This window comes from Streptomyces sp. NPDC006339, from assembly GCF_040612775.1.
Taxonomy (GTDB): Bacteria; Actinomycetota; Actinomycetes; order Streptomycetales; family Streptomycetaceae; genus Streptomyces.
Genome location: NZ_JBEXQW010000034.1, coordinates 1 through 90,819 on the forward strand (window position 1 = coordinate 1; position 90,819 = coordinate 90,819).

A 90,819-nucleotide genomic window follows, 5' to 3' on the forward strand; every position below is an offset into this window, starting at 1 on the left:
CCAGCCACTGTGAATCGAAGCGGAGCTGGTCCGCCGACAGCTCGCCCATGTCGCGGCGCGTCGTGCGTACGGGCCCCGGGCCGTTCCTCCGGACCACGTCACCGCATGCGCGTGGCCCACTCCTGCACCTTCTTGATCCGCTCGCGGATCTGCCCGGCCGTCGCCTCGGCGCTCGGCGGCCCGCCGCACACCCGGCGCAGCTCGGTGTGGATCACCCCGTGCGGCTTGCCGCTCTGATGCACGTACGCGCCGACCATCGTGTTGAGCTGCTTCCTGAGCTCGAGCAGCTCCTTGTGCGAAACGACGGGACGCCGTTCCGCCGGAAGCTCCAGCAGGTCGGCCTCGCTGTCCGGCTTCTTGCGGCTGTGCGCGATCTGCCGGGCCTGCCGCTTCTGCAGGAGGAGCTGGACCTGGTCGGGCTCCAGGAGACCGGGAATCCCGAGGTAGTCCTGCTCCTCCTCGCTGCCCGGGTGGGCCTGCATGCCGAACTCGGCCGCGTTGTAGAGGACCCGGTCGAAGACGGCGTCGGACTCCAGCGCCTCGAAGGGCAGCATGTCCTGCTCGCCGGTGTCCTCGTCCTGCTGCTTCTCGGCCTCCGCCATCTCCTTCTCGGACTCGGCGTACGGGTCCTCCTCGCCCTCCTTCTTCGGCCGGTCGAGGACGTGGTCGCGCTCGACCTCCATCTCGCTGGCGAAGCCGAGCAGGCTGGGGATGGTGGGAAGGAACACGGACGCGGTCTCGCCGCGCCTGCGCGATCGCACGAAGCGGCCGACGGCCTGCGCGAAGAACAGCGGCGTCGAGATCGTCGTCGCGTACACGCCGACCGCGAGGCGGGGCACGTCGACGCCCTCCGACACCATGCGGACGGCGACCATCCAGCGGTCGGTGTTCGCGCTGAACTCGTCGATGCGGCCGGAGGCGCCGGCGTCGTCCGACAGGACGACCGTGGCCTTGGTGCCGGTGATCTCCCGGATCAGCTTCGCGTACGCGCGGGCCGAGTCCTGGTCGGAGGCGATGACGAGCCCGCCCGCGTCCGGGATGGACTTCCTGACCTCGGTCAGCCGCTGGTCGGCGGCGCGCAGCACGTTCGGCATCCAGTCGCCGCGCGGGTCGAGCGCGGTGCGCCACGCCTGCGAGATCGCGTCCTTGGTCATCGGCTCGCCGAGCCGGGCGGCGATCTCGTCGCCCGCCTTGGTCCGCCAGCGCATGTTGCCGCTGTAGGAGAGGAAGATGACCGGCCGGACGACGCCGTCGCCCAGCGCGTTGCCGTAGCCGTACGTATAGTCCGCGGACGACCTGCGGATCCCGTCGTTCCCCTCCTCGTACGTCACGAAGGGGATCGGGTTCGTGTCGGAGCGGAAGGGCGTGCCGGTGAGGGCGAGCCGGCGGGTCGCGGGCTCGAACGCCTCCAGGCACGCCTCGCCCCAGGACTTGGAGTCTCCGGCGTGGTGGATCTCGTCGAGGATGACGAGGGTCTTGCGCTGTTCGGAACGGTTGCGGTGGAGCATGGGCCGCACGCCGACGCCGGCGTACGTGATGGCGATCCCGTCGTACTCCTTGCTGAGCGGCCCGGCGCTGTAGTCGGGATCGAGCTTGATCCCTATCCGCGCCGCGGCCGCCGCCCACTGCTTCTTCAGGTGCTCGGTGGGCGCGACGACGGTGACCTGCTGCACCACGTGGTGGTGCAGCAGCCAGGACGCGAGGGTCAGCGCGAAGGTGGTCTTGCCGGCGCCGGGCGTGGCGACCGCGAGGAAGTCACGGGGCTGCTCCTGGATGTACTTCTCCATCGCGCCCTGCTGCCAGGCTCGCAGCTTGTTGGCGGTGCCCCAGGGAGCACGGCCGGGAAAGGCGGGAGAGAGGTGGTGGGAGGAGGCGGTGGTAGTAGTCACGATCTCCGGTTCGACGCTCGTCCAGATATGACAACCGGGCCACCTTACCGGTGCGCCGGCCGCGACCCCGTACGAACGAGCCCGTGCCGCCCCTCCCTGAGAGAGTCCTCACAACTCTCGCAAAACACCCGCGATGTCCCGGATGTCCGCGAGCTCGCCGCCCGCGACCGCGACGACCAGCGCGTATGCCCGGTCCTGGTCGACGTCCGCGAGATCGACGCCGTTGACGGCGAGGAACACGGCCGCCGACAGCCACGCGGCCCGCTTGTTCCCGTCGACGAACGGATGGTTCGACGCGATCGCGTGCAGCAGTACGGCGGCCTGCTCGAACAGGTCCCCGTACATCCGCGCCCTCGGCCGGTGCACGGCGGACTCCAGGAGCGCGGGCGCCCGCAGCTCGGGGACACCGTCCCCGGTGAACGCGGTCCGGGCGATCTCCGTGACCTCGGCGAGGGTGAGGAACCGCGTCCCGGCCCCGGGCCCGGCCTGGGGCCGGGTCTCCGTCCCGCTCATGCGCCGAGCCGCTTCAGGAGCGGGAGGTGCCGCAGGGCGAGGCGCTGGGCCTCGTGCCGTACGAGGGTGGCCTCCAGGGAGACGTAACGCGCCACGGCCTCGCCGACGAGCTCCTCGACGGAGACGCCGCGGGCGTCGGCGAGGTCGGCGACGTCGTCGCCGACGGGCAGGGTCACGGTGCCGCGTGGGTCGCGGGCGTCAGGGGTGACAGGGGTGACAGGGGACATGCGCCGACCCTAGGGAGCCGCGTCGGGCCGTGCGACCGGTTTTCGCCTCCCGGTGCTGCCGGTACGGCCGGGACGGCCGGTGCTGCCGGTGTTGCCGGTGCCGCCGGGACGGCCGGTGCTGCCGGTACGGCCAGTGCCGCCGGGACGGCCGGTGCTCCCGGTGCTGCCGGTACGGCCGGTGCTGCCGGTACAGCGGGGACGGCCGGTGCTGCCGGTACGGCCGGTGCCGCCGGGACGGCCGGGACGGCCGGTGCTACCGGGACGGCCGGGACGGCCGGTGCTACCGGGACGGCCGGTGCTACCGGTACTTCCGGTGCTCCCGGCCGAGGGGCCGCGCGCCCCGGCTCACGCCCGCGTGCGTCCGGTGTCCAGCCGGGTCGCCACCCACGCGCCGATCGCCGCGACCGCCGCCATCGGCAGGAAGACGGCCGCGAAGGCGGCCGGGTGGGAGCCGGTCGCGGCGTCGGCGCTCACGGCGTGGCCGACGGCGCCGCCGCCCAGCGCGGCGAAGGCGGCGCCGCCCGCCGCGAGGAGGAGGACGTTGGACAGGCCGTCCGAGATCTGGAGGGCGGCGGAGTTCGCGCCGGCCTCCTCGGGGGCGGAGAGCTTGAGCAGGAGCACGCTCGTGGAGGCGATGACCAGGCCCATGCCGAAGCATCCCCAGGCCCAGGCCGCCGCGACGACCCACACCGGGACGGCGGTGAGCAGCACCGTCGGTGCCGTGGCGATGGCGGTGGCGACGAGCACCATGCCGGCGACGACCAGCCGTTCCCGGTACGGCTCGGTGCGCGGCCGGGACTGCACCCAGGAGCCGAGCGCCCAGGTCAGACCGCCGACGGCGAGGGAGAGGCCGGCGAGGGTGGGGCTGAGTCCGCGCTGGGTGACCAGCATGAGCGGGACGAAGGACTCCGCCGCGATGAACGAGCCCGCGGCGATGCCCCGGAGCAGCACCACGGACGGCAGGCCACGCGCCGCCCGGTAGGTGCCGCGCGGGAGCAGGCCGCGGACGGCGGGGACGAGCAGGGCCGCGCCGGCGGCGGCGGGCAGGAGGGAGAGCCAGCGCGGCTCCTGCCCGGCGTACTGGAGCAGGGCCACACCGGCGGAGATGCCGAGGGCGAGCCGGATCCGCCGCCGGTTCCACGGCGTCACGGGGGCGCCGGGGTCGGCGGGCCCGGAGGCGGTGCGCCGGATGGCGGGCAGGGCGAGCGCGAGCGGGAAGACGACCAGGGCCGGGATCCCGACGAAGACCCACCGCCAGCCCAGGTGCTCGGTGATGGTGCCCGAGGCGAGCGGCCCGACGACGGACGGCACCACCCAGCTCGCGGCGAACGCGGCCATGATCGCGGGCCTGAGGTGCTCCTCGTAGGCGCGGCTGATGACCACGTACAGCGCGACGATCACGAGCCCGCCGCCGAGGCCCTGCACGGCCCGGCCGAGGATGAACAGCCACATCGTGCCGGCCGTCCCCGACAGCAGCAGTCCGGCGGCGAAGCAGCTCATGCCGACGGCGAGCGGGCCGAGCGGACCGTTGCGGTCGGACCACTGGCCGGCGAGGACCATGCCGAAGAGGCTGGTGGTGAAGTAGGCGGAGAAGGCGAAGGCGTAGAGCGACACGCCGTCGAGCTCCCGGGCGGCGACGGGCATGGCCGTGCCGACGGCGGTGGCCTCGAAGGCGACGAGCAGGACGACGGAGACGATGCCGACGCTGAGCGCCCGGTGCCCGCGGTCGAGCACGGATCCGCCGCCGGCGGGTGCGTCGGCGGCGGAGGCAGAAGGAGCGGATCCGGCTGCGGGTGGGGCGACGTCGGCATCGCGGGGTTCGAGGGCGCTCATAGCCCCAGAGTAAGGGCCGTATCGGGTTTTGGCCCCTGTCGTGAGGCGTATCCGCCCTGCCCCGATGGTCGTACGACCACGCCTCTCATGAACGCCGTATGGCGGTCGTGTTGCGGCCCCCGGCGAACCGTTGAACCCCTGCCCCGCCCCGCCTAACGTCGTTCTCGTCAGCGTTTCTCCAGCGCACGACACCCACCACCCCGACCGTGTACCCGAGTGGCTCAGGGACTCGCCTGCAAAGCGAGTGACGTCGGTTCGAATCCGATCACGGTCTCCAGGCGTTCGCGGTCTCCCCCTGATCGTCCTGATCATGGCTTGAGTAGGCTCTCCCTGCTCGGGCGGACGATCAGGGGGGATTCGCACATGGAACGGCCGCGGCCGTACCGGCTCATCACGCGTCTGGATCCGCCGGGATCCGCCCCCTCGCCCCCGTACCGCCGCTTCGTCGCCAGAGAGGTCGCCCGAGAGGCCGCCGGCGAGTCCTACGGTGACCGTACGGTGCTGCTCACCCTCCCGCTCCCCGGCACCGACCCGGCCCTCTTCCTGCACGAGGCGGAGGCCGCCCGGCGGTTCCCGGCGCCCTGGACGCTGCCGGTCACCGAGGTCGTGGAGGCCGTGGAGGTCGCGGACGGGGCCGGTGGTCCGGCCTTCGCCGGTCCGTACGTTCCCGCGCTCCCGCTGCCGGTCGCGCTGGCCGTGCACGGCGGCCCGTTGCCGGAGGAAACGGTGCGGGTGATCGGCGCGGCGCTGGCCGAGACCCTGGCGGCGCTGCACGCGCAGGGCGTGACGCACGCCGGGGTGGCTCCGGCCGCCGTCCTGCTGACGGCCGACGGCCCGCGGCTGACCTGCTTCGGCGCGGGCCGTGCCACGGAGCGGGTGGACCGGGAGGCCCAGGCCCCGGAGCGGGCGACGGGCGGGCTGCCGCGGCCGCCGGGCGACGTGTACGGGCTCGGCGCGGTCCTCGCGTACGCGGCGACGGGCCACACCGTGCCGGAACGTTCCGAGCTGCCGTCCGCCCTGCGCGCGACGGTCACCACCTGTCTGACCCGCGATCCGGCGGACCGCCCGGCCGCCGCCGCCCTGCTGTCGGCCCTCGCGCCACCCACCCCGCACGCGACGGTGCTCGGCTCGGCCGCCTCGCTGCTGACGCCGGGCTGGCTGCCGCCCAGGGTGGTGGCGGCGCTGGCCCGCCAGTCCGCGTCGCTGCTTGCGGCCGACCTGCCGGTCGTCCCGGGGACCGGAGCCGGGGCCTCCACAGCCGGGGCCCCTGTTCCCGGGGCGGCCGTTCCCGGGGCGGCCGGTCAGGGGGCTCCCGTCCCCGGGGCGGCCGGTCAGGGGGCTCCCGTCCCCGGGCCCTCCGCCCCTGGGCCCGCCGGTGCCGCACCCCTCGCCGCACCCTCCTCCGCCACACCCGCCACACCCGCCACCCCCGTCCCGCCCGTCGGCCCCGCTGGCCCCGTCGCCGGGCACCCGTACGGTGGCGCCCCCACCTCCCCCGCCTCCCCCGGGAACTGACCGATGCTCTCCCCCCTGACCCACGACGACCCGGCCGCCATCGCCTCGTACCGCCTGCTCGCCCGGCTCGGGGCGGGCGGCATGGGCACGGTCTACCTGGCCCGGTCGCCCGGCGGCCGTACGGTCGCGCTGAAGACGCTGCACGCGCGGCTGGCCGCCGATCCGGCCTTCCGGACCCGCTTCCGTCTGGAGACCGACGCGGCCCGCATCATCGGCGACCGCCACGGCGCGACGGTCTTCGACGCGGACCCCCTGGCGGAAACGCCCTGGCTGGCCACCGAGTACGTGCTCGGTCCGCCCCTCGACGACGCGGTCGCCCTCGCCGGTCCCCTGCCGGAGCCGACGGTCCGCGCGGTCGGCGCCGCTCTCGCCGGGGCGCTCCGGCAGTTGCACTCCTCGGACGTGGTCCACCGCGATCTGAAGCCGTCCAACATCCTGATCACCGCCCACGGCCCGAAGGTGATCGACTTCGGCATCGCCCGCGCGGCCGGCGACGACCGCCTCACCAGCACCGGCGCGGCGGCCGGCACCCCCGCCTACATGTCCCCGGAACAGGCGTCGGGCCAGGAACACCCCCCGGCGGGTGATGTGTTCGCCCTCGCCGGCGTCCTGGTCTTCGCGGCGACCGGCCGCGCCCCGTTCGGCGGCGGCGCCCCGGCCGACCTGCTCTACCGGGTCCGCTACGCCGACCCGGACCCGGAGACCCTGGCCGCCCTGCCGCCGTCCCTCCGCCCGCTGCTGACCGCCTGTCTCGCCAAGGACCCGGCGGCCCGGCCGACGACCGCCACGCTGATCACCGAACTCCACGACGGGCACGGCGAGTTCGCCGACCATCTGCCGGCCCCGCTGCTCGCCGCGATCGCCCGCCGCGCGACCGACGTCTGGCACCCGCTGCCGCCCCGGCTCCCCGCCCCGGCGCAGGACCCCTACGCGCCGACGGTCCCGGCGGGGACACCCGGCGCCCGCCGGACCGGCTCCTCCGGCCTCTCGCGCCGCAGGCTGCTCGTCACGGGCGGCGGCTCGGCCCTCGGCCTCGCCGGGGTGGGCGCGGGAGCCTGGGTTTGGCTGGCCCGGGGCGGCGAGGGCTCGGGCACGTCGTCGGCCTCCGGGTCCTCGGGGTCCTCCGGCTCCGGCTCGGGCTCCGGCACGACCGGGGAGGAGAGCGGCCCGCTGCGCACCGCCTGGGCCAAGGATGCGGCCGGGGCGGCCGGTTCGGCCCCGCCGATCCTCCGGGACGCGGCCGTGATCACGATGACCAGGAACGGTCTCAAGGGCCTGAGCGCCGTCCCGGGCGGCTTCGAGTGGACCGAGCCCAAGCTCCTCCACGACGACCAGGTCACGGCGGACCGCACCACCGTCTACGGGCTGTTCGAGGACGCGTCCAACGGCCTCACGGTCAACGCGCTCGAACCGAACACCGGCCTGCATCTGCGCGAGGTCGCCGTCCTCGAGGACTTCAAGTACCCGTGGGTGTCCGGCCAGGCCAAGATGCTGTACGCGGCCGAGGGCACCCTCTACCTGGCCGTCAACCGCCGCAAGCCGGGCGCCGACAGCGGTACGTACGACTGGATCCTGCTCGCCCTCGACACCGCCACCGGCCGCGAGCGATGGCGCGCGCCGATCAAGGAGTCGGAGCCGGGGCACGGCTTCAACGTGCGCTTCGCGCGGGCGGTCGGCTCCCGGCTGATCGTCGGCCAGAGCACCCTCGACATGACCCTGACCGCCTACGACACCCGGTCCGGCAAGGTCCTGTGGACCAGCGTCGTCCCCGAGGCGTCGGACATGTACGCGACCCCGCCCGCCGACGGCGCCGAGGTCGCGGAGGACGGCACGCACCTCTACGTCGGGGCGCAGTTCCTGTACGCGGTCCGGCTCACGGACGGCCGGCACATCTGGGAGTTCGGCCACGGACGGCCGTACGGCGATCTCAAGCCCAAGCGGCGGCACTACGGCGCGCCGCTCGTCCGCGACGGCGTCGTGTACGCGGTCGAGGGGACCCGCACCCTGGTCGCCGTCGACGCCCGGCGGGGCCGACGGCGGTGGGAGGCCGACGTGTCCGCGGGCGGCGCGCCGAGCCTCGAAGCCCCGCCCGCGGCCGGATCGACCGTCCTGTGCGTGCCGAACGAGCGCGGTGTCGGCGTCGTCGACCTGGCCACGCGCCGCTACGCGCAGACGATCCCTTCGGCCGCCGTCCGGGTCGCCTCCGCCGGGGACAAGGCGTTCTACGGTGTCGGGGCCGGCCGTGTGACCCGGTTCGAGGTGCGGTGATGCGAGCCGCAGTCGAGAGACGCGCGGCGATGCGAACCGCAGTGCAGCGAGACGCCGCGATGCGACGCGCAGTGAAGCGACGTGCAGTGAAGCGACGTACGGCGATGCGACGCGCAGTGAGAGGAACCGCGACCCCGTGAACCCGCTCTCCACCGGAGACCCCCTCCGGCTCGGCCCGTACCGGCTCCTCGGCGTCCTCGGCGAGGGCGGCATGGGCAAGGTGTACTTCGGCACCGACGGCGCGGGCGGCACCGCCGCCGTGAAGGTCCTGCGCCCCGAACTCGCCTACGACCAGGGCCTCGCGCAGCGCTTCGTCCGTGAGGCCGAGATGGCCCGGGCGGTCACCGGCAAGGGTGTGGCGCGGGTGCTGGGGGCGCAGACGGAGGGCGGACGGCCGTGGATCGCGGCCGAGTTCCTCGCCGGTCCGACGCTGGACGAGGCGGTGCGGACGTACGGGCCGATGGACGAGCCGACCGTACGCGCCCTGGGCCACTTCCTCTCCCGTACGCTCCACGACATCCACGCGGCGGGCCTGGTCCACCGTGACCTGAAGCCCGCCAACATCGTGCTGACCTCGTCCGGTCCGCGGGTCATCGACTTCGGCATCGCCCGCCCCGAGCACGGTCTGACGCTGACGACGACCGGCCAGATCCCGGTCACGCCCGGGTACGGGTCGCCGGAACAGGTGCTGGGCCGCCGGGTGGGCCCGGCCTCGGACGTCTTCTCGCTCGGCGCGGTGCTCGTGTTCGCGTCGAGCGGCCGCCGCGCCTTCGACGGGGGGCATGTGGCGGCCGTGCAGTACGAGGTCGTGCACGGCGACCCGGACATGAGCCTGGTGCCGGCCGCGCTGCGGCCGCTGATCGGCCCGTGCCTGGCGAAGGATCCGGCGCTGCGGCCCGCACCGGCGCAGATCGCGGCTGCCGTCACCCCGCCCAAGGGCGCCGACCGCGCCTGGCGCCGGGGCCCGCTGGCCGACGACATCGCCCGCCGGGAGGCGGCGACGGCCCGGCTGGTCACCGTCCCGGGACCGCCGGGCTCCGGCGGGGCGTCCCGGCGGCGGTTCCTCGTGGGGCTGGTGACCGGCGGAGCGGTCCTCGCGGTGGGCGGCGGCACGGCCGCGTACGCGCAGCGCGAGGACTAGGCGGGCTGCCGCCCGCGCCGGTGGTCGGCGATGAGGAGCGGCGTACCGACCGCCATGCCGAGCAGTCCGGCGGCGCACACCCCGAGCGCGATCCAGAAGCCGGTGCTGTGCCCGTCGCGGCCGGGCCCGGAGGCGACGGGTGCGGCGGCCGAGGGCGTGGCGCCGACGGGGGACGGAGGCGTGGGGGTCGGGCTGGGGGTCGGCGTCGTGTAGTCCTCGAGCGGGTACACGTCCGGCGGGCCGGGGTCCCCGGGCGTATTCAGCGCCCGCCTCGGCCGTACGGCTCCGTAGCCGATGTAGTCGCTACGCACCTCGCCGCCCTCGGGTCCGGAGACCGTGTTCAGCAGTACCTGGAGCACCTGGTTGCGGGTCCAGTCGGGGTGGGCGGACCAGACGAGGGCGGCGCTCGCGGCGGCGAGGGCCGAGGCGATGGCCGTGCCCTTGGACCTGCACAGGCCGGTGCCTCCGGCGCAGGCGCTGATGATGTCGGAGCCGTGAGCCGCGAGATCCACCTGGGGGCCGACGCCGGTGCCCTTGATCCAGGTGGCGTTCCGGTCGATGGCCGCCACCCCGACGACGCCGGGCAGTCTCGCCGGCGTCTCGACGAGCCCTTCCTCCAGGAAGGTGTCCCCGACCCCGGCGAAGATGAGCTTGCCCTTGGCCATGGCGTACGCGACGGCCTCGCGCACCTCGGCGGACGCCTCGTACACGGGGACGCTGACGGACACGGAGATGATCCGGGCGTCCGAGTCGGCGGCGTGCCGCAGCGCGGGGACCAGTCCGGCGTTGACGGCCTTCTCCTGGTCGGCGAGGCTGCCGTTGCGGCGGTACCCGTCGCTGATGTTCAGCGGCATCACCTTCGCCCCGGGGGCCAGCCCGTACGCACTGGCCTGCCCCCCGGGCCCCTTCCCGGTCCCCGCGATGACGGCGGCCGCCGTCGTCCCGCCGTCCTTCGTGCCGGCGCTCCCGGCCCCGGGAAAGTCCACCTCCCCCACCAGCCGCCCGGCGAGCTCGGGCACCTCCTTGACCCCGGTGTCGATCAGCGCGACGGTGACGCCCTTCCCGGTGCTGCGCTTCCAGATGTCCTCGGCATGCAGGGCGCTGAGATGCCACTGCCGCGCCCTGACACTCTCCGCCTGCGCGGGCCCGGCGGCCACGACGACCACCAGGCACCCGACCACGGCGGCCAGCCCACGCCATACCCCCCGAGCCGCCACGCCGCTCCTACTCACGCTGTTCCCACTCCGCTTGCCGGCCAACGGAGGGAGCCTACTTGTCTGCTTCCTGGTGAACCTGTTCGGGACTTGCAACCGGATCACGCGCTGACGACGGGGACGCGACTGCTGGGGGCACCCCGGTCGCCAGCTCGTCCCCTTGGCAGCCGAGCTCCTCGGAGATCTGCCGAGCGGCGGCGTTGGCGAGGGTGGCCATCTGCACGCGCCGCTGCCGATCCTCTCCCAGGACCGTGCCGGGACCACGCACACTCGTCTCGACAGTGATCGCGTGCGCGGGCGCCTCCAGCCTGCACATGAAGTAGAGCTTGGCCAGACCGGCGGACGAATAAGCACGCGCCCCGGTGGCGAAGTAGGTGGCTTTGTCCGCGAGCATCGGGTCGACTGCCGGGACCTCCGGGGTCGCATTCACCTCGACCTGAAGGTCTTTCGGGCCCTTCTGCGCGGGCAGGAGCCAGCAGTACTTCACCGGCTGCGGCCGGTATGTCCGGGCCAGGGGTGTGCGGGATGCCGCGCGCAGCTCGTCGAGTGCCTTGCCCGGCTCCGACAGATCGTCGGTGAAACGTTCGGCACCCATGACGGATTCGAGCGCGGCTGACGCCGGGGCATCCTTCGCGAAGGCGCCGCAGACCTCGGTCGCGCCCCCACCGCCCTGCTCCGTCGCGCGGTCACTGCCACCGCCCCCGTCGGAGCAACCCGAGAGCACCGCGGCCAGGAAAACTGCCACACCGATCCTCGTCGGCACAGAGCGCATGCGAGTCACTTCTTCTCGTACGGGTCGGGAAGCGAATTGTCCCGGGAATGCATGCGCGCGCCCCGGACGTAATTGACCAGCTCTTCGTCGAGATAGTTGCGGTCCCGCTCCGTCCAGCCGGAGGCGTTCGCGTAGGCGATGCCGGGCCTGAGCGAGTTCTCCTTGCCCATGGCCAGCGCCTCGTCCTTCAGGTCGTCCGACTTCTTCTTAAGGAGTTCGTCCTTCTCGTACTTCTCCGCGATGTCGTCGGCCTCCATACCGATGAACGTCGTCACGGCACCGCCCACCGTCTCCGCGGCCAACGGCACGAGTACGCCACCGGCACCGCCCGTGAGAGCGACGACACCGCCCGCCGCGACGGCTCCTACACCGAACTTGACCCATTCGGTGGTGCGACCGACGGCCTTCTTGTGCTCCTCGGAGTCCTTCTCGTAGTCCTTGTCGATCTGCGCCATGCGGGACTCGTCCATGATTCCCTGCGCCTCCGACCCAATGCGCAGGGTCGTCCGCGCGTCCGTGAGGTCCCGCTCATCGAACGCGGAGCCGGGCTTGGGGCCGACCTGGTCCAGAACGCTCGTCGTGTACAGCGTCTCTGCCGACGACAGGGTGGCGTGGCCACTCTCACTCTGCGACACGATGCCCATGAAATTGACGGCATCGCCCCGGTTCCAGAGCAGCCCGGTGTCGAACTCTGCGCCGAAGCGGGACTTGCCCTTCTCGTCGTTGTTACCGAAGGGGGAGTTGGTCTTCTCCTGCATCGTCGTGTCGCTGTCGGTCTCGAGGGAGCGGTTCAACTCGTCGATGTAAGCAGCGCCCATCTTGCCGAGACTGTCGTCGATGCCCGGCTGCTCGTGCATGTACTTCGGGTCGCTGCCGTACCGCTCGACGACCTTCTGCATGACCTCCGCGTTCTCCTTGGTGCGGACGTCTTTGAGGCCGTCGGCGACGGCGTCGTACGGATGGCCGGTGGTCGCGGACTCAAGTGCGTGGCCGAGCGCGTTGTAGCCCGGCTCCCTCGTCATATCGCCCTTGTCATTGAGCTCCTCGGGCCACTTGCGGTCCTTGGAGAAGTAGTCGAAGGGGTCGAGCTTCTTGTCGTCCTTCGTGTTCTCGGGCGTGAGGTCGACGGGGTTGTTGAAGAAGTCCGTCGACGCCTTGGGGTTATGTCCCAGGGCTTCCATGAATCCGATGACGGGGTCCTTGCCGAGGTCGCCTCCCTGCCAGTTCAGGTGGCTCGGCATGCCCCCCATCTGCTGCCAGGCGCGGTCTGCGCCGAGGCGGCCGTCGTGCGTCATCTTCCGCTCGGTGATGACAAGCCCGTTGCCGTAGTCACGAAGGAACTTGTCGTCGAAATCCCCGACACGCATCAGGTTGCTCATGACCTGGAAGCCGTACGGGCTGGTTCCGCGGGTCTGGATGGGTTCACTGCCGGCCTTGATCAGGTCGGCCTTCCACTGCTCCATCTCCGGGCTGTGCGCATGAGTCGCGGTGGCGAGAGTGAGGCTCCAGTTCCTCTGGAGTTCCGCCAGCTTGTCCCGGTGGTCGACGCCGAGGCGGGAGCCGTCGCTCGGGTCGCCCATGTCGGCCCAGTACTGCATGCTGCCCTTCGGGCCGACCTCCAGGGCGAAGCGTTCCGCGAAGTACGGGTCGTCCTGATTGGCCTTGAAGAGGGTGTTGAGCTTGTCGATCTCCGCAGGACTGGCATCGTCCCCCTTCTTGTACAACGCGTACGCCGCCTTGGCGTCTTCCGCGTCCTGGGCCTTCGATGCCGCCTTGAGGGAGTCGTAGCTGGTGCCCGAGAAGTTGTTCTTGTCCGGCCCGACGAGAGCACGCAAGGCCCGGGAGGCGACGTCATCGGCGTCGTTGGCCCGGGTGACGGCTGCCTTGATGGCGGAGCGCATCGCCTCGAAGTCCGCCGGTTGAGGCTTGGGCCCGTCGTAGTTCTCGGGCCGCCGGTCGGGATGGATCAGATAGCTGACGACGCCGTCCACGCCGATGCGGATTCCCTTGCCGGGCGCCTGCTCGACGAGCGTCTCCAGCTCCTTCTTGGCGGCCTGGAACTCGGTGTGCGCGTCGCGCAGGATGTTGCGAATACTGGTGGCCTCAGTGAGGGCATCGCCGAACTCCTTGGCGGTCTTCCTTACAAAAGCCTGTGTGACGCCTGCGTTCTCGCCCTTCCAGTCGGCCTTGTCCGCCTTGCTCCGGAGACCTGACTCAGCCTTCTCCTTGGTCTTCTGCAGTCTGGTCACCGTCTCCGACCAAGCCGTGACCGCCTCGTTGAGGCCGCCCAGCCTGGCATGGAGGACCTGGTCGAACTTGAGCATCACGGACCTCTGCTCTACTTGAAGTGTTCGTTGATCATGGACATGGAGAAGTTGGTGGCCAGCGTCTCCTCATGGTTCGCATGGCCCACGATCGTGTCCTCAAGGTGATTGTGAATGTGCGCACAGGCACTCAGAAGCGTCTCCGCCTGAGTACGCCAGGTGTCCCACATGGTCCACATCGCCGATCCCGTCAGGAATCCGTCGGTATCCAGGCTCTTGGAAGCGCCATACGTCTGGGCGCCGGCATGGAACGCGTCCGTCTCGAACCAGTGAAAGAGTTCCTGGGCCTCGTTACCGATCGCCTTGAGATCGGGCGAGGTCACTTTGTAGTCGGCGTCACCGCCTCCAGCGGGGTCGGTGGGAACTCCATTGAGCCGCGTGGCTGCGGCATCGCGGAGTTGTCGCCACTCCTCGTCGAACGACATGCTCTACTCCCAAGGATGCGTAGTGCTTCGGTCAACGGCGCCGTGAGCTCATCGACGACACGACGATGACTGTCTCGACGAGGGGAACGGGATGGGTGCCGTCCCGAACGATGGCCATGTGTGGCCTGCCCGGCGCGGGCAGTGCGGTCCGCGCGCGACCGACGGATCGGGAACCGGTATCACGGCCGCGGAGCCGTGACAGCCTCTTCGGCTCCGGCCCCGCCCTCACGTCGGCGGGCAGTTGGTTCAGACGCACGCCGACCCGGTCGGCCGCCGCGCTCCGCTCCGCGGCCCACTCCTTCTCGAACGACACGATTCCCCCCGCTTCCGTCACCGCATGAGAGGCAGGAGTTTACTCATGCACACGGTCACGCACAGACGTCCGGGGCGAGATCCCGCCAGGGAGCGAGGGGAGCCGCGGCCACCGGAGTGGGAGTTCGTCAGGTCGCGCCCGAGACCCGGCCGGGCCTCAGGCCACCACCACCGCCGCCTGCGGGCGGATCGGCAGGCGGTTGACGGGGCGGCCGGTGGCGGCGCGGACCGCGGCGGCGACGGCGGCCGGGGAGGTGACGACGGGGACCGCGCTGGCGGGCTTGGCGCCGAAGGGGGCGACGACGTCGCGTTCCTCGACGAGTTTCACGATGCGAATGTCCGGGGCGTCCAGGGACGTGGGCAGGGCGTAGCCCGTCAGGTCGGGGTGGCGGACCAGGCCGCGGGAGGTGCGGAGGTTCTCGGTGAGGGCGGCGCCGACGCCCTGGGTGACGCCGGCCTCGATGCGGGTGGCGAGCTGGGCCGGGTTGAGGATGCGGCCGACGTCCTGGGCGACCGCCATCTCGACGACCCGCACCGTCCCCAGCTCGACGTCGACGTCCACCACCGCGCGGATGGCGCAGAAGGCGATGCCGACGAAGGCGTCGCCCTGGCCGGACTCGTCGAGCGGCTCGGTGGGGTGCGGGCGGCACTGGGCGGTGGCCCAGAGCTCCTTGCCCTCCAGGGCCTCGGTGACCGTGGTGGACAGGACACCGTCGTACGAGGTGATCTTGCCGTCGGCGATCTGGAGCAGCTCGGTCGACATGCCGAACTTGTGGGCCAGCGGCTGCAGGAGCTGCGTGCGGACCATCTTCGCCGCCCGCTCCACCGCGCCGCCCGAGACCCAGGTGTGGCGGCCGTGCGTGGCGGGCCCGGCCGGGGGCTGGTCGGTGTCGACCGGGGCCACGTACACCTCGTCGACGCCCAGGGTGTCCTGGACGATCTGGCGGGCCAGGGTCGAGAAGCCGGAACCGGTGTCCACGGCCGCGCAGATGACGGTGGCGACGCCGTCCTGGACCCGGACCGTGGCCGTCGAGACCTCGTCCGTGCCCTCGGCGCCCAGCATGTGCACCATGCCCAGCGCGTAGCCGACGCCCCGCCGCACCGCGCCGGGCTCCCCCGCGCCGTCCGGGCCGCCGGGCAGCAGCCAGTCCTCCTCGGGGGCGTCCATGGGCAGCGAGGGAAGGGGGAAGTCCCGTACGGCGGCGAGGAGTTCGGCGACCGGGGCCGGGCAGGTCACGGTCTGGCCGGTGGGCAGGATGTCGCCCGTCGACAGGACGTTGCGCATACGGAGTTCCGCCGGGTCCAGGCCCAGCTTCCCGGCCAGCTTGTCCATCTGCGCCTCGTACGCCGCGCACACCTGCATCGCGCCCTCGCCCCGCACATGGCCGGACGGCGGGTTGTTGGTGCGCACCGCCCAGCCCTCGACGAAGGCGTGCGGGACGACGTACGGACCGCAGGCGAAGGCCACGGCCGCGGCGAGGGACTCGGAGGAGGAGTCGGCGTACGCGCCCGCGTCGAGCAGGATCTGCGCCTCCACCTTCACCAGCCGGCCCTCGGCGTCCGCGTGGTGGCGGTAGCGCAGCAGGGTGGGGTGGCGGTGGGCGTGGCCGAGGAAGGACTCCTCGCGGGTGGCGGTGAGTTTGACCGGGCAGCCGGTGCGGAGCGCCAGCAGGCCCAGCGGGATCTGGAAGCCGGGGTCCTCGCGGTCGCCGGTGGCGCCGGGCACTCCGGTGACGACCACCTTGACCTGCTCGGGCGCGAGGCCGAAGCAGGCCGCCGCCAGGTCGCGGTCGGTGTGCGGGTCGGTCGACGCCGTGTAGAGCTCGACGCCGCCGTCGGGACGCGGCACGGCCAGCGCGGCCTCCGCGCCGACCGGCGCGGTGTCCTGCCGGCCGATCCGGTACAGGCCCTCGACGACGACCTCGCCGGTCGCCCCCGGGTCGCCGAAGCGCAGCGGGATGTGCCGGATCAGGTTGCCGTCCGGGTGCAGGGGCTCGGCGCCGAATGCCTGCTCGGGGTCGGTGACCGGTTCCAGGACCTCGTACTCGACGGCGATGGCGGCGGCCGCGAGCCGCGCCGTGTCGGGGTGGTCGGCGGCGACGGCGGCGATGGCCTCGCCGTGGTGGCGGACGAGGTCGGAGGCGAAGACGGGGCGGTCGGCGACCTGGCGGCCGTACGTGGCGGCGCCGGGCACGTCGGCGTGGGTCACCACGGCCCGTACGCCCGGCATCGCGGCCGCCGCCGTGGTGTCGATCGACACGATCCGGGCGTGCGGGTGCGGGGAGCGCAGGATCGCCGCCCACAGCAGGCCCTCGGCCCACAGGTCGGAGGCGTACGGGAAGGTGCCCTCGGTCTTCGCCCGGGCGTCGGCCTGCGGAAGCGAGACGCCGAGACCGAGACCGGAACCGGAACCGGAACCGGAGCCGAGGCCGAAGCCGAGGCCGTCGGTCGGCTCCGTGGTCGTCGTGTCGCTGCTCACGCCGTGCCTCCGTCGTGCGGGTGGGGAATCTGGTGCGGGATACGGGCCTCGTCACCGGGACCGGCCGCCGCCTCGCGCCCGGCGACGACCTCCTTCACGGCGTCGAGGACGCCCCGGTAGCCGGAGCAGCGGCACAGGTTGCCGCACAGCGCCTGGCGGGTCTCCAGCTCGGTCGGGGCGTGGTTGCCCTCGAGCAGGTCGTGGACGGTCATGGCCATGCCGGGGATGCAGAAGCCGCACTGCACACCGCACTTGGCCAGGGCCCGCTGCACGTCGGACGGCTCGCCGTCCACGGCCAGGCCCTCGACGGTCCGCACCTCGCAGCCGGCGGCCGTCGCGGCCGGCACCAGGCAGGAGGCGACCAGCCGGCCGTCGACCTGCACGTTGCAGGCGCCGCACTCGCCCTGCGAGCAGCCGTCCTTGGCCCCGGCGAGGCCGAGCCGCTCCCGCAGGACGTAGAGCAGCGACTCGCCGATCCAGGAGTCGGTGACGGGACGGTCGGCGCCGTTCACGCGCAGCGTGTACGAGATGTGGGGGTGCTCTTCGCTGTCGGTCGACATGTCGACGGGCAGCTCGGACGGCGGCGCGACGGGGAGGTCGGCGGGGGGACCCGCGGGCGGGTCGACGGGCCGGTCGGCCGGCTGGCCGGCGGGCGGGGTCGCCGCCATGTCCGCCGCCACGTCCGCCGTCCCGTCCGCCGCCGGGTCCCCCTGCGGGTCCACCGGCGGGAGGCCGACGGCCGGCGTCTCGTCCGGGGCCTCGGCCGCCGGCGCCTCCTCCACCGGCTCCGCGCCGGGTACGGGCTCCTGCGCGGCCTCCGGTACGGGTACGGGCTCCGGCTCGGGCTCCGTCACCGCCCACGGTGCCGGGGCGCCGCCCGGCAGCGTCGCGGGCGCGCTGCTCGCGTACTGCGCCATCGACGACGCCGTGTACTCGCCCGAGTCCTCCTGGACGTCCGGGCCGTCCTGGAACGTCGGGATCGTCCACGAGGCCGTCTGCTCGTGGGCGGCCTCGTGCAGGGCCTCGTGCGGAACCTGGTGCGCGGTCTCGGCCCCGACCCCGTACCCGGCGTCGTACGCGACCTCGTGAGCGACCTCGTGACCGGACCCGTGAACGGCGTCCTGCCCCGCGCCCTGGTGACCCGCGCCCTGGTGACCCGCGCCCTGGTGACCCGTCTCCTGCGGGTACGGCGGCTGCGCCGTCCACGCGCCCGCCGCCGCGGGGTCCGGCTGCCCGGGCTCCGGCACCCCGGGGTCCGCCGGCGGCGGCGACAGAGGCACCAGCGGCGTGATCATCGGCGGCACATAGCCGTGACCGGGCGCCTCCAGGGGCACGCCCTCCAGCATGAATTCGGGCGGGAGCTGCACGAACGCCGTCGCGTCGCCGTCGTACCCCTCGCTCTGCGGGATCGGCTCCCAGCCGCCGGTCCCGCCCTCGTGTGCGTCGCTCACGACAGCGCCCTCCCCAGAGCTCGTCGGGCCAGCGCGGCGACCGTGCGCCGCAGGTGCAGTACGGCCGGGGGCAACTGCTCGTCGCCCTGCGGGTCCGGAATGCACGCGGCGGCCACGTAATCGCCGAACGCCGCCAGCGCCTCCGGGGCCAGACCCCGCTCCCCGTCCCAGTCCACCAGAGAGGCGATCCACTGCTCCGCCTCCAGCGGCCGCAGCGGCATCGGCGCGATCGCGCCGACCGCGCAGCGCACCCCGCGCCGCGCCGGGTCGAGGACGACGGCGACGGAGGCGGTGGCGCGGGCCGGACCGGTGCGGCCGGTGGCCTTGAGGAAGACCTGCGGGGCGTGCAGCAGCGGTACGCGGACGAAGGCGACCAGTTCGCCGGGGGCCAGCAGGTCGCGGCCGGCCAGGAGGTGGCTGACGGGCATCTCCCGGCTGCCCAGCGGGCCGACGACGACCAGCTCGGCCTCCAGGGCGGCGAGCACCGGCAGCGAGTCCCCGGTGGGCGCGGCGGACACGACGTTGCCGCCGAGGGTGCCGGCGTTGCGGATCTGCGGCGGGCCCGCGACGCGCGAGGCGGCGGCCAGGGCCGGGATGAGGGCCGCGAAGTCGGGGCGGCCCATGCGGGCGTGGGTGAGGCCCGCGCCGAGCAGGGCGTGGCCGTCCTGGTACTGCCAGCCGCGGATCTCGTTGATCCGGCTCAGGCCGACCAGGCCCGCGGGGCGGAGCTGTCCGCGGTTGACGGCGGCCATCAGGTCGGTGCCGCCCGCCACGGGAACGGCGGCCGGCATGGCCGTCAGCGCCGCCACTGCCTCGTCGAGCGAGGCGGGCAGCGTCACGGACCGCGCCGTCCGTGATGCCGTCTGTGGTGCGTGCGTGGTCAACCCGCTGCCCCTTCCCGGTGTCCCGGTGATCCCCGACCGTCCCCGGCTGTCACGCCTGTGTGGCCGTACCGTACGTGCTCACGGCCCGGACGTGGCAACTCTGGCACATCTTCCGCGGCGTACGTCGCGAGGGTCGGCGAAGGACCGTTCCGTTCGCGGGTCGCCGGGGGCTTCCGGCGACCCGCGCACGCCCCGGACGCCTGATGTGCCGCTCCCGGGTGACGCGAGGGGGCGGGATTCTCACACGTTCGGGGGTGCCCCGTCGACGGGGCGGCCCGGCACGCCGGGGCGGCGCTGCCAGGGAAGGGGGCCGGACGGCGGCCGGTAGGCGACGCCGAGGGCGTCCAGGCGGCGGTAGTGGACGGCCATGCGGCGCTCGAATCCGGCGAGGTCACGGGCCTCCGGGGCGGGCAGCCGGGACCAGGCGACCTCGGCGAAGGCGGCGAGGCGCGGGAAGACCTGGTAGTCGACGCGGGCCCGGTTCTCCATGACCTCGGTCCACACGTTGGCCTGGGTGCCCAGGATGTGGGCGGCCGCCTCGGGGGCGAGGCCGGGCGGCACGGGCTCGAAGCGGTAGACGTCCGCCAGGGTGCGGACGTACCCGATCGGCATCGGCTCGTCCTCGCCGGGCGCCTGACGGTGGTCCAGGTACACGTGCTGCTCGGGGCACATCACGACGTCGTGCCCGGCCTCGGCGGCGGTGATCCCGCCCGCGTAACCGCGCCAGGAGGAGACGGCGGCGCCGGGCGTGAGGCCCCGCTCCGTCGTCCCGCCCTCCAGGATCTCGTCCCAGCCGATGAGCCGGCGGCCCCGGTCGGCGAGCCAGCGGTCGAAGTGGCGGACGAACCAGGACTGCAGCCCGTCCTCGTCGCCGACGCCGAGCTCCGCGATCCGGGCCCGGGCGGTGGGCGACGCCTTCCACTGGTCCTTGGGGCACTCGTCGCCGCCGATGTGCACGAAGGGCGAGACCTCCGCCGGGAAGAGGTCGAGGACCTCTTCGAGGACGCCCTCGTAGAAGCGCAGGACGTTGTCGGTGGGGGCGAGTACGTTCGGACTGACCCCCCAGGTGTCCCAGACGGAGAGGGCGGTGGTGTCGATGACGTCGGTGTTGCCGAGTTCGGGGTACGCGGCGATGGCGGCCTGCGAGTGGCCGGGAAGGTCGATCTCGGGGACGACCGCGATATGCCGGTCGGCGGCGTAGCCGACGATCTCGCGGATGTCGTCCTGGGTGTAGTAGCCGCCGTGCGGCGTCTCGTTCCACAGCGGCGACGCCCGGTGCCCCCACTTGGTCCGCGCCCGCCAGGCGCCGACCTCGGTGAGGCGCGGGTGGCGCCTGATCTCGATGCGCCAGCCCTGGTCGTCGGTGAGGTGCAGGTGCAGGACGTTCAGCTTGTGCGCGGCCATCAGGTCGAGCTGGCGCAGGACGTCGTCCTTGGGCATGAAGTGGCGGGCGACGTCGAGCATGAGGCCGCGCCAGCGGAAGCGGGGGCCGTCGGAGACGGTGAGCGCGGGCAGGTCCCAGGCGCGTCCGCCCCGCACCAGAGGCGCCCTGCGGTACGCGTCGGGGCCGAGCAGTTGCCGGAGCGTCTGGGCTCCCCAGAACACGCCGGCGGGGCCGCCGCCCTCGATGGCGACGGCCGCGTCGGCGACGGAGCCGTCGGTGGACAGGCGGTAGCCCTCCGGGCCGTGCTCGCGCTCGACGTCGGCGCTGATCCGGAGCCGGATGGCGCGCGGGCCGGGTCCGTCCGCGAACGGCAGGCCGGTGGCGGCGCCGAGCGCCGAGCGAAGCCACCGGGCGGTGTCGTGCGTACCGGGCCCGGCGTCGAGCGTGGTCCGCTCGTCCAGGGAGAGGCGACCGGGGGCGCCGTGGCGCTCGGCCGCGGCGGGCAGGGGAATCAGGTCCGGGTCGGCAGGCATCGCGTCAGTCCTTCACCGCTCCGCCGAGGCCCGAGACCAGGCGGCGCTGTACGAGTACGAAGAAGACGAGCACCGGGATCGTCATCACGGTCGAGCCCGCCATGATCCCTCCCCAGTCGTTCTCGTCGGGCTTGAAGAAGACCAGCAGCGCCATGGGGAGGGTCGACTGCGAGGTGTCGCTGATGAGGAAGGACTTCGCGAAGAGGAAGTCGTTCCAGGTGGAGATGAAGGAGAAGACGCTCGTCGCGACCAGCCCCGGGAAGACCAGCGGGAAGAGGATCGTCCACAGGAAGCGGGCGCGGCTCGCGCCGTCGATCATCGCCTGTTCCTCCAGGGCCTCCGGCACCGCCTTGACGAAGCCGCGGAGCATCCAGATCGCGAAGGGCAGCGAGAAGGCGATGTGCGGGAGGATCAGCGAGCCCAGGGTGTTGAGCTGGCCGAGGTCCCGCATGAGGAAGAACAGCGGGATGGTGAGCGCCTCGACGGGCACCATCTGCGCGACCAGGAACATGACGAGCAGGGTGGTGCGGAGGCGGAAGCGGAAGCGGGTGACGGCGGTCGCGGCAAGGAAGGCGATCACGGCGGAGGCGAGCACCACCGCGAGGGCGACGGTCAGGGAGTTGAGGAAGTAGCGGCCGAATTCCTGCTGTTCGAAGACGCGGCGGAAGGAGTCCAGGGACGGGGACAGGGTCCACGGTCGCGGCCGGGTCGACTGGATCTCGCCGGCCGGTTTGAAGGCGGAGAGGACCATCCAGTAGAGCGGGAAGGCGACGGCGGCCGCGACGAGCAGGGCCGTCGCCTCGGCGGCGAGCCGCCCGGGACGCACGGGCCGCCGGATGCGGAAGGCACTCACAGTTCTTCTCCCTGGCGGCGCAGCAGACGGAGGTACACGAGCGTCACGGCCATCAGGATCAGCAGCATGACGACGCCGATGGCCGCGCCCAGGCTGTACTGGGAGGAGGCGAACGCCTTCTGGTAGGCGTAGACGTTGAGGACGAGGTTCTGGCCGGCGATGCCGCCGCCTCCGGTCATCACGTAGATCTGCGTGAAGACCTTGAAGTCCCAGATGACCGACTGGATCGTGACGACGACCAGGATCGGCCGGAGCATCGGGGCCATGACGGAGCGCCAGATCCGCCACTGCGAGGCGCCGTCGAGGGCGGCGGCCTCCAGGACCTCGGTGGGGATGGCCCGGATGCCCGCGTAGACGGTGACCATCACGAAGGGGAACGAGCACCAGACGACCTCCATCAGGACCAGGGCGAAGGCGCTGTAGCGCCCGTAGGTCCAGGAGAAGTCGCCGAGGCCGAGGAGCCGGTTGACGGGCCCGTGGTCGGGGTCGAAGAGGAAGACCCAGACGGTGGAGCCGGTGACGGCGGGGGTGGCCCAGGCGCCGAGCGCGGCCAGCATGAGGGCGAGCCGGGGCAGGGCGCGGACGCGGGTGAGGAGGACCGCGAGGGCGCAGCCGACGGCGAGGGTGGTGACCACGCAGGCGGCGGCGAAGAGGACGGTGGCGAGGAGGACCTGCCGGAACTGCGGGTCGGTGAAGAGGGCGGTGTAGTTGCCGAAGCCCTGGAAGGAGGTGGGTTCGCCGCCGCTGACCTGGGCCTGGGTGTACTCCAGGAAGGAGATCAGGCCGAGTTGGTAGATCGGGTAGACGAGGAGCGCGCCGAGGACGGCGAGGGCGGGGAGCAGATAGAGCCAGGGGGTCCAGGCGGAGCCGCCGCGGCGGGGCTTCCGCCGGGGTGCGGGGCCGGGCGGCCGCGCGGGGGCGGCGTCCCCGGCGGTCTTGTTCGCCGGGGCGCCGGGTGCGGTCGTGGTGGGCGTCATGAGGCCGGCCCGCCGGTTCAGCGCGCGGCCGCGGCGAAGGCCGCGTCCATCTTCTTCGCGGCGTCGCCCGAGGCGGCCTCGACGTCCTTACGGCCGCTGACGATCTCCTGGAACATGGTCGGCAGCACCTGCGAGGCGTCGATCTGCCCCCAGGCGGCGGAGGCGGGGACGGACTTGGCGCCGGCGCCGAGGGTGTCGATGAAGGGCTTCACGAACGGCTGCTTGCGGGCCGCCTCCTGCCGGACGTCGGTGTACGTGGGCAGGAAGCCCATGGCGTCGAAGAGCCGGCCCTGGGTCTCCTTGCCGGCGAGGGACTTCATCAGCTCGATGGCGAGGGTGCGGTGGGAGGTGCTCTTCAGGACGCCGAGGTTGTTCCCGCCCGCGAAGGCGGGGGCGATGGAGCCGGGGGTGGTGCCGGGCAGCGGCACGACGGCGTACTTGCCCTTGACCGCGCCGGCTTCGACGGCGGCGTGGCTGAAGTCGCCGCCGATGGCCATCGCGGCCTTGCCGGAGGCGAAGGCGGTGACGGTGGCGTTGCCGCCCATGGAGGCGCATTTGGCGGCCGGGCAGTTGTCGTCGCCGAAGAGGGAGGTGTAGGCGGTGATGCCCCTGCGGGCGGCCTCGCTGTCGACGGCGGCCTCGTACGAGTCGCCCCGGGCGGTGGCGAGTTCGCCGCCGTGGGCCCACAGGAACGGCAGGGCGCCGTAGGTGTACGCGCCGCCGACGGCGATCCCGTACAGCTCGGGCTTCGCCTTGCGGACCTTCCTGGCCGTCGCGATGAGCTCGGCCTGGGACTTGGGGGCGGTGAGGCCGAGTTCGGCGAAGACGTCGGTGCGGTAGTAGAGGGCGCGGACGCCGACGAAGAGGGGGGCGCCGTAGACCTTGCCGCCGACGGTGACGGAGGAGCGGGCGGTGGGGTCGGTGTCCCGGGCGTCGGACCAGGTGCCGAACTCGGCGGTGATGTCGGCGAGTCCGCCGTCCTTCACGTAGCCGGCGGTGTCGGTGTTGCCGTACTCGACGAGGTCGGGCGCGGACGCGGGGTCGTTGAAGGCGGCCTTGACGCGCTGGGCGCGGGTGTCGACGGGGATGTACTCGACCTCGACGTCCGTGCCCTTGTGGCGCTGTTCGAAGGCGGCGACGGCCTGGTCGACGACCTGTTCCTTGGGCTTGTTGTTCACCTCCTGGAAGAGCCAGACGCGCAGGGTTCCGCTCTTCTCGTCGGTCGTGGCGGTGCCGCCGGAGGTCTGGGGGGCGCAGGCGGCGAGGGTGATGAGGGCGATGGGTACGGCGAGGCGGGCAGGAAGCTTCATGGCGGTTCCCCTCCGAGCGTGTTGCAACATACGCAACGGGCGTTTCGTGCTGCACAACACGCGTGAGGTTAGGGGCGGACCCGCACCACGACAAGTGGTCTCAACCACTCTGTGACCGGCCGAAGCACCCCGCGCAACGAGCGCGGACGAGAACGGCCCCCGGCACGCCACCACACGGGTGAGCGCGCCGGGGGCCGTCCCCGACTCGTACATACAGGCGCGTACGGAAAGGCGCCTACGGAAAGGCGCGTGCGTACGGGCGGACTACTTGTCCTTGCCGCCCTTGCCCTTGTCCTTATCTCCGCCGGAGCCCATGGACTCGTAGATCTCCTTGCACATCGGGCAGACCGGGTACTTCTTGGGGTCGCGCCCCGGTACCCAGACCTTGCCGCAGAGTGCCACCACGGGAGTGCCGTCGAGGGCGCTCGCCATGATCTTGTCCTTCTGGACGTAATGGGCGTAGCGCTCGTGGTCGCCGTCACCGTGGGACACCTGCGGCGTCGGCTCGACGAGGGTTCCCGTACCTGCCCCGCGCTCGGGCTCGAGAGTGCTCATGGGCCCAGGGTACTGAAAACCGGGGGGTCAGTTCAGCGAAGGGTCGTCCGGGTACGTCGCGACCATCGCCAGGTCGCCGCGCTGGCGGCGCAGGACCTGGCGCCAGAGGGTCTCGGGGCGCGGGGAGGAGATGTCACCGGGCTCCGACTCGACCACGTACCAGGCGCCGTCACCGAGCTCGGCCTCGAGCTGGCCGGGGCCCCAGCCCGCGTAGCCGGCGAAGATGCGCAGGGCGCCGATCGCCGGGCCGAGGAGTTCGGGCGGGGTCTCCAGGTCGACCAGGCCGATGGCGCCGTGCACCCGGCGCCAGCCGAGCGGGCCCTCGTCGCCGGGGATCACGGCGATGCCGAGGGCGGCGTCGAGCGACACCGGGCCGCCCTGGAAGACGACGCCGGGCTCGCCGGCCAGATCGGCCCACGGGGCGAGGATGTCGCCGACGGTCACCGGTGTGGGCCGGTTGAGGACCACGCCGAGGGAACCCTCGTCGTCGTGGTCGAGCAGCAGGACGACCGCGCGGTCGAAGTTCGGGTCCGCCAGCGCGGGGGTGGCGACGAGCAGCCGTCCTGTGAGCGAGGACACCTCGGTCATGCGACACATGATCCCGCATCTTCGGCGTTTACGGGGGTTGTCCGGCCGGGTCCGGGGTAGGTGGGCGCCGTTGCAGGTCAGCCCGGCCCCGCGGAGAGGGGTGGCCGGCAAGCGGACGGTGACGCTCCGCAAGATCGCGGGGACGGAGGGTGTTGTGCCGAATTCATTACGTTCGCGGGTACCCCTCAGCCACACAAGTGGGGTCTCCTTGCCCCTTACCCTTTTCTCTGGCCACCCGACCGACGACCCGGAACGCGAGATCCATGACCGGCACAGACAGCCATGATGTACTGCTCGTCCATGGCGGAACCCCGCTGGAGGGCGAGATCCGCGTCCGCGGCGCGAAGAACCTCGTGCCCAAGGCGATGGTCGCCGCCCTGCTCGGCAGCGAGCCGAGCCGACTGCGCAACGTGCCCGACATCCGTGACGTCCGCGTGGTCCGCGGACTGCTCCAGCTCCACGGTGTGACGGTCCGCCCCGGCGAGGAGCCGGGCGAGCTGATCATGGATCCGACCCATGTCGAATCCGCCAACGTGGCCGACATCGACGCCCACGCCGGCTCCTCGCGCATCCCGATCCTCTTCTGCGGCCCGCTGCTGCACCGCCTCGGCCACGCCTTCATCCCGGGCCTGGGCGGCTGCGACATCGGCGGCCGGCCGATCGACTTCCACTTCGACGTGCTGCGCAAGTTCGGCGCGACGATCGAGAAGCGCGCGGACGGGCAGTACCTGGAGGCCCCGCAGCGGCTGCGCGGCACCAAGATCCGCCTGCCGTACCCCTCCGTCGGCGCCACCGAGCAGGTGCTGCTCACCGCCGTCCTCGCCGAGGGCGTCACCGAGCTGTCCAACGCCGCCGTGGAGCCGGAGATCGAGGACCTCATCTGCGTGCTGCAGAAGATGGGCGCGATCATCGCCATGGACACCGACCGGACCATCCGGATCACCGGTGTCGACAAGCTCGGCGGCTACAACCACCACGCCCTCTCGGACCGCCTGGAGGCGGCCTCCTGGGCGTCGGCGGCGCTCGCGACCGAGGGCGACATCTACGTGCGCGGCGCCCAGCAGCGCTCGATGATGACCTTCCTCAACACGTACCGGAAGGTCGGCGGCGCCTTCGAGATCGACGACGAGGGCATCCGCTTCTGGCACCCGGGCGGCTCGCTGAACGCCATCGCCCTGGAGACGGACGTGCACCCCGGCTTCCAGACCGACTGGCAGCAGCCGCTGGTGGTGGCGCTGACCCAGGCGGCGGGCCTGTCCATCGTCCACGAGACGGTGTACGAGTCGCGGCTCGGCTTCACCTCCGCGCTGAACCAGATGGGCGCGCACATCCAGCTCTACCGCGAGTGCCTGGGCGGTTCGGACTGCCGCTTCGGCCAGCGCAACTTCCTGCACTCGGCGGTCGTCAGCGGCCCGACCAGGCTCCAGGGCGCCGACCTGGTCATCCCGGACCTGCGCGGCGGCTTCTCGTACCTGATCGCGGCGCTCGCGGCGCAGGGCACCAGCCGCGTGCACGGCATCGACCTGATCAACCGCGGCTACGAGAACTTCATGGAGAAGCTGGTGGAGCTCGGCGCCAAGGTGGAGCTCCCGGGCAGCGCGCTCGTATAAGCGCCTGCAACCGCTTCTGACGGGCAAACGAGAGGGCGGCCACCCCCTGACAGGGTGGCCGCCCTTTCGGCTTGCCTCAGGCCGTCTGTACGGCCTCGCGGCGCGCGCTGCCTACAGGCTGCTTACTTGCCCTTGGCGGCTTCCTTGAGCTTCGAGCCCGCGGAGACCTTCACGCTGTAGCCGGCCGGGATGTTGATCGGGTCGCCGGTCTGCGGGTTACGAGCGGTGCGAGCGGCACGGTGGGTGCGCTCGAAGGTCAGGAAGCCGGGGATGGTGACCTTCTCGTCACCCTTGGCGACGACCTCGCCGACGGTCTCGGCGAGCGCGGCCAGAACGGCGTCGGCGTCCTTGCGGGTCACCTCGGCGCGGTCGGCCAGGGCGGCCACCAGCTCACTGCGGTTCATTTCGTTACTCCCGTGTTTCTTCTTGCCTGTGAGGCGGGTTGCCTGTGAGGCGGGCCACGCGGCGGAGCCGCATGATGGGCACTTCGAAGCCGATGCTGCCAGGGCCCTCGGACAGTGCCCGGACCCGGGTCTGGTGACAGACCCTCGCGCCCAGACCGCATCCTGCCCCCACCAGCGGCGGGAACGCCAATCCGGCACCCCTGGGGGTCACACGAAAAGCGCCAGTGCCCACCGGTGGTGACGTAGCGTCGACTCCGCACGGACGGTGCGGAGCCGAACTACCACCCTAAAGGCGGGTTTGGGGTGCGGCGACTCGCGACACGCGCGCCGCGGCCTCAGGCGCCCGCGCCCGCCGCCTTCGCCGCGTTGCGCACGGCGCCCGCGACGGCGCCCGCGACCTTGTCGTTGAAGACCGACGGGATGATGTAGTTGGGGTTCAGCTCGTCCTCGGTGACGACGTCGGCGAGGGCGCTGGCCGCGGCCAGCATCATCTCCGTGTTCACCGTCCGCGACTGGGCGTCGAGCAGACCGCGGAAGACACCCGGGAAGACCAGCACGTTGTTGATCTGGTTGGGGAAGTCCGAGCGGCCGGTGGCGACGACGGCGGCGGTCTGCCGGGCGATCGCCGGCTCCACCTCGGGGTCGGGGTTCGCGAGCGCGAACACGATGGCGCCCTCCGCCATGGCGGCCACGTCCTCGCCGCCCAGCACGTTGGGGGCCGAGACGCCGATGAAGACGTCGGCGCCGACCACGGCCTCCTTGAGGGTGCCGGTGACGCCCTCCGGGTTGGTGTTGTCGGCGATCCAGCGCAGCGGCGAGTCCGGCGTGGCGTCCACCAGGTCCTCGCGGCCCGCGTGGACGACGCCGTGGATGTCGGCGACGACCGCGTGCTTCACGCCGGCCGCGATCAGCAGCTTCAGGATGGCCGTACCGGCCGCGCCGGCGCCGGACATCACGACCCGCACGTCGCCGATGCCCTTGCCGACCACGCGCAGGGCGTTGGTGAGCGCGGCGAGCACGACGATGGCGGTGCCGTGCTGGTCGTCGTGGAAGACGGGGATGTCCAGGGCCTCGCGCAGCCGGGCCTCGATCTCGAAGCAGCGGGGCGCGGAGATGTCCTCCAGGTTGATGCCCGCGAAGCCGGGGGCGATGGCCTTGACGATCTCGACGATGGCGTCGGAGTCCTGGGTGTCCAGGCAGATCGGCCAGGCGTCGATGCCGGCGAAGCGCTTGAAGAGGGCCGCCTTGCCCTCCATGACGGGCAGCGCGGCCTTGGGGCCGATGTTGCCGAGGCCGAGGACGGCGGAACCGTCGGTCACGACCGCGACGGAGTTGCGCTTGATGGTGAGGCGGCGGGCGTCCTCGGGGTTCTCGGCGATCGCCATGCAGACCCGGGCCACGCCCGGGGTGTAGACCATGGAGAGGTCGTCACGGTTGCGGATGGGATGCTTCGACGCCATCTCGATCTTGCCGCCGAGGTGCATCAGGAACGTACGGTCGGAGACCTTGCCGAGGACGACGCCCTCGATGCCGCGAAGCTGCTCGACGATCTCCTCGGCGTGCGCGGTGGAGGTCGCGGCGATGGTCACGTCGATGCGCAGCTTCTCGTGGCCGGATGCGGTGACGTCGAGGCCGGTGACGGAGCCGCCGTGGGACTCGACGGCCGTGGTGAGCTGCGAGACCGCGGTGCCGCTCGCGGGCACCTCGAGCCGGACCGTCATCGAGTACGAGACGCTGGGCGCCGTTGCCATGGCCGTGTTCCTCTGCTTTCCCTAGCTTCGTTGCTACGCCGGCCCGGCTGGTCACCGGGTGGCGCCCTCCGATGGTCGCACCTACCTGCCGGTAGCAGGTAATACGGTCTTTTCGTTTTCGGAAAGTAGTTTCCACCATACGAGAGAAGCGCGGGAAACAGAAGGGACGACCGCAAACAGAAGAGGTCCCCGTCACCCGAAGGTGACGAGGACCTCTCACGTAGGCGACACCGACCCGCCATGCTCGCCTCGCGGCAAGTGGTCCCTCTGAGGGACGAAGGTTGGGCCCGGGGGCTTGGATCGGGCCGGTGTCACGACAAGGCTAACAAACCACCCCGGGAAGCGATTCCCGCGGCGCGAGATGACGTGAAATCAGTCCCGCAGCAGGTCCGGGACCCCGTTCGCGTCCGGCAGGTCCCGGGCCCCGGAGACCACCGTCAGCGCCTGGGTGGACCGGGTCAGGGCCACGTACAGCACCCGCAGCCCGGCCGGCGACTCGTCCGCGATCTCCGCGGGCGAGACGACCACCGTGGCGTCGTACTCCAGACCCTTCGCCTCCAGGGAGCCGAGCGCCACCACCCGGTCGCCGAGGCCGGCGAGCCAGCGGGCGGCCTCCGCGCGCCGGTCCATGGCGACGACCACACCGACCGTGCCGTCCACCCGCTCCAGGAGCCGCTCCGCCTCCGACCGTACGGTTCGGGCCAGCTCGCCCTTCTCCGCGACCGCGACGAACCGGGGCTCGACCCCCGTGGAGCGCACCGCCTTCGGCGACTCCTTGCCGGGCATCGCGAGCGCGAGCACCTTGGCGGCGAGCTCGGCGATCTCGGCCGGGTTGCGGTAGTTCACGGTGAGCTCGAAGCGGCGGCGCGGCCGGGTGCCGAGAGCCTCGTCGCGGGCCGCGGCCGCCTCGTCCGGGTCGGACCAGGAGGACTGGGCGGGGTCGCCGACCACGGTCCAGGTGGCGTGCCGGCCGCGCCGGCCGACCATCCGCCACTGCATGGGTGTGAGGTCCTGCGCCTCGTCGACGATGACATGGGCGTACTCGGTGCGCTCGGCCGCGAGCCGCTCGGCCCGCTCCCGCTGGGTCTCCTCCCGTACGGGCATGAGCTCCTCCAGGCCCGTGAGCTGGTCCAGCGGGTCGTACTCCCGCTTCTTGCGGGGCCTGGCGGGCGTGCCGAGCAGGGTCTGGAGCTCGTCGAGCAGGGCCACGTCGTGGACGGAGAGCCCGGGGCGGCGCAGCGAGCGGGCCAGCCGGCGGACCTCGCCGGGGTTGAGGATCCGGCGGGCCCAGCGGCCGAGCCGCTTCTCGTCGGCCATGGCGTCGAGGACCCGCCGCGGGGTCAGCTCGGGCCACCAGGCGTCGAGGAAGGAGAGGAAGGAGTCCTCGGTGGACACGTCCTCGTCGAAGGAGGAGCGCAGTTCGGCGGCGAGCTCGGGGTCGCTGTGCCGGCCGGCCGCGCCGGACTTGGCGTACAGCGCGTCGAGCAGCAGCCGGCGGGCGCGGGGGCGCAGCAGGTTGACGGGCGCGGTGCCGCCGAGGACGTTGTGGCGGATCCGCTTGAGCTCCTCGGCGCCGAGCTCCAGGCGGCGGCCGAAGGCGACGACCCGCAGCAGGGTCGGGGTGCCGGCCGGGGCCTTGGGGGCCTCGTCGTCCTCGCCGAAGGCGAGCTGGGCCTTGGGCGCGGGGGTCTCCAGGGCGCCGCGGGCGGCCTTGCGCAGCACGGCGAGCATGCGGGAGGAGCCCTTGACCCGGGCGACGGCGGGCTCGTCGTACGCGTCGGCCTCGACGCCGTCGACCAGCGAGCCGAGCGCCCGGATGGCGACCTGGCCCTCCTCGCCGAGCGAGGGCAGCACGCCCTCGGTGTAGGAGACGAGCAGCGGGGTCGGCGAGACGATGAGGATGCCGCCCGCGTAGCGGCGCCGGTCCTGGTAGAGCAGGTAGGCGGCGCGGTGCAGGGCGACGGCGGTCTTCCCGGTGCCGGGGCCGCCCTCGACGTAGGTGACGGAGGCGGCGGGGGCGCGGATGACCAGGTCCTGCTCGGCCTGGATGGAGGCGACGATGTCCCGCATGCTGTGGCCGCGGGCCTGGCCGAGCGCGGCCATGAGGGCGCCGTCGCCGATGACGGGGAGCTCGCGGCCGTCGAGGGTGGCCTTCAGCTCGGGGCGCATCAGGTCGTCCTCGACGCCGAGGACCTTGCGGCCCTTGGAGCGGATGACGCGGCGGCGCACGACCCGGCCGGGGTCGACGGGGGTGGAGCGGTAGAAGGGGGCGGCGGCGGGCGCCCGCCAGTCGATGACGAGCGGCGAGTAGTCGGCGTCGAGGACGCCGATGCGGCCGATGTGCAGGGTCTCGCCGATCTCGGCGTACTGCCGGCCGCTCTCGGTCCGTACGGCGTCCTCGGCGGGCTCGACGGAGGTGTAGGCGCCGTCGGGCCCCTTCTTGCCGTCCTTGCCGTAGAGGAGGTCGATGCGGCCGAAGAGGAAGTCCTCGAACTCGTTGTTGAGCCGGTTGAGGTGGATCCCGGCGCGGAAGACCTGGGCGTCGCGCTCGGCGAGGGCGCCGGGCGTGCCGACCTGGCCCCGCTGGGCGGCGTCGTTCATCAGGAACTCGGCCTCGTGGATCTTCTCCTCCAGGCGGCGGTAGACCTGATCCAGATGTTCCTGTTCGACACCGATCTCGCGGTCTCTGACCGTGTCGACGGCTTCCTGCGCGGCCACCGGGCCCCCTTCTGACGTGCACTGGGCAGCCTTCGAGGCTACGCCACCGGGGGGCGCCGTGTCAGGACTGGGGCCGTGTCAGGGGCGGTGCGGGTGGGGCCGGATCGGTTGTCGGAGGCCGTGGCTACAGTCCACGCCGTGGGCGGTCGGCTCCATGGGGCTGGGGAGGCGTGATGAGCGGAGAGGGGTCCGGGACCACCGGTCCCGGGGGCGACGAGCGGGGGCGCGAGGCGCACCGGCCCGCGGATCGGGCCGCGTATCGGTCGGCGCACCGGGCCGCGCTCGACCATCTGGTCCGGCTCGTCGCCGGGTCGCCGCTCGGGGACGAGCTGGTGCTGCGGGGCAGCGCGGTCATGCCGGCCTGGGTGGGGGCCGATGCTCGGGAGCCCGCCGACCTCGACTGGATCGTCCCGCCGCCGCTCCTGGTCCCGCTGGATCCCGCCCACCCCTATCCGTACGTGGACGAGCTGGCGACCGTACAGCAGTGGCCGGAGGCGGCCGACGGCGCCGGCCGCTACGAGATCTGGCGGTTCGAGGAGTTCGAGACCCGCGGCCTGCACCCCCGGCTGCCGCCCGAGGGCCTGCACTGGACGGTGGAGGCGGAGCCGTCGCCGGAGCCGGAGGACACCGCGCCCCACGAGGTGCTGCTCGCCCTGGTGCGGGAGAACCCGGTGGCCGCTGCTGGCGTGGTGCTCGACGCGGACGGCGCCCGGATCGACGGGACGTGGACCTACACGGCGTACGACTGCCCGGGCATCCGGCTGCTGATCCCGTGGACGGCGGAGGACCTCCCGCCGGGCCCTCCGTCGGGGCTTCCGTCGGGCCCTCCGTCGGACGTTCCGTCGGGCCGGGTGCGGGTGGACTTCGCGCGCGACGAACGGCTCCCGGAGCCGCCGGTCCTGACGGCGGTGCCCCGCGGGGACGGTTCCGGGCGGACCGTGGTGCGCACCGCCGGGCGCGCGCTGTCGCTGGCCTGGAAGCTGCTGTGGCTGCACACCGACTCGGCGACGGAGGGGCGGGCGCGGGCCAAGGACCTCTACGACGCGGTGCTCCTCGCGGAGTCGAAGGCCACCCGCCTCTCCCCCGAGCTGCTGCGCCGGGTGTTCCGTGACGCGCCGGGCCGGCGGGAGGGGGACCGGATCGAGGTGATCCTGCCGCCCGCGGACTGGGACGCCTTCCGCGCGGAGCATCCCCGGGTGCGGGGCACGGCCGAGGAGTGGGTGCGGCGGCTGCGGCGGGCGCTGGAGCCGTAGCGGTGGGGGGTCGGCCCGGGCGTACGGGGGAGCCGCCCGGGCCGACCGGGACCGGACCGCTCGGGGGAGTGCGTCCGGTCGTCGTGGTGTCCCCGCAGGTCAGCGCGAGGGCACCCACAGTATGAACGTTCAACTGTTTATTATCTACGGACCGATTTTCCTGGTAATTCGCGTACGGGCACATGGGGGGTGCGGTGAACAAGACGGCACTACGGGCCCTCCTGAAGGAACGCCGCGAACTGATCGCCCCCGAGGCGCACGGCCTGTCCCGGCCCACCGGGCGCGGCCGGCGCGCCCGCGGCCTGTCCCAGCAGCAGGTGGACGAGCTGACCTGCCGCGCGGTCGACACGTACAACCGCCTGGAGACCGGCCGCTACCCGAACCCGCCCGCCGACTATCTGCGGCAGGTCGGCCGTCTCTTCGGCCTCAACGAGCAGGAGTGGGTGATGCTCTGCCGGTACGCGGGGATCGGCGACCCGCCCGGGCCGCTCACGCCCTCCTCCGGTCTGGAGGTCCCGGGCGCGTGGCAGGAGGCCGTCGACGGCATCGGCCACATGGCCTACGTGACCGACGCGTCCTGGAACCTGCTCGCCCACAACCGGCACTTCGCCGCCATGCACCCGGGCGGCCGGGTCCCCGCGAACACCATGCGCTGGATGCTCCTCGACGAGGAGGCCCGGGGGACCAGCCTCGTCGACTGGCACGGCGTGTGGGCGCCGCTGATCCTGCCGCAGTTGCGCGCCGCTCTCGCCGTGCGCCGCGAGGACGAGACCCTGCGGCAGATCGAGCGGGAGGTCCGCGCCGATCCGGACCTCGGCCCGCTGTGGGAGGCGGGCGGCGCCCACATCCACCCGGACGGCGACGAACGCCCGCTGCACCACGCCCTCGAGGGCCCCGGCCACGTCACCATCTGCGCCGCCCAGCCCCTCACGGCGCCCGGCGCGCGCCTGATCATCATGCTGTTCCGCCCGGGCCCCCGTAAGTCCCACCCGAGGGCGCCGATGCTGCGGGCGGCGCGTGCCGAAGAGACGGACTAGAGGGCCGGCGGCGGGTCGTCGTGCAGGACGCGCTGGAAGAGGTGGTGGTCGCGCCACTCGCCGTCGATGTGGAGATAGCGGGGCGCGGTCCCGATCCGCTCGAAGCCGCACTTCGCGAGGACCCGCTGCGAGGCGTGGTTGTGGAGCAGGGTGCACGCCTCGATCCGGTGCAGGCCGAGCTCCTCGCGCGCGGCCCGGCACGCCTCCTCGACGAGGGCGGTGGCCAGACCGCGCCCGGTGTGGTCCTCGGCGACCCAGTAGCCGAGCGATCCGCTGCGGAACGGGCCCAGCGCGATCCCGGAGAGCGTCACCGACCCGACGATCACCTCCCCCGCCTCGCCGCCGCCCGCCCCGTCGGCCACGGCGAACCACCGCGGCCGCCCGTCCCCGAGCCGCGCCGCCTGCCCCTCCGCCGTGTAGTACGCCTCGCTCCAGCGCGGCTCCCAGGGCCGCAGATACGCCCGGTTGCGGAGCAGCGCGGCGGCGAGCGCCGCGCCGTCACCGGGGGCGGCCGGCCGGATACGGACATCGTCGGGGATCTTGATCATCCGCGTACGGTAACCGCGGGAGCGGGCGTTCGGGTACGGGCGGTCGGGTACGGGCGGTCGGGAGCGGGCGTTGGGGTACTTGGTCGGGTACGGGGCCGCAAGGCGCCGTCCGCCTCGCTAGGAGCCCGCGTCCTCGCCGTACTTCGTGTCCGCCGACGGGTCGAGGGCCAGGCGGTAACCCCGCTTGACCACGGTCTGGATCAGTTTCGGGGTGCCCAGGGCCGTGCGGAGGCGGGCCATGGCCGTTTCCACGGCGTGTTCGTCGCGGCCCGCGCCGGGCAGGGCGCGGAGGAGTTCGGGGCGCCCGACGACCCAGCCGGGGCGGCGGGCGAGGAGGCCGAGGAGGGCCATGCCGGCCGGCGGGACCGGGCGCAGGGCGCCGTCGACGAGGACCGCGTGGCCGCGGATCTCGATGCGGTGTCCGGCGACCGGCAGGACCCGGGCCCGGGCGGGCAGCTCCTGGCACAGGAGCTGCACCAGCGGGCCGAGCCGGAAGCGCTCGGGCTGATGCGTGTCGACGCCCAGGGCCTGCAGCGGCAGCGCCGTCACCGGGCCCACGCACACCGCGAGCACGTCGTGGCGCAGGGCGGCGAGGAGTTCGTCGAGCAGCCCGCGGTCGCGCGCCCGGTCGATGAGCGAGGCGGCGGCCGGGGCGCTGGTGAAGGTCACCGCGTCCAGGGCGCGGCCGACGGTCGCGTCGAGCAGCCGGTCGAGCGGGCCGATGTCCTCGGGGGGCATCCAGCGGTAGACCGGGACGGGCACTACCTCCGCCCCGGCGGCGCAGAGCGCCTCCACGAATCCGGGCAGCGGCTCCCCGTGCAGTTGGAGGGCGATCCGCCGCCCGGCGACGCCCTCGTCGAGGAGCCGGTCGAGGACCTCGGCCATCGACTCGGAGGACGGTGACCAGGTCTCGGTGAGTCCGGCGGCCCGTACCGCGCCCTTGACCTTGGGGCCGCGGGCGAGGAGTTCGACCCCGCGCAGCCGGTCGAGGAGCCGCTCGCCGAAGCCCCAGCCGTCGGCCGCCTCGACCCAGCCGCGGAAGCCGATCGCCGTGGTGGCGACGACGACGTCGGGGGCGTGGTCGATGAGGTCCTTGGTGGCGGAGAGCAGTTCGGTGTCGTCGGCGAGCGGCACGATCCGCAGCGCGGGGCCGTGCACGATCCCCGCGCCGCGGCGGCGCAGCAGGGCGATCAGCTCGTCCGCGCGCCGTGCCGCCGTGACACCGACGGTGAAGCCCGCCAGGGGACCCTGGCCCTGCTCCCGCCGCCCGGCCGGATCGGGCACGGCCCCCTCCGGCACGGCCCCCTCCGGCACGGCGACCTCCGGCGTCGCCCCTTCCGGCGTCGCCCCTTCCGGCGTGGCCGTGCCCCGGCTGTCCGTCCCGCGCCCGTCCTCGTCGCGCCCGCCCGTGCCGCGCTCGTCCATGTCGTGCCGCTCGCCCATGTCGTGCTCGCCCCTGTCGTGCTCGTCCCTGTCGGCCGAGAGTGCCGGGGTCGCGTGTCCGTCTCGGTTCACGCGTATTTCCTGGTCGTTACGGCCGTACGGGCCCACTGTGACTCATACCTCGGCGGGCGCGCGCCGCGCTTCCGCTCCGGCGGCGGTGTCCGGGACGGGGGCCACGGCGGAGGGCCGGCGAAGGTATACCGCCCAGGTGACGACGATGCAGGCCGCGTAGAAGGCGAGGAAGGCGACGAAGGCGCCGGTGCCGGAGCCGACGGTGAGGAAGGACTGGCGGAAGGCCAGGTTGATGCCGAGGCCGCCGATCGCGCCGACCGCGCCGATGAGACCCATCGAGGCCCCGGAGATCCGCCGGCCGTACGCCTCGGCCTCCTCGCCCGCGAGGCCCTTGCGGTGCCCCTGGGTGAGGAAGATCGCCGGGATCATCTTGTACGTGGAGCCGTTGCCCAGGCCGCTCAGGGCGAAGAGGGCGATGAAGCCGATCAGGAAGACGGCGAGGGACTCGACCATGGAGGCGTAGAGGACGACACCGGCGGCGAGGGCCATGGCGGCGAAGGTGGCCAGGGTGATGCGGGCGCCGCCGTGCCGGTCGGCGAGCGCGCCGCCGACGGGGCGGACGAGCGAGCCGAGCAGCGGGCCGATGAAGGTGAGGGAGGCGGCCTGGAGCGGGGTGCGCCCGAACTGGGTCTGCAGGACCAGGCCGAAGGCGAAGCTGTAGCCGATGAAGGAGCCGAAGGTGCCGATGTAGAGGAAGGCCATGATCCAGGTGTGGCGGGCCTTCACGGCCTCCTTGACGGCGCCGGTGTCGTTCCTGACGGGGGCCAGGTTGTCCATGAACAGCGCGGCGCACACGGCGGCGACGACGATCAGCGGCAGGTAGACGCCGAGGACGATCCTGGGGTGCATCGCTCCGGCGGTGCCGATGACGAGGAGGCCGACGAGCTGGACGACGGGGACGCCGATGTTGCCGCCGCCCGCGTTCAGGCCGAGCGCCCAGCCCTTCTTCCGGAGCGGGAAGAAGGCGTTGATGTTGGTCATGGAGGAGGCGAAGTTGCCGCCGCCGACGCCGGTGAGGGCGGCGACGAGCACGAAGGTGCCGTACGAGGTGCCCGGCTCCATCACCGCGAAGGCGAGCCCCGTCGGCAGCAGGAGCAGCAGGGCGCTGAAGATCGTCCAGTTGCGGCCGCCGAAGCGGGCGACGGCGAAGGTGTACGGGATGCGGATGAAGGCGCCGACGAGGGTGGCGGTGGCGATGAGGAAGAACTTGCCCGCCGGGTCGACGCCGTACTGGGGCCCCATGAAGAGGACCATGACGGACCACAGGCTCCAGACGGAGAAGCCGATGTGCTCCGCCAGCACCGAGAACCACAGGTTGCGGCGCGCGATCCGCTCCCCCTGTTCACGCCAGAAGGTCTCGTCCTCCGGCTCCCAGCGTTCGATCCACCGGCCGCCCATCTCGCACCTCCACGCTGTCGGTCCCCTTGCCCGAGTGCTCGGGTCCCTGTGGTGCCGACGCTAGGAAGGCCGCGTTTCAGAGCGGTGCCGTGAGGTGACGGGTACGGAACCTTGCTCTCACCCGGCGCGCGGGACCGCTGTGAGCGCCCCGGCCCCGGTCCCCTGGTCGCCGCCGGGCTCCGCCCCTGGTCATCCGGCGCGGTCGCCGTCCGGAAGGCCCGGCTCGCCGGCCGGCAGCCAGGAGCCGGGCGGCCGGACGTGCCAGCCCTCGCGGGCGGCGAGCTCGCGGGCGGCCCGGCGCAGGGCGTCGAGGCCGGGGTGGCGCAGGCCCCTGCGCCACACCAGGCTCACCGGCGAGAGCGGAACGGGGTCGACGATCGGCCGCAGGACGCTGCCCGGCATGGGCGGGAAGTCGACGACGGCGAGCACCGAGACGCGGGCCTTCTCCATGATCCGGCGGAACTCCTCCTTGCCGACGGCGAGCGGAGCGGGCGGGGAGACACGGATCCCGCGGCCGTCGAACAGCCGGGCGGCGAGGTCGGTCCACTCGGGCGTACGGTCGTTGCCGGCGCCCGCGTAGACGTCCCGGCCGGCGAGGGCGTCCAGCGGGACGGCGGTCAGCTCGGCCAGCGGGTCGTCCTCCGGCAGCAGCACGGCCATCGGCTCGTACCGCACGAACTGCGTCTCCAGGCGCGCCCGCAGCTCGGGCGCGAGCCCGCCGTACCGTCCGAAGGAGGCGTCGAGCCGGCCGGCGAGGATCTCTCGCACGGCGCCGGTCAGCCCGCTCTCGTAGCGGGCCATCAGCTCGAGCTCCGGGGCCAGTTCGCGGGCGAGGTGGAGCACGGACTCGTGGCCGAGGTCGGGGCTGTTGAGGTCGACGAGGAGCGGGCGGGGCGCGCCGCGGAAGGCGTCGGCGAGCTCGTCCTGCGCGGCCAGGACCTTGTGGGCGTACGGCAGGAGCCGTTCGCCGTCCGGGGTGAGGGCGACCTGGCGGGTGGTCCGCAGGAACAGCTCGGCGCCCAGCTCCCGTTCGAGCCGCCGGACGTCCCGGCTGAGGGCCTGCTGGGCGACGAAGAGCCGGCCGGCGGCGCGGGTGAAGTGGAGCTCCTCGGCGACGGCGACGAAGGCGCGCAGCAGCCGGGGGTCGAGGTCGTTGCTCTGTCCGTACGGGGTGGTCACCGCCGCATTCAACAACCCAGGTGCGTGAATCGCCACCGAATAGGTGTTGGACCGACAGGGCCATGCCAAAACACCCTTGATCCATGCCACACCCGGAACTGACGCTCACCCCGACCGGCCCCGCCCTGGCCCCCCGCTACCGCGAGACCGCGCCCACGGCCCCCAGGCCCCCGAAGGCGCCCGCCGCCCCCGCCAACCCCTACCTCCGCCTCTTCACCCTCCCCGGGGCCCGCGCCTTCACCGCCGGCAATCTGATCGCCCGGCTCCCCATGGGCATGTTCGGCGTCAGCACCGTCGTGATGATCGCCCAGGGGTACGGCTCCTACGCCGTCGCCGGAGCCGTCAGCGCGGCCGGCCTGGTCGCCGGGGCGCTCGCCGCGCCCTGGATCGCGCGTCTGGTCGACCGCCACGGCCAGGCCAGGATCGCCGTGCCCGCCACCGTCTGGGCCGTCCTCGGCCAGTTGGTCCTGCTGCTGTGCGCGCACGCCCACGCCCCGGCCTGGGTCCTGGCCGCGATCGCCGTGCTGAGCGCCACCGCGCCCAACACCGGCGGCATGTCCCGGGCCCGCTGGTCCCACCTGCTGAAGGACGACCCGGACGCCCTGCACACCGCCAACGCCTTCGAGCAGGCCGCCGACGAGCTGTGCTTCATGCTCGGCCCGGTGCTCGCCGCGTTCCTCTGCTCGGCGCTCTTCCCGGAGGCGGGCACCCTCGTCGCCGCCGCCCTCTTCCTCACCGGGGTGCTGCTGTTCGCCGCGCAGCGCGCCACCGAGCCGCCGGTGGCCCCGCGCACCACGGCCGGCTCCCCGCTCCGCGCGCCCGGCATGCCGGCCCTGCTGGCGGTCTTCCTCGCCACCGGGGCCGTCTTCGGCGCGATGGAGGTGGTCACCCTCGCGTACGTGGACGGTCCCCTCGCCGGTCCGGTCCTCGCCCTCCAGGCCGCCGGCTCCTTCGCGGCCGGCCTGGTCTACGGCCGCGCCCGCCGCTCGGCACGGCTCGCGAGCTGTCTGGCCGCCATGAGCCTCCTGATGGCCCTGCCTCTGCTCGCCGCCCTCACCGGCTCGCTGCCCGCCCTGGCGGGCGCCCTGCTGGCGGCGGGCATGGCGACCGCCCCGACGATGGTCACCGGCATGTCCCTGGTCCAGCGCCTGACCCCACCGGCCCAGCTCAACGAGGGCATGACACTCGCAGTGACCGCCCTCCTCGGCGGCATCGCGACCGGCTCGGCCACCGGCGGCTGGCTCGCCGAGCACGCCCCCTCCCCCACGTACGGCTACCTGCTCCCCACCACGGCGGCGGCCCTCGCCCTGACCGTGTGCCTGACGGCCCGGGTGGGCCGCCGGGCACACGACTGACGCCGAATTCGAGCACTCAGTCCTGTCGCAGCGCTCCCATGCGATTCGAGACATGGGATGAGTGGAGGTGACTCCGTCCGCCGAGGCAGCGGACTTCCTGCCCGTCGGCTAAGCCGCGGTGCAGAGGACCAGCCCGGCCCTGTGGAGCACGTTCAGCGCGCCGACGTGGTCCGCGTTCGCGGTGAGGCCGCAGCCGACACACTGGAAGATCGCCTGGGTGACACGGTTCTCCTCAGCTATGTGCCCGCACCCACCGCTCGCGGGAGGACATGTGAGCGAGGTGTTGCGGGCGTCCACCGGAATCACTCGGCGACCGGCGCTCTCAGCCTTGTCCGCCAGGATTCCGAGGAACAGGCCCCAACCCGCGTCGAGGATGCTGCGATTCAAACCGGCCTTTGCCGCAGCTCCATTGGGCAGGAAGGCGCCGGCCCGCTCGGTGTCGCGCTGGGGCCGGGGGCTTTTCGTCATGCCCGCCGTGTTCAGCTTCTCGTGTCCGATCACGTCATGGGCGCGGACCAGGGCGAGAGCCTGCTTGTGGTGGTGGTCGTGCCGCTGCCGCCGGATCTTGGCATGGATGGTGGCGACCTTCCGCGCGGCGGCCCGGTGTGCTTTGCTGCGGCGCCGGGTCCGGCGTGGGAACGTCGCGAGAAGTCGCTGGGCGTCAGCCAGCTCCCGCGCCATCTTGCCCAGGAAGCGCGGATTCTCGACGTGGCCACCGCCGGAGTCCGTGAAGAAACGCGTCGTACCCATGTCGATGCCGACGACTGTGCCGGTCGCGGGAAGCGGCTCGGCGGGCACGTCGTCACAGGCGAGAACGAGGAACCATCGGCGGTTCTCCCGCTTCACCGAGATCGTCCTGACTCGGCCGCGCACGGTCCGGTGCCGGTGCACGCGCACGTGCCCGACGCCTTGCAGGCGTACCCGCGTCTGTGTGTCGTGTGGGGTGGAGTCCCACCGGCAGCCGTCGCCGTCCTTCGGGAGGGTGACGCTGTCAAAGCGGCCGATTCCCTTGAAGCGCGGATATCCAGGAGTCTGCCCGGCCTTCACTCGTCGAAAGAACGCCGTGAACGCCTTGTCCAGCCGCCTCAACGTGGCCTGCTGGCTGGAGAAGGACCAGCGGCCCTGGTGCTCCGGGTAAACGGCCCGGATCTCTTTCATCTGAGCGGACTGGTCTCGGTATCCGATCGAGACTTTCGAAGCGTGCCGGTAGGCATCACGACGCTCTTGGAGTGCCCCGTTATAGAGGGAGCAGTGATCGGCAAGCTTCTGGGAGAGTGCCCGCTCCTGGCGGACCGTGGGACGCAAGAGGAACTTATAGGCTCGCTTGATGTCGCCCACCCCCACTCTCGCACGGTACGTGAACACCACGCTACCCACAGCTTCGGTTGGGATCAGCCGTTCACCATAAGTACGACAAACGGCGCCTCCCGCTAGGGAAGGCGCCGTCTGCCGATGGGATGACCTTGCGGTCTCGCTCTCGCGAGCGGGACCGCAATGGTGGAGATGGCGGGAATCGAACCCGCGTCCAACGGTGCGGAACCAGGGCTTCTCCGTGTGCAGTCTGGTACGAGTTTCTCAGCCCTCCGGATCACCCAGACAAGTCCGGAACGGGCTCAGTCACTGTTTGATTTCCCTCTTCACCCCGTGACCGGGATCAAGGTTTAGTTCCCTGCATGATGCCAGGATCCGGGTCGGGAACAGCCCCGGGCTGACACTTCGCGAGTCGCTACTTAGGCAGCGAGGGCGAAGGAATCGCGCTTGGTGTTGGCGATTATTGGTTTCGGCGCGTGGTTAACGAGATCATTGCCGCTTCCTCGACACGCTTCCCCTGCTTCGACATCCGCTGTCGAAACCGATCATCCCCATGTTCATTTTTCAAAGCACGCACCTTCGGTGAGGTGCGTGGCCCATCGTACGTGACCAACGGCCACGCGTGCCAGCGTATTCCCGGCGTCAGCCGCCGGCGGCGAGCTTCGCCGCCCGCTCCCGGCGACGCGCGGCCGCGATGGCCCGGCTGGCCTCGCGCGTGTCCTGCTTCTCCCGCAGGGTCTGCCGCTTGTCGTACTCCTTCTTGCCCTTGGCGAGCGCGATCTCGCACTTGACCCGGCCGCTCAGGAAGTACAGCGCCAGGGGCACGATCGTGTGACCCGTCTCGGACGCCTTCTGCTCCAGCTTGTCGATCTCCGCCCGGTGCAGCAGCAGCTTGCGCTTCCGCTTCGCCGAGTGGTTGGTCCAGCTCCCCTGGGAGTACTCCGGGACGTGGATGTTGTGCAGCCACGCCTCACCGCCGTCGATCTGGACGAAGCCGTCGACCAGCGACGCCCGGCCCATCCGCAGCGACTTCACCTCGGTGCCCATGAGCACCACGCCGCACTCGTAGGTGTCGAGGATGTGGTAGTCGTGCCGCGCCTTCTTGTTCTGCGCGATGAGCTTGCGCTCCGGCCCCTTGTCCTGGCTCTTCTTCTTCGCTGGCTTGCCCTGCACGTTGACGAGTCCCTTTGCCATAGTGCGGTCATTTTCGCACTACGAGCCCCCTCCGAGGCCACTCAATACCGTGCGGGCCCGCTTCTCGGCGCCCGTCCCACCGAGAACGAGGTCCGGGACGATGCCCCGGCCGTCCACCGCGTGCCCGGCGGGCGTGCGGTAGTGCCCGACGGTCAGCTCGGCGACGGAGCCGTCCGGCAGCGTGCTCGGCATCTGCACCGCGCCCTTGCCGAAGGTGCGCGTCCCGACCGTGACCGCCCGGCCCCGGTCCTTCAGCGCGCCGGTCAGCAGCTCGGCCGCGCTCATCGTGCCCCCGTCGACCAGCGCCACCAGGGGCCGTACGGTGTCGCCGCCGCTCTCCGCGTACACCGCGCGCTGCTCGCCGTCCACGTCGTACGTGGCGACGAGGCCGCCGTCGAGGAAGGCGGAGGCGGCGGTCGCGGCCTCGGCGAGCAGTCCGCCGGAGTTCCCGCGCAGGTCGAGCAGGATCCCGGCGCCGGCCGGCGCGGACCGCACGGCCGCCCGCACCCGCTCCCCCGTGCCCTTGGTGAAGGCGCTCACCCGGATCAGGACGGCGCCGTCGTCGAGCCGGCGGACGGTGACCGGGTCGGTCGCGAGCCGCGCCCGGCGCAGGGTCTCGGTCCACACGGCCCGGCCGCGCTCGATCCGCAGGGTGATCGTGGAGCCGGGGACGCCCCCGCCGCGCAGCAGCGAGACGACCTCGGAGACGGAGAGGCCGCCGACCGGCCGGCCGTCGACGGCGGTGAGCCGGTCCCCGGGCCGCAGCCCGGCCCGCGCGGCGGGCCCGCCCGCCTGCACCCGGCTGATCTCCACCCGGTCGGGCCCGGCCTTGCGGGCCGAGAGCCCCACCCCGGTGTACGCGCCGTCGAGGGCCTGCTCGAACTCCGCGTACTCCCGCTTGTCGTACACCGCGCCCCAGCGGTCGCCGCTGCGGCTGACGAAGTCCTCGGCGGCCTTCGTGCCCGACTTCCCGTCGGCCATGGCCTCGGCCGCGACCCGGTCGAGCGCGGCCCGGTCGACGGTCCCGCCCGCCACCACCGCGGGCGCGGGCACGGGCTCCCGCGCGGGCTCCCGCCGGGGCAGCGACCCGGTCGCCGCGGCCGTACCGAGCACTCCGGCGAAGACCAACGTCAAGGCGGCCCCACGGAGAACTCCGCGGGGCCGTCGACAGAACTCGGGGCCGGCACCGGCACGCATGTCGCCCACTCTAGGACAAGCGGACGGCGCCGTACGGCGGTTGCCGGACGACGCCGTGGGCTCACCCCGAGGTGTCTGTCACACCTTCAGGTACTTGCGCAGCGCGATGAAGGCGGCCAGGGCCGGCATCAGCAGGCCGATGGCGAGGACGAGCGGCAGCTTGGCGAAGACCGCGTCCCAGCCGATGAAGTTGACCAGTTGCATCTTGTCGGCGAGCGCGATGCCGTGGTCGATCAGGAAGTACCGGCCGACGAGGAGCATCACGCAGGCGACGGCGCCGCCGAGGAGACCGGCGAAGGCGGCCTCCATGATGAACGGCATCTGGATGTAGAAGTTGGTCGCGCCGACGAGCCGCATGATGCCGGTCTCGCGGCGGCGGCTGAAGGCCGAGACGCGCACCGTGTTGACGATCAGCATCAGCGCGATGACCAGCATGAGGCCCATGATGCCGAGGGCGGCGATGTTCATGCCGTTCATCAGGTCGAAGAGGTTCTGCAGGATGTTGCGCTGGTCCTGGACCGACTCCACGCCGTCGCGGCCCGCGAACGCGGTGGCGACCACCTTGTACTTCTCCGGGTCCTTCAGCTTCACGCGGAAGGACTCCTGCATCTGGTCCGGTGTCACGACCGAGGCGATGGCCGTGTCGCCGTACTGCTCCTTGTAGTGCTTGTACGCCTCGTCGGCGGTCTCGTGGTGGACCGTCTCGACGATGTCCATCTTCTTCAGGTCGGCCTCGATCTGCTCCTTCTGCTGCGCGGTGACCGCGCCCTTGGCGCACTTGGCCGAGGTGGCGCCGTCGCTCTTGTTGCAGAGGAAGATGGAGACGTTGACCTTGTCGTACCAGTAGTCCTTCATCGTGCTGACCTGCTCGCGCATGAGCAGGGCCCCGCCGAAGAGGGCGAGCGAGAGGGCCACGGACACGATGACGGCGAAGGTCATCGTGAGGTTGCGCCGGAGGCCGACGCCGATCTCGGAGAGCACGAACTGAGCGCGCATGGTGTTCTGGATCCCCCGCCGTCAGTGCTGGTAGCCGTAGACGCCACGGGCCTGGTCGCGGACGAGGCGGCCCTTCTCGAGCTCGATGACGCGCTTGCGCATCTGGTCGACGATGTTCTGGTCGTGGGTCGCCATGACGACGGTGGTCCCTGTCCTGTTGATGCGGTCGAGCAGCTTCATGATGCCGACGGAGGTCTGCGGGTCGAGGTTGCCGGTGGGCTCGTCCGCGATCAGCAGCATCGGGCGGTTGACGAAGGCCCGCGCGATGGCGACGCGCTGCTGCTCACCGCCGGACAGCTCGCCCGGCATGCGGTCCTCCTTGCCGCCCAGGCCGACCAGGTCGAGCACCTGGGGCACGGCCTTGCGGATCTCGCCGCGCGGCTTGCCGATGACCTCCTGGGCGAAGGCCACGTTCTCGGCCACGGTCTTGTTGGGCAGGAGCCGGAAGTCCTGGAAGACCGTCCCCAGTTGGCGGCGCATGTGCGGCACCTTCCAGTTGGAGAGCCGGGCGAGGTCCTTGCCGAGGACGTGCACCTGGCCGTGGCTGGCGCGCTCCTCGCGCAGGATCAGCCGGAGGAAGGTCGACTTTCCGGAGCCGGAGGAACCGACGAGGAAGACGAACTCCCCCTTCTCGATCTCCAGGGAGACGTCCCGGAGCGCGGGGCGGTTCTGCTTCGGATAGGACTTGGAGACGTTGTCGAATCGGATCACGGATGCACCACGGTCGGCCGGGAGTAGGTGTGCGTGACCATACGCGAACGGGGTCGGCCCGCGCAGTCGCGGTCCGGGCTTGTGTGCTTTATCCTTTTCGTCCTTCCGCGGCGGTCGCGCGGGGCGCGCCGAAAAGCTCCGGAGCTGGCACAGTGGTAGGGGGAACGCACGGGTCACCCGGAGCGTTCTTCTTGTGAGGACCCCTGTGCGGGAGGAGGAGAGCGCATGACCTATGACCGACTGGTGTGCGCCAACTGCGCGGCCCCCGTCGCGGAGGGCCGCTGTCCCGTCTGCCGCGCGAACCGCGAGCGCCTGCCCCAGCCGTCGGGCCTGTCCCCGGCGATGCTGCTGAGCCTGGTGATCGCCCTGGTGGCGGCGATGGCCCTGCTGGCGGCGGTGCGGGGCGTGTAGGGGCCCGTAGGAGTACGTGGAAGGGCCGGAGGTGCTCGGGAGCACCTCCGGCCCTTCTGTGTGCCGTCACCGGCCGTCTGTGACCCTTACGGCTCAGACGGCGGCGCGACCGCCGCCCACGAGGCGCGGCAGGAAGCGGAAGCCGATGCCGCCGGCGATCATGGTGGCGGCGCCAATGATCAGGAACGAGGTCTCGGCGGCGCCGGTCTCGGCCAGCTCCTCCTTGGCCTTGCCCTGCTCGACGGGCTGCGAGCCGGCGTTGTTGGTGCCGGGGTTGTTGTCCACGCACTCGGCGCCGTCGAGGTCGACGGTGCAGGTGCCGGCGCCGCCGTCGGTGGAGGAGCCACCGTTGCCGCCGCCCGTGGTGGAGGAACCGCCGGTGGCCGAGGAACCACCGGTGGCCGAGGAACCGCCGGTCGCGGAGGAACCGCCGGTCGCGGAGGAACCGCCGGAGGCGGAGGAGCCGCCGGTGGCCGAGGAGCCGCCGGTCGCGGTGGAACCGCCGGTGGTCGTGGCGCCACCGGTCGTGGTCGCACCGCCGGTGGTGGTCGCACCGCCGGTCGTCGTGGCACCGCCGCTGGCGGTCTCGCCACCGCCCGCACCACCGCTGACGGTCTCGCCACCGCCCGCACCACCGCTGACGGTCTCGCCACCGCCCGCACCGCCACTGACGGTCTCGCCACCGCCCGCACCACCGCTGACGGTCTCGCCACCGCCCGCGCCACCGCTGACGGTCTCGCCACCGCCCGCGCCACCGCTGACGGTCTCGCCACCGCCCGCGCCACCGCTGACGGTCTCGCCACCGCCCGCACCACCGGCGCCGCCGGCCGCACCGCCCGCACCACCGCTGGCGGACTGGCCCTCGGTGTGGCCGACGGACGTGTTGCCCTCCGTGTCCCCGATGCCGAGGCCGGCGTCCAGGCCCTCGTTGGTCACCGTGACCTCGGCCTCGATGCCGTTCACGGCCTGGGCGGCACCGGCAACGGTGAGCGAGGCGCCGGCCGCGATCACGGCACCGGCAGCTATCCGCGCGACGCGGACCCGCGTCTTCTTGGTCATCTGGCTGCTACCCCCAGTAGCTGAAATCGTCTGTAGAGCCGCGCTCGGGGCTCCGGACACCGGGGGCCGTCACACTCGCTGGACCCGCCCCCCGTTCACACGCGCCCCGCAGATACGCATGCCGCGGGCCACCCTTCCGAGTTTCCGAGAGCACGTCAAGGTCGTTGCGCGTGCGATGCCCGAAAGATCACCGTCTGCCCGCCATGCGGGGATGCAACTGTGACGTAAACCCGGAACTCCCGCCCTCTCCACGCCAGTTCCCATGTCGACAAAGCGTCAGGAACGCCCGTCCACCGCTTGCGCCCGCGAATCCGGAACACACCGGGCCCCGCCCACCTCGTGCGGTGAGCGGGGCCCGGGTACGGGTGCCGGAGAGGCGGCCACCGTTACTGCGTCTGCTCCTGCTGCTTGCGCCAGCGGATGCCCGCCTCCAGGAAGCCGTCGATCTCGCCGTCCAGGACGGCCTGCGGGTTGCCGACCTCGAACTCCGTACGGAGGTCCTTGACCATCTGGTACGGGTGCAGGACGTACGAGCGCATCTGGTTGCCCCAGGAGCTGCCGCCGTCGCCCTTCAGGGCGTCCATCTTGGCGCGCTCCTCCTGGCGCTGTCGCTCGAGGAGCTTGGCCTGGAGGACGTTCATGGCGCTCGCCTTGTTCTGGATCTGGGAGCGCTCGTTCTGGCAGGAGACCACGATGCCGGTCGGGATGTGCGTGATGCGCACCGCCGAGTCGGTGGTGTTGACGCCCTGGCCGCCGGGGCCGGACGCGCGGTAGACGTCGATGCGCAGCTCCGACTCGTCGATGTCCACGTGGTCGGACTGCTCGACGACCGGGAGGATCTCGACGCCGGCGAAGGAGGTCTGGCGGCGGCCCTGGTTGTCGAAGGGCGAGATGCGGACCAGGCGGTGGGTGCCCTGCTCGACGGAGAGGGTGCCGTAGGCGTAGGGGGCCTTGACCACGAAGGTGGTCGACTTGATGCCGGCCTCCTCCGCGTACGAGGTCTCGTAGACCTCCGTGGAGTAGCCGTGGCGCTCGGCCCAGCGCAGGTACATGCGCTGGAGGCGCTCGGCGAAGTCGGAGGCGTCGACGCCGCCGGCCTCGGCGCGGATGTTGACCAGCGCCTCGCGCTCGTCGTACTCGCCGGAGAGGAGGGTGCGGACCTCCATCTCGTCCAGGGCCTTGCGGACGGACGTGAGCTCGGCCTCGGCCTCGGCCCGGGTGTCCGCGTCGTCCATCTCCTCGGCGAGCTCGAAGAGGACCGCGAGGTCGTCGATCCGGCCGCGCAGGGCCTCGGCCTTGCGCACCTCGGCCTGGAGGTGCGAAAGCTTGCTCGTGATCTTCTGCGCCGCCTCCGGGTCGTCCCACAGGGACGGGGCCGCGGCCTGCTCTTCGAGCAGGGCGATGTCTGCCCTCATCTTGTCGAGGTCCAGGACGGCCTCGATCGACCCCATGGTCGAGGAGAGGGACTTCAGCTCTTCGGATACATCGACGACTGCCACGCGTCCAGCGTAACGGCTCCGCGCAAGCACCCGGACCCGCCACCGCGAGCGCCCCCTCCGGAGCCGCCCGCGCCCTCCGCGCGGCGCGATCCCGGGCGGCCCCCTTGCCTCTACGGCTGCGAGGACGTCTTCGAGTCCTGGGGCGGCGCCTCGCCGTCGCCGGACGACGCCAGGTAGCCGCCCGCGCCCAGCGCGCCCGCGATCACGACCGCGGCGACGGTGAGGGTGATCCGGCGCTTGCGGACGGCGTCGGCCTTGTGGCGGGCCGAGCCGGGGCGGCGGGCGCCCGCCGGGCGCGGGGCGCGGGCGGTGCCGAGGGGGCCGCCGGAGAGTTCGTCGGGGGCCGGGACCCGCATGGAGGTGTGGGTGTCGCGGTTGGAGTCGGTGGAGGCGCCGGGGACGAGGGGGACGGCGGCCCGGCGCGGGGCGGGCTCCCCCGGGCCCGTACCGGTGGGGTACGGGTCCTCCTCGTACGACGGCTCCGCCGCCGGGTCCGCGTCCGGCTCGTCCACGTCGAGCGGCGGGATGCCCTTGAGCGTGGGCAGCACGTCCCGGAGCCGGGTCGCGAGCTCCGAGGCGCGCAGCCGGGAGGCGGGGGCCTTGGCGAGGCACTGGACGATGAGCTGCCACAGCTCCTCGGGGATGCCGGGCAGCGGGACGACGGTCTCGGTGACGTGGCGGCGCAGTACGGCGCCGGGGTGGCCGCCGCCGAACGGGGTGAAGCCGGCCAGCAGCTCGTACAGGACGGTCGCGAGGGCGTAGATGTCGACGGCGGCGCGGGGCGGCAGTCCTTCGACGATCTCGGGGGCGAGGTAGTCGGGGGTGCCGATGATCCGGGTGGCTTTGGTGCGGCCCGGCGTGTCGATGAGCTTGGCGACGCCGAAGTCGGTGAGCAGCGCCGGGTGGGCGCCGCCGGGGCCGAGCGGGCCCTCCATGTCGAGCAGGATGTTCTCGGGCTTGACGTCCCGGTGGACGACGCCGGCCTTGTGGGCGACGGCGAGGCCGTCGGCGACGTCGGCGATGATCGCGACGGCGGCCTCGGGCGCGAGCCGGCGCTCGCGGTCGAGGCGGGTGCGCAGGTCGGTGCCGCGGACGAGGTCCATGACGAGGGCGAGGTCGTTGCCGTCGACGACGAGGTCGCGGACGGAGACGACGTGCGGGTGGTCGAGTCCGAGCAGGGCGGTGCGCTCCTGGACGAAGCGGCCGACGAGCTCCTGGTCGGCGGCGAGGTCCTCGCGCAGCAGCTTGATGGCGACGGGGCCCTCGGGGCCCTCGCCGAGCCACACCGTGCCGGCGCTGCCCCGCCCGAGGATCTGGTGGGCCGTGTAGCGGCTGCCGATATTCCGTGCCAAGACTGCTCCCTCAGCGCTGCGGTTCGCGTCAAAGTTACGCGTCCGAAGGTGCCGACCGGCACTTCCGAGGGGAAATCACCCCTCGGAAGTCGACAAATCGATGCCGTGGCCGTCCGCTACTGCCCCGTACCGCCGGTAGCACCCGTGTTCGCGCTGTCGGCCAGCGAGGAGACCCAGTCGGTGAACGAGGAGATCCCGTCGCCGATCGCCTCCCAGTAGCCCTTGCCCTGGGCGACCCAGTCCTGGAGCGGGGTGAGCTCCCAGATGAGCCAGCCGGCGATCACGAACAGCAGGACCGTGAACAGGCAGCCCTTGAGGCAGCCCAGGCCCGGGATGCGCATCGGGTTGGCGCTGCGCTGACGCGGCGGCCGCGGCTCGCGCGGGGCCGGGGCGGGCGCCGGAGCCTGCGGCGGCGGCTGCGGAGGCACGTACTGCTGCTGCGGCTGGGGAGCGTACTGCTGCCGCTGGGGCGGCTGCGGGGCGTACGGCTGGGGCTGCTGCCGCTGCTGCTGGTACGGCTGGGGCTGGTGCGGCGGCGGGGCCTGCGGCGGACGCTGCGGGTACTGCTGCGGCTGCGGCTGGCGCTGCGGGCGGCGGCGCAGCGGGTCCTGGCTCGGGTCCAGGTACTGCACCTGCGTCTGCTCGTTGCGGTCGCGGGCCGCGCGCAACTGGGACTGCCAGGGGTGCGGCTGCTCCTCCGGCGGGCCGTCCGGTACGGGCGGCATGACCGCGGTCGGGTCGGCGGCCCCCGTGGCGGGGAGCACCGAGGTCGGGTCGGAGGCGCCGGCCGGGCCGCTGGTCGGCATGACGCTGGTCGGCGCGGCCGGGTCGTACTGCGGGGGCCGGGGGGCGCCGGAACCGCTGGGCAGCACCTGGGTGGCGCCGGCGGGGTCGACACCGGGGGTCTCCGGCACGGGCGCCGGGGCCGGGTCGGGGGCGAGCAGCGCGCCGACGCCGTCGGCGGCCTCGATCTGGGCGGGGCTCGCGTGCACGCCGATGCCGGCGGCGACGGTGCGCAGGCCGCGGGCCAGGTTCTCGGCGCTCGGCCGCCGGTCCGGGTCCTTGCTGAGGCAGCGCTCTATCACCGTCCACAGCGGGCCGGGCACGGTGGAGGGGCGGCGCGGCTCCTCGCTCAGGTGGCGGTGGAGGACCTCGAGCGCGGTGCCGCCGGCGAACGGCGGGCGGCCGGTGACCAGCTCGTAGAGCAGGATGCCGGCGCCGTAGATGTCGACGGCGGAGGTCTGCGGGCGGCCCTCGGCGGACTCGGGCGCGACGTACGCGGGGGTGCCGACGAACTCGTGGGTGCGGGTGAGGCCCGGGGAGTCGGCCAGGCGCGCGATGCCGAAGTCGGTGAGCATCGGGAACATGGCGCCGTCCCGCTCGGCGAGCAGCACGTTGGCCGGCTTGAGGTCGCGGTGGACCACGCCGTCGGCGTGGCTCGCGGCGAGGGCGTCGGCGATCTGCGCGGTGAGCAGGGCGGCGGCGACCGGGGTGAGCGGGCCGCTCTCGCGGATGTAGCGGTGCAGGTCGGGGCCCTCGACGAGGTCCATGACCAGGGCGAGGACGTCGCCCTCCACGACGAGGTCGCGGGTGCGCACGATGTTGGGGTGGGTGAGCCGCAGGAGCACGGAGCGCTCGCGCAGGAAGCGCATCACGATGTCCGCGTCGTTGGCCAGCTCCTCCTTGAGGACCTTGATCGCGACGGTCTCGCCGGGCTGGCCGGGCACGGCCGCCTCGGCACCGGCCGTCTCCCGCTGGCGGGCTCGCCAGACGGTGCCCGTGGCGCCGCGGCCGAGCGGCTCCTCGAGCAGGTACTTGCTGCCGATAGGCCGCACGTCACGCGCTCCCTGCTGATCGTGGTCCTGGGGTGGTACGTGGAGGGTCCCCGGGGTTCCCGTGTGTTCTCTGCGTATCTGTTTGTTCTGTGACCCGTCCGGGTGTCCGACCCACTTTAGTGCCGCCGAACGGGTCGTCGACCGTCCCCAGGAAGGCCGATTCCGACACTCTTCGTGTCCGAAAAGGAGACGCCGGGCGCGCGCCGGAGGTTGCCGGAAGCGACGCGAGACATACGCAACCAGGCGTTTTCACGTCGAGAGACGATCGAACAAGATCACTTCTGGGCGACCCGCGGGCGGGTTGTCAGTGGCAGGTGCGAGGATGCGTACAGCACGTCGTGTCGGGGGTCGGGAGCCCCCGCACCGTGCCGACCTGTACCGGACGACGCGTCCGTGCCGGGTGGGGGGAGCGAGTGGGCGATTCCCCTGCCGGGCGCGCCGCGCAGAAGGGACCGCTGACGGCGATGCAGATCCGGCTGACCGTCCTCGCGCCGCACGCCGGCCACGGCCTCGGGCGCGCCTGCGACGTGCTCGTCACCGCCCCCGCCGGGACCGAGCTGGCCGCCGTGGCCTCCTCGCTCGCCGCGGCCGTCTCCGGCCCCGACACCTCCTCCTCCGGGACCACCGTGCTCTACGCGGGCGGGGAGCGGCTCGACACCCGCCGCTGTCTGCTCGGCGAGCCGCCGCTGGTCGACGGGGCCGTGCTCTCCCTCCAGGTGCCCGGCGCGGACGACGGCGTCGGCGAGGGCGCCCCGGCCCGGCTCCACGTGGTGGCCGGGCCCGACGCGGGCGGTGTGCACCTGCTGCACGGCGGGGCGATCAGGATCGGCCGTTCCGTGGACGCCGACGTGCCGCTCGACGACCCGGACGTCTCCCGCTCGCACTGCACGGTCACGGTGGGCGCGGACGGCCGCGTCACCGTCACGGACCAGGGCTCCACGAACGGCACGACCCTCGACGGCGTCCCGGTCGGCCCCCAGCCCGTCCGCTTCCCGCCCGGAGCGCTCCTGCGGGTCGGCGAGTCCGCCCTGCGCCTGACCGCGCCGGGCACCGGGACCGGTGCCGGGCCGGGCGGATCCGAACAGCCGCTCCCCACCGCGCCGGACGGCGAGGGCCATCTGCGCGTGACGCGCCCCGCCGAGGCCGGCGGGCACGGCGGGGGCGGCGCGACGGGCGCCGGTGCGGCCCCAGGCGCCTCCCTGGCCCCGGACAGCGGTACGGGACCCGGTAGCGGCCTCGGCGCGGGTACGGGACCCGGCGCGGGCGCACGGACGGGCGGGGGCGCGGGCGCCGGGGCGTACGCGCCGCCCTACGAGACGGCTCACGCCTCGGACGCGACCCACGGCGGCGGCCACGGCGCCCGGACCGCCCCGGCCCCGGCCCCCGGCGACGGGCACGCGCGCGCGGAGGAGTCCGGCGAGCCCGAGGGCGAGATCGAGGCCCACAGCAGGACCCGGCAGACCCGCCGCCGCGGCCTCGGCGCCTGGGCCCGGCGGCTCGCGGGCGGCCGGGAGGAGACGGCGGCCTCGTCCGAGTACGGCGTGGCCCCCGTCCCGGCCTTCTCGGGCTCCCGGTCCGACGCCGCCTCGTCCTGCGGCGGCCCCGGCGCCTCGCCCGACAGTTGGCCGGACCCGGCCGCCGTCCTGCTCACCGCGCTCGGCCCCGGCCCGCGCCTGTGGGAGCGGGACCTCGACCACCCCGAGGCCCTCGTCGTCCGGCTCGGCACGACGGACCGGGCCGAGCTGTCCGGAGTGCCCGTCACGGTCGGGCTGCGCGAGGCCGGCTCCCTCGGCCTCGCCGGGCCCGCGCCGCGCCTGGCCGGGCTCGCCCGCTCGGTGGTGGCCCAGCTCGCCGCCCTGCACTCCCCCGGCGACCTGGAGATCGTGCTGGTCAGCGCCGACCGGAACCGTCCGCTCGACGAGCGGCGACGGGCCTGGGGCTGGCTCGGCTGGCTCCCGCACGTGCGGCCCGCGCACGGCCAGGACTGCCGGCTGCTCCTCGCCTACGACCGCGACCAGGCGCACGCCCGGCTGACCGAGCTCACCCGCCGCCTGGACGACGGCCCGCTCGGCCCCGGCTGGGCCAGCGCCGAGCGGGCGCAGGTCGCCGAGGCCGCCGCGCGCCACGACGGGCCCGTGACGGTCGTGGTCCTCGACGGCGACCCCGGCTCCGCCGCGCTGCGCGAGACGGCGGCCCGGCTCGCCGGCGCGGGCGCCGCGGCCGGCATCCATCTGATCTGCCTGGCGGAGGCGCCCTCCGCCTCCCCCGCCTCGCCCGTCGCGGCGACCTACGAGGAGGCGTGCGCGGCCTCCGTCGCCTTCCGCGAGTGCGGGGCCGCGGCGCTGCTCAGCGGAGACGTGGCGACCGCGCTGCGGCTGCTGCGGACGGTCGGCGGCCGGGCCGCGGGACACGGCACGGTCGGCGTGGTGGACGCGGTGTCGGTGGCCTGGGCCGACCGGTTCGGTCGGGCCCTCGCCCCCTTGCGCACGGAGACGGCCGGCGGCACCGGGCACGGGCGGGCCGCCGCCGCGCTGCCCCCGTCGGCCCGGCTCCTCGACGAGCTGGGCCTGGCCCGGGCCACGCCCGCGTCCCTGATGGCCCGCTGGGCCTCCTCGTCCGACGGCACGGCCGTCCTGGGCGCCGGACCGCGCGGGCCGGTCGCGGTCGACCTCACGAAGGAGGGCCCGCACCTGCTGATCGAGGGCCCGGCGGGCAGCGGCCGCACGGAGCTGCTGCGCTCCGTCGCCGCCTCCCTCGCGGCCGGCGGCCGCCCCGACCGGCTCGGCCTGCTCCTGGTCGACGGCGCGGGCGGGGAGCGCGGCGAGGGCCTCGCGGCCTGTACGGAGCTGCCGCACGTCACCGAGCACCTGGTCGCCTCCGATCCCGTCCGGATGCGGGAGTTCGCCCAGGCACTGGGCGCCGAGCTGAAGCGCCGCGCCGAGCTCCTCGGCGACACCCACTTCGCGGACCGCCGCTCGGGCCGCCTGATCGGCCAGCGCACCGCGAGCGCCGCCGAGTCCGTCCCGGCCGCCGCGCGCGCCGTCGCCCGCGTCCCGGACGCCCGCACCGGCGCGGCGGACCTGACCGACGGCGGCAGCGGCCGCGCGGCGAGACCCGCCGCGAGTACGGCCGTCGGCGCGGGAGCGGGCGCGGGTACGAGCGCGGGCGCGGGCGCCGGCTCCTGGGGCGGCACCGCGTACGCCTCCGGTCCCGGGACCGGCTCCGGGACGGGGACCGCCGGCGAGCGCACCCCGCCGCCCGGCTCCGAACTCCTCGGCGACCGGCCGAGCGGCCGCACCCTGCGCGTGGCGACGGACGGCGCGGTCGGCGACACCCCCAGCGGCCGCCTGCCCAGACCGGCGACGACGCCCCTCACCGACCGCACCCCGCCGCCGGGCTCCGACCTGCTCGGTGACCGCCCCAGCGGACGCGCCTACCGCCCCGGCACCGCCCCCGCGACCGACCGCACCCCCGCCCCCGGCTCCGACCTCCTCGGCGACCGCCCCAGCGGCCGCGCCCACCGCCCCGGCACCGCCCCCGCGCCCGACCGCACTCCGCCGCCGGGCTCCGACCTCCTCGGTGACCGCCCCAGCGGCCGCGCCTACCGCCCCGGCACCGCCCCCGACCGCACCCCCGCCCCCGGCTCCGACCTCCTCGGCGACCGCCCCAGCGGACGGACCTATCGCACGCCGTCCGGTGCCGTGTACGACCCGACCGGCGGACCCTCGTACCGCAGTACCCCGCCGCCCGGTTCCGACCCGCTCGGCGACCGGGCCAGCAGCCGTACCCTGCGCACCGACACGGGCCGCACCGACTCCGGCCGTGCGGACGGCGGCCCGGCCGACGGGCCGGACCCGCAGGTGCCGGGGGCCCGGAGCGGCCCCGCGGGCGAGGGGGCGGGCGCGCTGCCGCGGCTCGTCGTGCTCGTGGACGACTACGACGCGCTGGTGGCACCCGCGCTCGGCTCCCCCGGGCGGCCCGCGGCCGGATCCGTGGTGCGGGCCCTGGAGGCGGTCGCGCGCCACGGGGCGCGGCTCGGGGTGCATCTGGTCGCGACCTCGGCGCGGCCGGACCGTACGGCGGACACGGAGCTGGCGCACGGCGCGCGGCTGCGGATCGTCCTCGACCCGCCGCCCGCCGCGCCCGGCCCGGAGGGCCCCCAGCCGGGGCGCGGCCGGCTCGGGCATCCGGACGGGCGGGTGACGCCGTTCCAGGGCGGCCGGGTCACCGGGCGCATCCCGCGCACGGCCACGCTGCGGCCGACGGTCGTCCCGCTGGAGTGGGAGCGGATGGGCGACCCGCCCACCCGGCGCCCGGTCCGCGAGCTGGGCAACGGCCCGACGGACCTGGCCCTGCTCGCCAGCGCCCTCGACCGCGCCGCCCGTTCCGTCGACGCCGGCCGGATACCACCGCTGACCTCCCCCGCACCCGCCTGACGGCCGGCCCCGGGCCCGGCCCCGCCCACCCCGCCGGCACCTCGCCACCCCCTGACGTCACGTCACGAGCCGATCACGATCGCGCACTTGACACGGGAGGCGGTATTGCGGGGCTCGGGCACCCGGCGTAGACCTGAGCGCACGGGACCGGAAGACGCGGGAGAGGCGGGGCGCGGATGCGTAACGGCAGAACTCTTCGACTGATCGCCGTGGCGGCGCTGGCCGTCATGACGGCGACGGCGTGCGGCGACGAGGGCGGTGGTGGCACGAAGCCCGGCACGGGCGCGTCCAGCGGCGGCTCCGGGCTGTCGCTGCCGTCCCTCAAGGGCGAGAGGATCGAGGTCGCCGCCGTCTGGACCGGCCCCGAGCAGGAGAACTTCACCAAGGTCCTGAAGGAGTTCGAGAAGCGCACCGGCGCGACCGTCACCTTCGTGCCCGCGCAGGACCCGATCGTGAACTTCCTCGGCACGAAGATCGCGGGCGGCTCCCCGCCCGACGTGGCGATGCTGCCGCAGGTCGGCGCAATCCAGCAGGCCGCGGCCCAGAAGTGGATCAAGCCGCTCGGCCCGGAGGCGAAGGCCCAGCTCGCCAAGAACTACTCGAAGGGCTGGCAGGACCTCGGCGCGGTCGACGGCACGCCGTACGGCGTGTACTTCAAGGCCGCCAACAAGTCCCTCATCTGGTACAACACCGCCGCCTTCGACAACGCGGGCGCGAGCGAGCCGAAGACCTGGAAGGAGTTCCTCGCCACCGCCGAGACGATCTCCGCCTCCGGCGTCACCCCCGTGTCGGTCGGCGGCGCGGACGGCTGGACCCTCACGGACTGGTTCGAGAACGTCTATCTCTCCCAGGCGGGGCCCGAGAAGTACGACCAGTTGGCCAAGCACACCCTCAAGTGGACCGACCCGTCCGTCGCCCGGGCCCTGACGACCCTCGGTGAACTGTTCGGCAAGCCGAGCCTGTTGGCGGGCGGCACGAACGGCGCGCTGCAGACCGAGTTCCCGGTGTCGGTCACCCAGACCTTCACCGGCGGCGACCAGGCCAAGGCGGCGATGGTCTTCGAGGGCGACTTCTCCGCGATCAACATCGCCGAGACCGGCGCGAAGATCGGCACGGACGCGAAGGTGTTCCCCTTCCCGGCCGTCGGGGACGGCGGCACGGCGCCGGTGGTGACCGGCGGCGACGCGGCGGTGGCGCTGAAGGACTCCAAGGGCGCGCAGGCCCTGCTGACCTTCCTCGCCTCGCCCGACGCGGCGCGGATCTGGGCGGCCGAGGGCGGCTTCCTCTCCCCCAACAAGGCGCTGGACCCGGCCGCGTACCCGAACGACGTCCAGCGGGAGATCGCCACGTCGTTGATCGGCGCGGGCGACGACTTCCGCTTCGACATGTCGGACCAGATGCCGCAGTCCTTCGGCGGGACGCCCGGCAAGGGCGAGTGGAAGGCGCTCCAGGACTTCCTGAAGAACCCGAAGGACGTCGCGGGCACCCAGGCCAGACTGGAGGCCGAGGCCGCCAAGGCGTACAAGGACTGACCGGTGACCGGCGAGCAGAGCACCTCCACGCCCCCCGCCCCGGGCCGCCGCCTCGCGTCACCCGCGCCGACGCCCAGGTCCGCGTCCACGCCCGCGAGCCGTGCCCGCGCCCGCCGTTCCGCGGTCGTCGCGGCGGCCTTCCTCCTCCCCGCCCTCGTGCTGCTCGGCGCGCTGGTCGTCTACCCGATCGGGTACTCGGTGCAGCGCTCCTTCTTCGACAAGGCCGGCGACTCCTTCGCCGGCCTGGACAACTACGTCACGCTCTTCACGGACGAGTCCATCCGCACCGCCGTCCGCAACAACCTGATCTGGGTGGTCGTCGCGCCCACCGTGGCGACGGCCCTCGGCCTGGTCTTCGCGGTGCTCACCGAACGGGTGCGCTGGGGAACGGCGTTCAAGCTGGTCGTCTTCATGCCGATGGCGATCTCGATGCTGGCCGCCGGCATCATCTTCCGGCTGGTGTACGAGCAGGATCCGGACCGCGGGGTCGCCAACGCGGTCTGGGTCGGCGTGCACGACACCTTCGCCGAGTCGTCCGTCTTCCCCCGCGCCCGCCCGCTGCCCGTGCACCCGCTGAAACCGGCGGGCGGCGGGGCGTTCGTCGCCGAGTCCCCGGTCCGTACGGGCGAGACCGCCCTGCTGCCGCTGGTCGGGGTCGCGCCCGCGCAGATGCCCGAGGACGCCCGCCCCGCGCGTACCGCCGCTCCCGAGGGCGAGGGCGTCACCGGCACCGCCTGGCTGGACTTCACCCGGGGCGGCGGCGGGAAGCCCAACATCGTCGACCCGAAGGAGCTCGGCCTGAAGGGGCTGCGGATCGAGGCGGTGAAGGACGGCAAGGTCGTGGCGCACGCCACGGCGGCCGCCGACGGCACCTTCCGGCTGCCGGCCGCCGCCGACGGGGCCCTCCTGCGGCTGCCGGAGAGCAACTTCCGCGCGCAGTACAACGGGGTGTCCTGGCTCGGGCCCTCGCTCGTCACCCCGGCGATCATCGGCAGTTACGTGTGGATGTGGGCCGGCTTCGCGATGGTCCTCATCGCCGCCGGGCTCGCCGGTCTGCCGCGCGAGCTCCTGGAGGCGGCGCGGGTCGACGGTGCGAACGAGTGGCAGGTGTTCCGCAGGATCACGGTGCCGCTGCTCGCGCCGGTCCTCGGCGTCGTCCTCGTCACCCTGATGATCAACGTCCTGAAGGTCTTCGACCTGGTCTTCATCATCGCGCCGGGCTCGGCCCAGGACGACGCCAACGTGCTCGCGCTCCAGTTGTACCGCTCCTCCTTCGGCACCGACGCCGACCTGGGGGTCGGCTCGGCCATCGCGGTGCTGCTCCTGCTGCTCGTCCTGCCGGTGATGGCGGTCAACATCCGCAGAGTCCGCCGTACGCGAAGGGAGACCCGCCGATGAGCCGCCCGGCCCCCGCCAATGCCTCCCGGAGGGCCTCCGCCCTCGCCGCCCGGATCGCCTCCCGCGCCGCCTCCGGAGCGGTGCGTGCCGTCCTCGTCCTGGTCGGACTGTTCTGGCTGATGCCGACGGTCGGGCTGCTGATCTCCTCGCTGCGCTCGCCGTCCGACATCGCCTCGGACGGCTGGTGGCAGGTCTTCACGGCGCCGGCGCAGCTCACCACGGAGAACTACCGGTCCCTGCTGTCCGACGGGGCGATCACCGACTCGCTCCTCGCCACGGTCCTCATCACCGTCCCGGCCACCCTCCTCGTCGTCGTCATCGGCGCGTTCGCCGGCTACGCCTTCGCCTGGCTGGACTTCCCGGGCCGGGACTGGTGGTTCCTGCTGGTCGTGGGTCTGCTCGTGGTCCCGGTGCAGGTGGCCCTGGTCCCGGTCTCCAAGCTGTTCGGCGCGGTCGGGATCTTCGAGACCACGCTGGGCGTGGTGCTGTTCCACACGGCCTTCGGCCTGCCGTTCGCGATCTTCCTGCTGCGGAACTTCTTCGCCGAGATCCCCCGCGAGCTCCTGGAGGCGGCGCGCCTCGACGGCGCGGGCGAGATCCGCCTCTTCGCCCGGGTGGTGCTCTCCCTCGGCGGCCCGGCGCTGGCCTCGCTGGGGATCTTCCAGTTCCTGTGGGTGTGGAACGACATGCTGGTGGCGCTGATCTTCGCGGACGCCCAGTCCCCGCCGATCACGGTGGCCCTCCAGCAACAGGTCCGCCAGTTCGGCAACAACGTGGACGTCCTCGCGCCGGGCGCCTTCGTGTCGATGGTGATCCCGCTGCTGGTCTTCTTCGCCTTCCAGCGGCAGTTCGTGTCCGGGGTGATGGCGGGCGCGGTGAAGTAGCCGTCTCCTGAGGGCTGTTACGCGGTGAGGGCGGCCACCGCCGCCCGCGCCAGGTCGTCGAGGTAGTGCGGGTAGCCCTGCGGCGGCTCGGTGCGGACGACGACCAGCCGCCAGTACAGCGGGCCGAGCACGAGATCGAGGGCGCGGTCGGGGTCGGCGCCCTCGGGCAGCTCGCCGCGCTCGACGGCGGCGCGGACGACCTGGGCCACGACGCCCTGCTGGGGGTCGAGCAGGGCGGCCTTGAGGGTGTCGGCGATCTCGGGATGCCGCGCCGCCTCGACGAGCAGGTCGGGGATGACCTGCGAGGCCACCGGGTGGCGCAGGGCGTGCGCGGCGACCTCCAGGAGGGCGCGGACGTCACCGTGCAGCGAACCGGTGGCCGGGGCGGGCAGGCCCTGGACGGTGACGGCGCCGACGAGGTCGAGGACGAGGGAGAGCTTGGACTTCCAGCGCCGGTAGACGGCGGTCTTGCCGACTCCGGCGCGGCGGGCGATGCCCTCGATGGACATCCGGGCGAAGCCCACGGCGGCCAGTTCCGCGAAGACGGCGGCGCGGATGGCCTCGGTGACGTCCTCCCGGAGCACGGCGGCTCCCGCGGGGGCGCGGCGAGGGGTTCCCGAAGGTCCGGAGGGTGTCGTCATGCACAGGATCTTAGCCAGGAGCGGGCTCACTCCCCACAAGACGACGAAACGGTTGCGTTCCGACGTCGAGGTACTCTAACGTCCGCGTAACGACGATACGGACCCGTTCCATCGAAGGCGATGACCGTGACGACCGAAACCCTCGCCCCAGCAGGCCCATCAGGCCCACCGGCCCCGCCCACCTCGGCGCCGCCCGTGCCGCCCTCCTCCCAGGAGCTGCGCGACCTGGCCCGGCGCCACGGGCTCACCGTGAGCGGCGCCCGCCCCCCGCTTCCCACGTACGTACGGCAGCTCTGGTCCCGGCGCGACTTCATCGCCGCGTTCGCGACGGCCAAGCTGACCGCCCAGTACAGCCAGGCGCGGCTCGGCCAGGTCTGGCAGGTGATGACCCCGCTGCTCAACGCGGCCGTCTACTACGCGGTCTTCGGCGTCCTCATGGACGTCCAGCGGGGGATCCCCGACTACGTCCCGTTCCTGATCACGGGCGTCTTCACCTGGACCTTCACCTCGCAGACGATCATGACCGGCACCCGCGCCGTCAGCGGCAACCTGGGGCTCGTGCGCGCCCTGCACTTCCCGCGCGCGAGCCTGCCCCTGGCCCTCGCGCTCCAGCAGCTCCAGCAGCTCGCCTTCTCGCTGGGCGCCCTGGTGGTGATCCTGTTCTGCTTCGGCGAGTTCCCGCGCTGGAGCTGGCTCCTCGCAGTGCCCGCCCTGGCGCTCCAGACGCTCTTCAGCGCCGGGCTCGCCCTGGTGACGGCCCGGCTGGCCGCCCGCACTCCGGACATCGCGCAGGTGATGCCGTTCGTGCTGCGCTCCTGGATGTACGCCTCCGGGATCATGTGGTCCTTCGGCCACCTCACCCACGGCCGCGACCTGCCGCACACGGTGATCGTGCTGCTCCAGTGCAACCCCGCCGCCGTGTACGTCGACCTCATGCGCTTCGCCCTGGTCGAGAGCTTCCACGGCTCCCAGCTCCCGCCCCACGCGTGGGCGCTCGCCGCCGGCTGGGCGGCACTGGCCTTCGTGGGCGGGTTCCTCTTCTTCTGGCGGGCCGAGGAGGCGTACGGCCGTGGCTGAGCACCCGCGCGTGAGCGAGGAACGAGAACCGACGGTCGTCGCCGACGGCGTCCACGTCACGTACACCGAGCGGGGCGGCACCCGCACCGTGCACGCGGTCAAGGGGGTCTCCTTCGTCGCGTACCGGGGCGAGGCGATCGGCCTGATCGGTTCGAACGGATCGGGGAAATCCACCCTCCTGAGGGCCGTCGCGGGCCTGCTGCCCACCAGCGCGGGCCGCGTCCACACCCGCGGCCGCCCCGCGCTGCTCGGCGTCGAGGCGGCCCTGATGGGCGATCTGACCGGGGAGCGGAACGTGATCCTGGGCGGCCTCGCGATGGGCATGAGTCGCAAGGAGATCACCGCCCGCTACGCCGACATCGTCGCGTTCTCCGGCATCAACGACAAGGACGAGGACGCCATCTCCCGCCCGATGCGCACCTACTCCTCCGGCATGGGCGCCCGGCTGCGCTTCTCCATCGCCGCCGCCCGCAGCCACGACGTCCTCCTCATCGACGAGGCCCTCGCGACCGGCGACGCCTCCTTCCGCCGCCGCAGCCGGGAGCGGATCGACGAGCTGCGCGCCGAGGCGGGCACGGTCTTCCTGGTCAGCCACTCGAACGCGACGATCGCCGAGACCTGTGACCGCGCGCTCTGGCTGGAGGCGGGCACGCTGCGGAGGGACGGGCCGGCGGGTGAGGTGGTGGCGGCCTACGAGGAGTTCACCCGGTCGGCTCCCGACCGGCCGCCCAGACCCGTATGAACAGGGACATACATGACTAAAGTGCGGAGAGATGACTTCCGAGCCCTCTCCGCACGAAGCCGCCCCCGGACCGGCCGCCGGTCGGGGGCGCGACCCCGGCAGCCCCGCAGGGCCGGGTCCCGAGCCCGGTCCCGGGTCCGGTGCGGGCGTGCCCGCACGCGCCGGGGCGGCGCCGCCGTCCCTCACCCGTTCGCCCTTCGAGTCGGAGACCTTCACCTCCGCCACCTTCGTGACCGTCGGGCGCGGGCCGCTGCTCGCGCTCGCCGTCGTCTGGGTGCTCACCCGCGCCGGGATGCTGCTCCTGCTGTACCGCGACAGCCTCGGCATCGGCGGCGTCGCCGGGGAGGTGCACGCGCTCTACCGGCACTGGTACGGCCAGTTCGCGCAGGGCACCTTCCCGCCCGGCGACGTCACCTGGCAGTACCCGCCCGGTGCCGGCCTGGTCGTCATGTCGCCCGGGATCCTGCCCTGGCTCACGTACTTCCAGGGCTTCGTCCTCCTCACCCTGCTCGCCGACCTGGCCGTCGCCGCCGCCCTCGCCCGCGCCGACAGCGTCCGCCTCACCCACGGCGCCTGGTACTGGGTGCTCGGCCTCCCCCTGCTCCTGCATATCCCGCTCGCCCGGTACGACGTGCAGACCACCGCGCTCGCCGTCCTCGCCCTGCTCGCCCTCAAGGCCCGCGCCCCCGCCGCCCACCGGCTCGGCGGCGCGCTCGCCGGGCTCGGCGCCCTGGTGAAGGTCTGGCCCGCCCTGACGCTGATCGGCACCCCGCGCGGGCGCACCACCCGCGAGGCGTGGACCGCCGCCGTCGTCACCGTCGTGGCCCTGCTCCTGACGCTGGGGGCGCTGTTCTCCGACTCCCTCGGCTTCCTGCGCCAGCAGGGCAACCGGGGCATCCAGATCGAGTCCCTCGGCGGCACCGCCCTGGCCCTCGCCAAGGCCCTCGGCGCCTGGCCCGGCACGGTCCGGTTCCGCTACGGCGCCTTCGAGTACGTCGGCCCGTACGTCTCCACCGTCGGCCACCTCGCCCTGCTGCTGACCGCCCTGGCCTTCATCTGGCTGCTGCTGTGGCGGATGCGGGCCGACCGCTGGACCGAGGCCACCCCGCTCGACGCGGCCCTCGCCGCCGTCCTGCTCTTCACCGTCACCAGCCGGGTCATCAGCCCCCAGTACATGATCTGGCTGCTCGGCCTGGCCGCCGTCTGCCTGACCTCCCGCCGCACGGTGATGCGCCCGGTCGCGCTGCTGCTCCTGCCCGCCGCCGCCCTGAGCTCGCTCGCGTACCCGGTCATGTACCTGGACGTCGTCGCCGGCACCTGGGAGGGGCTCGGCGTCATGGTGCTGCGCAACGCGCTGCTGCTCGCCGCCGCGCTCCTGGCCGCCCGCCGCCTGTGGACGTCGACCGTCACCCCGTAGCCGTACGCGCGGGAGCGCACAAGGATGAGCCCCCGCCGGTCGGCACCGGCGGGGGCTCATCCGTGAACACGGTCAGCTATGCGTACGGAGCAGCGTGCGCATCGTCCGCATGGCGACCGACAGGTTCGCCAGGTCGAAGGCGTCCGAGCCCTGGATCTCCTCCAGGGTCGTGCGCGCCCGGCCCAGGATCGCCGCGTTCTTCTCCTCCCACGCCTTGAACCGCTCCTCGGGCGTGGAGCCGCCGTTGCCGACCGCGAGGACGTCCGCGGTGAGCGCGGCGTGCGCCGCGAACAGGTCCTCGCGGATGGAGGCGCGGGCCATCGACTGCCAGCGGTCGGCCCGCGGCAGCTCGATGATGCGGTCCATGAGGTCGGTGATCCGGAGCCGGTCGGCCAGGTCGTAGTAGACCTCGGCGACCGCCAGCGGGTCCTTGCCGACGCGGTCCGCGATCGCGACGATGTCGAGCGTCGGGAAGGCGGAGGAGAAACCGGCCACGCGCAGCGCCAGCTCCTCCGGGACGCCGACCGCGGTCAGCTCCTCGAAGATCGACTCGTACCACTCCAGGTCCGCGCCGCGCAGCAGTTGCGGCAGCTTCTCCCAGACCTGCTCGACCCGCTCCGCGAAGAAGTCGATGGTCTCGCCGATCTGGAGCGGCTGCGGCCGGTTGTTGAGCAGCCAGCGGGTGCCGCGCTCGACCAGCCGGCGCGAGTGCAGGCGCATCCGGGTCTGGAACTCGGCCGGGACCTTGTTGTCGAGCGCCTCGACGGCGTCCCAGACCTCGGAGAGGCGGAAGATGACCCGGGCGGCGGTCTGCGCGCGGACGATCTCCTCGATCGACGCGCCCGACTCCTCGCGGAGGCGGTGCAGGAAGGTCGAGCCACCGGTGTTGACGGTGTCGTTGACCAGGACCGTGGTGATGATCTCCCGGCGCAGCGGGTGGTGGTCCACGGCCTCGGGGAACCGCTCGCGCAGCAGCGTCGGGAAGTAGGCGTGGAGCAGCCCGCGCAGGTACGGGTCGTCCGGCAGCTCCGTACCGATCAGCTCGTCGGCCACCGTGATCTTGGTGTACGCGAGGAGGACGGCGAGCTCCGGCTGCGTCAGGCCCTTGCCCGCGTTGAGCAGCTCGCGGATCTGCCGGTCGTTGGGCAGGAACTCCAGCGAGCGGTCCAGAGCCCCGTCGCGGCCCAGGCGGCGCATGAAGCGCTGGTGGGCGTGGAGCAGGGACGGCGACTGGGCGACGGCGTTGGCCAGGGCGGTGTTCTGCGCGTAGTTGTTCCGCAGGACGAGCGTGCCGACCTCGTCGGTCATCTCCGCGAGGATCTTGTTGCGCTGCTTGACGGTCATGTCGCCTTCGGTGACGAGCCCGTTGAGCAGGATCTTGATGTTGACCTCGTGGTCGGAGGTGTCGACGCCGGCGCTGTTGTCGATGGCGTCGGTGTTGACCTTGCCGCCCTCGCCGGCGGGTCCGCCGGAGCGGGCGAACTCGATGCGGCCGAGCTGGGTCGCGCCGAGGTTGCCGCCCTCGCCGATGACCTTGGCGCGGACGTCCTGGCCGTCGACGCGGATGGCGTCGTTGGCCTTGTCGCCGACGTCCGCGTTGGACTCGACGGAGGACTTCACGTACGTGCCGATGCCGCCGTTCCACAGCAGGTCGACCGGCGACTGGAGGATCGCCTTCATCAGCTCGGCCGGGGTCATCTTGGTGATGCCGTCCTCGATGCCGAGGGCGGCCCGCATGTGCGCGTTGACCGGGATCGACTTGGCCGTGCGGGGGTGGATGCCGCCGCCGGGCGAGAGCAGCTCGGTGTTGTAGTCGGCCCAGGACGAGCGGGGCAGCTCGAAGAGGCGGCGGCGCTCGGCGTAGGAGACGGCCGCGTCCGGGTTCGGGTCGATGAAGATGTGCCGGTGGTCGAAGGCCGCGACCAGGCGGATGTGCTCGGAGAGCAGCATGCCGTTGCCGAAGACGTCGCCGGACATGTCGCCGACGCCGACGACGGTGAAGTCCTCGGTCTGGGTGTCGTGGCCGAGCTCGCGGAAGTGCCGCTTGACCGACTCCCAGGCGCCGCGGGCGGTGATGCCCATGCCCTTGTGGTCGTAGCCGGCCGAGCCGCCGGAGGCGAAGGCGTCGCCGAGCCAGAAGCCGTACGACTCCGCGACGCCGTTGGCGATGTCGGAGAAGGTGGCGGTGCCCTTGTCGGCGGCGACGACCAGGTAGGTGTCGTCCTCGTCGTGGCGGACCACGTCGACCGGCGGCACGACCTCGCCGCCGACCAGGTTGTCGGTGATGTCGAGCAGCGCCGAGATGAAGGTCTTGTACGAGGCGATGCCCTCGGCCATCCAGGCGTCGCGGTCGAGCGACGGGTCCGGAAGCTGCTTGGCGACGAAGCCGCCCTTGGCGCCGACCGGCACGATGACGGTGTTCTTCACCATCTGCGCCTTGACCAGGCCGAGGATCTCCGTACGGAAGTCCTCACGCCGGTCGGACCAGCGCAGGCCGCCTCGGGCGACCTTGCCGAAGCGCAGGTGGACGCCCTCGACGCGCGGCGAGTACACCCAGATCTCGAAGGCGGGGCGCGGGGCCGGCAGGTCGGGGATGGCCTGCGGGTCGAACTTCATCGACACGTAGGGGTGGGGCCTGCCGTCCGTGGCCTTCTGGAAGAAGTTCGTCCGCAGGGTGGCCTTGATGACGGTGAGGAAGGAGCGCAGGATGCGGTCCTCGTCGAGGGAGGCGACCTGGTCGAGGGCGCCGTCCAGCTCCTCCAGGAGCCCGTCGATCAGCTCGGTGCCGGCGCGCTGGCGCTCCGGGGCCATGCGGGCCTCGAAGAGGGAGACGAGCAGCCGGGTGGTGTGGACGTTGTTGCGGAGGGTGTCCTCCATGTAGTCCTGGCTGAACGTCGAACCGGCCTGGCGCAGGTACTTCGCGTAGGCACGCAGCACCATCGCCTCGCGCCAGGTGAGCCCGGCGGACAGGACGAGCGAGTTGAAGTTGTCGTTCTCGGCCTCGCCGTTCCAGGTGGCGGCGAATGCCTCCTGGAAGCGCTCGCGGGCGTCGTCGCCGAGGTAGTCGCCGCCGTTGGCCGTCGACTGCGGCATGCGCAGGCCGAAGTCGTAGATCCAGGCGTGGGTGCGGTCGGCGCAGCGCAGCTCGTACGGGCGCTCGTCGGTGACCTCGACGCCGAGCCGGTTGAGGACCGGCAGCACGGCGGAGAGGGAGATCTGGTCACCCGTCTTGTAGATCTTGAAGCGGCGCTCGCCGGTGCCGGAGGCGACCGGCTCGTAGAGGGAGAGCGCGAAATCCTTGTCGCTGTCGGCGAGGGCTTCCAGGTGGACCAGGTCGGAGACGGCGGCGCGCGGCGAGTGGTCGGCCTTGTAGCCCTCGGGGAAGGCGTTGCCGTAGCGGCGCAGCAGCTCGGAGGCGCGCTCCTCGCCCAGCTCGGAGTTGAGCGCCTCGGCGAAGCCGTCGGACCAGGAGCGGGCGGCGTCGGCGAGCCGGGCCTCGATGCGGTCGACGTCGGCCTCGGTGAGCTTGCTGAGCGCGGTGCCGGGCTCGACGCGGATGACGAAGTGGAGGCGGGAGAGGATCGACTCGGTGTTCCAGGCCGTGAAGTCGACGCTGGTGCCGTTCAGCTCCTCCTTCAGGATGTCGATGATCCGCAGCCGGACGCGGGTGGTGTAGCGGTCGCGCGGCAGGTAGACGAGGGCCGAGTAGTAGCGGCCGTACTCGTCCTGGCGCAGGTAGAGCCGCAGCCGGCGCCGCTCCTGGAGGTACAGGACGCTGGTGACGATGGCCTGGAGCTGGTCGACCGGGGTCTGGAACAGCTCGTCGCGCGGGTAGGTCTCCAGGATCTGGAGCAGGTCGCGGCCGTCGTGGCTGCTGGGCGAGAAGCCGGCGCCGTCCAGGACCTCCTGGACCTTGCGCTTGACGACGGGGACGCGGCGCACGGACTCGGTGTAGGCGGCCGAGGAGAACAGGCCGAGGAAGCGGCGCTCGCCGATGACGTTGCCGTCGGCGTCGAACTTCTTCACGCCCACGTAGTCGAGGTACGAGGGGCGGTGGACGGTCGCGCGGCTGTTGGCCTTCGTCAGGATGAGCAGCTTGTGCTCGCGCGCCTTGGCGCGGGCGTCGGCGGGCAGCCGGTTGAAGGACGGCGAGACGGGGTGGGCGTGGTGGTCCTCGCCGCTGTGGTGCGGGTCGGAGCGCAGGATGCCGAGGCCGGTGCCGGGGACGGCGGCCAGGGCGTCGCCGTTGACCAGCTCGTACTCGCGGTAGCCGAGGAAGGTGAAGTGGTCGTCGGCGAGCCAGCGCAGCAGCTCGCGGGCCTCCTCGACCTCGGTGGGCCGCAGGTCGGAGGCGGTGGGCTCGTCGGGCAGGCCGTCGGCGATGCGCAGCGCGGCGTCGCGCATCTTCTCCCAGTCCTCGACGGTCTCGCGGACGTCGGACAGGACGCGCAGCAGGTCGTTGGTGATCTGCTTGAGGTCGGCCTTGTCGGTCTCGCGGTCGATCTCGACGTGGATCCAGGACTCGGTGAGCGCGTCGTGCGGCAGCTCGTCCTTGGGGAGCTGCTTGGCGAGGACCTCGATGAGCCGGCCGGCAACGTCGCGGCGGACGAGGACCTGCGGGTGGATCACGACGTGGATGCCGCGGCCCTGGCGGGACAGCTCGTTGGTGACGGAGTCGACGAGGAACGGCATGTCGTCGGTGACCACCTCGACGACGGAGTGGCTGCAGGTCCAGCCGTTCTCCTCCACCGTGGGGGTGTGGACGCGGACGTTCGCGGTGCCCTGGGGGCGGTTCTCGGCGAGGCGGTAGTGCGACAGGGCGGCACCGAACACATCGACGGGGTCGCGGTCCGTGAGGTCCTCGGGCGCGGTGTGCAGGTAGTAGCGCTGGAGGTAGTCGAGCACGCTCGCGTGGTCCGGACGCTTCCCGTTCTCCGGCCCTGTCGGAAGTCGCCCCCCGACCGGGCTGTTCTCAGCTACCCGGGCAGCCCGATCGAGCAGCTCGGCCTTGGCTTCGTCCAGCTTGGTCTGCATGTCCTCTGACTCCTGTCGCGCGCCATTGCGTGACGTCGGTGGAAGAAAGGACACAACGCCACGACGCGGTGGTACCGGTCGAAGTCGACGTTATGCCGCGATGAGAGATGTCCGGGTGGTTCTCGGCCACCCGACCCTGGGGATCGGCGAACGCACCGTCGGCCCGGCCGCTGTGGCGGACCGGGCGGAAGCCGGGGGCTGCGCTGCCCCCTCGGCGTATCGCGCTGATCACGGGAAAAGCCTATCGCTGTTGCCCCCCCGGCCGTCATGAGCCTTATGTGTACAAAAGCGGGGCGTGAAGTTTGACAGAGTGGACAGCGACGCAGGGTTATCCGGGCACATCGACATCAGGGATCCAGGGATCCGACGGACCGGGGAGTCGCCATGGCGAAGATCTTGATCGTGACCGGGGACGCGGCCGAGTCGCTGGAGGTGTTGTACCCGTACCAGCGACTGATCGAAGAGGGTTACGAGGTCGACATCGCGGCCCCGGCGCGCAAGCGGCTGCGGTTCGTGGTCCACGACTTCGAGCCGGGGTACGACACCTACACGGAGAAGCCCGGCTACACCTGGCCCGCGGACCTGGCCTTCTCGGAGGTCGACCCGGGCTCCTACGCGGCCGTGGTCATCCCGGGCGGCCGCGCGCCGGAGTACCTGCGCAACGATCCCGAGCTCCGCAAGATCCTGAAGTCCTTCTTCGACGCGGACAAGCCGGTCGCCCAGATCTGCCACGGCCCCCTCCTGACGGCTGCGGTCGGCAGCCTGGAGGGCCGCCGGGTCACCGCGTACCCCGCCCTGGAGCTCGACATGCAGGCCGCGGGCGCGACCTTCCGGGACACGGCGGCGGTGGTGGACGGCCGCCTGGTGTCGTCCCGGGCGTGGCCGGACCACCCGATGTGGATGCGGGAGTTCCTGAAGGTGCTGCGGGAGGCGAAGGAGTAGGGGGGCGGACCCTCGGGAGGCCGGGGCCCGGGGAGCGGCGGGGGGCGGGCCCGAGGGGCCGGGGCCCGGGAGCGGCGGGGGCCCGGGAGGGCCGGCTTCCTAGACCAGCTCCTCCGCGACGGCGACGGCCTCTTCGAGGGAGTCGACGACGGGGACGCCGGCCGCCTCCAGGCTGCGCCGGCTGTGCGAGCCGCCGGTGAAGAGGACCGCCTTCGCCCCGACGTGCGCCGCCGCGCGGGCGTCGTCCGCCGCGTCGCCGATGACGACGATCCGCTCGGGCGCGACGCCCTCCAGGGCGGCGAGGTGCCGCACCATGTGCCCGGACTTGCCGTCCGTGGAACGGTCCGTCCGCCCGTCGACGCGCACGAACCGCTCGGCGATCCCGTGCCGCCGCACCAGCGGTACGAGCTCCGCGTGGGGCGCGAGCGAGAGCAGCGACTGGGTGAAGCCGGACGCCTGCCGGGCGGCCAGCAGCTCGGCGGCGCCGTGGGTGAGCCCGCAGGACTCGGCCCGGGTCCAGTAGTGCCGGTGGAAGGCGTCGTCCATGACGACCCACTCCTCATGGGTGGGCAGCCGTCCCATCAGGCGCTCGTAGAACTTGGGCACCGGCACGGTGTAGAGCTCGCGGTACCGCTCCAGGGTGATCGGCTCGAGCCCCAGTTCGGCGAAGGCGGCGTTGGTGGCGCCGATGACGGCGGCGATGTCGTCGAGCAGAGTGCCGTTCCAGTCCCAGACCAGGTGCTTCGCATGCTTCCCCATGGGAAGCCACGGTACCGGCAGGGTCAGCCCAGCAGCCCCGGGATTTCCTGCACCCCGTACCAGAGCAGCTCGTGGTCCTCGGCTCCGTCGACGACGAACTGCGCGTCGTCGTCGCCCTGGTCGGCGGCCCCGAGCGCGGCGGCGGCGGCCGAGACGTCCGCCTCGGCGTCGTCGGCGTCGGCGTGCACGGCGGCGGCCTTGGCCAGCGGCACGGCGGAGGCGAGGCGGACCTCGCCGAGGGCGCTCGCGTCGAGCCCGCGGTCGGGGTCGACGACGGCGTCCCGGTCGGGGACGTCCACGGCGACGACGACCCGGCGCCGGGGGGCCTCGGGGTCGCCCGCGAGGAGGCGGAGCGAGGCGGCGGCGGCGCGGTTGAGCGCGGCGTACTCGAGCTCCTCGATGTCGTCGGAGACGTACCACTCGCGCAGCGCGGGGGTGACGGCGTAGGCGGTGAGCGGCCCGGGCCCGAGCTCGCCCGCCTTGTGCGCCTGTGCGAGACCGGGGAGGGTCAGGGGGACGTACACGCGCATGGCTGGCCGCTTTCGTAGTCGGAGACGCCCTCAGGATACGCGGGGAGCGGGCGCGGGGCCCGGCTCACCCTGATAGGTGAATCACGGTGCGTGGATGTCCGGTGACGCACGGCTCTTGTCGGTGCGCGGGCCGGGCTCGTACAAGATCCCCGACGGAAGTTACCGGCGAGTAGATCGGTGACCCATCGCGACGAACGGGGACCCGCATGACCACGCACACCCGACACCCGTCCGGCCCCGCAGGCACCCGCCCGCAGGGCCGCGCGGGAACCGGCCCGCGGCGGACGCAGCCGCCGCACATCATGTTCGCCGAGCGCCTGCTCGCCGTCCTGAGCGGGGAGCGGCCGGTCCACTGGATGCTCGGCCACACGATCGGCGCGGCGTACGAACAGCTCGTCCAGCTCGCCCCGGCCACCCCCCTCCGCTCCCCCGGCCCTCGCCCGGTCCTGCGCCGCTGCTCCGCCCACCTCCCGGGCCACAAGGACGCGGTCGAAGCCTGCGCCACCATCACGACCGGCGACCGCGTCCGCGCCATGGCCTTCCGCCTCGAACGCGGCCCCGACCGCCGCTGGCGCTGCGCCGCCGTCGAACTCGACGGCCTCCCCTGGCACGGCCGCGCACCAAGGCCGTAGGGCCTCCCCCCGGCACAGCCGAAGACACCTTCACGGGCCGAGGAACCGCATCCAGCGGGTCCTCGGCCCGTTTGCGCTGCCCAGCGCCCTCGCAGACAGGCCGGAGGCGGCCCGTGCAGACCGAGCCGGCCGGCTTACGGGCCTGAAGGCCCCGGCGGGCCCCCTCCGAGCCGAGCACCAGGTCCGCCGACCGCAGCCCCCACCACCGCCCTCCGGGCCGAGAAGCCGCACCCGGCGGCCCTCGGCCCGTCCTGCTGCCCAGCGGCCCGAGGGCTGGCCGTACGCCCCAGCAGCGGGCCCGTGCGCCCAGCCGGCGGCCCTCAGCGTGACCCTTCCGGCCCCGCATCCGCGCACCAGGACCCCGACCGCCCCGACCAAAGCGGCAGCACCCCGCAGCAGCGGGGGCACCCGGCCCCGGCAGGACCGTACGGCCGCCACCGGGAGCCCACCCCCGTACCCGATCGGATGAACCACGCGGCCCATAGGTCACGGCCCCATGCCGCAGAAGGCACCCCCCAACCCCGTAGCCGCCGCGCATGCGGAAGGGCCGGGCGCCTGTCGGCGGCCGGCCCTTCCAGCGGCGGTGTCGCGGGGGTGATGCCTACTTCTTGCGGCGGCGTCCGCCCGCACTCTTCTGCGCCTTGCGGCGCTCCGCACGGGTCATGCCGTCGCCCGAGTCCGCCCCGCCGTCCGCGGCGAAGTCGCCCTCGATGACGGAGCCGTCACCGTCGACCTTGGGCGCGGAGAAGTGCAGCCGGTCCGGGCGCTGCGGGGCGTCCAGGCCCTTGGCGCGGATCTCCGGGCGGCCGGCGCCGGCCGGGACGGCGTCCTGCTTCTCCAGCGACGGGGCCGCGTCCTGCACCGGGACCTCCTCGACCTGCTGCTCGACCTGGACCTCCAGGTTGAACAGGTAGCCGACGGACTCCTCCTTGATGCCCTCCATCATCGCGGTGAACATGTCGAAGCCCTCGCGCTGGTACTCGACCAGCGGGTCCTTCTGCGCCATCGCGCGCAGGCCGATGCCCTCCTGGAGGTAGTCCATCTCGTAGAGGTGCTCGCGCCACTTGCGGTCGAGGACCGACAGCACGACCCGCCGCTCCAGCTCCCGCATGATCTCCGAGCCGAGCTGCTTCTCGCGCGCGTCGTACTGCTCGTGGATGTCGTTCTTGACCGCCTCGGCGATGAACTCGGCCGTGATGCCGGCCCGGTCGCCCGCCGCCTCCTCCAGCTCCTCGACCGTGATCTTGCACGGGTAGAGCTGCTTGAAGGCGGTCCACAGCCGGTCGAGGTCCCACTCCTCCGCGAAGCCCTCGGCGGTCTCCTGGCGGATGTAGTCGTCGATCGTGTCGTCCATGAAGTGGCGGATCTGCTCGTGCAGGTCCTCGCCCTCCAGGACGCGGCGGCGCTCGCCGTAGATGACCTCGCGCTGCCGGTTGAGGACCTCGTCGTACTTCAGGACGTTCTTACGGGTCTCGAAGTTCTGGCTCTCGACCTGCGCCTGCGCGGACGCGATGGCCCGCGTGACCATCTTGTTCTCGATCGGCACGTCGTCCGGCACGTTCGCCATGGCCATCACGCGCTCGACCATCTGCGCCTTGAACAGGCGCATCAGGTCGTCGCCCAGCGACAGGTAGAAGCGGGACTCGCCCGGGTCGCCCTGACGGCCGGAACGGCCGCGGAGCTGGTTGTCGATACGGCGGGACTCGTGGCGCTCGGTGCCCAGGACGTACAGGCCGCCGAGCTCCTTGACCTCCTCGAACTCCGCCTTCACGGCCTTCTCGGCCCGCTCCAGCGCGCCCGGAAGGGCGGCCGCCCACTCCTCGACGTGCTCGACCGGGTCCAGGCCAGCCTGCCGCAGCTCGGCCTCGGCGAGGTCGTCGGGGTTGCCGCCGAGCTTGATGTCCGTACCACGGCCGGCCATGTTCGTGGCGACGGTGACGGCGCCCTTGCGGCCCGCCTGCGCGACGATCGCGGCCTCGCGCTCGTGGTGCTTGGCGTTCAGCACCTCGTGCGGGATCCCGCGCTTGCTGAGCTGCTGCGACAGGTACTCGGACTTCTCGACCGACGTGGTACCGACGAGGACCGGCTGGCCCTTCTCGTGCTTCTCCGCGATGTCGTCGACGACGGCGGCGAACTTGGCGACCTCGGTCCGGTAGATCAGGTCCGGCTGGTCCTTGCGCTGCATGGGCCGGTTCGTCGGGATCGGCACGACGCCCAGCTTGTAGATCTGGTGGAACTCGGCCGCCTCGGTCATGGCCGTACCGGTCATGCCGGAGAGCTTGTCGTAGAGGCGGAAGAAGTTCTGGAGGGTGATCGTGGCGAGCGTCTGGTTCTCGTCCTTGATCGGCACCCCCTCCTTCGCCTCGATCGCCTGGTGCATGCCCTCGTTGTAGCGGCGGCCGGCGAGGATACGACCGGTGTGCTCGTCGACGATCATGACCTCGCCGTCGATGACGACGTAGTCCTTGTCCTTCTTGAAGAGTTCCTTGGCCTTGATGGCGTTGTTGAGGTAACCGACGAGCGGGGTGTTCACCGACTCGTACAGGTTGTCGATGCCCAGCCAGTCCTCGACTTTGGCGACGCCGGACTCGTGGATGCCGACGGTCCGCTTCTTCTCGTCGACCTCGTAGTCGCCGGTCTCCTCGATGCCCTTGAGCGGGTTGCCGGGCTCGCCCCGCTTGAGGCGGGTGACCAGCTTGGCGAAGTCGCCGTACCACTTGGTGGCCTGGTCGGCCGGGCCGGAGATGATCAGCGGCGTACGGGCCTCGTCGACGAGGATCGAGTCGACCTCGTCGACACACGCGTAGTTGTGGCCGCGCTGGACGAGCTCGTCCTGGGACCACGCCATGTTGTCGCGGAGGTAGTCGAAGCCGAACTCGTTGTTCGTGCCGTACGTGATGTCGCAGGCGTACTGCTCGCGGCGCTGGGCCGGCGTCATGTTCGCCAGGATGCAGCCGACGGTCAGGCCGAGGAACTTGTGGACGCGGCCCATCATCTCGGAGTCGCGCTCGGCCAGGTAGTCGTTCACCGTGATCAGGTGCACGCCCTTGCCGGACAGCGCGTTCAGATAGGCCGGGAGCGTGCCGACGAGGGTCTTGCCCTCACCGGTCTTCATCTCGGCGACATAGCCGAGATGAAGGGCCGCGCCGCCCATGATCTGCACGTCGTAGTGGCGCTGGCCGAGCACACGCTTGGCCGCCTCTCGGACGGTCGCGAACGCCTCCGGGAGCAGGTCGTCGAGGCTCTCGCCGTTGGCGTAGCGCTCCTTGTACTCCTCGGTGAGCGCCCGCAACTCGGCGTCGGAGAGGTTGACGAAGTCCTCTTCGATGGAGTTGACCTGGTCCGCGATGCGGTGCAGTTTGCGCAGGATCTTGCCTTCGCCTGCACGCATGAGCTTGTGGAAGACGGACACTGAGGCTGGTCTCCTTGCCGGTCGGGCCCTGGCACTGGGTCTTGTCATGACTCGGGCACGGGCACGGCAGGTGGTCCCCACCGCAACGGCCATCGTAAGCGAGACCGCCCTCGCGAAGGGAGGCCCGCAGTGCCGGAGCCCCGCGCGCGCCCGTGACGCCTCCCGTACACAGAGAACGCACGAGGCCGCCGGAAGGTGCCGCCCCACCCGAAAAGTGTTCGCATCGGCCCGGGCGGGTCACCACAATTCCGTCATGGAGCCGATCACCCTGACCACCGACCGCCTGCGCCTGCGCCCCTTCACGGCCGCGGACGTCGACGCCGTCGACGCCGCCTGCCAGGACCCCGCCATCCAGCGCTGGACCCAGGTCCCCTCGCCCTACACCCGCGCGGACGCCGAGCTGTTCGTGACCCGCCTGGTGCCGGACGGCTGGCGCGAGGACAAGGAGTACACGTTCGCGGTCGAGCCCCTGGAGGGCGGGCCGCTGATCGCCGCGGCCGGTCTGCACCTGCGGGGCGACGGCGTGCGGGAGGTCGGCTTCTGGGGCACCAAGGAGCACCGGGGCCACGGCTACATGACGGAGGCCGTCGGCGCCCTGGCCCGCTGGGCCTTCACCTCCCTCGGCGTCCACCGCCTGCTGTGGCGCGCCGAGGTCGGCAACCTGCCCTCGCGCGCGGTGGCCGAGCGCGCCGGCTTCACCATGGAGGGTGTCGAGCGGGCCGGCCTTGTCAACAAGGGCACGGCCCGCGACGCCTGGGTCGCCGCCCTCCTCCCCTCGGACCTCGGCCTGCCGTCGCCCCTGCCGTACCTGCCCGCGAAGGCCGGGGCGGAGGTCTGAGCCGGAGGCCGGCGGGCAGCGGGCCCGGGGCGGGATCTGTGGCCGGCCCGGCCTCTCGTCCGAATCCCGCACCCGTTGTCAGTGCCGCCCTCTAGGGTGCGGATCATGACGACCGCCGCCCCGCGCCCCGCCGCCGAACTGTCCGCAGACGAAGCCCGCCGGATCGCCCTGCGGGCCCAGGGATTCCTCGGAGCCCCCGACCGCCGGGGCGGCGTGCGAGGGGTGCTGCGGCATCTCGGGCAGGTCCAGTTGGACACCATCTCCGTGCTGGCCCGCTCGCACGAGCTGATCCCGTACGCGCGCCTGGGCGCCGTCGGCCGCCGCACCGTCGAGGACGCCTACTGGACGGACGGCCACGCCTTCGAGTACTGGTCGCACGCCGCCTGCATCCTGCCCGTCGAGGAGTGGCCGCTCTTCGCCTTCCGCCGCCGCGCCTACCGCGACCGCCCGCACTGGGGCCACGAGCTGGCCGACGGCGCGTACGAGGCGGTGATCGCCCAGCTCCGGGCGGAGGGCCCGCAGACCGCGACCGAGCTCGGCGGCGCCAAGAACAAGGGCGAGTGGTGGGACTGGTCCGACTCGAAGATCGCCGTCGAGCGGGCCCTGATGTACGGCGAGGTGGTGGTCACCGAGCGGCGCGGCTGGAAGCGGGTGTACGACCTGGCCGAGCGGGCCATCCCCGACGCGCTGCTCCACGACGACCTGGACGACACGGAGTGCCTGCGCCGGCTCGTACGGCAGGCGGGCGAGGCGCTCGGTGTCGGCACCCGCGCGGACATCGCCGACTACCACCGGATCAAGGCGGAGGCTTTCGACGCGGTCGTGGCGGACTCGGGTCTGGTCCCCGTGACGGTCGCGGGCTGGGGGAAGCCGGCCTGGGCCGACCCGGCCGCGCTCGCGACCGAGCCGCGCGGCCGGCACCGTACGACGCTGCTCTCGCCGTTCGACTCGCTGATCTGGGAGCGGGCCCGCACCGAGCGGATCTTCGGCTTCACCCACCGCCTGGAGGCGTATGTCCCCAAGCCGAAGCGGGTGTACGGGTATTTCGCGATGCCGGTCCTGTCCGGCGGCCGGCTGGTCGGGCGGGTGGACCCGGCGCGGGACGGCCGGACCCTGGTCGCCCGGCAGGTGTCGCTGGAGGGCGCCAAGGCGGTGCCCGCGGTGGCGCGGGCACTGCGCGAGGCCGCCGAGTGGGTGGGCTGCGACGCGGTCGCCGTGGAGCGGGTGGACTCCCCGGAGCTCGCGCCCGAGCTGGTCAAGGCCCTCGGCTGAGACCGGAAGGGCCGGGACGGGGAAGGCCGGGACGAAAAAGGCCGGGACCGGGAAGCGGGCTGCCGCTCAGCGGATCTCGAGGATCTTCTCCCGCATCGCGTAGACCACGGCTTCCATACGGGAGTGGAGCTGGAGCTTCTCCAGGATGTTCCGCACGTGGTTCTTCACGGTGTTCTCGGAGATGAACAACTCCTTGGCGATGTCCCGGTTGTTCATCCCGGTCGCGACGAGCTTGAGGACCTCCAGCTCCCGGTCGGTCAGCCGGGGCGCCGGCACGAGCCTGCGCTCGTCGGTGCGCTGGATCATCGACTTGAACTCGGTGAGCAGCTTCGAGGCCATCGAGGGGCTGATCTGCGACTGGCCGTCGGCGACCGCGCGGATGGCGGTGGCGACCTCGTCGGTGGAGATCTCCTTGAGGAGGTAGCCGGTCGCGCCCGCCTTGATCGCGTCGTAGAGGTCGGCCTCCTCGTCGCTGATCGTCAGCATGATGATCTTCGCGCTGGGGGCGACCTCCTTGATGGAGGTGCACGCCTCGATCCCGCCCCGTTTGGGCATCCGCACATCCATGAGGACGATGTCGGGAAGGAGATCCGCGGCCTTGTCGACGGCCTCGGCGCCGTCTCCGGCCTCACCGACGACCTGGATGTCCTCTTCCTGGGCGAGGACGATCTCCAGACCGCGGCGGAAAAGGGCGTGATCGTCCACGACCAGGACCCGGATCGGTTCGTCGCGCGTCGCGCCGGTGGCCGAATCCGATGCCTCCGAATTTCCCGTGTCATGGAGCTGTCGCCCGCCCTGCACCGGCCCGAAGCCGTCCGCCATCGTTCCTCCCCCTGAAGGCCGTGGCCTGAAGTCGTTGTGCTGATGCGCTTTCGGTCCCAACCGCTGCTCGGGGAGCACCGGTTGGCGTGCACGCCATGATTTCATGCCCCGGCGACCGCGGGGTGATCCTGTGGTCGCACGGGGGCGCGTACGGTCGCACAGGGGTGCCCCTGGGAGCGCGAGGGGCGCTTCAGGGGCACCGTTTCGTTGTCCGCGGTGTGTCAGGTTCGAAGTGGTGTCTCGGCTGTGGTGTGCGGTCTGCGGCCGGGGCGTCAGCCGCCGAGCGCACCGCCCACGCCGCCGCCCTCGGCGAGCGGGTCGCTCTCGAGGTGGATGACGCCGTAGTCGTACGCGTGTCGCCGGTAGACGACGCTGGGCTGCTTGGTGTCGGAGTCGACGAAGAGATAGAAGTCGTGCCCGACCAGCTCCATCTCGTAGAGCGCCTGGTCGAGCGTCATCGGTGCCGCCTTGTGGGTCTTCTCGCGGACCACCAGCGGACCTTCGCCCTGGACCTCGAGCGGGCCAACCTTCGTGGTGGGCACTTCGCCGGTCTCCTCGGGCACCACCTGGCCGCTTCCGTTGAGCGCGGCGACGCCCGGCACCACGTCGGCGACCTCGGCGGCCGACAGCCGGCCGCTGCCACGGCGGGTGAAGCGCTTGTCGTGCTGCTTGCGCAGGCGCGCCTCGAGCTTGCCGTGGGCGAGGTCGAGGGCTGCGTACGGGTCGGCTGCCGCCGCTTCCGCGCGGATCACCGGGCCTCGGGAGTGGAGGGTGATCTCCACACGGTCGGACCGGTCGGCCTGCCGCGGATTGTGCTCCTTGGACACCTCGACGTCGAGGCTGATCACCTTGCCGTCGAGCTTCTGGATCTTCTCCAGGTTCAGCTTCTCGGCCACGTGCTTCCGGAACCGCTCGGGCACCTCGGTCTTGCGGCCCTTGACGACGATGTCCACGCAGAACTCCGTTCCCGGATCACTCGATACGGCACCTTGGCCGACGAGCTTCTCCCTTTGCACCAGACTCCGGCGATTACCGGGGTCTCGGACTTGGCGACCTGACCTCCTCCTCCCCCGTCGGCAACGTCCCCACCCCACCAACCTGAGGTTAATTCGCCCTGAACTCCCGTCCGGTAGGCGCACCCGTGTATTCGGTGAGGCGTAGCATTCGCCATTCCTCACAACCGAACATAGCCCCTTCCGGCGGGTGTCGGCACCCGCTGGCGCCAGTTACCTCCATTCGGGTGTTCTCACCTCTCACCACCTGCAACGATGCAACTTCCCCAGGAGTTCCGGTTTATTTCGAACGAGGCGGGAGAAGATGCGACTACCGCCGCCACAGGCTGTTCGAATAGCGCTTCCGCTCCCCTTCCCTCCGAGCTGTCCGGTAATCCGGGAATGAACGGACGGTGTACGGAGTGACGGGCCGCCGCGAGGGCCCGCGCGGCCTCCGCGAGCGACGCCCCGGTGGTCATCAGGTCGTCCACGAGCACCACCCGTCCCCCGGCCCGCGCGGCCTCGTCCAGGAGCCGCACACCCCCGGGCGCGACCCCCAGGGCCCCGTCCAGGTTCGCGAGCCGTCCGCGCGCGCCGAGCCCCGCCTGGTCGGCCACCGGTCGGCGCTGCCGCAGCACCGGCAGCACCCGAGCGGCCCGCCCGGTCCGCCGCAGCCGCCCGGCGGCGGCGAGCGCGATCCGCCGCGTCGGGTCATGGCCGCGCGCCCGTACGGAGCGCCGGGACGAGGGCACCGGCAGGAGGAGCAGCGGCAGGTCCCCGGTCGCCCCGACGGGCCCCGTGGCGGCCTCCACGGCGTCCGCCAGCGCCTCGCCGAGCGGCCGGGCGAGCGGCAGCGCGCCGCGCTCCTTGTGGGCGAGGAGCAGGGCGCGCACGGCGCCCTCGTACGGCGCCGCGGCGTGCACCACCGGCAGCCCCGGCGGCTCGGGCGCCGGCCGCACGCGTCGCGGTCCGGTCCCGGTCAGCTCCGCCCCGCACGGCGGGCACAGCGCCGTGCGCGGTCTTCCGCAGCCTCCGCAGGAGACCGGCAGCATCAGCCCGGCGAACTCGCGCCACCACCCCCGCATGGCTCCACTGTCCTCCTGCGGGCCCGCTCCGGCCACCCCTGTGGAAAACCCTGGGGCCGGCGGCCTGGGGGCGGCCCACGGGCGGCGTCCCCGGGCCGGCCGTCAGCCCGGGTAGACCGGGTGGCCGCCCTCCTTGACCATGGGCTGCCAGTTCGTCCCGGGCGCCAGGCGCACGATGCCGTCCTGGTCCGAGTCGGCCACCACCGGGGCCTGCTCGTTGCCCGGCGCGGCGACCGCCGTGACCCCGTTGAGGCCCGGCAGGACCGACGAGGTCGACGTGGACCCGTCCGTCTGGACGTATCGCACCTGCTGCACGCCGCCCGCCTCCGTACCGACGACGACGAGACGGCTGGGGCCGGCCCAGGAGACGGCGGCGACCGACTCCAGGCGGGGCGCCGCGTTCTGCAGGTCCATGACGGAGACGGTCGCGCGGCCCTCGGCGTAGGAGCGCTCGACGCGCCCGATCTGGAGGGTCGTGCGCTTGTCCTTGGTGACGAGCAGGGCGATCCGCACGCCGTCGGCGGAGACCCGCAGCGACTCGATGCGCGCGCCGTCCTTCAGCCAGGGCGTGCTGACCTCGATCCGCTCGCCCTGGCCGCCCGGCACCATCCACAGCCGCGGCTTCACCGGGTTGCGGTCGGCGACCCACAGGTCGCCGCGGCCGTCCCAGCTCGGCGCCGACAGCCGGTCCTCGGGCCGCAGGGCGCTGCTGGTCACGACCGGAGCCGGAAGCTCCTCGTCGGCCGTGATCGAACCGACCCGCAGTTCGCGCCCCTCCTGCAGGATGCCGGCCGCGTGGCTCTCCTCGCGGTCCACCGCCGCGTACCGCAGCGGCGCCACGCCCTTGCCGAACGGTCCGGGCACCTCGGCGGGCTTGTCGGGCTGCCGCGCGCCGACGGACAGCATCCTCAGCCGGCCGTGCCCGTCGACGAAGTAGGGGTTCTCGCCGCGGCGCGGGTCGCGCACCGGCGAGTACTCCTCGATGGCCTGTCCCTTGCCCAGCAGGCACAGCGCCTTGCCGTCACTGCCCTGGATCTCGACCTGCTCGACCCGCACCGACGTCAGGTCGCCCAGGGTGAACAGGAGTTGCGCCGCCATGCCCTTGCAGGCGAGGGAGCTGACGTGGTCGGCCTTGGAGTTGAGCGGCACCTTCAGGGTGGACTGGTCGTCGGTCGTCAGCGTCCGGACACCGGCGCGCAGTTGCGTACCGGACGGGAAGCGCGAGTCGACGGCGGGGCTGAGCCAGCCCGTCGGGCCTTCGAGCAGCGCCTTGACGGTCTGGGTGACCGGGTCCATGCGGGTGACCGGGTCCTGCCGCTGCCGGATGTAGACGGGATCGGCGACGAGCCAGTTCTCGCCGGAGGCGAAGTAGTACGTGTTGACGGAACGGTAGTTGCGCAGGAAGTCGGCCTCGCCGAGGACCAGGCCCTTCGGCAGGCTGTCGATGCGCCATTCCTTGGTCTTGCCGTCGGCGGACGGCTGCTGCACGACGTGGATCGGCTGGTTGAACTCGGCCGGGGCCTGCGACTGGTACGCGCGGCTGGCGTCCACCGTCGCGATCCGCCGCCCGGAGATCGGATACGTCCGCCCCTTGCTCTCGGGGTCGGTGAGGTGATCGGCCTGGTCGCGGTCGGGGGCGTTGGTGAGCACCGTGATGCTCTCCTCGGGCCGCCAGGCGGCGGCGGCCCGCGCGGTCAGGTATTTCCGCGCCGTGGCGAAGCCGGGGTCGTCACTCGTCATCGCCTCCAGGAAGCCGTCGACGATCTCGTCCGGGTCGGCGTTCTCCCGTGGCGCGACGGCGTAGACGCGGACCTGCGAGTCGCCCGGGTTGGACGCCTTCACCGGCTGCACGTCGCCGCTGTCGGGCATGCTCGCGCAGCCGGCGACCAGCAGCGAACCGCAGACAAGCAGCACCGCGCCGCGCATCGACCGTCCCCGCCCCAGGGCCTCCCGCTTCCCTCGAAGGTCAGCGCCCACGTGTTCCGTCCTCCCGCTCGGCATGCGTCGCCGCCATCGCCTCACCACCGTCGCCGTCCGCCCCGGCCCTCCCGTCCGCGGGCCTGGCCACCACTCGGGCGCCACTGCCCGGCAGCGCCGTCGGGTCGACCGCGGCCCGCGGCACCTGCGGTGTCCTCGTCGGTCCGGGCAGGGTGGCGCGGTCGCCCCCCGGCTGCGCCGGCACCGCCGTCAGGCGCCCGGCCGTGCCGGGGCCGTCGGCGCCGTCCGCCGCACCGGCCGCCGCCTGCGCGCGGTTGCGCCGCGAGTCCTCGGGCTCCAGCGGGATCGGGGAGCCGCGCAGCGGCTCGTCCGCCGTGCGCGGCAGGGTCAGCCGGAACTGTGAGCCGCCGCCCGGCTCGCCCCACGCCTGGAGCCAGCCGCCGTGCAGCCGCGCGTCCTCCACCGCGATCGACAGGCCCAGGCCCGTACCGCCGGTGGTGCGGGCGCGTGCCGGGTCGGCGCGCCAGAAGCGGTTGAAGACGCGGGTCGCCTCGCCGGGCTTGAGGCCCACGCCGTAGTCGCGTACGGCGATGGCGACGGCGCCGCCCGCGGCGGCCAGCCGCACGATGACGTCCCGGCCCTCGCCGTGCTCGACGGCGTTCACGACCAGGTTGCGCAGCACCCGCTCGACGCGGCGGGCGTCGGCCTCGGCCACGACGGGCTGCTCGTCGCCCGTGACGACGATCCGGCAGCCCTTGCGCTCGGCCAGCGGCTCCGCGCCGCCGATGACCCGCCGGACGACCTCGCGCAGGTCTATCGGTGCGGCCTCCAGGGCCGCGGCGCCCGCGTCGAAGCGGCTGATCTCCAGCAGGTCGGACAGCAGCGACTCGAAACGGTCGAGCTGGTCGCCGAGCAGCTCCGCCGAGCGTGCGGTGACCGGGTCGAAGTCGGCCCGGGCGTCGTGGATGACGTCGGCCGCCATCCGCACGGTCGTCAGCGGGGTGCGCAGCTCGTGCGAGACGTCGGAGACGAACCGCCGCTGCATCCGGGACAGGTCCTCGAGCTGCTGGATCTTCGACTGGAGGTTCTGCGCCATCTTGTTGAACGCCTCGCCGAGGCGCGCGATGTCGTCCTCGCCGGTGACCTTCATCCGCTCCTGGAGCCGTCCGGCCGAGAGCCGCTCGGCGATCCCCGCCGCCATCCGCACGGGGGTGACGACCTGCCGCACCACCAGCCAGGCGATGGCGCCGAGCAGCACGACGACGAACAGCCCGGCGGTCGCCAGGGTGCCCTTGACCAGGGCGAGGGAGTCCTCCTCCTGCGTCAGCGGGAAGAGGTAGTACAGCTCGTACGGGATGCCGTCGGCGTCGTTGAGCCGCTTGCCGACCACCAGGCCGGGCTCGGACGCCTTGCCGCTGGTGTAGTGGATGCGGGCATAGGTCTGGAAGGTGCTGGTGCCCTGGGCGACGCTGTGCCGCAGGCCGGCGGGGATGCTCCGGGTGGGATCGACCTCGCCGGAGGCACGGGCGCCGCGGCTCGCGATGTCCCCGGTCTCCAGGGAGAGCGCGACGACGTTGAAGGCGCTCTGACCGCCGCTGGCGAGCTGCTCGACCAGGGTGGAGCGCCAGTTCACGGACACTCCGGTGCGGCCGCCGTCCTGCCCGCCGGGCGCGGGCGGCGTGGTCGCGGCCCGGTCCTGGGCGGCGGAGAACCCGCCGGCCGCCTGGCTCTGCGCGGCCTGCTCCTTGGCGTCGAGCAGGCCGTTGCGGACCTGGCCGATGACGACCAGGCCGAGGAGCAGCACCACGCCGAGCGACATGAGCAGGGTGCCCGCGACCACCCGCACCTGCAGATTGCGCCGCCACAGCCGGACGGCGGGCAGCAGCGGCCGGCGCACCCAGCGCACGAGCAGCCGGAACACCCGGCCGCCCGGGGTCCCGTCCTGCAGCAGACGGCCGAGACCCGAAGAACCCGCGCGCCCCGGCCCGGCAGCCCGCCCCGTACGGACTCCCGGGTCCCCGGGCTTCGGAGCAGTACTGCCCGCACTCATGTCAGCTCGGTCCTGCCTTGTAGCCGACACCGCGGACGGTCACGACGATCTCCGGGCGCTCGGGGTCCTTCTCGACCTTGGAGCGCAGCCGCTGGACGTGCACGTTCACCAGACGGGTGTCGGCGGCGTGCCGATAGCCCCACACCTGCTCCAGGAGCACCTCGCGGGTGAACACCTGCCACGGCTTGCGGGCCAGGGCGACGAGCAGGTCGAACTCCAGCGGCGTCAGGGCGATGGACTGCCCGTCCCGCTTCACGGAGTGCCCCGCCACGTCGATGACCAGGTCACCGATGGTGAGCTGCTCGGGCGCCGGCTCCTCGGACCTCCGCAGCCGCGCCCGGATGCGGGCGACGAGCTCCTTCGGCTTGAACGGCTTGACGATGTAGTCGTCGGCCCCGGACTCCAGGCCCACCACCACGTCGACGGTGTCGCTCTTGGCCGTGAGCATGACGATCGGCACCCCGGACTCGGCCCTGATGAGCCGGCACACCTCGATGCCGTCCCGGCCCGGCAGCATCAGATCGAGCAGCACCAGGTCGGGCTTGGCCTCGCGGAAAGCGGCGAGCGCCTTGTCGCCGTCCGCGACGAACGACGGCTCGAACCCTTCACCCCGCAGCACGATCCCGAGCATCTCGGCCAGTGCGGTGTCGTCGTCGACGACAAGAACGCGTCCCTTCATATCGACATCATCCCATTTCCGTATCAGTCTCAAGGCGGCTGGTGAGATACCTCACTGACCTGCGGCGACGCCCGTGATTGCCCGCCGTTGACCGCCGGTGTCCGTGGGTGTCGATGTCAGACGCGGATGTCACCCCCGTGGCCCCCCGTGGCCGTCCTGAACCGTACCCTGCGCAGCCCGGTACGGCCCATGGGCCGGGCCGGCGGGAGCCGCGGCCGCTCCGGCGGCGGTCCCCGCGTCGGGAAGCCGGGCCTGAGCCCGCCCGTCGGCGGGCCCCGCGTGGCACGATGGCTCCCGGCCCGCCGCGCCAGGCGGTCGGCCGCAGAGACCGAGCCGGTTCGCCGATCCGGCCCCGCGACCATTCCTCGAGGTGGACGACCGTGAACGACACTCCGGGCTGGGCCTCGCCCGGATCTGCTCCCTCCGACGGCCAGGACGACGCCGGCGTGCCCCGGCCCTCCTCGCCCGGCGACGCGAACGACTCCGCCCCCCAGTGGTCCAAGGACCAGCCTCCCGCCGGCCGGTGGCAGCCGCCGACCGCGCCCGTGCAGGGCGCCTCCTCCCCGCCGCCCGCCCGCGCGCGGAGCGGCCCCGGCTGGGGCGCCCCGCCGCCGCACGGACAGTGGGGTCCGCCGCCGGCCGCGAAGCCCGGTGTGATCCCGCTGCGCCCGCTGACCCTGGGAGAGATCCTCGACGGCGCCGTAACGACGCTGCGCCGCTACTGGCAGACCGTCCTCACCGTCAGCGTCACCGTGGCCGTCGTCATGCAGGTCGCGGAGATCCTCGCCCAGCGCTACCTGGTGCCCGCGCCGGAGCCGGTCCACCCGGACGCCAGCCCGGCCGAGGCGCTCGCGCAGTCCCTCGACGCCGCGCAGGCCCAGCTCATCGGGATGGGCCCGGCCTACCTCATCATGGTGGCCGCCACCCTCGTCAGCGCCGCCCTGCTCACCGTCGTCATCAGCCGCGCCGTCCTCGGCCGTCCCGTCACCATCGGAGCCGCCTGGCAGGAGGCCCGGCCGCGGCTGCTCCAGTTGCTCGGACTGACGCTGCTGGTGCCCCTGCTGAGCGCCGTCGTCGTCTTCGTCGGCCTGCTGCCCGGCCTGCTCCTCGGCGGCCGCGCCGGCGCGGGCCTCGCCTTCATCGGCGGCACCTGCGCCTTCGTGGTCGTGATCTGGCTGACGATCCGCTTCAGCCTCGCCTCGCCCGCACTGATGCTGGAGCGCCAGGGCATCAAGAAGGCCCTGCAGCGCTCGGCCAAGTTGGTCCAGGGCTCCTGGTGGCGCATCCTCGGCATCAGCATCCTGACCCAGCTCCTGGTCTTCCTCGTGGCGATGATCGTCGCGGTGCCGTTCCTCCTCATCGCGGGCGTGGCCTCCGGCCACGGCGTCGGCGGACTGCTCGACGGCAGCGTCGCGGACAATAGCTGGTCGTTCCTCGTCATCACCGGCATCGGCGGGGTCATCACCAGCGCCATCACCTACCCGGTGTCCGCCGGTGTGGCCGTCCTCCTCTACATCGACCAGCGCATCCGCCGCGAGGCCCTCGACCTCGAACTGGCCCGCGCCGCCGGACTCCCCGGCTACGGAGGCTGATGGCGTGACGACCACGGGGGGCACGACCGGCGACGTGCCGGTGGACGTTCCCCGCGTCCCCGCCCGGGAGGCGGCGGAGCGGGAACTGTCCAAGCCGATGTACCACGAGAACGACCCCAGCCTGCTCCAGCGCGGACTCGACCGCTTCTGGGACTGGGTCGACAGCCTCTTCGACTCGGCCGCGCACGCGACGCCGGGAGGCGTCGTCGGACTGGTCGCCGTCGTCCTCGTCGTGCTCGCCCTGGTCGCCGCCCTCTGGTGGCGACTGGGCACCCCCCGCCCCGCGCCCACCGGCAGCGACTCCCTCTTCGACGACCGCCCGCGCACGGCCGCCGAACACCGGGCCGCCGCCGACCGCCACGCCTCCGCCGGCCAGTGGAACCAGGCCGTCCAGGAACGCATGCGGGCCATCGTCCGCTCCCTCGAGGAACGCACCCTGCTCGACCCGCGCCCCGGCCGCACCGCGGACGAGGCGGCGGCCGAGGCCGCCCGCTCGCTGCCCGCCCACGCCGACGCCCTGCGCTCCGCCGCCCGCGCCTTCGACGACGTCACATACGGCGGCCGCACCGCCGACGAACCCGCGTACCGCCGCATCGAACAGCTCGACACCGCCGTGGAGCGGACCAAGCCGGTCCTGGACACGGCCGCCGCCGCGCCCGCCTTCACGGAGCCGCCCCGATGACCCGGCCGGCCACGAGCACCACCTCGACCTCGCTCACGCCCCGGCAGCTCTGGACCCGCGCGCGCGGCACGCTGCTGATCCTCGCCCTGCTCCTGGTCGGCGGCGTCCTCCTGGCCACCCTGCGCTCCGGCGGCCACCACGGCCGCCTGGACCCCCGCTCCGCGACACCCCAGGGAAGCCGAGCCGTCGCCGAGCTCCTCAAGACCCAGGGCGTCACCCTCACCGTGGCCGACAGCCTCGCCGAGGCCACCGCCGCCACCGGCGCCGACACCACCCTCCTGGTCACCACCCCGGACCTGCTGACCGACGAGCAGCAGTCCACCCTGCACGCGGCGATGACCCGCTCGTCCGGCCGCACCGTCCTCCTGGGCCCCGGCACACCGTCCCTCGGGACCCTCGCCCCGGGAGTCGGCACCGACCTCAGCACCACGGTCTCCGCGCTGAAGCCCTCCTGCACCCTCCCGGCCGCCACCCGCGCCGGCAGCGTCGACCTGGGCGGCGAACGCTATGCCATCGGAACGGCCACCGCCGATGCCTGCTACCTCTCCGACGGCCTGCCCACCCTCGTGCGCCTCCCCGGCACCGGCACCGGCGACACGGTCCTCCTCGGCTCCCCCGAGCTCCTCACCAACAAGCGTCTCGCCCAGCAGGGCAACGCCTCGCTCGCTCTGCAACTCCTCGGCTCCCGCCCTCATCTCGTCTGGTACCTCCCCTCGCTCACCGACGTGCCCGCCGACCCCGACAGCGGGGACGACACCACCGGCACCTTCCTCGGACTGATCCCCTCCGGCTGGCTGTGGGGCACGCTCCAGCTCGGCGTCGCCGCCGTCCTCGCCGCGATCTGGCGCGGCCGCCGCCTCGGCCCCCTGGTGCCCGAACGCCTGCCCGTCGCCGTCCGCGCCTCCGAGGCCACCGAGGGCCGCGCCCGCCTCTACCGCAGGGCCGACGCCCGCGACCGCGCGGCCGTCGTCCTGCGCACCGCGACCCGCGGCCGGATCGCCCCGCTCCTCGGCATCCCCGCCAAGGACGCCCACTCCCCCGATCTGCTCCTCCCCGCGCTCTCCGCCCGCCTCCCCGCGGCCGCCGCGCAGCACCAGGACCTCCTCTTCGGCCCGGCTCCCGCCGACGACGCCGCCCTCATCCGCCTCGCGGACCAACTCGACGCCCTCGAAAGAGAGGTACGCACCTCATGAGCGCCCCGACCCCCGAGACCGCCACGAGCTCGGACAGCGCCCGCGCCTCCCTGGAGGCCCTGCGCACCGAGATCGGGAAGGCCGTGGTCGGCCAGGACCCCGCCGTCACCGGTCTCGTCGTCGCCCTGCTCTGCAAGGGCCACGTCCTGCTCGAGGGCGTCCCCGGCGTCGCCAAGACCCTCCTGGTCCGGGCGCTCGCCGCCGCGCTCGAACTCGACACCAAGCGCGTGCAGTTCACCCCGGACCTGATGCCGAGCGACATCACCGGCTCGCTCGTCTACGACGCCCGGACCGCCGAGTTCTCCTTCCAGCCGGGCCCGGTCTTCACCCACCTGCTGCTGGCCGACGAGATCAACCGCACGCCCCCGAAGACCCAGTCCTCGCTCCTGGAGGCCATGGAGGAGCGCCAGGTCACCGTGGACGGCACGGCCCGCCCCCTGCCGGAGCCGTTCCTCGTCGCCGCCACCCAGAACCCGGTCGAGTACGAGGGCACCTATCCGCTGCCCGAGGCCCAACTCGACCGCTTCCTGCTGAAACTGACGGTCCCGCTGCCGTCACGCGAGGACGAGATCGATGTCCTCACCCGTCACGCCCAGGGGTTCGACCCGCGCGACCTGAAGGCCGCGGGAGTGCGCCCCGTCGCCGGCCCGGCCCAGCTCGCGGCCGCCCGCGAGGCAGTGGCCAAGGTGACGGTCTCCGCCGAGATCGCCGGCTATGTCGTCGATATCTGTCGTGCCACGCGTGAATCCCCCTCGCTCACCCTCGGCGTCTCCCCCCGAGGTGCCACCGCACTTCTCTCCACGGCCCGCGCCTGGGCCTGGCTCACCGGCCGGGACTACGTCACCCCGGACGATGTGAAGGCCCTGGCCCTGCCGACCCTGCGTCATCGCGTCCAACTGCGGCCCGAGGCCGAGATGGAGGGAGTCACCTCCGACTCCGTCCTCCACTCGATCCTCGCCCACGTCCCCGTACCCCGCTGAGAACGGCGCCCCCATGGCCCTCACCGGACGAACCGCCCTGCTCGCCGCCATCGGGTCGCTCCCCGTGGGCATCCTCGCGCCCAGTTGGACGGGGATGCTCGCGGTGAACGCGCCCCTCACCCTCGCAATTCTGTGCGACTACGCCATGGCCGCGCCAGTGCGAACGCTCCGATTCACTCGAAGCGGTGATACAACTGTTCGATTGGGTGACGGTGCCGAAGTCCAGCTCACGGTCACCAACCCGTCCCGACGCCGCCTCCGCGCCCAGCTCCGCGACGCGTGGCCCCCGAGTGCCGCACAGGCCCCGGCACGCCAGAAGCTGACCGTCCCCGCCGGAGAGCGCCGCCGCGTCACGACGGCCCTGCGCCCCACCCGCCGCGGCGACCGCCGAGCCGAGCGGGTCACGGTCCGCTCCTACGGCCCCCTCGGCCTCGCCGCCCGCCAGGGCAACCACGAGGTCCCCTGGGCCGTCCGCGTCCTGCCGCCCTTCACCAGCCGCAAGCACCTGCCCTCGCGCCTGGCCCGCCTCCGCGAACTCGACGGCCGCACCAGCGTCCTCACCCGCGGCGAGGGGACCGAGTTCGACAGCCTCCGCGAGTACGTCCCCGGCGACGACACCCGCTCCATCGACTGGCGGGCCACCGCCCGCCAGACCACGGTCGCCGTCCGCACCTGGCGCCCCGAGCGCGACCGCCACATCCTCATCGTCCTCGACACCGGCCGCACCTCCGCCGGCCGCGTCGGCGACGTCCCCCGCCTCGACGCCGCGATGGACGCCGCCCTGCTCCTCACCGCCCTGGCCTCCCGCGCCGGCGACCGCGTCGACCTCCTCGCCTACGACCGCCGCCTGCGCGCCCAGGTCCAGGGCCGCTCCGCGAGCGACGTCCTGCCGGCGGTGGTGGACGCGCTGGCACCTCTCGAGCCGGAACTGGTCGAGACCGACGCCCGCGGCCTGGCGGCCACCGCCCTGGCCCGTGCCCCGCGCCGCTCCCTGATCGTCCTGCTGACCGGCCTGGACGCCGCGCCCGTCGAGGAAGGGCTCCTGCCGGTGCTGCCGCAGCTCACGCAGCGCCACACGGTCCTGGTGGCCTCTCCCTCCGACCCGCACGTCGCCCGTATGGCCACGGCCCGGGGGACGATCGAGGGCGTCTACGAGGCTGCCGCCGCGACGCAGGCCCAAGCCCAGCGCCTCCGCACCGCGGAACAGCTCCAGCGCCATGGCGTCACCGTCGTGGACGCCGCTCCCGACGACCTGGCCCCAGCCCTCGCGGACGCCTATCTGGCTCTGAAGGCGGCCGGCCGGCTCTGAGCTCGCGCGTGCGGCCCGGCGGGGCCCCGAACGCAGAAAAGCCCCGCACCATAAGGTGCGGGGCTTTCCCACAATGATTGTTCGGCGGTGTCCTACTCTCCCACAGGGTCCCCCCTGCAGTACCATCGGCGCTGAAAGGCTTAGCTTCCGGGTTCGGAATGTAACCGGGCG

Annotated in this window: 67 protein-coding genes, 1 tRNA gene, 1 rRNA gene, 1 other RNA gene and 1 pseudogene; 25 read left to right on the forward strand and 46 right to left on the reverse strand. The window is 72.9% G+C overall.

Annotated elements, in window-relative coordinates:
- Nucleotides 1-98: 98 nt before the first annotated feature.
- The 4 genes from ABZ135_RS25590 to ABZ135_RS25605 all read right to left on the reverse strand — a co-directional run bounded on the left by ABZ135_RS25590 (nt 99) and on the right by ABZ135_RS25605 (nt 4,462).
- Complete coding sequence (locus ABZ135_RS25590; protein ID WP_356698598.1) at nt 99-1,889, reverse strand: DEAD/DEAH box helicase; 1,791 nt, start codon at nt 1,887-1,889, stop codon at nt 99-101.
- Nucleotides 1,890-1,997: 108 nt separating this feature from the next.
- A complete protein-coding gene (locus ABZ135_RS25595; protein WP_356698599.1) occupies nt 1,998-2,402 on the reverse strand; it encodes a type II toxin-antitoxin system death-on-curing family toxin in 405 nt (134 codons plus the stop codon).
- The gene (locus ABZ135_RS25600; protein ID WP_356698600.1) at nt 2,399-2,629 is read right to left on the reverse strand and encodes a hypothetical protein; all 231 of its coding nucleotides are present in this window, start codon (nt 2,627-2,629) and stop codon (nt 2,399-2,401) included. The genes ABZ135_RS25595 and ABZ135_RS25600 overlap by 4 nt, the downstream gene beginning before the upstream one ends.
- 345 nt (nt 2,630-2,974) lie before the next feature.
- Entirely contained in the window at nt 2,975-4,462 is a 1,488-nt protein-coding gene (locus tag ABZ135_RS25605; RefSeq protein WP_356698601.1) for an MFS transporter, read from the reverse strand.
- Between the two features lie 202 nt (nt 4,463-4,664).
- Here ABZ135_RS25605 and ABZ135_RS25610 point away from each other — a divergent pair.
- From ABZ135_RS25610 to ABZ135_RS25625, 4 genes and pseudogenes are all read left to right on the forward strand, one after another.
- Nucleotides 4,665-4,739, forward strand: a tRNA-Cys gene (locus ABZ135_RS25610).
- Nucleotides 4,740-4,825: 86 nt separating this feature from the next.
- Nucleotides 4,826-5,977 (forward strand): serine/threonine protein kinase, encoded by a 1,152-nt coding sequence (locus tag ABZ135_RS25615; protein WP_356698602.1) that lies wholly within the window; start codon nt 4,826-4,828, stop codon nt 5,975-5,977.
- A 3-nt stretch (nt 5,978-5,980) separates the two neighbouring features.
- Nucleotides 5,981-8,245: a PQQ-binding-like beta-propeller repeat protein gene (locus ABZ135_RS25620; RefSeq protein WP_356698603.1), complete on the forward strand. Its 2,265-nt coding sequence runs from the start codon at nt 5,981-5,983 to the stop codon at nt 8,243-8,245.
- Between the two features lie 136 nt (nt 8,246-8,381).
- A pseudogene (locus ABZ135_RS25625) lies at nt 8,382-9,368 on the forward strand (serine/threonine-protein kinase); the annotation flags it as partial.
- 14 nt (nt 9,369-9,382) lie between these two features.
- Here the strand turns inward: ABZ135_RS25625 and ABZ135_RS25630 are convergent.
- The 13 genes from ABZ135_RS25630 to ABZ135_RS25690 form a co-directional block, all read right to left on the reverse strand.
- A complete protein-coding gene (locus ABZ135_RS25630; protein ID WP_356698604.1) occupies nt 9,383-10,567 on the reverse strand; it encodes a S8 family serine peptidase in 1,185 nt (394 codons plus the stop codon).
- 88 nt (nt 10,568-10,655) lie between these two features.
- Entirely contained in the window at nt 10,656-11,345 is a 690-nt protein-coding gene (locus ABZ135_RS25635) for a hypothetical protein (protein ID WP_356698605.1), read from the reverse strand.
- Between the two features lie 32 nt (nt 11,346-11,377).
- A complete protein-coding gene (locus ABZ135_RS25640; RefSeq protein WP_356698606.1) occupies nt 11,378-13,696 on the reverse strand; it encodes a DUF6571 family protein in 2,319 nt (772 codons plus the stop codon).
- A 14-nt stretch (nt 13,697-13,710) separates the two neighbouring features.
- Nucleotides 13,711-14,121, reverse strand: a complete 411-nt coding sequence (locus ABZ135_RS25645; RefSeq protein WP_356698607.1) for a hypothetical protein — start codon at nt 14,119-14,121, stop codon at nt 13,711-13,713.
- Between the two features lie 469 nt (nt 14,122-14,590).
- A complete protein-coding gene (locus tag ABZ135_RS25650) occupies nt 14,591-16,912 on the reverse strand; it encodes a molybdopterin cofactor-binding domain-containing protein (RefSeq protein WP_356698608.1) in 2,322 nt (773 codons plus the stop codon).
- On the reverse strand, nt 16,909-18,363 hold the full coding sequence (locus ABZ135_RS25655) for a 2Fe-2S iron-sulfur cluster-binding protein (RefSeq protein WP_356698609.1): 1,455 nt from the start codon (nt 18,361-18,363) through the stop codon (nt 16,909-16,911). The genes ABZ135_RS25650 and ABZ135_RS25655 overlap by 4 nt, the downstream gene beginning before the upstream one ends.
- Complete coding sequence (locus tag ABZ135_RS25660; protein ID WP_356698610.1) at nt 18,360-19,247, reverse strand: FAD binding domain-containing protein; 888 nt, start codon at nt 19,245-19,247, stop codon at nt 18,360-18,362. Before ABZ135_RS25660 ends, ABZ135_RS25655 begins: the two co-directional genes overlap by 4 nt.
- Nucleotides 19,248-19,487: 240 nt before the next feature.
- Nucleotides 19,488-21,164 (reverse strand): beta-N-acetylhexosaminidase, encoded by a 1,677-nt coding sequence (locus ABZ135_RS25665; RefSeq protein ID WP_356698611.1) that lies wholly within the window; start codon nt 21,162-21,164, stop codon nt 19,488-19,490.
- A 4-nt stretch (nt 21,165-21,168) separates the two neighbouring features.
- Complete coding sequence (locus ABZ135_RS25670; protein WP_356698612.1) at nt 21,169-22,017, reverse strand: carbohydrate ABC transporter permease; 849 nt, start codon at nt 22,015-22,017, stop codon at nt 21,169-21,171.
- Complete coding sequence (locus ABZ135_RS25675; RefSeq protein WP_356698613.1) at nt 22,014-22,994, reverse strand: sugar ABC transporter permease; 981 nt, start codon at nt 22,992-22,994, stop codon at nt 22,014-22,016. Before ABZ135_RS25675 ends, ABZ135_RS25670 begins: the two co-directional genes overlap by 4 nt.
- A 17-nt stretch (nt 22,995-23,011) precedes the next feature.
- A complete protein-coding gene (locus tag ABZ135_RS25680; protein WP_356698614.1) occupies nt 23,012-24,304 on the reverse strand; it encodes an extracellular solute-binding protein in 1,293 nt (430 codons plus the stop codon).
- 264 nt (nt 24,305-24,568) lie between these two features.
- Nucleotides 24,569-24,859, reverse strand: a complete 291-nt coding sequence (locus ABZ135_RS25685) for a DUF3039 domain-containing protein (protein WP_352080191.1) — start codon at nt 24,857-24,859, stop codon at nt 24,569-24,571.
- A gap of 27 nt (nt 24,860-24,886) precedes the next feature.
- A complete protein-coding gene (locus tag ABZ135_RS25690) occupies nt 24,887-25,447 on the reverse strand; it encodes a YqgE/AlgH family protein (RefSeq protein WP_356698615.1) in 561 nt (186 codons plus the stop codon).
- A gap of 263 nt (nt 25,448-25,710) precedes the next feature.
- Between ABZ135_RS25690 and murA the strand changes: the two genes are divergently transcribed.
- Nucleotides 25,711-27,057: a UDP-N-acetylglucosamine 1-carboxyvinyltransferase gene (gene murA / locus ABZ135_RS25695; protein ID WP_356698616.1), complete on the forward strand. Its 1,347-nt coding sequence runs from the start codon at nt 25,711-25,713 to the stop codon at nt 27,055-27,057.
- A 122-nt stretch (nt 27,058-27,179) separates the two neighbouring features.
- Here murA and ABZ135_RS25700 read toward each other — a convergent pair whose 3' ends face one another.
- The 3 genes from ABZ135_RS25700 to ABZ135_RS25710 form a co-directional block, all read right to left on the reverse strand.
- Nucleotides 27,180-27,461, reverse strand: a complete 282-nt coding sequence (locus ABZ135_RS25700) for an HU family DNA-binding protein (protein WP_017237029.1) — start codon at nt 27,459-27,461, stop codon at nt 27,180-27,182.
- Between the two features lie 335 nt (nt 27,462-27,796).
- Nucleotides 27,797-29,212 (reverse strand): NAD-dependent malic enzyme, encoded by a 1,416-nt coding sequence (locus tag ABZ135_RS25705; protein ID WP_356698617.1) that lies wholly within the window; start codon nt 29,210-29,212, stop codon nt 27,797-27,799.
- A 372-nt stretch (nt 29,213-29,584) separates the two neighbouring features.
- Nucleotides 29,585-31,930, reverse strand: coding sequence for a UvrD-helicase domain-containing protein (locus tag ABZ135_RS25710; RefSeq protein WP_356698618.1), 2,346 nt, complete (start codon nt 31,928-31,930; stop codon nt 29,585-29,587).
- A 173-nt stretch (nt 31,931-32,103) separates the two neighbouring features.
- Here ABZ135_RS25710 and ABZ135_RS25715 point away from each other — a divergent pair, with 173 nt between their 5' ends.
- Together ABZ135_RS25715 and ABZ135_RS25720 are read left to right on the forward strand one after the other, a co-directional pair.
- Nucleotides 32,104-33,183, forward strand: coding sequence for a nucleotidyl transferase AbiEii/AbiGii toxin family protein (locus ABZ135_RS25715; protein ID WP_356698619.1), 1,080 nt, complete (start codon nt 32,104-32,106; stop codon nt 33,181-33,183).
- A 194-nt stretch (nt 33,184-33,377) separates the two neighbouring features.
- The gene (locus tag ABZ135_RS25720) at nt 33,378-34,220 is read left to right on the forward strand and encodes a helix-turn-helix domain-containing protein (protein WP_356698620.1); all 843 of its coding nucleotides are present in this window, start codon (nt 33,378-33,380) and stop codon (nt 34,218-34,220) included.
- Here ABZ135_RS25720 and ABZ135_RS25725 read toward each other — a convergent pair.
- From ABZ135_RS25725 to ABZ135_RS25740, 4 genes are all read right to left on the reverse strand, one after another.
- Nucleotides 34,217-34,768 carry a GNAT family protein gene (locus ABZ135_RS25725; RefSeq protein WP_356698621.1) on the reverse strand — a complete coding sequence of 184 codons (552 nt, stop codon included), beginning with the start codon at nt 34,766-34,768 and terminating at the stop codon, nt 34,217-34,219. The genes ABZ135_RS25720 and ABZ135_RS25725 overlap by 4 nt on opposite strands.
- 117 nt (nt 34,769-34,885) lie before the next feature.
- Nucleotides 34,886-36,283 (reverse strand): uroporphyrinogen-III synthase, encoded by a 1,398-nt coding sequence (locus tag ABZ135_RS25730; RefSeq protein ID WP_356698622.1) that lies wholly within the window; start codon nt 36,281-36,283, stop codon nt 34,886-34,888.
- A 42-nt stretch (nt 36,284-36,325) separates the two neighbouring features.
- Nucleotides 36,326-37,681: a nitrate/nitrite transporter gene (locus ABZ135_RS25735; RefSeq protein ID WP_356698623.1), complete on the reverse strand. Its 1,356-nt coding sequence runs from the start codon at nt 37,679-37,681 to the stop codon at nt 36,326-36,328.
- A 189-nt stretch (nt 37,682-37,870) separates the two neighbouring features.
- On the reverse strand, nt 37,871-38,860 hold the full coding sequence (locus ABZ135_RS25740) for a LysR family transcriptional regulator (RefSeq protein ID WP_356698624.1): 990 nt from the start codon (nt 38,858-38,860) through the stop codon (nt 37,871-37,873).
- An 83-nt stretch (nt 38,861-38,943) separates the two neighbouring features.
- On the opposite strand from ABZ135_RS25740, the gene ABZ135_RS25745 reads away from it, so the two are divergent.
- Complete coding sequence (locus tag ABZ135_RS25745) at nt 38,944-40,215, forward strand: MFS transporter (RefSeq protein ID WP_356698625.1); 1,272 nt, start codon at nt 38,944-38,946, stop codon at nt 40,213-40,215.
- Nucleotides 40,216-40,323: 108 nt separating this feature from the next.
- Here ABZ135_RS25745 and ABZ135_RS25750 read toward each other — a convergent pair whose 3' ends face one another.
- The 6 genes from ABZ135_RS25750 to ftsE all read right to left on the reverse strand — a co-directional run bounded on the left by ABZ135_RS25750 (nt 40,324) and on the right by ftsE (nt 45,624).
- Entirely contained in the window at nt 40,324-41,544 is a 1,221-nt protein-coding gene (locus tag ABZ135_RS25750; RefSeq protein ID WP_356698656.1) for a transposase, read from the reverse strand.
- Between the two features lie 166 nt (nt 41,545-41,710).
- Nucleotides 41,711-42,079: a transfer-messenger RNA gene (gene ssrA, locus ABZ135_RS25755) on the reverse strand.
- A gap of 89 nt (nt 42,080-42,168) precedes the next feature.
- Nucleotides 42,169-42,720, reverse strand: coding sequence for an SsrA-binding protein SmpB (gene smpB / locus ABZ135_RS25760; protein WP_356698626.1), 552 nt, complete (start codon nt 42,718-42,720; stop codon nt 42,169-42,171).
- Nucleotides 42,721-42,738: 18 nt separating this feature from the next.
- Complete coding sequence (locus ABZ135_RS25765) at nt 42,739-43,917, reverse strand: S41 family peptidase (RefSeq protein WP_356698627.1); 1,179 nt, start codon at nt 43,915-43,917, stop codon at nt 42,739-42,741.
- A 78-nt stretch (nt 43,918-43,995) separates the two neighbouring features.
- Nucleotides 43,996-44,913, reverse strand: a complete 918-nt coding sequence (gene ftsX, locus ABZ135_RS25770) for a permease-like cell division protein FtsX (protein ID WP_356698628.1) — start codon at nt 44,911-44,913, stop codon at nt 43,996-43,998.
- Nucleotides 44,914-44,934: 21 nt separating this feature from the next.
- A complete protein-coding gene (gene ftsE / locus ABZ135_RS25775; protein ID WP_345487862.1) occupies nt 44,935-45,624 on the reverse strand; it encodes a cell division ATP-binding protein FtsE in 690 nt (229 codons plus the stop codon).
- A gap of 225 nt (nt 45,625-45,849) precedes the next feature.
- Here ftsE and ABZ135_RS25780 point away from each other — a divergent pair, with 225 nt between their 5' ends.
- Nucleotides 45,850-46,035, forward strand: a complete 186-nt coding sequence (locus tag ABZ135_RS25780) for a hypothetical protein (protein WP_356698629.1) — start codon at nt 45,850-45,852, stop codon at nt 46,033-46,035.
- A gap of 93 nt (nt 46,036-46,128) precedes the next feature.
- Here ABZ135_RS25780 and ABZ135_RS25785 read toward each other — a convergent pair whose 3' ends face one another.
- The 4 genes from ABZ135_RS25785 to ABZ135_RS25800 form a co-directional block, all read right to left on the reverse strand.
- A complete protein-coding gene (locus tag ABZ135_RS25785) occupies nt 46,129-47,094 on the reverse strand; it encodes a hypothetical protein (protein ID WP_356698630.1) in 966 nt (321 codons plus the stop codon).
- A gap of 386 nt (nt 47,095-47,480) precedes the next feature.
- Nucleotides 47,481-48,593: a peptide chain release factor 2 gene (gene prfB, locus ABZ135_RS25790; protein ID WP_356698631.1), complete on the reverse strand. Its 1,113-nt coding sequence runs from the start codon at nt 48,591-48,593 to the stop codon at nt 47,481-47,483.
- Nucleotides 48,594-48,703: 110 nt separating this feature from the next.
- A complete protein-coding gene (locus ABZ135_RS25795; protein WP_356698632.1) occupies nt 48,704-49,945 on the reverse strand; it encodes a serine/threonine-protein kinase in 1,242 nt (413 codons plus the stop codon).
- Between the two features lie 116 nt (nt 49,946-50,061).
- Nucleotides 50,062-51,780, reverse strand: a complete 1,719-nt coding sequence (locus tag ABZ135_RS25800; RefSeq protein WP_356698633.1) for a protein kinase — start codon at nt 51,778-51,780, stop codon at nt 50,062-50,064.
- Nucleotides 51,781-52,244: 464 nt separating this feature from the next.
- Here ABZ135_RS25800 and ABZ135_RS25805 point away from each other — a divergent pair, with 464 nt between their 5' ends.
- The 4 genes from ABZ135_RS25805 (at nt 52,245) to ABZ135_RS25820 (ending at nt 60,030) form a co-directional block, all read left to right on the forward strand.
- Nucleotides 52,245-56,216: an FHA domain-containing protein gene (locus tag ABZ135_RS25805; protein WP_356698657.1), complete on the forward strand. Its 3,972-nt coding sequence runs from the start codon at nt 52,245-52,247 to the stop codon at nt 56,214-56,216.
- A gap of 176 nt (nt 56,217-56,392) precedes the next feature.
- Entirely contained in the window at nt 56,393-57,748 is a 1,356-nt protein-coding gene (locus ABZ135_RS25810) for an ABC transporter substrate-binding protein (RefSeq protein ID WP_356698634.1), read from the forward strand.
- 156 nt (nt 57,749-57,904) lie between these two features.
- Nucleotides 57,905-59,146 carry a sugar ABC transporter permease gene (locus ABZ135_RS25815; protein WP_356698658.1) on the forward strand — a complete coding sequence of 414 codons (1,242 nt, stop codon included), beginning with the start codon at nt 57,905-57,907 and terminating at the stop codon, nt 59,144-59,146.
- Complete coding sequence (locus tag ABZ135_RS25820) at nt 59,143-60,030, forward strand: carbohydrate ABC transporter permease (protein ID WP_356698635.1); 888 nt, start codon at nt 59,143-59,145, stop codon at nt 60,028-60,030. Before ABZ135_RS25815 ends, ABZ135_RS25820 begins: the two co-directional genes overlap by 4 nt.
- Nucleotides 60,031-60,047: 17 nt before the next feature.
- Here the strand turns inward: ABZ135_RS25820 and ABZ135_RS25825 are convergent, their stop codons facing one another.
- Nucleotides 60,048-60,671 carry a TetR/AcrR family transcriptional regulator gene (locus ABZ135_RS25825; RefSeq protein ID WP_356698636.1) on the reverse strand — a complete coding sequence of 208 codons (624 nt, stop codon included), beginning with the start codon at nt 60,669-60,671 and terminating at the stop codon, nt 60,048-60,050.
- A 120-nt stretch (nt 60,672-60,791) separates the two neighbouring features.
- On the opposite strand from ABZ135_RS25825, the gene ABZ135_RS25830 reads away from it, so the two are divergent.
- The 3 genes from ABZ135_RS25830 (at nt 60,792) to ABZ135_RS25840 (ending at nt 63,907) form a co-directional block, all read left to right on the forward strand.
- Nucleotides 60,792-61,748, forward strand: coding sequence for an ABC transporter permease (locus ABZ135_RS25830; protein WP_356698637.1), 957 nt, complete (start codon nt 60,792-60,794; stop codon nt 61,746-61,748).
- Nucleotides 61,741-62,490: an ABC transporter ATP-binding protein gene (locus tag ABZ135_RS25835; RefSeq protein ID WP_356698638.1), complete on the forward strand. Its 750-nt coding sequence runs from the start codon at nt 61,741-61,743 to the stop codon at nt 62,488-62,490. Before ABZ135_RS25830 ends, ABZ135_RS25835 begins: the two co-directional genes overlap by 8 nt.
- A 229-nt stretch (nt 62,491-62,719) precedes the next feature.
- On the forward strand, nt 62,720-63,907 hold the full coding sequence (locus ABZ135_RS25840) for a glycosyltransferase 87 family protein (protein WP_356698659.1): 1,188 nt from the start codon (nt 62,720-62,722) through the stop codon (nt 63,905-63,907).
- A gap of 72 nt (nt 63,908-63,979) precedes the next feature.
- On the opposite strand, the gene ABZ135_RS25845 is transcribed toward ABZ135_RS25840, so the two are convergent.
- A complete protein-coding gene (locus ABZ135_RS25845; protein ID WP_356698639.1) occupies nt 63,980-68,941 on the reverse strand; it encodes an NAD-glutamate dehydrogenase in 4,962 nt (1,653 codons plus the stop codon).
- Nucleotides 68,942-69,325: 384 nt separating this feature from the next.
- Between ABZ135_RS25845 and ABZ135_RS25850 the strand changes: the two genes are divergently transcribed.
- Nucleotides 69,326-69,883, forward strand: a complete 558-nt coding sequence (locus tag ABZ135_RS25850) for a DJ-1/PfpI family protein (RefSeq protein ID WP_356698640.1) — start codon at nt 69,326-69,328, stop codon at nt 69,881-69,883.
- Between the two features lie 99 nt (nt 69,884-69,982).
- Here the strand turns inward: ABZ135_RS25850 and ABZ135_RS25855 are convergent, their stop codons facing one another.
- Nucleotides 69,983-70,642 carry an HAD family hydrolase gene (locus tag ABZ135_RS25855; protein ID WP_356698641.1) on the reverse strand — a complete coding sequence of 220 codons (660 nt, stop codon included), beginning with the start codon at nt 70,640-70,642 and terminating at the stop codon, nt 69,983-69,985.
- A 23-nt stretch (nt 70,643-70,665) separates the two neighbouring features.
- Nucleotides 70,666-71,172: a hypothetical protein gene (locus tag ABZ135_RS25860; protein WP_356698642.1), complete on the reverse strand. Its 507-nt coding sequence runs from the start codon at nt 71,170-71,172 to the stop codon at nt 70,666-70,668.
- Between the two features lie 302 nt (nt 71,173-71,474).
- Here ABZ135_RS25860 and ABZ135_RS25865 point away from each other — a divergent pair, with 302 nt between their 5' ends.
- Nucleotides 71,475-71,804, forward strand: coding sequence for an Rv3235 family protein (locus ABZ135_RS25865; RefSeq protein WP_356698660.1), 330 nt, complete (start codon nt 71,475-71,477; stop codon nt 71,802-71,804).
- A gap of 601 nt (nt 71,805-72,405) precedes the next feature.
- On the opposite strand, the gene secA is transcribed toward ABZ135_RS25865, so the two are convergent.
- A complete protein-coding gene (gene secA / locus ABZ135_RS25870) occupies nt 72,406-75,216 on the reverse strand; it encodes a preprotein translocase subunit SecA (RefSeq protein WP_356698643.1) in 2,811 nt (936 codons plus the stop codon).
- A gap of 253 nt (nt 75,217-75,469) precedes the next feature.
- Between secA and ABZ135_RS25875 the strand changes: the two genes are divergently transcribed.
- On the forward strand, nt 75,470-76,054 hold the full coding sequence (locus tag ABZ135_RS25875) for a GNAT family N-acetyltransferase (protein WP_356698644.1): 585 nt from the start codon (nt 75,470-75,472) through the stop codon (nt 76,052-76,054).
- Nucleotides 76,055-76,159: 105 nt separating this feature from the next.
- Entirely contained in the window at nt 76,160-77,326 is a 1,167-nt protein-coding gene (locus ABZ135_RS25880; RefSeq protein WP_356698645.1) for a crosslink repair DNA glycosylase YcaQ family protein, read from the forward strand.
- Nucleotides 77,327-77,392: 66 nt separating this feature from the next.
- On the opposite strand, the gene ABZ135_RS25885 is transcribed toward ABZ135_RS25880, so the two are convergent.
- From ABZ135_RS25885 to mtrA, 6 genes are all read right to left on the reverse strand, one after another.
- Nucleotides 77,393-78,148 carry a response regulator transcription factor gene (locus ABZ135_RS25885; RefSeq protein WP_356698646.1) on the reverse strand — a complete coding sequence of 252 codons (756 nt, stop codon included), beginning with the start codon at nt 78,146-78,148 and terminating at the stop codon, nt 77,393-77,395.
- 272 nt (nt 78,149-78,420) lie between these two features.
- Entirely contained in the window at nt 78,421-79,101 is a 681-nt protein-coding gene (gene raiA / locus ABZ135_RS25890) for a ribosome-associated translation inhibitor RaiA (RefSeq protein ID WP_356698647.1), read from the reverse strand.
- A gap of 293 nt (nt 79,102-79,394) precedes the next feature.
- A complete protein-coding gene (locus ABZ135_RS25895; protein WP_356698648.1) occupies nt 79,395-80,225 on the reverse strand; it encodes a ComF family protein in 831 nt (276 codons plus the stop codon).
- Between the two features lie 102 nt (nt 80,226-80,327).
- The gene (locus ABZ135_RS25900) at nt 80,328-82,151 is read right to left on the reverse strand and encodes an LpqB family beta-propeller domain-containing protein (protein ID WP_356698661.1); all 1,824 of its coding nucleotides are present in this window, start codon (nt 82,149-82,151) and stop codon (nt 80,328-80,330) included.
- 40 nt (nt 82,152-82,191) lie between these two features.
- Entirely contained in the window at nt 82,192-84,213 is a 2,022-nt protein-coding gene (gene mtrB, locus ABZ135_RS25905) for an MtrAB system histidine kinase MtrB (protein WP_356698649.1), read from the reverse strand.
- A 1-nt stretch (nt 84,214) separates the two neighbouring features.
- The gene (gene mtrA, locus ABZ135_RS25910; protein ID WP_010356958.1) at nt 84,215-84,892 is read right to left on the reverse strand and encodes a two-component system response regulator MtrA; all 678 of its coding nucleotides are present in this window, start codon (nt 84,890-84,892) and stop codon (nt 84,215-84,217) included.
- Nucleotides 84,893-85,272: 380 nt separating this feature from the next.
- Between mtrA and ABZ135_RS25915 the strand changes: the two genes are divergently transcribed.
- The 5 genes from ABZ135_RS25915 to ABZ135_RS25935 are packed head-to-tail and all read left to right on the forward strand — an operon-like array spanning nt 85,273 to nt 90,648.
- Nucleotides 85,273-86,484, forward strand: a complete 1,212-nt coding sequence (locus ABZ135_RS25915) for a glycerophosphoryl diester phosphodiesterase membrane domain-containing protein (RefSeq protein ID WP_356698650.1) — start codon at nt 85,273-85,275, stop codon at nt 86,482-86,484.
- Nucleotides 86,485-86,488: 4 nt separating this feature from the next.
- The gene (locus tag ABZ135_RS25920; protein WP_356698651.1) at nt 86,489-87,166 is read left to right on the forward strand and encodes a DUF4129 domain-containing protein; all 678 of its coding nucleotides are present in this window, start codon (nt 86,489-86,491) and stop codon (nt 87,164-87,166) included.
- Nucleotides 87,163-88,359 (forward strand): DUF4350 domain-containing protein, encoded by a 1,197-nt coding sequence (locus ABZ135_RS25925; RefSeq protein ID WP_356698652.1) that lies wholly within the window; start codon nt 87,163-87,165, stop codon nt 88,357-88,359. The genes ABZ135_RS25920 and ABZ135_RS25925 overlap by 4 nt, the downstream gene beginning before the upstream one ends.
- On the forward strand, nt 88,356-89,339 hold the full coding sequence (locus ABZ135_RS25930) for a MoxR family ATPase (RefSeq protein WP_356698653.1): 984 nt from the start codon (nt 88,356-88,358) through the stop codon (nt 89,337-89,339). Before ABZ135_RS25925 ends, ABZ135_RS25930 begins: the two co-directional genes overlap by 4 nt.
- Nucleotides 89,340-89,352: 13 nt before the next feature.
- Nucleotides 89,353-90,648, forward strand: coding sequence for a DUF58 domain-containing protein (locus ABZ135_RS25935; RefSeq protein WP_356698654.1), 1,296 nt, complete (start codon nt 89,353-89,355; stop codon nt 90,646-90,648).
- A gap of 79 nt (nt 90,649-90,727) precedes the next feature.
- On the opposite strand, the gene rrf is transcribed toward ABZ135_RS25935, so the two are convergent.
- A 5S ribosomal RNA gene (gene rrf, locus ABZ135_RS25940) occupies nt 90,728-90,819 on the reverse strand; the annotation flags it as partial.

Bases quoted from the DNA above. Each gene is read 5' to 3' on its own strand.
- ABZ135_RS25595 (WP_356698599.1), bottom strand. From the start codon at position 2,402: ATGAGCGGGACGGAGACCCGGCCCCAGGCCGGGCCCGGGGCCGGGACG.
- ABZ135_RS25600 (WP_356698600.1), bottom strand. From the start codon at position 2,629: ATGTCCCCTGTCACCCCTGTCACCCCTGACGCCCGCGACCCACGCGGC.
- ABZ135_RS25605 (WP_356698601.1), bottom strand. From the start codon at position 4,462: ATGAGCGCCCTCGAACCCCGCGATGCCGACGTCGCCCCACCCGCAGCC.
- ABZ135_RS25615 (WP_356698602.1), top strand. From the start codon at position 4,826: ATGGAACGGCCGCGGCCGTACCGGCTCATCACGCGTCTGGATCCGCCG.
- ABZ135_RS25620 (WP_356698603.1), top strand. From the start codon at position 5,981: ATGCTCTCCCCCCTGACCCACGACGACCCGGCCGCCATCGCCTCGTAC.
- ABZ135_RS25640 (WP_356698606.1), bottom strand. From the start codon at position 13,696: ATGCTCAAGTTCGACCAGGTCCTCCATGCCAGGCTGGGCGGCCTCAAC.
- ABZ135_RS25645 (WP_356698607.1), bottom strand. From the start codon at position 14,121: ATGTCGTTCGACGAGGAGTGGCGACAACTCCGCGATGCCGCAGCCACG.
- ABZ135_RS25665 (WP_356698611.1), bottom strand. From the start codon at position 21,164: ATGCCTGCCGACCCGGACCTGATTCCCCTGCCCGCCGCGGCCGAGCGC.
- ABZ135_RS25675 (WP_356698613.1), bottom strand. From the start codon at position 22,994: ATGACGCCCACCACGACCGCACCCGGCGCCCCGGCGAACAAGACCGCC.
- ABZ135_RS25680 (WP_356698614.1), bottom strand. From the start codon at position 24,304: ATGAAGCTTCCTGCCCGCCTCGCCGTACCCATCGCCCTCATCACCCTC.
- ABZ135_RS25685 (WP_352080191.1), bottom strand. From the start codon at position 24,859: ATGAGCACTCTCGAGCCCGAGCGCGGGGCAGGTACGGGAACCCTCGTC.
- ABZ135_RS25690 (WP_356698615.1), bottom strand. From the start codon at position 25,447: ATGACCGAGGTGTCCTCGCTCACAGGACGGCTGCTCGTCGCCACCCCC.
- murA (WP_356698616.1), top strand. From the start codon at position 25,711: ATGACCGGCACAGACAGCCATGATGTACTGCTCGTCCATGGCGGAACC.
- ABZ135_RS25700 (WP_017237029.1), bottom strand. From the start codon at position 27,461: ATGAACCGCAGTGAGCTGGTGGCCGCCCTGGCCGACCGCGCCGAGGTG.
- ABZ135_RS25705 (WP_356698617.1), bottom strand. From the start codon at position 29,212: ATGGCAACGGCGCCCAGCGTCTCGTACTCGATGACGGTCCGGCTCGAG.
- ABZ135_RS25715 (WP_356698619.1), top strand. From the start codon at position 32,104: ATGAGCGGAGAGGGGTCCGGGACCACCGGTCCCGGGGGCGACGAGCGG.
- ABZ135_RS25725 (WP_356698621.1), bottom strand. From the start codon at position 34,768: ATGATCAAGATCCCCGACGATGTCCGTATCCGGCCGGCCGCCCCCGGT.
- ABZ135_RS25735 (WP_356698623.1), bottom strand. From the start codon at position 37,681: ATGGGCGGCCGGTGGATCGAACGCTGGGAGCCGGAGGACGAGACCTTC.
- ABZ135_RS25745 (WP_356698625.1), top strand. From the start codon at position 38,944: ATGCCACACCCGGAACTGACGCTCACCCCGACCGGCCCCGCCCTGGCC.
- smpB (WP_356698626.1), bottom strand. From the start codon at position 42,720: ATGGCAAAGGGACTCGTCAACGTGCAGGGCAAGCCAGCGAAGAAGAAG.
- ABZ135_RS25765 (WP_356698627.1), bottom strand. From the start codon at position 43,917: ATGCGTGCCGGTGCCGGCCCCGAGTTCTGTCGACGGCCCCGCGGAGTT.
- ftsX (WP_356698628.1), bottom strand. From the start codon at position 44,913: ATGCGCGCTCAGTTCGTGCTCTCCGAGATCGGCGTCGGCCTCCGGCGC.
- ABZ135_RS25780 (WP_356698629.1), top strand. From the start codon at position 45,850: ATGACCTATGACCGACTGGTGTGCGCCAACTGCGCGGCCCCCGTCGCG.
- ABZ135_RS25785 (WP_356698630.1), bottom strand. From the start codon at position 47,094: ATGACCAAGAAGACGCGGGTCCGCGTCGCGCGGATAGCTGCCGGTGCC.
- ABZ135_RS25805 (WP_356698657.1), top strand. From the start codon at position 52,245: ATGCAGATCCGGCTGACCGTCCTCGCGCCGCACGCCGGCCACGGCCTC.
- ABZ135_RS25810 (WP_356698634.1), top strand. From the start codon at position 56,393: ATGCGTAACGGCAGAACTCTTCGACTGATCGCCGTGGCGGCGCTGGCC.
- ABZ135_RS25820 (WP_356698635.1), top strand. From the start codon at position 59,143: ATGAGCCGCCCGGCCCCCGCCAATGCCTCCCGGAGGGCCTCCGCCCTC.
- ABZ135_RS25825 (WP_356698636.1), bottom strand. From the start codon at position 60,671: ATGACGACACCCTCCGGACCTTCGGGAACCCCTCGCCGCGCCCCCGCG.
- ABZ135_RS25830 (WP_356698637.1), top strand. From the start codon at position 60,792: ATGACCGTGACGACCGAAACCCTCGCCCCAGCAGGCCCATCAGGCCCA.
- ABZ135_RS25845 (WP_356698639.1), bottom strand. From the start codon at position 68,941: ATGCAGACCAAGCTGGACGAAGCCAAGGCCGAGCTGCTCGATCGGGCT.
- ABZ135_RS25850 (WP_356698640.1), top strand. From the start codon at position 69,326: ATGGCGAAGATCTTGATCGTGACCGGGGACGCGGCCGAGTCGCTGGAG.
- ABZ135_RS25855 (WP_356698641.1), bottom strand. From the start codon at position 70,642: ATGGGGAAGCATGCGAAGCACCTGGTCTGGGACTGGAACGGCACTCTG.
- ABZ135_RS25860 (WP_356698642.1), bottom strand. From the start codon at position 71,172: ATGCGCGTGTACGTCCCCCTGACCCTCCCCGGTCTCGCACAGGCGCAC.
- ABZ135_RS25865 (WP_356698660.1), top strand. From the start codon at position 71,475: ATGTTCGCCGAGCGCCTGCTCGCCGTCCTGAGCGGGGAGCGGCCGGTC.
- ABZ135_RS25875 (WP_356698644.1), top strand. From the start codon at position 75,470: ATGGAGCCGATCACCCTGACCACCGACCGCCTGCGCCTGCGCCCCTTC.
- ABZ135_RS25880 (WP_356698645.1), top strand. From the start codon at position 76,160: ATGACGACCGCCGCCCCGCGCCCCGCCGCCGAACTGTCCGCAGACGAA.
- ABZ135_RS25885 (WP_356698646.1), bottom strand. From the start codon at position 78,148: ATGGCGGACGGCTTCGGGCCGGTGCAGGGCGGGCGACAGCTCCATGAC.
- ABZ135_RS25895 (WP_356698648.1), bottom strand. From the start codon at position 80,225: ATGCGGGGGTGGTGGCGCGAGTTCGCCGGGCTGATGCTGCCGGTCTCC.
- ABZ135_RS25900 (WP_356698661.1), bottom strand. From the start codon at position 82,151: ATGCGCGGCGCGGTGCTGCTTGTCTGCGGTTCGCTGCTGGTCGCCGGC.
- mtrB (WP_356698649.1), bottom strand. From the start codon at position 84,213: ATGAGTGCGGGCAGTACTGCTCCGAAGCCCGGGGACCCGGGAGTCCGT.
- mtrA (WP_010356958.1), bottom strand. From the start codon at position 84,892: ATGAAGGGACGCGTTCTTGTCGTCGACGACGACACCGCACTGGCCGAG.
- ABZ135_RS25925 (WP_356698652.1), top strand. From the start codon at position 87,163: ATGACCCGGCCGGCCACGAGCACCACCTCGACCTCGCTCACGCCCCGG.
- ABZ135_RS25930 (WP_356698653.1), top strand. From the start codon at position 88,356: ATGAGCGCCCCGACCCCCGAGACCGCCACGAGCTCGGACAGCGCCCGC.
- ABZ135_RS25935 (WP_356698654.1), top strand. From the start codon at position 89,353: ATGGCCCTCACCGGACGAACCGCCCTGCTCGCCGCCATCGGGTCGCTC.